This is a genomic window from Pedobacter sp. L105, assembly GCF_009765875.1.
GTDB lineage: Bacteria > Bacteroidota > Bacteroidia > Sphingobacteriales > Sphingobacteriaceae > Pedobacter.
Genome location: NZ_LMUP01000008.1, coordinates 590,131 through 705,473, shown reverse-complemented (window position 1 = coordinate 705,473; position 115,343 = coordinate 590,131). Strand labels below are relative to the sequence as shown.

112 protein-coding genes and 1 tRNA gene (2 of these 113 only partly in view) are annotated in these 115,343 nt (G+C 40.2%); 85 read left to right on the top strand and 28 right to left on the bottom strand.

The genetic code is table 11. The features are described 5' to 3' along the window. The 7 genes from GSQ84_RS18260 to GSQ84_RS18230 all read left to right on the top strand — a co-directional run. A protein-coding gene (locus GSQ84_RS18260; RefSeq protein WP_254070903.1) for a cytochrome B crosses the window boundary here: on the top strand, window positions 1–49 show its 3' portion. The gene continues 413 nt to the left of window position 1, outside the view; 49 of the gene's 462 nt are visible here — the last part of the coding sequence; its start codon lies off the left edge, out of view; it ends in the stop codon at window positions 47–49. A gap of 220 nt (window positions 50–269) precedes the next feature. Then, window positions 270–1,682 (top strand): anthranilate synthase component I family protein, encoded by a 1,413-nt coding sequence (locus GSQ84_RS18255; protein WP_158798700.1) that lies wholly within the window; start codon window positions 270–272, stop codon window positions 1,680–1,682. 7 nt (window positions 1,683–1,689) lie between these two features. Beyond that, a complete protein-coding gene (locus tag GSQ84_RS18250) occupies window positions 1,690–2,262 on the top strand; it encodes an aminodeoxychorismate/anthranilate synthase component II (RefSeq protein WP_158798699.1) in 573 nt (190 codons plus the stop codon). 17 nt (window positions 2,263–2,279) lie between these two features. Further along, entirely contained in the window at window positions 2,280–3,071 is a 792-nt protein-coding gene (gene trpC, locus GSQ84_RS18245) for an indole-3-glycerol phosphate synthase TrpC (RefSeq protein ID WP_158798698.1), read from the top strand. Window positions 3,072–3,095: 24 nt separating this feature from the next. After that, window positions 3,096–4,289 (top strand): GTPase HflX, encoded by a 1,194-nt coding sequence (gene hflX / locus GSQ84_RS18240; RefSeq protein WP_158798697.1) that lies wholly within the window; start codon window positions 3,096–3,098, stop codon window positions 4,287–4,289. A gap of 18 nt (window positions 4,290–4,307) precedes the next feature. After that, window positions 4,308–4,697, top strand: a complete 390-nt coding sequence (locus GSQ84_RS18235) for a ribosome-binding factor A (RefSeq protein ID WP_158798696.1) — start codon at window positions 4,308–4,310, stop codon at window positions 4,695–4,697. 2 nt (window positions 4,698–4,699) lie between these two features. Further along, window positions 4,700–5,401, top strand: coding sequence for a peptidoglycan DD-metalloendopeptidase family protein (locus GSQ84_RS18230; RefSeq protein WP_158798695.1), 702 nt, complete (start codon window positions 4,700–4,702; stop codon window positions 5,399–5,401). Here GSQ84_RS18230 and GSQ84_RS18225 read toward each other — a convergent pair. Next, window positions 5,398–6,261 (bottom strand): diacylglycerol kinase family protein, encoded by an 864-nt coding sequence (locus GSQ84_RS18225; protein WP_158798694.1) that lies wholly within the window; start codon window positions 6,259–6,261, stop codon window positions 5,398–5,400. The two genes, GSQ84_RS18230 and GSQ84_RS18225, sit on opposite strands and share 4 nt — an antisense overlap. A 67-nt stretch (window positions 6,262–6,328) precedes the next feature. On the opposite strand from GSQ84_RS18225, the gene GSQ84_RS18220 reads away from it, so the two are divergent. Next, entirely contained in the window at window positions 6,329–7,312 is a 984-nt protein-coding gene (locus GSQ84_RS18220) for an App1 family protein (protein WP_254070902.1), read from the top strand. Here the strand turns inward: GSQ84_RS18220 and GSQ84_RS18215 are convergent. Both GSQ84_RS18215 and GSQ84_RS18210 read right to left on the bottom strand, forming a co-directional pair. Then, window positions 7,309–8,508: a DUF1501 domain-containing protein gene (locus GSQ84_RS18215; protein WP_158798693.1), complete on the bottom strand. Its 1,200-nt coding sequence runs from the start codon at window positions 8,506–8,508 to the stop codon at window positions 7,309–7,311. The genes GSQ84_RS18220 and GSQ84_RS18215 overlap by 4 nt on opposite strands. A 10-nt stretch (window positions 8,509–8,518) precedes the next feature. Further along, window positions 8,519–9,946 carry a DUF1800 family protein gene (locus GSQ84_RS18210; protein WP_254070901.1) on the bottom strand — a complete coding sequence of 476 codons (1,428 nt, stop codon included), beginning with the start codon at window positions 9,944–9,946 and terminating at the stop codon, window positions 8,519–8,521. A gap of 68 nt (window positions 9,947–10,014) precedes the next feature. On the opposite strand from GSQ84_RS18210, the gene aat reads away from it, so the two are divergent. Next, window positions 10,015–10,650 carry a leucyl/phenylalanyl-tRNA--protein transferase gene (aat, locus tag GSQ84_RS18205; RefSeq protein ID WP_158798692.1) on the top strand — a complete coding sequence of 212 codons (636 nt, stop codon included), beginning with the start codon at window positions 10,015–10,017 and terminating at the stop codon, window positions 10,648–10,650. A 1-nt stretch (window position 10,651) separates the two neighbouring features. Here aat and GSQ84_RS18200 read toward each other — a convergent pair whose 3' ends face one another. Continuing rightward, complete coding sequence (locus tag GSQ84_RS18200; RefSeq protein WP_158798691.1) at window positions 10,652–13,549, bottom strand: DEAD/DEAH box helicase; 2,898 nt, start codon at window positions 13,547–13,549, stop codon at window positions 10,652–10,654. A 250-nt stretch (window positions 13,550–13,799) separates the two neighbouring features. On the opposite strand from GSQ84_RS18200, the gene GSQ84_RS18195 reads away from it, so the two are divergent. The 3 genes from GSQ84_RS18195 (at window position 13,800) to GSQ84_RS18185 (ending at window position 16,156) form a co-directional block, all read left to right on the top strand. After that, window positions 13,800–14,405 (top strand): GIN domain-containing protein, encoded by a 606-nt coding sequence (locus GSQ84_RS18195; RefSeq protein ID WP_158798690.1) that lies wholly within the window; start codon window positions 13,800–13,802, stop codon window positions 14,403–14,405. Between the two features lie 156 nt (window positions 14,406–14,561). After that, a complete protein-coding gene (locus GSQ84_RS18190) occupies window positions 14,562–15,149 on the top strand; it encodes a GIN domain-containing protein (RefSeq protein ID WP_158798689.1) in 588 nt (195 codons plus the stop codon). A 419-nt stretch (window positions 15,150–15,568) separates the two neighbouring features. Further along, window positions 15,569–16,156: a GIN domain-containing protein gene (locus GSQ84_RS18185; protein ID WP_158798688.1), complete on the top strand. Its 588-nt coding sequence runs from the start codon at window positions 15,569–15,571 to the stop codon at window positions 16,154–16,156. A gap of 375 nt (window positions 16,157–16,531) precedes the next feature. Here GSQ84_RS18185 and GSQ84_RS18180 read toward each other — a convergent pair whose 3' ends face one another. Further along, a complete protein-coding gene (locus GSQ84_RS18180) occupies window positions 16,532–18,073 on the bottom strand; it encodes an aldehyde dehydrogenase family protein (protein WP_158798687.1) in 1,542 nt (513 codons plus the stop codon). A 324-nt stretch (window positions 18,074–18,397) separates the two neighbouring features. Here GSQ84_RS18180 and GSQ84_RS18175 point away from each other — a divergent pair, with 324 nt between their 5' ends. The 7 genes from GSQ84_RS18175 (at window position 18,398) to GSQ84_RS18145 (ending at window position 24,300) form a co-directional block, all read left to right on the top strand. Then, a complete protein-coding gene (locus tag GSQ84_RS18175) occupies window positions 18,398–19,801 on the top strand; it encodes a lipopolysaccharide assembly protein LapB (protein ID WP_158798686.1) in 1,404 nt (467 codons plus the stop codon). Window positions 19,802–19,877: 76 nt separating this feature from the next. Next, on the top strand, window positions 19,878–20,645 hold the full coding sequence (locus GSQ84_RS18170; RefSeq protein ID WP_158798685.1) for a phosphosulfolactate synthase: 768 nt from the start codon (window positions 19,878–19,880) through the stop codon (window positions 20,643–20,645). A gap of 31 nt (window positions 20,646–20,676) precedes the next feature. Next, window positions 20,677–21,420 carry a shikimate dehydrogenase gene (locus GSQ84_RS18165; protein WP_158798684.1) on the top strand — a complete coding sequence of 248 codons (744 nt, stop codon included), beginning with the start codon at window positions 20,677–20,679 and terminating at the stop codon, window positions 21,418–21,420. Window positions 21,421–21,430: 10 nt separating this feature from the next. Continuing rightward, window positions 21,431–22,015: a gliding motility lipoprotein GldD gene (gldD, locus tag GSQ84_RS18160; RefSeq protein ID WP_371416394.1), complete on the top strand. Its 585-nt coding sequence runs from the start codon at window positions 21,431–21,433 to the stop codon at window positions 22,013–22,015. A gap of 11 nt (window positions 22,016–22,026) precedes the next feature. Next, the gene (locus tag GSQ84_RS18155) at window positions 22,027–22,665 is read left to right on the top strand and encodes an MBL fold metallo-hydrolase (protein ID WP_158798683.1); all 639 of its coding nucleotides are present in this window, start codon (window positions 22,027–22,029) and stop codon (window positions 22,663–22,665) included. 32 nt (window positions 22,666–22,697) lie between these two features. Next, entirely contained in the window at window positions 22,698–23,918 is a 1,221-nt protein-coding gene (locus GSQ84_RS18150) for an ABC transporter permease (protein ID WP_158798682.1), read from the top strand. A 1-nt stretch (window position 23,919) separates the two neighbouring features. Beyond that, window positions 23,920–24,300 (top strand): hypothetical protein, encoded by a 381-nt coding sequence (locus tag GSQ84_RS18145; RefSeq protein WP_158798681.1) that lies wholly within the window; start codon window positions 23,920–23,922, stop codon window positions 24,298–24,300. Between the two features lie 3 nt (window positions 24,301–24,303). Here GSQ84_RS18145 and GSQ84_RS18140 read toward each other — a convergent pair whose 3' ends face one another. Further along, entirely contained in the window at window positions 24,304–25,155 is an 852-nt protein-coding gene (locus GSQ84_RS18140) for a menaquinone biosynthesis family protein (protein ID WP_158798680.1), read from the bottom strand. A 35-nt stretch (window positions 25,156–25,190) separates the two neighbouring features. Next, window positions 25,191–25,823, bottom strand: a complete 633-nt coding sequence (mqnB, locus tag GSQ84_RS18135) for a futalosine hydrolase (RefSeq protein WP_158798679.1) — start codon at window positions 25,821–25,823, stop codon at window positions 25,191–25,193. 98 nt (window positions 25,824–25,921) lie between these two features. Between mqnB and GSQ84_RS18130 the strand changes: the two genes are divergently transcribed. From GSQ84_RS18130 to GSQ84_RS18115, 4 genes are read left to right on the top strand one after another with little or no spacing between them, the layout of a single operon-like run. After that, window positions 25,922–26,332, top strand: a complete 411-nt coding sequence (locus GSQ84_RS18130) for a 6-carboxytetrahydropterin synthase (protein WP_158798678.1) — start codon at window positions 25,922–25,924, stop codon at window positions 26,330–26,332. Window positions 26,333–26,346: 14 nt separating this feature from the next. Then, the gene (gene folE, locus GSQ84_RS18125) at window positions 26,347–26,982 is read left to right on the top strand and encodes a GTP cyclohydrolase I FolE (RefSeq protein WP_158798677.1); all 636 of its coding nucleotides are present in this window, start codon (window positions 26,347–26,349) and stop codon (window positions 26,980–26,982) included. Between the two features lie 57 nt (window positions 26,983–27,039). Next, window positions 27,040–27,924 (top strand): ACP S-malonyltransferase, encoded by an 885-nt coding sequence (gene fabD / locus GSQ84_RS18120; protein WP_158798676.1) that lies wholly within the window; start codon window positions 27,040–27,042, stop codon window positions 27,922–27,924. Window positions 27,925–27,981: 57 nt separating this feature from the next. Then, window positions 27,982–31,671, top strand: coding sequence for a HAMP domain-containing sensor histidine kinase (locus tag GSQ84_RS18115; protein ID WP_158798675.1), 3,690 nt, complete (start codon window positions 27,982–27,984; stop codon window positions 31,669–31,671). A gap of 7 nt (window positions 31,672–31,678) precedes the next feature. Here GSQ84_RS18115 and GSQ84_RS18110 read toward each other — a convergent pair whose 3' ends face one another. Further along, window positions 31,679–32,587, bottom strand: coding sequence for a hypothetical protein (locus tag GSQ84_RS18110; RefSeq protein WP_158798674.1), 909 nt, complete (start codon window positions 32,585–32,587; stop codon window positions 31,679–31,681). Window positions 32,588–32,802: 215 nt separating this feature from the next. Here GSQ84_RS18110 and GSQ84_RS18105 point away from each other — a divergent pair, with 215 nt between their 5' ends. After that, window positions 32,803–34,332: a glycoside hydrolase family 10 protein gene (locus GSQ84_RS18105; RefSeq protein ID WP_158798673.1), complete on the top strand. Its 1,530-nt coding sequence runs from the start codon at window positions 32,803–32,805 to the stop codon at window positions 34,330–34,332. Window positions 34,333–34,457: 125 nt separating this feature from the next. Here the strand turns inward: GSQ84_RS18105 and GSQ84_RS18100 are convergent, their stop codons facing one another. Continuing rightward, window positions 34,458–37,283: a pitrilysin family protein gene (locus GSQ84_RS18100; RefSeq protein WP_158798672.1), complete on the bottom strand. Its 2,826-nt coding sequence runs from the start codon at window positions 37,281–37,283 to the stop codon at window positions 34,458–34,460. A 154-nt stretch (window positions 37,284–37,437) separates the two neighbouring features. Here GSQ84_RS18100 and GSQ84_RS18095 point away from each other — a divergent pair, with 154 nt between their 5' ends. Continuing rightward, window positions 37,438–37,653 carry a hypothetical protein gene (locus tag GSQ84_RS18095; RefSeq protein ID WP_158798671.1) on the top strand — a complete coding sequence of 72 codons (216 nt, stop codon included), beginning with the start codon at window positions 37,438–37,440 and terminating at the stop codon, window positions 37,651–37,653. Between the two features lie 57 nt (window positions 37,654–37,710). Next, window positions 37,711–39,405 (top strand): S41 family peptidase, encoded by a 1,695-nt coding sequence (locus tag GSQ84_RS18090; protein WP_158798670.1) that lies wholly within the window; start codon window positions 37,711–37,713, stop codon window positions 39,403–39,405. Here GSQ84_RS18090 and GSQ84_RS18085 read toward each other — a convergent pair. Both GSQ84_RS18085 and GSQ84_RS18080 read right to left on the bottom strand, forming a co-directional pair. Continuing rightward, complete coding sequence (locus GSQ84_RS18085) at window positions 39,402–39,728, bottom strand: 2Fe-2S iron-sulfur cluster-binding protein (RefSeq protein WP_158798669.1); 327 nt, start codon at window positions 39,726–39,728, stop codon at window positions 39,402–39,404. The two genes, GSQ84_RS18090 and GSQ84_RS18085, sit on opposite strands and share 4 nt — an antisense overlap. 2 nt (window positions 39,729–39,730) lie before the next feature. Beyond that, window positions 39,731–40,741 (bottom strand): NAD(P)/FAD-dependent oxidoreductase, encoded by a 1,011-nt coding sequence (locus tag GSQ84_RS18080; protein ID WP_158798668.1) that lies wholly within the window; start codon window positions 40,739–40,741, stop codon window positions 39,731–39,733. Window positions 40,742–40,942: 201 nt separating this feature from the next. Between GSQ84_RS18080 and GSQ84_RS18075 the strand changes: the two genes are divergently transcribed. From GSQ84_RS18075 to GSQ84_RS18060, 4 genes are all read left to right on the top strand, one after another. Further along, window positions 40,943–41,710 (top strand): UDP-2,3-diacylglucosamine diphosphatase, encoded by a 768-nt coding sequence (locus GSQ84_RS18075; protein WP_158798667.1) that lies wholly within the window; start codon window positions 40,943–40,945, stop codon window positions 41,708–41,710. 161 nt (window positions 41,711–41,871) lie between these two features. Continuing rightward, the gene (prfA, locus tag GSQ84_RS18070) at window positions 41,872–42,945 is read left to right on the top strand and encodes a peptide chain release factor 1 (RefSeq protein WP_158798666.1); all 1,074 of its coding nucleotides are present in this window, start codon (window positions 41,872–41,874) and stop codon (window positions 42,943–42,945) included. Between the two features lie 89 nt (window positions 42,946–43,034). Further along, window positions 43,035–43,108, top strand: a tRNA-Asp gene (locus GSQ84_RS18065). 246 nt (window positions 43,109–43,354) lie between these two features. Next, on the top strand, window positions 43,355–44,572 hold the full coding sequence (locus GSQ84_RS18060) for a site-specific integrase (protein WP_158798665.1): 1,218 nt from the start codon (window positions 43,355–43,357) through the stop codon (window positions 44,570–44,572). A gap of 103 nt (window positions 44,573–44,675) precedes the next feature. Here GSQ84_RS18060 and GSQ84_RS18055 read toward each other — a convergent pair whose 3' ends face one another. After that, window positions 44,676–45,065 carry a helix-turn-helix domain-containing protein gene (locus GSQ84_RS18055; protein WP_158798664.1) on the bottom strand — a complete coding sequence of 130 codons (390 nt, stop codon included), beginning with the start codon at window positions 45,063–45,065 and terminating at the stop codon, window positions 44,676–44,678. 128 nt (window positions 45,066–45,193) lie between these two features. On the opposite strand from GSQ84_RS18055, the gene GSQ84_RS18050 reads away from it, so the two are divergent. The 4 genes from GSQ84_RS18050 to GSQ84_RS18035 are packed head-to-tail and all read left to right on the top strand — an operon-like array spanning window position 45,194 to window position 47,545. Then, window positions 45,194–46,096 (top strand): HEPN domain-containing protein, encoded by a 903-nt coding sequence (locus GSQ84_RS18050; RefSeq protein ID WP_158798663.1) that lies wholly within the window; start codon window positions 45,194–45,196, stop codon window positions 46,094–46,096. 22 nt (window positions 46,097–46,118) lie between these two features. Continuing rightward, complete coding sequence (locus GSQ84_RS18045; RefSeq protein WP_216848964.1) at window positions 46,119–46,376, top strand: hypothetical protein; 258 nt, start codon at window positions 46,119–46,121, stop codon at window positions 46,374–46,376. Between the two features lie 27 nt (window positions 46,377–46,403). Further along, entirely contained in the window at window positions 46,404–47,156 is a 753-nt protein-coding gene (locus GSQ84_RS18040; protein WP_158798661.1) for a hypothetical protein, read from the top strand. Window positions 47,157–47,167: 11 nt separating this feature from the next. Continuing rightward, entirely contained in the window at window positions 47,168–47,545 is a 378-nt protein-coding gene (locus tag GSQ84_RS18035) for a hypothetical protein (protein ID WP_158798660.1), read from the top strand. A 7-nt stretch (window positions 47,546–47,552) separates the two neighbouring features. Here the strand turns inward: GSQ84_RS18035 and GSQ84_RS18030 are convergent, their stop codons facing one another. From GSQ84_RS18030 to GSQ84_RS17990, 9 genes are all read right to left on the bottom strand, one after another. Then, window positions 47,553–47,888 carry a YnfA family protein gene (locus GSQ84_RS18030; RefSeq protein ID WP_158798659.1) on the bottom strand — a complete coding sequence of 112 codons (336 nt, stop codon included), beginning with the start codon at window positions 47,886–47,888 and terminating at the stop codon, window positions 47,553–47,555. 127 nt (window positions 47,889–48,015) lie between these two features. Beyond that, the gene (locus tag GSQ84_RS18025; protein WP_158798658.1) at window positions 48,016–48,750 is read right to left on the bottom strand and encodes a metallophosphoesterase; all 735 of its coding nucleotides are present in this window, start codon (window positions 48,748–48,750) and stop codon (window positions 48,016–48,018) included. Between the two features lie 2 nt (window positions 48,751–48,752). Continuing rightward, complete coding sequence (locus GSQ84_RS18020) at window positions 48,753–49,523, bottom strand: metallophosphoesterase (RefSeq protein ID WP_158798657.1); 771 nt, start codon at window positions 49,521–49,523, stop codon at window positions 48,753–48,755. 39 nt (window positions 49,524–49,562) lie between these two features. Next, the gene (gene arsB, locus GSQ84_RS18015; RefSeq protein WP_158798656.1) at window positions 49,563–50,645 is read right to left on the bottom strand and encodes an ACR3 family arsenite efflux transporter; all 1,083 of its coding nucleotides are present in this window, start codon (window positions 50,643–50,645) and stop codon (window positions 49,563–49,565) included. 87 nt (window positions 50,646–50,732) lie between these two features. Next, complete coding sequence (locus tag GSQ84_RS18010) at window positions 50,733–51,146, bottom strand: arsenate reductase ArsC (protein ID WP_158798655.1); 414 nt, start codon at window positions 51,144–51,146, stop codon at window positions 50,733–50,735. Window positions 51,147–51,252: 106 nt separating this feature from the next. After that, a complete protein-coding gene (locus tag GSQ84_RS18005) occupies window positions 51,253–51,747 on the bottom strand; it encodes a GNAT family N-acetyltransferase (protein WP_158798654.1) in 495 nt (164 codons plus the stop codon). A gap of 10 nt (window positions 51,748–51,757) precedes the next feature. Next, window positions 51,758–52,315, bottom strand: a complete 558-nt coding sequence (locus GSQ84_RS18000) for a DUF6428 family protein (RefSeq protein WP_158798653.1) — start codon at window positions 52,313–52,315, stop codon at window positions 51,758–51,760. A 33-nt stretch (window positions 52,316–52,348) separates the two neighbouring features. After that, window positions 52,349–52,681: a helix-turn-helix transcriptional regulator gene (locus GSQ84_RS17995; protein WP_158798652.1), complete on the bottom strand. Its 333-nt coding sequence runs from the start codon at window positions 52,679–52,681 to the stop codon at window positions 52,349–52,351. Between the two features lie 40 nt (window positions 52,682–52,721). Further along, window positions 52,722–53,051 carry a helix-turn-helix transcriptional regulator gene (locus tag GSQ84_RS17990; RefSeq protein WP_158798735.1) on the bottom strand — a complete coding sequence of 110 codons (330 nt, stop codon included), beginning with the start codon at window positions 53,049–53,051 and terminating at the stop codon, window positions 52,722–52,724. 182 nt (window positions 53,052–53,233) lie between these two features. Between GSQ84_RS17990 and GSQ84_RS17985 the strand changes: the two genes are divergently transcribed. From GSQ84_RS17985 to GSQ84_RS17945, 9 genes are all read left to right on the top strand, one after another. Further along, window positions 53,234–54,001 (top strand): hypothetical protein, encoded by a 768-nt coding sequence (locus tag GSQ84_RS17985; protein WP_158798651.1) that lies wholly within the window; start codon window positions 53,234–53,236, stop codon window positions 53,999–54,001. 404 nt (window positions 54,002–54,405) lie between these two features. Next, window positions 54,406–54,684: a helix-turn-helix domain-containing protein gene (locus tag GSQ84_RS17980; protein WP_158798650.1), complete on the top strand. Its 279-nt coding sequence runs from the start codon at window positions 54,406–54,408 to the stop codon at window positions 54,682–54,684. Continuing rightward, window positions 54,681–54,974 carry a hypothetical protein gene (locus GSQ84_RS17975; protein ID WP_158798649.1) on the top strand — a complete coding sequence of 98 codons (294 nt, stop codon included), beginning with the start codon at window positions 54,681–54,683 and terminating at the stop codon, window positions 54,972–54,974. Before GSQ84_RS17980 ends, GSQ84_RS17975 begins: the two co-directional genes overlap by 4 nt. 168 nt (window positions 54,975–55,142) lie before the next feature. Beyond that, window positions 55,143–55,556, top strand: a complete 414-nt coding sequence (gene mobC / locus GSQ84_RS17970) for a plasmid mobilization relaxosome protein MobC (protein WP_158798648.1) — start codon at window positions 55,143–55,145, stop codon at window positions 55,554–55,556. Further along, entirely contained in the window at window positions 55,546–56,532 is a 987-nt protein-coding gene (locus GSQ84_RS17965) for a relaxase/mobilization nuclease domain-containing protein (protein WP_158798647.1), read from the top strand. Before mobC ends, GSQ84_RS17965 begins: the two co-directional genes overlap by 11 nt. Next, entirely contained in the window at window positions 56,529–57,188 is a 660-nt protein-coding gene (locus tag GSQ84_RS17960) for a hypothetical protein (RefSeq protein WP_158798646.1), read from the top strand. Before GSQ84_RS17965 ends, GSQ84_RS17960 begins: the two co-directional genes overlap by 4 nt. Window positions 57,189–57,354: 166 nt before the next feature. After that, a complete protein-coding gene (locus GSQ84_RS17955; protein WP_158798645.1) occupies window positions 57,355–57,666 on the top strand; it encodes a DUF6660 family protein in 312 nt (103 codons plus the stop codon). A gap of 58 nt (window positions 57,667–57,724) precedes the next feature. After that, on the top strand, window positions 57,725–59,908 hold the full coding sequence (locus tag GSQ84_RS17950; RefSeq protein WP_254070900.1) for a TonB-dependent receptor: 2,184 nt from the start codon (window positions 57,725–57,727) through the stop codon (window positions 59,906–59,908). Between the two features lie 273 nt (window positions 59,909–60,181). After that, window positions 60,182–60,637 carry a hypothetical protein gene (locus GSQ84_RS17945; protein WP_158798644.1) on the top strand — a complete coding sequence of 152 codons (456 nt, stop codon included), beginning with the start codon at window positions 60,182–60,184 and terminating at the stop codon, window positions 60,635–60,637. Here the strand turns inward: GSQ84_RS17945 and GSQ84_RS17940 are convergent. Continuing rightward, entirely contained in the window at window positions 60,634–61,461 is an 828-nt protein-coding gene (locus GSQ84_RS17940; RefSeq protein WP_158798643.1) for a hypothetical protein, read from the bottom strand. The genes GSQ84_RS17945 and GSQ84_RS17940 overlap by 4 nt on opposite strands. A 502-nt stretch (window positions 61,462–61,963) precedes the next feature. On the opposite strand from GSQ84_RS17940, the gene GSQ84_RS27910 reads away from it, so the two are divergent. The 7 genes from GSQ84_RS27910 to GSQ84_RS17915 all read left to right on the top strand — a co-directional run bounded on the left by GSQ84_RS27910 (window position 61,964) and on the right by GSQ84_RS17915 (window position 67,532). Further along, window positions 61,964–62,317: a helix-turn-helix domain-containing protein gene (locus tag GSQ84_RS27910; protein ID WP_216848963.1), complete on the top strand. Its 354-nt coding sequence runs from the start codon at window positions 61,964–61,966 to the stop codon at window positions 62,315–62,317. Next, window positions 62,311–63,282 carry an ATP-binding protein gene (locus tag GSQ84_RS17935; RefSeq protein WP_216848961.1) on the top strand — a complete coding sequence of 324 codons (972 nt, stop codon included), beginning with the start codon at window positions 62,311–62,313 and terminating at the stop codon, window positions 63,280–63,282. The genes GSQ84_RS27910 and GSQ84_RS17935 overlap by 7 nt, the downstream gene beginning before the upstream one ends. A 189-nt stretch (window positions 63,283–63,471) precedes the next feature. Then, window positions 63,472–64,089, top strand: a complete 618-nt coding sequence (locus tag GSQ84_RS17930) for a hypothetical protein (protein ID WP_216848960.1) — start codon at window positions 63,472–63,474, stop codon at window positions 64,087–64,089. A gap of 375 nt (window positions 64,090–64,464) precedes the next feature. Next, window positions 64,465–64,593, top strand: coding sequence for a hypothetical protein (locus GSQ84_RS28210; RefSeq protein WP_256377533.1), 129 nt, complete (start codon window positions 64,465–64,467; stop codon window positions 64,591–64,593). Between the two features lie 18 nt (window positions 64,594–64,611). Next, entirely contained in the window at window positions 64,612–65,193 is a 582-nt protein-coding gene (locus GSQ84_RS17925; protein WP_158798641.1) for a Crp/Fnr family transcriptional regulator, read from the top strand. Between the two features lie 311 nt (window positions 65,194–65,504). Further along, window positions 65,505–66,707, top strand: coding sequence for an aminotransferase class V-fold PLP-dependent enzyme (locus GSQ84_RS17920; RefSeq protein ID WP_158798640.1), 1,203 nt, complete (start codon window positions 65,505–65,507; stop codon window positions 66,705–66,707). Window positions 66,708–66,935: 228 nt separating this feature from the next. Next, window positions 66,936–67,532 (top strand): O-methyltransferase, encoded by a 597-nt coding sequence (locus tag GSQ84_RS17915; RefSeq protein WP_158798639.1) that lies wholly within the window; start codon window positions 66,936–66,938, stop codon window positions 67,530–67,532. A 65-nt stretch (window positions 67,533–67,597) separates the two neighbouring features. Here GSQ84_RS17915 and GSQ84_RS17910 read toward each other — a convergent pair whose 3' ends face one another. Continuing rightward, the gene (locus GSQ84_RS17910; RefSeq protein WP_158798638.1) at window positions 67,598–68,761 is read right to left on the bottom strand and encodes an NAD(P)/FAD-dependent oxidoreductase; all 1,164 of its coding nucleotides are present in this window, start codon (window positions 68,759–68,761) and stop codon (window positions 67,598–67,600) included. Between the two features lie 82 nt (window positions 68,762–68,843). Between GSQ84_RS17910 and GSQ84_RS17905 the strand changes: the two genes are divergently transcribed. From GSQ84_RS17905 to GSQ84_RS17895, 3 genes are all read left to right on the top strand, one after another. Continuing rightward, on the top strand, window positions 68,844–69,809 hold the full coding sequence (locus GSQ84_RS17905; protein WP_158798637.1) for a helix-turn-helix transcriptional regulator: 966 nt from the start codon (window positions 68,844–68,846) through the stop codon (window positions 69,807–69,809). Window positions 69,810–70,204: 395 nt separating this feature from the next. After that, window positions 70,205–73,288 carry a TonB-dependent receptor gene (locus GSQ84_RS17900; RefSeq protein ID WP_158798636.1) on the top strand — a complete coding sequence of 1,028 codons (3,084 nt, stop codon included), beginning with the start codon at window positions 70,205–70,207 and terminating at the stop codon, window positions 73,286–73,288. Between the two features lie 20 nt (window positions 73,289–73,308). Beyond that, window positions 73,309–74,748 carry a RagB/SusD family nutrient uptake outer membrane protein gene (locus tag GSQ84_RS17895; protein WP_158798635.1) on the top strand — a complete coding sequence of 480 codons (1,440 nt, stop codon included), beginning with the start codon at window positions 73,309–73,311 and terminating at the stop codon, window positions 74,746–74,748. Window positions 74,749–74,824: 76 nt separating this feature from the next. Here GSQ84_RS17895 and GSQ84_RS17890 read toward each other — a convergent pair whose 3' ends face one another. Both GSQ84_RS17890 and GSQ84_RS17885 read right to left on the bottom strand, forming a co-directional pair. Further along, on the bottom strand, window positions 74,825–75,643 hold the full coding sequence (locus tag GSQ84_RS17890; RefSeq protein ID WP_158798634.1) for a universal stress protein: 819 nt from the start codon (window positions 75,641–75,643) through the stop codon (window positions 74,825–74,827). 7 nt (window positions 75,644–75,650) lie between these two features. Next, window positions 75,651–77,075 (bottom strand): inorganic phosphate transporter, encoded by a 1,425-nt coding sequence (locus tag GSQ84_RS17885; protein WP_158798633.1) that lies wholly within the window; start codon window positions 77,073–77,075, stop codon window positions 75,651–75,653. 519 nt (window positions 77,076–77,594) lie between these two features. Between GSQ84_RS17885 and GSQ84_RS17880 the strand changes: the two genes are divergently transcribed. From GSQ84_RS17880 to GSQ84_RS17865, 4 genes are all read left to right on the top strand, one after another. After that, window positions 77,595–80,636, top strand: a complete 3,042-nt coding sequence (locus GSQ84_RS17880; RefSeq protein ID WP_158798632.1) for a SusC/RagA family TonB-linked outer membrane protein — start codon at window positions 77,595–77,597, stop codon at window positions 80,634–80,636. A gap of 21 nt (window positions 80,637–80,657) precedes the next feature. Then, window positions 80,658–82,046: a SusD/RagB family nutrient-binding outer membrane lipoprotein gene (locus GSQ84_RS17875; RefSeq protein ID WP_158798631.1), complete on the top strand. Its 1,389-nt coding sequence runs from the start codon at window positions 80,658–80,660 to the stop codon at window positions 82,044–82,046. A gap of 166 nt (window positions 82,047–82,212) precedes the next feature. Further along, window positions 82,213–84,507, top strand: coding sequence for a S9 family peptidase (locus tag GSQ84_RS17870; RefSeq protein WP_158798630.1), 2,295 nt, complete (start codon window positions 82,213–82,215; stop codon window positions 84,505–84,507). Between the two features lie 29 nt (window positions 84,508–84,536). After that, on the top strand, window positions 84,537–87,293 hold the full coding sequence (locus GSQ84_RS17865; protein ID WP_216848959.1) for a DUF5695 domain-containing protein: 2,757 nt from the start codon (window positions 84,537–84,539) through the stop codon (window positions 87,291–87,293). A gap of 247 nt (window positions 87,294–87,540) precedes the next feature. Here the strand turns inward: GSQ84_RS17865 and GSQ84_RS17860 are convergent, their stop codons facing one another. Next, window positions 87,541–87,888 carry a hypothetical protein gene (locus tag GSQ84_RS17860; RefSeq protein WP_158798629.1) on the bottom strand — a complete coding sequence of 116 codons (348 nt, stop codon included), beginning with the start codon at window positions 87,886–87,888 and terminating at the stop codon, window positions 87,541–87,543. 58 nt (window positions 87,889–87,946) lie between these two features. Continuing rightward, on the bottom strand, window positions 87,947–89,494 hold the full coding sequence (treA, locus tag GSQ84_RS17855; protein WP_158798628.1) for an alpha,alpha-trehalase TreA: 1,548 nt from the start codon (window positions 89,492–89,494) through the stop codon (window positions 87,947–87,949). Between the two features lie 111 nt (window positions 89,495–89,605). Here treA and GSQ84_RS17850 point away from each other — a divergent pair, with 111 nt between their 5' ends. Both GSQ84_RS17850 and GSQ84_RS17845 read left to right on the top strand, forming a co-directional pair. After that, window positions 89,606–90,103, top strand: coding sequence for a plasmid maintenance system antidote protein (locus GSQ84_RS17850; RefSeq protein WP_158798627.1), 498 nt, complete (start codon window positions 89,606–89,608; stop codon window positions 90,101–90,103). Between the two features lie 57 nt (window positions 90,104–90,160). Then, a complete protein-coding gene (locus tag GSQ84_RS17845; protein WP_254070899.1) occupies window positions 90,161–90,757 on the top strand; it encodes a nucleotidyl transferase AbiEii/AbiGii toxin family protein in 597 nt (198 codons plus the stop codon). Between the two features lie 79 nt (window positions 90,758–90,836). On the opposite strand, the gene metK is transcribed toward GSQ84_RS17845, so the two are convergent. Next, a complete protein-coding gene (gene metK / locus GSQ84_RS17840; protein ID WP_158798625.1) occupies window positions 90,837–92,105 on the bottom strand; it encodes a methionine adenosyltransferase in 1,269 nt (422 codons plus the stop codon). A gap of 230 nt (window positions 92,106–92,335) precedes the next feature. On the opposite strand from metK, the gene GSQ84_RS17835 reads away from it, so the two are divergent. From GSQ84_RS17835 to GSQ84_RS17710, 26 genes are all read left to right on the top strand, one after another. Continuing rightward, entirely contained in the window at window positions 92,336–93,220 is an 885-nt protein-coding gene (locus GSQ84_RS17835) for a diacylglycerol kinase family protein (protein ID WP_158798624.1), read from the top strand. Window positions 93,221–93,230: 10 nt separating this feature from the next. Beyond that, a complete protein-coding gene (locus GSQ84_RS17830; RefSeq protein ID WP_158798623.1) occupies window positions 93,231–93,587 on the top strand; it encodes a translation initiation factor in 357 nt (118 codons plus the stop codon). 131 nt (window positions 93,588–93,718) lie between these two features. Next, window positions 93,719–95,323, top strand: a complete 1,605-nt coding sequence (gene pckA, locus GSQ84_RS17825) for a phosphoenolpyruvate carboxykinase (ATP) (protein WP_158798622.1) — start codon at window positions 93,719–93,721, stop codon at window positions 95,321–95,323. A 285-nt stretch (window positions 95,324–95,608) separates the two neighbouring features. Next, window positions 95,609–96,439 (top strand): MotA/TolQ/ExbB proton channel family protein, encoded by an 831-nt coding sequence (locus tag GSQ84_RS17820; RefSeq protein ID WP_158798621.1) that lies wholly within the window; start codon window positions 95,609–95,611, stop codon window positions 96,437–96,439. Window positions 96,440–96,524: 85 nt separating this feature from the next. Beyond that, window positions 96,525–97,136 (top strand): biopolymer transporter ExbD, encoded by a 612-nt coding sequence (locus GSQ84_RS17815; RefSeq protein ID WP_158798620.1) that lies wholly within the window; start codon window positions 96,525–96,527, stop codon window positions 97,134–97,136. A 9-nt stretch (window positions 97,137–97,145) separates the two neighbouring features. Next, on the top strand, window positions 97,146–97,682 hold the full coding sequence (locus GSQ84_RS17810) for a biopolymer transporter ExbD (RefSeq protein ID WP_158798619.1): 537 nt from the start codon (window positions 97,146–97,148) through the stop codon (window positions 97,680–97,682). 32 nt (window positions 97,683–97,714) lie between these two features. Further along, window positions 97,715–98,530: an energy transducer TonB gene (locus tag GSQ84_RS17805; protein ID WP_158798618.1), complete on the top strand. Its 816-nt coding sequence runs from the start codon at window positions 97,715–97,717 to the stop codon at window positions 98,528–98,530. A gap of 6 nt (window positions 98,531–98,536) precedes the next feature. Continuing rightward, the gene (locus GSQ84_RS17800; protein ID WP_158798617.1) at window positions 98,537–98,761 is read left to right on the top strand and encodes a hypothetical protein; all 225 of its coding nucleotides are present in this window, start codon (window positions 98,537–98,539) and stop codon (window positions 98,759–98,761) included. Window position 98,762: 1 nt separating this feature from the next. Next, complete coding sequence (locus tag GSQ84_RS17795) at window positions 98,763–99,662, top strand: substrate-binding domain-containing protein (RefSeq protein WP_158798616.1); 900 nt, start codon at window positions 98,763–98,765, stop codon at window positions 99,660–99,662. A gap of 88 nt (window positions 99,663–99,750) precedes the next feature. Beyond that, on the top strand, window positions 99,751–101,487 hold the full coding sequence (locus GSQ84_RS17790) for a tetratricopeptide repeat protein (RefSeq protein ID WP_254070898.1): 1,737 nt from the start codon (window positions 99,751–99,753) through the stop codon (window positions 101,485–101,487). A gap of 80 nt (window positions 101,488–101,567) precedes the next feature. Then, a complete protein-coding gene (locus tag GSQ84_RS17785; RefSeq protein WP_158798615.1) occupies window positions 101,568–101,939 on the top strand; it encodes an NADH-quinone oxidoreductase subunit A in 372 nt (123 codons plus the stop codon). Window positions 101,940–102,046: 107 nt separating this feature from the next. Beyond that, a complete protein-coding gene (locus GSQ84_RS17780; RefSeq protein WP_158798614.1) occupies window positions 102,047–102,589 on the top strand; it encodes an NADH-quinone oxidoreductase subunit B in 543 nt (180 codons plus the stop codon). Beyond that, window positions 102,589–103,089 (top strand): NADH-quinone oxidoreductase subunit C, encoded by a 501-nt coding sequence (locus GSQ84_RS17775; RefSeq protein WP_158798613.1) that lies wholly within the window; start codon window positions 102,589–102,591, stop codon window positions 103,087–103,089. The genes GSQ84_RS17780 and GSQ84_RS17775 overlap by 1 nt, the downstream gene beginning before the upstream one ends. 6 nt (window positions 103,090–103,095) lie before the next feature. Next, window positions 103,096–104,307, top strand: a complete 1,212-nt coding sequence (locus tag GSQ84_RS17770) for an NADH-quinone oxidoreductase subunit D (protein WP_158798612.1) — start codon at window positions 103,096–103,098, stop codon at window positions 104,305–104,307. Next, the gene (gene nuoE, locus GSQ84_RS17765) at window positions 104,300–104,812 is read left to right on the top strand and encodes an NAD(P)H-dependent oxidoreductase subunit E (RefSeq protein ID WP_158798611.1); all 513 of its coding nucleotides are present in this window, start codon (window positions 104,300–104,302) and stop codon (window positions 104,810–104,812) included. Before GSQ84_RS17770 ends, nuoE begins: the two co-directional genes overlap by 8 nt. Further along, window positions 104,812–106,179, top strand: a complete 1,368-nt coding sequence (nuoF, locus tag GSQ84_RS17760) for an NADH-quinone oxidoreductase subunit NuoF (RefSeq protein ID WP_158798610.1) — start codon at window positions 104,812–104,814, stop codon at window positions 106,177–106,179. The genes nuoE and nuoF overlap by 1 nt, the downstream gene beginning before the upstream one ends. 18 nt (window positions 106,180–106,197) lie before the next feature. After that, window positions 106,198–107,202, top strand: a complete 1,005-nt coding sequence (locus GSQ84_RS17755) for a 2Fe-2S iron-sulfur cluster-binding protein (RefSeq protein ID WP_158798609.1) — start codon at window positions 106,198–106,200, stop codon at window positions 107,200–107,202. Beyond that, window positions 107,202–108,239 (top strand): NADH-quinone oxidoreductase subunit NuoH, encoded by a 1,038-nt coding sequence (gene nuoH, locus GSQ84_RS17750; protein WP_158798608.1) that lies wholly within the window; start codon window positions 107,202–107,204, stop codon window positions 108,237–108,239. The genes GSQ84_RS17755 and nuoH overlap by 1 nt, the downstream gene beginning before the upstream one ends. Window positions 108,240–108,272: 33 nt before the next feature. Then, window positions 108,273–108,773 (top strand): NADH-quinone oxidoreductase subunit I, encoded by a 501-nt coding sequence (locus GSQ84_RS17745; RefSeq protein ID WP_158798607.1) that lies wholly within the window; start codon window positions 108,273–108,275, stop codon window positions 108,771–108,773. 78 nt (window positions 108,774–108,851) lie between these two features. Beyond that, complete coding sequence (locus tag GSQ84_RS17740) at window positions 108,852–109,349, top strand: NADH-quinone oxidoreductase subunit J (RefSeq protein ID WP_158798606.1); 498 nt, start codon at window positions 108,852–108,854, stop codon at window positions 109,347–109,349. Beyond that, entirely contained in the window at window positions 109,349–109,678 is a 330-nt protein-coding gene (nuoK, locus tag GSQ84_RS17735) for an NADH-quinone oxidoreductase subunit NuoK (RefSeq protein ID WP_158798605.1), read from the top strand. The genes GSQ84_RS17740 and nuoK overlap by 1 nt, the downstream gene beginning before the upstream one ends. 21 nt (window positions 109,679–109,699) lie before the next feature. Next, window positions 109,700–111,592, top strand: a complete 1,893-nt coding sequence (gene nuoL, locus GSQ84_RS17730) for an NADH-quinone oxidoreductase subunit L (protein WP_158798604.1) — start codon at window positions 109,700–109,702, stop codon at window positions 111,590–111,592. Between the two features lie 21 nt (window positions 111,593–111,613). Then, window positions 111,614–113,080, top strand: a complete 1,467-nt coding sequence (locus GSQ84_RS17725) for a NuoM family protein (protein ID WP_158798603.1) — start codon at window positions 111,614–111,616, stop codon at window positions 113,078–113,080. 4 nt (window positions 113,081–113,084) lie between these two features. Continuing rightward, window positions 113,085–114,458, top strand: a complete 1,374-nt coding sequence (locus tag GSQ84_RS17720; RefSeq protein ID WP_158798602.1) for an NADH-quinone oxidoreductase subunit N — start codon at window positions 113,085–113,087, stop codon at window positions 114,456–114,458. A gap of 45 nt (window positions 114,459–114,503) precedes the next feature. Then, complete coding sequence (locus GSQ84_RS17715) at window positions 114,504–115,166, top strand: DedA family protein (protein ID WP_158798601.1); 663 nt, start codon at window positions 114,504–114,506, stop codon at window positions 115,164–115,166. 1 nt (window position 115,167) lies between these two features. Further along, window positions 115,168–115,343 carry the 5' end (the start) of an inorganic diphosphatase gene (locus GSQ84_RS17710; RefSeq protein WP_158798600.1) on the top strand. 376 nt of this gene lie beyond the right edge of the window, so 176 of the gene's 552 nt are visible here — the first part of the coding sequence; it begins with the start codon at window positions 115,168–115,170; its stop codon lies off the right edge, out of view.

Here is a 115,343-nt window from a genome sequence, read left to right as displayed (position 1 = left end):
TTTAGCGATGGTAAAAGTTGATCCAAGCCGTCATTTATTTGGGATGTAATATTTTTTTACGATTTAATTTTGGTTTGTTGGATTTATTTCTATTTTTGCTATCCATGATTAGCAATAAACATACTTGGCAATGGCGCGGTAATTCTGAAAAGAGTTTCGTCGTAGCCCTGTGTACCTTATAGTTTATCAACCTAAACCAAACCACACATAACTAACCCGACGTAAACACGTCGGGTTTTTTGTTTTTATCAGCATATCACAATCATACAATGGAAAAAATCAAGATCAATACCATTTATAAGAAGAGACTGGCAGATACCATTACTCCGGTAAGTATCTATCTGCGTTTAAGAGATGTTTTTCCTAATACACTTTTACTCGAGAGTTCGGATTACCACAGCAGGGAGAACTCTGTCAGTTATGTTTGCGCAGAACCTGTAGCAGGAATTATACTACAGGGTGGCAAGCTGTCTTCTTATTTCCCAAATGGAGAAAAGGAAGTTAAAGAAAATTTCATCCTTACGGATGAAATTGAAGCTTTTAAAGCCAGGTTTGATGCACAGCCTGTAGAGGAGAAAAGATACATCTCTACAGGCCTGTTCGGCTATTTTACCTGGAATACAGTACAGTATTTTGAAGATATCAAATTTACGGCTAAAGCGCCTGCAAATGAGGAGATCCCTTTAATGCAGTATCATATCTATCGCTACATCATCGCTATAGACCATTTTAAGAATGAAGTGACCATCTTCAAAAATAATTTTAACGGGGAAGGAACTGACGACCTCGAAAGAATAGAATACCTGATCCAGAATAAAAACTTCCCGGAATATAGTTTTGATACGGTGGGGGATGAACATTCCAACCTCACCAATGAAGGTTTTATGGATATTGTAGAACGGATGAAAAAACATATCCTTAGAGGGGATGTCTTTCAGATTGTTCCTTCCCGTGCCTATAACCAGGGGTTTTCTGGTGATGAATTTAATGTTTACCGCTGTCTGCGTTCGATAAATCCTTCACCTTACCTGTTTTATTTCGATTATGGCAGTTTCAAACTCTTTGGCTCATCGCCCGAGGCACAGATCACCATTAAAAATGAGGTGGCTAATATCTTCCCGATAGCAGGTACCTTTAAGCGTACCGGAAATGATGAGGAAGATGCTGAACTGGCCAGGAAACTGGAACAGGACCCTAAGGAGAGTGCAGAACATGTGATGCTGGTTGACCTGGCGAGGAACGACCTGAGCAGGCATTGTAACCATGTGGAAGTAAAGTCTTTCAAAGAAGTGCAGTATTACTCGCACTTAATTCACCTGGTATCTAAAGTAAGCGGTAACCTGCAAAATGGAGTTTCTGCATTTAAAGTAGTGGCTGATACCTATCCGGCAGGGACGCTGAGCGGTGCACCAAAGTATAAAGCGATGCAGCTGATCGATGAATATGAAGGACTGGGGCGTAATTTTTACGCAGGGGCGATAGGATATATGGGATTTGGAGATGAATTTAACCATGCCATCATGATCCGTACATTTATGAGTAAAAATAACCAGTTGCATTACAGGGCTGGCGCAGGCATTGTAGCAGATTCAATTGCTGTCAATGAAATGAATGAAGTAAACAATAAGATTGCAGCTTTACGCAAAGCAATTGAAATGGCTAAAGGGATTAATCATATTTAACAGGGACATGCAAAAGAAAATATTGGTCATAGATAATTATGACTCGTTCACTTATAATTTAGTGCATTTAATAAATGAATTGGGTAGAGAAGCAGAAGTATGGAGAAACGATAAGTTTGCCCTGGAAGATGTGGCCCAGTTTGATAAAATATTATTATCTCCGGGGCCTGGCGTACCCGATGAAGCCGGTTTATTACTGGATGTGATCCGCACTTATGCACCTGAAAAAAGTATACTGGGTATTTGTTTGGGCCAGCAGGCTATTGCAGAAGCATTTGGCGGAACCTTATTAAATTTGGGCAGGCCAATGCATGGAGTAGCTACGCCAATTGATGTGATTGATAACACAGAATTGCTGTTTAAAGATTGTCCGGAAAGTATTAATGTAGGACGTTACCATTCCTGGGTAGTGAGCCAGGAAGGGCTTCCGGCTTGTCTGAAGGTTACTGCTACAGATGCCAGCGCAGAGATCATGGCTTTGAGACACGAAACCTATGATGTAAGAGGCGTGCAATTCCATCCGGAAAGTATATTGACAGAATACGGTAAACAGATGATGAAAAACTGGTTAGAAAACTAACCTATAAAATACATACGATGAATATTTTAGATAAAATCGTTCTCAGAAAAAAGGAAGAGGTTGAACAAGCTAAAAAACTGGTCTCTATTGAGGAACTTGAAAAGGGAGTTTATTTTAACAGAACACCCTATTCCCTGAGGGAATTTATGCTGGACCCGGCAAGGACGGGCATTATAGCAGAGTTTAAACGCCGTTCTCCATCTAAAGGAATTATCAACGATCATTCTTCAGTGGTAGAGGTAACCAATGGTTATGCTGCCGCAGGGGCTTCGGCTATTTCTGTTTTGACGGATATGGATTTTTTTGGCGGTCATCCTAATGACCTGCTGGAAGCAAGGGCGGCCAATAGTGTGCCGTTGCTGCGCAAGGATTTTATGATTGACGAATATCAGATCGTGGAGGCAAAGGCATTAGGAGCAGATATTATCTTATTGATAGCTGCCATTCTGACACATGAACAAATTGATACTTTTAGTCTTTTGGCAAAGGACCTTGGATTAAATATCCTGCTGGAAGTGCACAATGCGGAAGAACTGAAAAGAAGTATGAATCCTCTGATTGATGCGATTGGAGTGAATAACCGTAACCTGGGAGATTTTTCTGTCGATATTCAGACCTCATTCGACCTGATCAAAAAAATTCCGAATCAGTTTTTAAAGGTTTCGGAGAGTGCGATCAGTGATCCAAAGATCATTAATGAACTTAAATCGGCCGGATTTAACGGATTCCTGATTGGAGAGAATTTTATGAAGACTTCCAATCCCGGAGCAGCGATGCAGCAATTTGCAGAAGAGATGATCTCGGTATAACTTTTGTATCTTTGTATATATACGATGGGAAAAGCGAAAACTTATGATACCGCGGTTAAACAGGAACGTGCAGTACTGGTAGGCGTGATCAGACCGGGAGAAAAACCGGAGCAAACAAAAGAATATTTAGATGAACTGGCATTTTTAGTAGATACCGCAGGTGGCGTAGTGGATCATACATTTACGCAAAAAATGCTGAAACCAGACCGTGGTACTTTCGTTGGTACAGGAAAGCTGGAAGAAATAAGGGCCTACGTTCAATCGGAAGAAATTGATATGGTAGTTTTTGATGATGAACTTTCACCATCACAACTCCGTAATATAGAACGTGAACTGGAAGTAAAAGTTCTGGACAGGAGTAACCTGATCCTGGATATTTTTGCTGGCCGTGCACAAACTTCGCAGGCTAAAACTCAGGTAGAGCTGGCACAATTACAATATTTATTACCGCGACTGACCCGCTTGTGGACTCACTTGGAGCGCCAGAAAGGTGGGATTGGTATGCGCGGGCCGGGTGAAACGCAGATTGAGAGTGACAGGAGGATGATTTTGGAAAAGATCTCCCTGTTAAAGGAGCGGTTGAAGCTGATTGATAAACAAAACGAAACACAACGGAAAAACCGGACAGAGTTGATCAGGGTTGCCTTGGTTGGTTATACCAACGTAGGAAAATCTACGATCATGAATATGCTGTCTAAATCGGAAGTGTTTGCAGAGAATAAATTGTTTGCCACTTTAGATACTACCGTGAGAAAAGTGGTGATCGACAATCTTCCTTTTCTATTGTCTGATACCGTTGGGTTTATCAGGAAATTGCCCCATCACCTGGTGGAATGTTTTAAATCTACACTGGATGAGGTTCGGGAAGCCGATATCCTGATTCACGTGGTAGATGTATCGCATACCAGCTTTGAAGAACAGATCAATGTGGTGAACGAAACTTTAAAAGAACTTGGCGCAAGGGATAAACATACCATCGTTGTTTTTAACAAGATCGATGCCTATGTGAGTCCGGAGGTTGATGAAGAAAATGAAGACGAGAAGGTAACGTTAACGCTGGAAGATTTTAAACGAAGCTGGATGGCGCAGAACAATGCCCCGGCGTTATTTATATCAGCACTGCATAAGGAGAACCTGGAAGAGTTTAAACAGTTGTTATATACTACTGTGGTAGAACTTCATACGGCGCGTTATCCTTATGACAAATTATTATATTAAATAAAAGATCACAAAATCATGGAAAGTAAACGTCAACAGAAATTTGCTGGTGTACTGCAAGAGGAGTTAGCTACAATATTTCAGAGAGAAGGAGCAGAGTACCTACCCAATACACTGGTTACGATTACAAAAGTTCGTGTATCTCCTGATCTGGCCGTAGCAAAGGTTTACCTGAGTTTTCTGGCTACCAACAATACAGGTTTATCTATTGCAACGGTAAACTCTCATGCCAGTGAGATCAGGTATAAACTGGGCACACGCATCCGCCATCAGGCAAGGGTAGTGCCTACCCTTACTTTTTTTCTGGATGATACCAATACTTATGTAGAACATATGGATAAGATTTTTGATAAAATCTCCAGGGAACGTAAGGAAGAAGGTAAAGAGGAAGAAGAAACAGAAGATTAATCATGGCTGCAGCACCTCTTGAAAAGCTAAAGGTATGGCTGCTGAAAAATAAAGATCAGATCAGCAGGGTAGTGGACTTCAATCCTGCTGCTGATCTGTTGTTGCCTTTTGATTTTACGGCTGACAATAAAGAGCTGACCGCTGAAGTACTGAATGATACGGCAGTTTTTTCCTCCTGGATAGCGCATAAGCTGGAAGAGGCACATTGCCGTTATGGTGTTGGAGGCTACAATGAGCACCGTACGATCTATAACCGCAGTGCACATTTTAATACGGAGGAAGAACCCCGGCGGTTGCACCTGGGTGTAGATATCTGGGCAGAGGCAGGAACACCCGTTTATAATTTCTATGAAGCGGAAGTACACAGCTTTCAAAACAACAATCAGTTTGGCGATTATGGCGGAACGATCATCTTAAAATATAATCTGGATGGCCTGACAGTATATGCCCTTTATGGACATTTGAGTGTGGCTTCTATTGCCGGGCTAACGGAAGGGCAGGTTATTCCCACAGGGCAGATGTTTGCTTTTTTAGGAATTTCGGAAGAGAATGGAAACTGGCCGCCCCATCTGCATTTTCAGCTGATCTTTGATTTGGAAGATAAAAAAGGAGATTATCCTGGTGTATGCCAGTTCTCCAAAAGAGAAGTTTATTTAAACAACTGTCCAGATCCGGGATTAATTCTGGAGTCTACTTTTAACTAGGCAGGTTTAACAATTATAGTTATCGCAGCTGGCAATAACCGGGCATCGATCTGTCTCACTTTCCCCATATATTCTCCGTCTACCTGAAAATGTGCTGCATGTTTGGTGGTGATACGCATTTCACTGGCATGGAAAAGTTCAATTTTTTCAGCATTAAAAGGAAGATTGGTAAAACGTATTTTGAAGATTTCCAGAAAGGAATACTGCTTTACCAGGATTACTTCAAAAACATCATCATCCAATTTGCCCTCAGGGTTGATCACTACACCAGTTCCATAGCGGGTGGCATTGGCAATGACTACCATTGCGGCTTCAGACCGGATGGTTTGTGTTCCAATGTTGATCTCTACTTCCATCCGGTGATGGCTCCATAACGCTTTCCAGGCAGCCCGTGCATAACCCAGCATCCCTCTTTGTGACAGGTCGTCAAATTTTTTAACGATATAGGCATTAAAGCCGATATCCGATAGATGGATACAAAGTTCGTTATTCACCAGTACCGCATGGATTTCTTTAGGTTCACCGTTTACAGCCAGTTCCAGCGCGTCCTGTATGATAGTAGGGATACCCAGTTCTTTTGCCATTCCATTGGCAGAACCGGCAGGAATAATTGCAATAGGGGTTTTTGTTCCCTGCAGGCATTCTGCTACGAGTTTCAGCGTTCCATCTCCGCCAACGGCGATGACACGGTCGGCCATTGACGCAGTGATCACTGGTTTAAGTTGATCCTGGTTATGGTTCCCGGATAGTTCATAGATTTCAAAATGATGTTCCCCGGATTTAAAAAAATCTGTGATCACCGTTTTGAAATCTGTATCGTCGCTTCCCGAACCCGGGTTAACAATAAAAAGTAATTTCATTTCAGTGATTTTAATTTCGTTACATTGTTTAACAGACAAACAACTTCTTCTATGCTCTGTTTGGTTTATGATGAATAATTCTGTCAGTGTAAAGATATATCATGGTTACGGCCATACCCATAACCTGGTATTATATGGCCATGCTTTTAGATTCAGGGCGAAAAGTGAACAGCAATACAGTAATAATTTTTGGGTGAACATCAGGTATCTGCTCCGGTTATTTATTTTAAAACCCTATCCCCAGGCTAAAGTAAGGCTCAGTTTTTATGATCAGGTGATTTTTCAGACCACAGAATATGATGGATTTTTTAAGTTTGAATGGGAGGCTACAAATAATCTTTCTGCCGGATGGCATCCTGTTCAAGTGTCCGTTATTGGTGAGGGGGGAGAGATCCTCGCAGAAAATACCGGTGATGTTTATGTACCGCATATTACCCAGTATGCTTTTATTTCTGATATTGACGATACGGTAATGATCTCTCATTCTGCGAGTATTGGGAGGCGATTGCGTGAATTGTTCATTAAGAACCCGCATACCCGGAAAACTTTTCCCGGGGCCGCCGCACATTATAACCTGCTGGCTTATTCGCATACTGATGCAGGTCATCCTAATCCTTTTTTCTACGTTTCCAGCAGTGAGTGGAATTTATATGATTACCTGGTAGAAACTTTCCGTTTTAATAAATTGCCTGAAGGGGCTTTTTTGCTGAACCAGCTTAAAAGGTGGAGCGATTTGTTAAAAACTGGTAAGACGGGCCATGAAGGTAAACTCATCCGCGTAATGCGTATTTTGGATGCTTTTCCTAACCAGAAGTTTGTTTTTTTTGGGGACAACTCACAGCGCGACCCGGATATATATGCCTCGATTGCTTTAAAATATCCAAAAAACATAGAAGCGATCTATATCCGGAACATCAGGCCGAGCAGGGAAAAAGCAACGCGGGAGATTTTAAAAAAAGTAGAGGAAGAGCAGCAGATCCGTACCTGTCTTTTTATCGACAGCCATGAGGCGATCGATCATTCCGTGAACATCGGGCTGATCAGCGATTAGATAAAGTCGAGCGTGTTAAACCGCTTGTTTAATACCTGCCCATTATTAACATCCAGCCATTTATCCAGTATCGTACCGTAGACCTCCCTGAAATCTATCTGGTATTTTAAATCCCCGTTATCCAGATTCGCCAGGTTGGGTGCCGGATTAAAGATTCCCTGTTTTTTCAGCTTTCCGCCAAATACAAACATATTGTTGGCTGTACCGTGATCTGTGCCGTTGCTGGCATTCTGTGCTACCCGGCGGCCAAATTCGGAAAAGGAAATGACCAGTGTATCGTCCAGTTTATTGTTTTGTTTCAGGTCTTTGATAAAAGCATTCATGCCTTCTGCATATTGCTGCAACAAACGCCCTTGCTGGTTATTTTGGTTAACATGGGTATCAAAACCACTCAGAGAAACATAATATACCCTCGTTTTTAGTCCCGAGCAGATAAAGTTGGCTACAGTTTTCAGCTGATTGGAAAAGGCAGTAGCAGGATAGGTATAGTTGGGATGATACAATTTGGAGGTATTCTGGATATAACTTGCCGAAGAGGAGGTTTCGATCATGGTTTTGTACAGGTAACCGAGGTTATCTTCATCCAGGTGTTCTTTGTCGCTATTAACCATTTCCCTGAAAAAGGGTTCATTGGTATTACGGAATAAAGTAGCGGGATCTTTTAAAGCGATTCCTTTTTTACCAGCTCCTTTCATTGCCAGGGAGAGGCTGTCATCTACTTCAATAGCCGTATAGGGAAACTTACAGGTTTCACAATTGGAATCCAGGTAACGGCCTATCCAGCCGGTAGAAAGATATTGGTTGGCATCACTCGCTGTCTGCCAGATATCCATAGAACGAAAATGCGAGCGGTCGGGATTTGGATAACCTACATCATTGATAATAGACATCCATCCCTGATCATATAATTCCCGCAGGCAATTGAGGTTAGGGTTTAACCCCTGCATATCGTTCAGCTTAATTACTTCATCTTTGGGAATGGCAATGTTTTTTCTCATCTGGTAATAGATGTCATTTCCAAAAGGGACTACGGTATTCAGTCCGTCGTTACCTCCGGAAAGCTGCACCACCACCAGGTTTTTGTACAGGCTCAATTCATCCAGTGCCAATGCTTCAAATGGTTTCATGAAAGCTGGAACAACAAATGTACCGGCTGCTGCAAAGGCTGCGTTTCTTAAAAAATCTCTTCTTTCCATGGTCTGATCATTAACACAATTGGTATTCGGGCATGCTGGTTACTGCGATGGCTGTATTCTTTAGATGGGTATTTCTGTCTACCAGGTCGCTGATCTTTTTACCTATAGCTGGTTCCAGGAGAAAAGCGGCGAGTTCGGCCTGTTTCATGTCTTTGGGCAGGCTGGCTAGAAACTGATCCCAGTTGGCCTGCGCATTGATATAAGATTTTACAGGTTTCGGTTTAGCCTTTCTGTTCAGTGCTATTACCGCTTCATCTTCGGGATCTGCCTTGCCTTCAAAATCGAGGATGCCATCATTTAGCACGAGCGAAGGTATTTTCATACGCAGCATTAGAGAGGAGCTATCGATCCAGTTCCTTCCGCCGGGCCACCCGGCAACATTGGGCGGGTTAAATAGATATTGCCCTAGACTGCTTTGGAGCTGTATTAATATTTGTGGTTTATTGTAAGTTACCTTAAATTCCCTGCTGAGGCCGACAAGAAATTCTACCGGTGATTTTATTTTATTGCCCATATTTTCCGGGTGATAAAACCAGTCGGCAGTAAACATTTTTTTCATGACGGCACTGATATCATATTTCTGGTCGTAAAAATAACCGGCCAGCTCCTGGATATGATGAGGATCTGGCGTATCATTCACAAAAAAAACATAGAGTTTGCGGCAGATAAATGTGGCTGTTTCTGTTTTTTGCAGTATTTTATCAATAATGTCTTCGCCGGTGAAAGCACCTGTCTGGCCAAAAAATACTTTAGGCTGGTCATCATGCACTTTCGGGTTAAATTCGAACTCACTATTTTTATTGTAGGCCCATCCTGTAAAAGAGCGGGCAGCTTCTTTCACATCGGCTTCTGTATAATTTCCCCGGCCCAGGGTAAACAGCTCCATTAGTTCCCTGGAAAAATTTTCATTGGGATGTCCCTTCCTGTTCTGCTGGTTATTCAGGTAATCGAGCATCGCGGGAGATTTGGAGACTTCCATCAGTAAGGTCCTAAAGTTTCCCAGGGCATTATCCCGCTGGATATTGTTCAGCTGCTGATCATAAAAAGGGTTATTGGAGCGGCAGGAGAAATGACCATGCCAAAAGAGCGTCATCTTTTCCAGCAAAGGATTTTCTGTAGCGATCATCTGCTGTACCCAGTTAATATTCAGGTCCCGGTTCTTCTCGTTGCGGGTTTTGGTGATCTCTTCACGCTGTTGTTTTTCTTCGGGCGTCTGTTCTTTTTTACCGTTCAGACTGGCGAGGAGCAATTGCTGGGCCTTAAATTCTTCGACGGTTACGGTATGCAGTTCTGCCCCCAGCTGTATCGGCATAAAAAGTTTGTCGACAGCTTTACTCCATCTTTTCCTGCTCAGCTGGTGAAGATCAGGATAAGAAATGCCGAAACCGGCCCTATTGTACAAATGTTTAATATTGACAAAATTATCTTTTCTGTCCATAATTATTGTTGTTAGTACATAAGTCTGACTGTTATAGTGCTTATAGGTTTAAATCTTTATTTTTGTGCATGATATTTCAGTTAACTGAAGAGCTTATATTTCCTCTTCCCACCCTGGCAGAGCCAGACGGGCTACTGGCAATAGGCGGAGATCTGAGCGCAGAAAGACTCCTTTTAGCCTATAGCAATGGCATTTTTCCCTGGTTTAGTGAAGGCGATCCGATTTGCTGGTTTGCCCCGCATGAGCGTTGTGTTATTTTTCCGGAGAAAATAAAGGTAAGCAAAAGTATGCGTAAGATTCTTTCGGATGCTGTTTTTACGGTAACGATGGACAAAGCTTTTGTGGAGGTGATCATGAATTGTGCAACAGCTCCAAGAAAAGATCAGGATGGTACCTGGATCACTACGGCGATGCAGGAGGCTTATACCAATCTTCATCGTAAGGGATTGGCACGTAGTGTAGAAGTATGGTATGGCGAAACCCTGGTAGGCGGTTTGTATGGTTTGGAGCTAAATGGCGTGTTTTGTGGTGAAAGCATGTTCAGCCTGATGAGCAACGCTTCGAAAACGGCCCTGATCTGGTTAAGCCGGCAGCCGAAGTACAAACTGATCGATTGCCAGCTGCCCAATGACCACTTAATGAGTTTGGGCGCTGAGATGATGCCTGGAGAAATTTATACTGCAATTTTGCAGGAGCAGCTATAAATTAATTGAGTATTTCCCAGATATCTTCTTTGCTCAGTGACTTAAAGAAACTTTCTTCTGTAGTGATCAGCGAGCTTGCCAGTCGCTTTTTGCGGTTTTGCAGGGCCAGGATCTTTTCTTCTACGGTATCTTTAGCGATGAATTTATAGATAAAGACTTTTTTGTCCTGCCCGATACGGTGTGAGCGGTCAATTGCCTGCTGCTCTACAGCTGGGTTCCACCATGGGTCCAGGATAAATACATAATCTGCCTGCGTTAAGTTTAAGCCTACGCCACCTGCCTTAATGGAAATCAGAAAAACTTTTATCGACGTATTTTCCTGGAACTCTGAAACAATTTCACCGCGGTTTTTTGTAGAGCCGTCCAGGTAAGCAAAAGGAATATTTTCGGTTTCAAAATGCTGTTTAAAGATACTCAGGTGTTTTACAAATTGAGAAAATATCAATACTTTATGGCCACCCTTGAGTACATTATCCAGTGTATGGATCACATTTTCAAATTTTCCAGAATCTGACAGGTACGTTTCATCTATCATTCTGGGATGGTTGGCCAGTTGGCGCAACGCTGTTAAACCCTGCAGCAGCTGCACTTGTTTTTTGGCATAGGTACCATCGTCCATACTGCTTAGCAGGTCATTCCGGTAAGCGGACTTTGTTTTTTCGTAATATGCGGCCTGATCTTCGCTCATATCGCAATAAAAGATCTGTTCTGTTTTTGCGGGCAATTCTTCGGCTACCTGTTCTTTGGTACGTCTGAGCACAAATGGCTTAATAATGGCCTGCAGTTTTTTTGCCTTGTCTTCGTCTTTTCGCTTTTCTATAGCCTGTACATATTCTTCATTGAAAAAGGCCTGCGTGCCCAATAAACCGGGATTCAAAAAAGTAAGCTGTGTCCATAGGTCGGACACTGAATTTTCTACAGGTGTACCGCTCAGTATCAGTTTATGTCTTGATTTTAGCTGGCGTACAGATTTAAATGATTTAGAAGAAGGGTTTTTAATATTCTGGCTTTCATCCAGGATGATATAATTAAAATAGAAATCCTGGATTTCATTGACATCTACCCTGGTAATGCCATAAGTAGTGATCACGATATCGTAATTAATAAACTGGCTTACATCTTTGTTTCTTGTGCTGCCGGTATGGGCCAGGATTTTCAGCTTGGGGGTAAACTTCTTTGCCTCGTTAAGCCAGTTATAGATCAGCGAGGTGGGCATGATGATCAATGAGGTACTCTGGGTTTGGTTTTGCTCGTCTTCTTCTTTTAGCTTTTGCAGCATGGCCAGGGTCTGAATAGTTTTACCTAAACCCATATCGTCTGCCAGGCAGCCCCCAAAGTTATATTCTCTGAGAAAGCTAAACCAGTTGTAACCTGCTTTTTGATAACTTCTCAGCTCGCCCTTAAAATGGACGGGCATTTGCGTATCGGCTATATTTTCGAAATCGTTTAACTTCTGCAGTTTACGCTGCAGGGTTACATTGGCAATTCCATCCTGCGCCAGGTCGTTGATCAGCCCGATGTGGTGTTTCTTTAATTTTAGCGCATGTCCTCCGTCAGACAGGCTGAATAAACTACCATATTGAGAGAACCATTTTTCGGGGATGATCGCAATGGTGCCATCGGGCAGCGGAAATTCCCTTTTTTTATGCAGGATATGCTGTTTTAAAGAAATGAAAGGGACGGGATGGATACCGAAATAAACGATGGCATTGATGTCAAACCAGTCGTTATCTTCCTTGATCTCAAAATCAATTTTATTGGAGGCAAAGAGGAATTTTTTATTTCCTGTGGATTGCTCTATCGCATATCCTTTTTCTTTGAGCTGTTCAATATGTTCGTTTACCCAGTTCAGGATACCATAAGACAGGTCTTCGCCTTCTGCGGGGATGTTCAGTTCCAGGTTATAAAAAAGAGGACTTACTTTTTTCAATCCCATTTTTAATAATTCCGCATATTTATGTTTCTCCAGGGCCGTATCTCTTTTAACACGGGTGAAGACATAGTTATTTTCCTGTTTTTCTACATGGACAGTAACTTTTTTCTCGTTGCCCAAAGCAAAAACATATTCGCCATATTTGAAATACAGCTGCAGCTGAGAAATGCCCCCTTCCACATAAATGACCTTCAAAATGGCAGAGGGTTCGTGTTTCTCGGTTTTGATGTCGAAACCTTCTGCATAAACATGATACCGCTCAATTAAAGGTGCAACAAATTTTTCAAAGTAAGTTTCCTCTTTGGCAGTGGGTATGGTGATGTAACGTTTATTTAAAAAAGGAACCAGTTTTTTACCTTCGAAATCCTGTTCAAAGAAGTAAAGTACATCATTTAGCAGCAGCCATGCAGGCTGATTGCTGATCACCTGTGCTTCTTTAAACATAAAGTCAATGCGCAGGCCCTGGTATTTTATAGTTGGAAAGTAGCGTGTTTCCTCTTCATTTCTCCTGAAGTGAAATAAGATAGTAGTTGGTTCTGTAGCCAGTTCAATAGTTCGTTCTGCAGGCCATCCATCTTTATCCATTAGATACAATGCATTTCCTTCTTTCAGCATTTCCAGTACTTCGGCCAGTTTCTTTTCAATTTTTGGGCGTACAGCTTCATAGAACTTATCGTCATAAAATTTACTGAAAAACTCGAAAGGCCTGATGGCTTTTTTATGGTACTTTTTAATGACGTGATCCTGCTCTGTTTCATCGAGGATCTTAATGATTTTAATATCTGTTTCCGTCAGGTGTTTGCTGAATTCTTTCGCTGTATGGCTAAAAATCCGCTGGTAAGTCAATGAAAAATCACCCTGGGGGTTAAGCTGAACGATATGTGGTTCAATTAAATAGCCTAAATACTCATGCTTGCACAGGGAATAAACGATTTTGCAGGGTTTAGAGCTATCTACACGTAACATGAGCGAATATGATATAAAAAAGGAAAGTTAAAACTTATTAAATCTTTAAACATACATCAAATTTGAATTGCGGTCAAATAGAAAGGTAATAAAGATTATTTTTTTATGCCTGTTGGTCGAAAAATATTGCGTGTTTGTCGGATTTGAACGCAGAATGATATAAAAGGCCGAAATATCGTGCAACGTGCTATGGGACATTGCGTCTCAGTTGTAAACCATATATAAAGAACGGATTACAAAAATTAAAATCATGAAAAATTCATTAAAAACAAAACTTCATCTGGCATTGACGGCTATTATGCTGATGGGTTCAGTACTTACTGCAGCAGCTGCACTAAGTAAAGAGGTAACGGTAGGTGCTCCCAATCTGCCCATCAGAAGAATTACTGTAACTGGTAACACCAAGGTTATTGTTATTCAAAGCAGCACTGATTGGGTAATGATGGATGATGACGATATAGATAAAGTGTCATTGAAACAGGCAGGAGATGAGTTGCGCATCAGCTCGACAGAAAAAACACCTGTAACGGTGACCGTACATGTGAGGGAGATCTTTCGCATAACAGCCGCGAATACGGCCAGTATAAGAACATTAGGGAAATTGAAGATGAGATATCTACAGCTGATACTGAAGGATGAAGCTGTAGCGATGATTAAAACCACTACAGAAAGTTTATATTCTGTGATTAATGACCATGCGAGTTTAGAATTACTCGGCTCTACACAAACGCATATTTTAAGGGCAAATAGACTAGCTAAACTTAAAACAGACAAGTTTGCTGCCGTGGTTACACAACCTGATTCTTCAGGAACCGAAGATTTGGCCATGAATAGCGGCCTTAAGCCAAAAAAATAATAGTCTGTTTGTCGAAAAACAACGGGCGTTCGTCGGACTTAAATCCCTCCTAGTATAAAAGGCTGAAAAAATCGCAACATGACATAGGAGTCTTGGTCACAATTGTAAACTATATAAAAAACCAACAGGTTTAAAAAACCTTAAAAAATTACAAATATGAAAACCTCATTAAAAGCATTATTTGCAACTGCTATGACAGCAGTGGTATTGTCTTCTTCAGTATTAACTTCAGTAGCTGCCGTAAAAAGCAGGGAGCTTAAAGTGATGACTGCAAACAATGAAATCAAAAAAGTTATCATTACAGGGAATACCAAAGTTTTCCTTGTGCAAAGCAAAACGGAGTATGTAACGATGGAAGAAGGTGATATGGATAAGGTAACCGTTAAACAAATAGGAAATGAACTGCGCATCAGTTCATCTGAGAAATCACCTGTAACAGTAACGGTTTATGTAAGGGATATTTTCCGTGTGGATGCTTCAAATACTTGTGTTGTTAAAACCCTTGGTACGTTTAAGTTGAAATATCTGCAACTGATCCTAAAAGATGAGGCTGTAGCGAGGATTAAAGCGAATACTGAAAGTTTATATACTGTAATTAATGGTCATTCTAATTTAGAGTTGCTGGGATCAACAGGCAAACATATTTTAAAACATAATGGTATTGGAAAATTGAATACTGATAAATTTGCTGCTGTAGAGACTCATCAGGAACCAACAGAAGACGTAATGGCTAGTACAAGATAGGAAGCTATCCTGGCTTCGCTGAAAAAGGAGTATACTGTATTCCGGCTGGATATTGCTGCGCTGCGCTTGCAAGACCTTAGGCCGTCATACAGCATACTCCTTTTTTTTAGATCATCCATTTGCAGGGTGCATATAGCATAATGCTTAGATGCGACGCATATATATATATGATGTTTAGGGACAATGTATTTTCGACGGCATTTGCCCTAGAATTTTAACGAATCTATTGAAAGCTTTAGCAGAGACAGTATGACCGTTATTTAAGCTTAAAAATTTTGGTCGTAAAAAAACGGGCATTCGTCGAACTTATACACCTCATGGTATAATAGGCGAAATGATTTGCAACATTTGCAAAATGTCTGCGTCTTATCTGTAACAATATAAAAAAAACGGTTTAAGAGACCTTAAAAATTACAGAGATGAAAACTTCATTAAAAACATTATTTGCAGCTGTTATGACAGCATTAGTATTATCTTCTTCAGTATTAACTTCAGTAGCTGCTGAAAAAAACAGAGCGTTTAAAGTGACGACTGCAAATGATGAAATCAAAAAAATTATCGTAACAGGGAATACCAAAGTCTACCTTGTACAAAGCAATACCGAGTCTGTAACCATGGACGAAAATGATATTGATAAAGTATCCGTTAAGCAAATTGGGAATGAACTGCATATTAGTTCATCTGAAGCCTCACCTGTAGCAGTGACTGTGTACGTAAAAGATATTTTCCGTGTAGATGCTGCAAATACTTCTGTTGTTAAAACCGTTGGCACATTTAACCTGAAATATCTTCAGGTGATATTAAGAGATGATGCGGTAGCAAGGATCAAAGCTAATACTGAAAGTTTATATACTGTGACTGATGGCCGTGGTAATTTAGAGTTGCTGGGATCAACAGCAAAATATACTTTGAAAACCAATGGTATTGCAAAATTGAATACCAATAAATTTGATGCAAAAGCGACTACCTATTTACCTACAGCAATAGTTATGGCTAATGTAAGATAGTGCTTAAGAAGCTATCCTGGCTTCGCTGAAAAACCAGGTATCCTCATTTGTTACTGGAATATTGCTGCGCTGCGCTTGCAAGAGTCCTAGGTAACAAATGAGGATACCTGGTTTTTTTGGTTCATCTATTTGCAGGGTGCTTATAGCGAGATGGATTGGAAAGCTTTATCGCTTAGTAGTTTGTTAAATCTTCAGGTGTAACCCCGACCATTCCCCCTACAAAAACTAATTAAAAAACCTGTATGCTGTATGACGGCCTAGGGTCTTGCAAGCGCAGCGCAGCATTATCCAGACGGAATACAGCATACAGGTTTTTTTAATTTAGATCATCTCCAGGATCATAGACTATTCCCAGGCGTAGTTAGTTCTATATGGTTACAGATCAAATTTAATGCCTTGCGCCAGGGGTAACGTGTCTGCATAGTTAATGGTATTGGTCTGCCTGCGCATATATCCTTTCCAGGCATCCGATCCGCTTTCCCTTCCTCCGCCTGTTTCTTTTTCGCCGCCAAAGGCACCGCCTATTTCTGCTCCTGAAGTGCCGATATTTACGTTGGCAATTCCGCAGTCTGAGCCCGCTGAGGAAAGGAAAAATTCGGCTTCCCTTAAGTTGAGGGTCATGATCGCTGATGATAGGCCTTGTGGGACATCATTCTGTAAGGCAATAGCTTCTGTTAAGGTTTTGTATTTGATCAGGTAAAGAATGGGGGCAAAGGTTTCTTCCTGCACTACTTCATAATGATTTTTAACTTCTGCAATGCATGGTTTAACATAACACCCTGATTGATAAGTGTCACCTGTCAGTACGCCTCCTTCAACTACAAAGGTTGCCCCTTCGGCTTTGCCTTTTTCAATCGCTTTGGTGTAGGAACTCACTGCATCCTGATCGATCAATGGGCCAACATGGTTGTGCTGATCGAGCGGATCTCCGATCCGTAGTTGTCCATAAGCTTTGACCAGTTTATTTTTAAAATCCTCGTAGATGTCTTCATGAATGATCAGTCTCCGGGTAGAAGTACATCGCTGTCCGGCTGTGCCCACAGCACCAAACACGGCACCGATGATAGACATATCCAGGTCGGCTTCTTTAGAGATGATGATCGCATTGTTACCACCCAGTTCCAGGATGCTTCTGCCAAAGCGGGAGGCTACGGCAGCAGAGACGATCCTTCCTACCCGTGTAGAACCGGTGAAAGAGACCAGTGGGATACGTTTATCGTTGTTCATCAGGTTTCCTATTACATCATCGCTGATCAGGAGGGAGCTAATCCCTTCGGGCATTTCGTTTTCCTGAAGTACTTTGGCGAGGATACGGTGGCAGGCAATGCCGCACAAAGGGGTTTTTGAAGAAGGCTTCCAGATGCATACATTTCCGCAAACCAGGGCCAGGGCAGTATTCCAGCTCCATACGGCTACGGGGAAATTGAATGCAGAAATAATCCCGACAATTCCAAGCGGATGCCATTGTTCGTACATTCTGTGGTGAGGCCTTTCGGAGTGCATGGTTAAACCGTATAACTGACGGGAAAGGCCAACGGCAAAATCACAGATGTCTATCATTTCCTGCACTTCTCCAAATCCTTCCTGCAGGCTTTTACCCATTTCATAGGAGACAAGGGTACCTAAATCTTCTTTATGTATACGCAGGGCATCGCCCAGCTGACGTACAATGTCGCCGCGTTTTGGAGCCGGTATGCCCCGCCATGTATTAAAGGCACTTTGTGCCTGCTGCAGAACGGTTTCATAATCTTCTTTACCAGCCAGCTGGATCATGGCTATTTTTTTACCATCTACCGGTGAATAACTGCCGATAGTGCCTGTAGTGGCATCCCCACCCCAATTGCTGCCGGTGCTGTAAGCCGGATTTACTTCCAGGATACCTAAATTTTTTAAAACAGAATCGATACGAGTTTGCATAGCTGATAAATATTTGATATTTACAAATCAACAAAAAAAATCGTGAAAGGATGAATAAGCGGGCGCCTGATTTCGTGACCTGAATTTTACCGGATTAGCGTTAAGTTGACTTATATTTGTATCTTATTTAGGGAAGATCTCAACAGCAGGAAAAAATACACCCCTGCGCTATTCGCAATTTTTGCTGTTAAATTTAATATTATCAATCAATTACGGTTTATGTTGTTTGAATGTTGATAATTATTTCTATTGCATGCTACATAATACTGTAAACTTATAGTGTATTTTAGAAAAAAGGGAGCTGTTCTTTAAATATTCAACACAATGGAAGAGGAATTTTATTTTGATTTTAGTGATGATGCGCAGCGTTCAGTAGAGCGCTATGAAGAGATGATAAGGAACCAGGATCAGTACTTTTTTGATGCCCAGGCTTTTGAAAACATCATTGACTATTATATAGAGAAGAGTGATCCTGTAAAGGCACTCCAGGTGATAGAATATGCATTGAACCAGCATCCATATGCTGCTGTATTCTTAATTAAACAGGCACAATTGTACTTTGTGACCGACCAGACAGACAGGGCTTTTTTCTCTTTGCAGAAGGCAGAAATGCTGGAAGCCTCAGAGTCGGAGATCTATGTGCTGAGAGGAAATATTTACAATAGCCTGGAACGTTATGCCGAGGCGCTGGATAATTTTCAGATCGCTTTGACTTTTGCAGAAACTACCGATGAGATACTGCTGCAGATTGCTTATGTGTATCAAAACATGCTGGATTACGAAAGCGCCATCAAGTACATCAAGCAGAGCCTGGAGCAAAACATGGAAAATAAGGATGGATTGTATGAACTGGCTTTCTGTTATGATATTTTAGACAAACAAGAAGAAAGCATCCAGTTTTACCAGGAGTATATTGATAATGACCCCTATTCTTATGCGGCATGGTATAACCTGGCCAATTCTTATCACAAACTGGATCTTTTTGAAAAAGCAATTGATGCTTACGATTATGCCATCCTGATCAAGGATAATTTCGCATCTGCTTATTATAATAAAGGGAATGCCTTAGTGCAGCTTGACCGTTATGCCGAAGCGATAGAAGTTTATAAACAGACCTGGGAATATGAAAAGCCTAATGCGGATACGTATTGTGCTATCGGGGAATGTTATGAAAAGCTGGAGCAGATGGACGAAGCCCGTGCTTATTATAAAAAGTCTGTAAAGATGGATGGTAAAATGGCTGATGCCTGGTTTGGAATTGGTGTAACCCTGAATTTTGAGGACCGCTTTTTTGAATCCCTGCATTTTTATAAAAAAGCCATAGAGCTGGATGATGAAAATCCTGATTTCTGGTTTGCCATGGCCGATGCCTATTATAAATTGGGACAGATTGAACAGTCCGTAGAAGCTTATTATAAAGTATTGGAGTTTAATCCGCTGGATATAGAGGCCTGGCTGGACTTTTCTACCGTATTATATGAGCAGGGAAGATTACTGGAAGCATCTGAAACTATTGCTGATGGGATCAAGAACAATCCTGATGCAGCCGAGCTGTATTACAGGATGGTTGCTTATCTTTTTGCCCTGGGGCAGCATAATGATGCCATCGCTTACCTGGAAACCGCTCTGGTAACTGATCCGGATAAACATTATATATTATTCGAATACCTGCCGCAGTTACAGGATAACAGGGCCATTGTTGAAGTGATCAATAAATACATCAAGTAGCAGCTATTCTCCAAAAAAATTAAGACTATAATCATTTGAATATAGTCTTAATTTTTTATCACCTTTGCAGGCAGATATGAATTACCCATTAAATAACATTCCGGAACGTCCAGTAAAACCACGCCAGAGCGGCATTACTATGGTAATGGACAAAGGCCTTAGTTTAAGACAGACAGAAGATTTTATAGACGTTGCAGGTGTCCATTCGGACATTGTGAAACTGGGCTGGGCGACTTCTTTTGTAACGCCAAAGTTAAAAGAGAAACTTGATATTTACCGCAGTGCAGGTATACCTACCTATTTTGGGGGTACACTGTTTGAGGCTTTTATCATTCGTAACCAATTTGAAGATTATATCCGCGTACTGGAACAGTATGGTATGGAATACGCAGAAGTTTCTGACGGCTCCATAGAAATTGAGCATGATCTTAAGTGTGAATATATTGCAAAGCTGGCAAAACATGTTACGGTGATCTCTGAAGTAGGGTCTAAGGATGCGACAAAGATATTTGCACCTTATAAATGGATCAAGCTGATGAATGCCGAGATTGAAGCCGGTGCATGGAAAGTGATCGCTGAAGCCAGGGAAGGTGGAAATGTAGGTATCTACAGAGGATCAGGTGAAGTGCGCGAAGGATTGGTTGATGAGATCCTGACACAGATCCCGGCAGAAACAATTATCTGGGAAGCCCCGCAAAAAGAGCAGCAGGTATGGTTTATTAAACTGATCGGCACTAACGTGAATTTGGGAAATATTGCCCCAGCAGAAGTTATTCCATTGGAAACTATCCGTTTGGGATTAAGAGGGGATACGTTCGATTACTTTCTTAACCAGGGTAAGTAAGAGATTATTTCTGTAAGGCTGTAGATCGCATATGAGAACATTTGGACTAATTGGTTATCCGCTTACACATTCTTTTTCGAAGAAGTATTTTACCGAACAATTTGAACGTGACGGAACGGCCGATTGTGCCTATGAATTGTTCCCGCTGGAAGATATTAAGTCACTGTTGCCTCTAATTAGTGAAAATCATTCGCTGAATGGGCTTAACGTGACTATCCCCCATAAAGTTAATGTATTGCACTTTCTGGATGAGCTGGATGATGCCGCCCGCAAGATCGGTGCAGTAAATTGTATCGCTATCCGAAAAGATGGGGATAGAACAATATTAAAAGGATACAATACTGATGCCTACGGGTTTGAAGAATCACTAAAGCCCTATTTGAAGGAACATCATACCAAAGCTTTGATATTGGGTGATGGCGGCGCTGCTAAAGCAGTAAAGTATGCACTGGATCAGTTGAACATCGACTATCTTTCTGTAGTCAGAACAGCTGCCCCGCATGCCATTGTGTATGACGAAATCAGTGATGAACTGATGTCTACCCATCAGCTGATCATTAATACGACCCCATTGGGTACCTTTCCTAAGGTAGAGGCCGCTCCGGCTATTCCTTACCGTTTACTGACAGGTCAGCATTTGGCTTACGATCTGGTTTACAATCCGGAGGAAACAGCGTTTCTAAAGAGGGCAAAAGCGCAGGGGGCAATCATTAAAAATGGTTTGGAAATGCTGCACCTCCAGGCAGACCGTTCATGGACGATCTGGAATGCTTAACCCGATGAGGATGAAAAACTATTGCTTCAGCCTGATCTGTTTTTTACTGTGCTGCACTGCTGCCTGCACCAATGAAAGTTATTCGCCTAAACCCAGGGGATATTTTCAAATCTCTTTTCCTAAAAAAGAATACCAGAGTTACAATACCGGCTGCCCTTTTACTTTTGATTATCCAAGATACGCCAGGATTGGGGCCGACCAGGAGCGTGACGCTGGTAACTGCTGGAACAACCTGAATTTCCCCCAGTTCAATGCACGCCTTCATTTAACCTATTATGATGTTTCTTCTGCTAAGGAATATTACGGGCTGGTAGAAGATGCGCGGACACTGGCTTTTAAACATACGGTTAAGGCCAATGCCATCGACCAGAAACTGATTAATTTTCCGGAAAGAAAGGTTTATGGTGTATATTATGCTATTGAAGGAAATACTGCTTCATCGGTGCAGTTTTTTTTAACCGATAGTGCTAAACATTATTTCAGGGGTGCGCTCTATTTTAATGAGCGCCCGCAATATGATTCGATAGCTCCTGTAGTGAGTTTTATAAAGAAAGATATTGATCGTATGATCGATACCTTCAGATGGAAGAACTAAATATAATTTCTATGATCAATATTCAGCAATTTACTTTTAATCCGTACCAGGAGAACACTTATGTTTTATATGATGAAACAGGAGAATGTGTAATTATTGATCCGGGGATGTATGATGCAGGAGAACAGAATACGCTGGTAAACTGGATCAGGAAAAATGAACTTAAACCTGTATTATTATTAAATACCCATTGCCATCTGGATCACGTTTTTGGCAATAAATTTGTTTTTGACAACTGGAGTTTAAAACCTCAGTTTCATCTAGGGGAATTGCCTGTTTTACAATCTATTCCCGGTTATGCCCCGCAAATGGGATTACAATATGAGCTATCTCCGGAGCCTGAAGTTTATCTGGAAGAAACAGGGGCAATAAGTTTTGGCAACAGTACGCTGGAACTGATTTTTGCTCCCGGACACTCACCTGCACATTTATGCTTTTATGCCAGGGAAGATGATTTCGTGATTGGCGGTGATGTATTGTTCCATAACAGCATTGGCCGGACAGACCTGCCGGGTGGCAACCATGCACAATTGCTGAACAGCATCAGGGAAAAACTATTTGTACTTGCTGATAGCGTGAAAGTATATCCTGGTCACGGGCCATTCACCAATATCGGCTACGAGCGGCAAAATAATCCCTTTTTAAAATAAGTACCTGTATATTTGATTAAACGATCAAAAAATTGAACACAGCCCTCTATATTGCCCGCAGATATCTTTTTGCCAAGAAGTCTACCAATGCTATAAATATTATTTCTACGATATCTGTATTGGGGGTTTTTGTAGGAAGTGCGGCGCTGATCATTATCCTGTCTGTGTTTAATGGTTTTGGAGGTTTGGTGCTCAAAATGTTTAACACCATCACCCCACAGCTGGTAATCGCTCCGGCAAGGGGGAAGACTTTTGATCCCAATACAGCCTATTTCAGGCAGCTTAAACAAAATAAAAACATTTACTCTTACACAGAAGTGCTTTCTGAAAATGCATTGCTTAAATACCATGATAAACAATCGGTGGGACTAGTGAAAGGGGTAAGTACTGCCTACCTGAAAAATAAGAGCCTGGATAGCATTACCATCCAGGGGAAATTTGTAATTCAAAACAGCAGTGGTCCCAATGCGGTTATCGGCTCTGCCATACAAAATTATTTAATGGTAAACACCAATGATCCTTTTACACAGCTGGAGATCTTTTCTCCTAAAAAAGGGATGAAGACCACTTCCATTAACCCGGCAGATGATTTTACAGATCTGTCGATTCCGGTATCGGGTATTTTTGAGGTACAGCAGGATTTTGATAACATCGCTATCGTGCCCTTAAGTTTTGCACGAAAATTATTACAGGAAGATAAAAAGATCTCTTCTATTGAGATCAACCTGCAGAAAGGAATTGACCCTGCTGTTTTTCAGGCTAATATGGAAGACCAGTTAGGCAGCAATTTTGTAGTTAAGGATAGGATAGAGCAAAATAAAGCATTGTATAATATATTGGGTACAGAGAAATGGGCTGTATATATCATTCTGACTTTTATCCTGATCATTGCTATTTTTAATATTATTGGCTCTTTAACGATGCTGGTGATCGATAAGCTGAAGGACATTGCCATTCTGAGCAGTCTTGGGGCGGGGAAGGGCCTGATCAAAAGGATATTTCTTTTTGAAGGAATGATGATCACGATGGCGGGCTGTATTTTTGGTTTGATTGCCGGATTGCTCTTCTGTTTGCTGCAGCAGCGGTTTGGCTGGATCAAAATGTCGGAAGATAATCTGGTTTATCCTGTCGATTTGAGGTGGAAGGATTTTTTATTAGTCTTCGTTACGGTGAGTGTTTTCTCTTTTATGGCATCAGCTTTGTCATCTAATCTGAGCGTTAAGAACATTAATCATTTAAATCAAGATCTTTAACATGAAGTCTTTTAAACATGCATCCATTTTATTATTTGTATTGTCTGTTTTATTTGTTTCCTGTCAGCATAAAGCAGGAACATCTCAAAAAGATAATGTTAAAATAATTAAAGGGTTGTATAGCTATGGCCCTGAATTAAAGTCTTTTACTGACTGTGAGGAAGGGCGTGAATACTGGGTGGCGGACAGTGCCAAGACCCTTGAGCTTGCTTACAGCAAATTCAATTTCGAGAAACCATACGAGCCGGTTTATATCGAAGCCGAATGTCATATCATCAAATCTGACAGCTTGATGGTATCGTCGGACTTTGACTCTACACTGGTGGTGACCAAATTGATCAAAATCACCAAAGAAATTCCCGACGGTCCCTGTAACCAATAGTCTTTATTTTGTCACATAAAGATCTTTTGTGATTTCAGGAATAATCCCTTTTTCGTGTGCCATTTCAAAGAGAATATCGATAGCTTTTCTACCTTCGGTACCCAGATCGATAGAATATTGATTAACGTATAACTCTATGTGTTTGTACATTACTGCTTCTTCCATTGCCTGTGCGTGACTGGAAATAAAGTCAATCCCTGATTTGGGGTTTTCAAAAGCAAATTCTACAGATTTGCGGATCAGCCTGTTTACTTTCAGTTGGATTTCGTAATCAAGGCTGCGGTTGATCACAATGCCGCCCAGAGGAATGGCACAGCCTGTTAGCTCTTCCCAATGGCTGCCCAGGTCTAAAATTTTATGCAGTCCTTTATCCTGATAAGTGAAGCGGTTTTCGTGGATAATTAGTCCCAGATCAATCTCTTTATTTAACAGTGCGTCTTCGATTTCCGAGAAAACCATTACCTGTTTGTTCCGTACATTGGGAAAAGCAATACCCAATAAAAAATTTGCTGTGGTCAGTTTTCCCGGGATACCTATCCTCAGCGGGGAATTTTCCATTTTCAATTGTTCGCTGTGAACCAGCGATTCATCGGCACAAATTACCAGGGGGCCAACGCCAAATCCCAATGCACTTCCTGAATCCAGTAAAGCATATTTATCAGCCACGTAAGCAAAAGCATGAAAACTAAGCTTGGTGATATCCAATTCCCCTTTCATAGCCTTTTGATTTAGTGTTTCCACATCGTCAAATACCACTTCAAAATCTAATCCTTCCGTATCAATTTTATGGTGGATCAGCGCATCAAAAATAAAAGTATCATTAGGGCAGGGAGAAAATCCAAGTGTTAGTTTCATAGGGGCAAATGTAGGGAGTTCTAAAAAGCGGTTGGTTAACTGGTTGTCAAAAATTCAATTGCCCATTCATTTAAGTTTTTTACTGCCAGGCCAATTTTCCAGGCTTCACGGTTCCGCTCTTCCACATAATTGGAAATACTTCTCACCTGTAAACAAGGGGTTTCAGTTTGTGCACAGCAGTAAAACACTGCGGCACCTTCCATGCTTTCTGTAACCGGGTTTAAGCGTTTGATAATAGCTTCAATACTTGTTTTGTTCCCGTGTACTTTGTTTACGGTAATACCATTCACTTGTTGCAGGGCCAGAAAACCCGGTGTTTTCAGCTCATTGGCTGCGCTGTAGCTGCTCCTGCCAAATCCCAGTAGGTCAATGGGTAAAAACTCGTCCCGGTCTTCGGCGCCCAGTTCCGAAAATTCGTCACTGGTCACGTTTAAAATACTACCCAGGGGGATGGTCTGATCGTAGCAGCCTGCAATGCCCAGGTTGACTACCAGTTCATAGTGAGGTGAAAGATGCCGGCCAAGGGCAAATGCTGTTGCTGTCATGCCTACGCCCGTAATGAGAAGATCAAATTTAGGTGTTGGTATAAAATTTCCTTCAGGCAAATTGAAGGCCGTACATAAGCCTGATAATTCGGCCCTGGTGGCTGCTACAATCAATATTTTCATTTAACGAAGTTACGTGATTTAGCCTTACCATGTCAAAGCTTGTATTAAACTTTCTACTTTAACCTTTCTGCGTATATTTGCAGTCTATTATAATAATAATGATTTATATAACGCGCAAAGAATCTTTTAATGCTGCACATAAACTGGCGAGACCAGACTGGTCTGAGGAGCATAACCTGGAAGTTTATGGTAAATGTGCTAACCCTAACTGGCATGGTCATAATTACCAGTTGTTTGTTACTGTAAAAGGAGAAATCAATCCTGAAACTGGTTTTCTGGTGGATTTGAAGTGGTTAAAAGAAATTATCAATGAGTTTATCGTGGATAAACTTGACCATAGAAACCTGAACCTGGATGTAGACTTTATGAAAGATAAACTGGCTTCTACGGAAAATCTGGCTGTTGCGATCTGGGAGCAGCTAACTCCTCATATCAACGCAGGTGGCGCACAGTTGCACTGTGTTAAAATTTACGAGACCGAAAATAACCTGGTAGAATACTTCGGTTAATTAAAACAGACATAATGGAGAACCATACACAAGATCTCTTTGAAGAAGAGAACGAAGGCTATATCAAGGTAGACCGCTATAATCCGGCAAAAATAGAAGCAATTTCCAGTCACTATACAGACATACTGCGTCAGCTTGGGGAAAACCCGGAGCGGGAGGGCTTGTTAAAAACCCCTGAACGCGTAGCTAAGTCACTGCAGTACCTTACCCATGGATATGACCTTAAGCCAGCGGAGATATTACGCTCGGCCATGTTTAAAGAAGATTATAGCCAAATGGTGGTGGTAAAAGATATAGAGGTCTATTCGATGTGTGAGCATCATATGCTTCCATTTTTTGGGAAGGCGCATGTGGCCTATATTCCTAACGGACATATTGTAGGGCTCAGCAAGATCCCGCGTGTGGTTGATGCCTTTGCCAGAAGATTGCAGGTGCAGGAGCGCTTAACCAATGAGATCAGGGATTGTATTCAGGAAACGTTAAACCCGGCAGGTGTAGCTGTAGTAATCGAATGCCAGCATTTATGTATGGCAATGAGAGGGATACAAAAACAGAACTCAGTAACCACTACTTCAGCTTTTACCGGTGAGTTTGCCAAAGACAAAACCAGGGCAGAGTTTTTGAGATTAATTACCGCCAAATTACATTAAACATAAAAATTTAAACAGTATCGCCCTTTAGGGGTTATTATCATAAGATCAGCACAAATGAAAGCATATTTATTTCCAGGACAAGGGGCACAATTTTCAGGTATGGGTAAGGAACTGTATGAGCAGGAAATGGCCAGGGAGTTGTTTGAAAAAGCAAATGATATCATTGGATTTCGCATCAGTGACATCATGTTTTCCGGTACGGAAGAAGAATTGAGACAAACTAACGTGACCCAGCCAGCTATATTCCTGCACTCTGTTATCCTGGCAAAGTCGCTTGGTGATGACTTTAAACCTGATATGGTTGCCGGACATTCTCTTGGAGAGTTTTCTGCATTGGTGGCTGCATCGGCTATTTCTTTTGAAGATGGTTTAAAATTGGTAATTGCCCGTGCTAACGCAATGCAAAAGGCTTGTGAATTGCAGCCTTCTACCATGGCAGCGATCTTGGGATTAGCTGATGAGGTAGTAGAAAAAATATGCGCAGAGATTGATGAAGTTGTTGTTGCAGCCAATTATAACTGCCCGGGCCAGCTGGTGATCTCCGGAAGTATTGAAGGTATCGATATTGCCTGTGAGAAATTAACTGCTGCCGGTGCTAAAAGAGCATTAAAGCTGAATGTTGGCGGTGCCTTCCATTCGCCTTTAATGGAGCCTGCACGTATAGAATTAAAAGAAGCGATAGAGAATACAACTATACTGCCTCCGGTATGTCCCATTTACCAGAATGTTGACCCGCGGGCACAAACAGACCCTGAAAAGATCAAGTTTAATTTAATTACACAGCTAACAGGGGCTGTGAGATGGACGCAGACCGTAGAGCAAATGCTTGCCGACGGTGCTGATGAATTTATTGAAGTAGGTCCCGGAAATGTATTGCAGGGATTGGTTAAAAAAGTAAACAGGGCAGTTCAAACCAGCTCTGCAGCTGTACCGGTTTAATCCTGATCACATAAATTATCCGGCGTGAATATAGGGGTTAAAATAAGATTTCTTTTATTGATTCTGGGAATATGCTGTATCGTTACGGCGTTGTCATTAAAACATTCCATTACGAAGAAAGACCTGCTTCGGCACGAGGCAGGTATTCTTCAGGAGAACCTTGCGCAAAAAGAACGGATAGTTTATAAATTTCTGGCAGACCGCCGGCAGATGCAACGGGCAAGCCAGCTGCATCAGAATGAAAATTATGCATTAAATTTTATTCAGAACCTCAGGCCTGAAGGGATCAACCTGCTTACCTACGATCACTCCACACTCCAGTTCTGGAGTTCTTTTGGGGCTATTCCGCCTGATCCTGAAAAAATAAAAGAAGGATCTTCTTTTGTACAGTTCCCTAACGGCTGGTATGAAGTGATCAGGAAAACACAGGGTAATTTTTCCATGCTTTTCCTGATCGAGGTAAAGAACCAGTACAGTATTCAGAATCGCTATCTGAAAAATGGTATAGCAAACAAGCTGCTGGCCAATAACTCTCTGTCGCTGGCTTCTTTTATGGACGAGGAAGTCTATGATATCCTGAACCTGGATGGTAAATTACTGTTTGAGGTGAAGCTCAATCCCAGTTATACACAGGGTGTATATGCCACCATACAGGTTTGGTTATGGGTGATCGGTTTATTTTGTTTTGCTTTATTTATCAATTCGTTTTGCGCCTGGCTGGTGAAAAGGGGACATCTAATCAAAGGTACGCTACTACTGAGCGTGTTTTTTCTGGCAATCAGGTTTACAGATCTTCAATATGAATGGTTTAACCACCAGTTTAACCTGGAGATCTTTAGTCCTTCTATTTATGCGGAAAGTTACTTTTTACCCTCTCTCGGAGATTTTCTGCTCAACGTACTGGCCATTACCTGGGTAGTATTGTTTATTTACACCTATAAAGAGAAATACCGGCTTCCATACTGGATTATCAGGAGCAAGACCGCAGGTTTGGCTTTTCATGCGTTGCTGCTGCTGGTCTTTTCGGGGATCGCATTTTTAATCAACTCCATTTTTTTTGGGCTCATTTTTAATTCAAAGCTCAATTTTGATATTACTAATATTGTTAACCTAAGCTGGCTAAGCTGGGTTTGTATTATTTTACTCTGTCTGGTTTGGTTCAATGTGTATTTAGTGGCCTGTATCAGTATTGAATTGACCAGGAGCCTGAAGGTTACAAACAAACAACGCCTGCTCTTATTCGCTTCTTTTTTCCTGCTGTACTTCATTTATATGTTGTGTACCGCATTTACGATTTTTTTTATTGCCTACGCGCTATTCTTATTTATCCTTGCCTATAATATCTATATCCAGCATAATAAATTTTCTATTGGTATTTTTGCGGCTATTTTCTTTTCCCTGGCTTTTATTTCCTCCGTTAAATATTTAAAATTCAATGATATAAAGGAGCGGAACAACCGTTATGTGATTGCCGAACGGTTGCAATCTTCTGATGACCCCAAGGTAATTAACTCCATAGAGAGCCTGGGAAACGGGATTTCGAATGACCTTTTTATAGCCGACTATTTTAAAAGCCCTGGTCCGAACAGGCACCTGGCTTTACAGAATTATATCAACAAAACCTTTTTAGATGGTTATCTTTCACCTTTTGAGCACAATTTCTATGAGTTCAGTGCCATAGATTCAGCGGCTATACGGAGGGATGAGCAGTCATTACAGCACTATCAGAACCTGGTGAAATCGGGCTCTGTAAAGATCTCCAATTTTTTTTACCGCCTGAATGATACTTTTGGTTATCAGAATTATTTTGGTATCATTCCGATTTTCGATGAAAATCATATTCTCGGTACTTTAGTCATAGAACTGAAGTCGCAGCAGTACAATTATAACAGCCAGTTTCCGGAGATCCTGATCGATGGTAAATTGAAGACCGATGATGATTATAGTAATTATTCTTTTGCGTTTTACAACAACAATAAGCTGATTAAACAATCGGGAAAGTATACCTATAAATTAGCTAATACAGACTTTAAAGGTAAACTCGGTGAATCTGTTATTGTAAATGATACCAAACAGGGCTACAGTCACCTGATCTATTCGGCCAGTAATTCCAAGATCATAGTAATCAGTAAAGAAAAGGTTGATTATATCGTTCGTTTGGCGGCATTGTCTTTCTTTTTTCTGGTTTTTATTATTTTTTCTGTGTCGGTGTACATCCTGATCTGGTTGCTGAAAAATATTGACCAGAGCTGGGGAGGCTGGTTTAACATCAACCGCTCGCTGATGATCAATGCCAATAAAATATTATACAAGACCAGGATACAGCTTTCTATTGTTCTCTCGGTAGTGGCTACTTTGCTAATTGTTGGCTGGTCGACCTTCTTTTATATCCGGGATGAATACCGTAAACAACAGGAAGATTTTATCAGGGAGAAGATCAGAAAAGTACAGCTCTCTTATGAGAAGCAGATCTTTGCTACGGGAATACCAAAGAACACGGATCAGGCTGTAGTTAATTTTGATCAGTTTGCTGATATCAACTCTGCTTATCTGAACCTGTTTAGCGTAAATGGAGATCTTCTGTTCACTTCGTTACCGAAGATGTATGATTATGGGATCATAGGCGCTAAGATGGGCTCGAAGGCTTATATCTACCTCAAGCAACTGCAACGGTCAGAATATTCTAACCCTACTGAAACCATAGGAGAGTTTACCTATTCCTCCGCCTATGCGCCTATCCGTAATGCACAAAATCAAACCGTTGCTTATATAGGCCTTCCTTATTATGCCAATGAGGCCGACTACCAGAATAAGATAGGGCTTTTTATCAATACACTGATCAATATCTATGCATTGGTATTTGTAGCGATCGGGGTGCTGGCCGTATTCCTGGCCAACCAGATTACCAGCCCGCTGACATTTATCCAGGAAAGCATCAGGAAAACAAAACTGGGACAGAGGAACCAGCCTATTTTATGGTCGAGGCATGATGAGATCGGCTCACTGATTAAGGAATATAATAAAATGATTGCTGCATTGGAAGATAGTGCCGTGAAACTGGCTAAGTCTGAAAGAGAAAGTGCATGGAGGGAAATGGCTAAGCAGGTGGCGCATGAAATTAAAAATCCGCTCACCCCGTTAAAACTGGGTGTTCAGCTGCTGGAAAAATCATGGAAAGAGAACGACCCCAATTTTGCGCTCAAATTTGAAAGATTTTATAAGTCTTTCATCGAACAAATTGATAGTCTGGCCACTATTGCTTCTGAATTTTCCAACTTTGCGAAAATGCCGGATACCAAGCTGGAGCAGTTGCTGCTTATTCCCATTATAGAACAGAGCAGGGATGTTTTCATCCATACCAAAAATGCAGAAATTTATATATTCAATTTAACTAACAGGGAAGTACTGGTACTGGGAGATAAAGACCAGCTGCTGCGTTCATTTAATAACCTGATGAAGAATGCTATTGAGGCGGCTACGATGAAGGATAAATGCCTTATCCAGATCAAGATCACTAACGACTCCGACTATGTATGGGTAGAAGTGGGGGATAATGGAAAAGGAATTGACAGCGATTTGCAGGAGAAGATATTCGTCCCTAATTTTACCACTAAATCTTCGGGTACAGGATTAGGGTTAGCTTTTGTTAAACAAGCCGTTGAGAATGCGGGAGGAACGGTCAATTTTGAGTCGGCTGAAGCTACAGGAACTGTGTTTTATTTGAGCTTCCCGCTGGTTCAATCCTAAATAACCGTTATTTCAGCAATATGGCGGCTTTTCCTATGGATGCTCCATCGGTATATAAGATGACAGAATAACTTCCTTTGATAAATGGTTTCGGATTTACCCATTCTATTGGATAAACGGTGTTGTCATTGTTGTAAGAGATAGTGATCATTTCACTGTACTGCATTTCCTGTCCATCTGCTTCGAACATATTGGTTTCATTGGCAATCAAATTACCGGAAGGATCGAAAATGCGGATGTAGATTTTGCGATAGCCCTTTTCTGCCAGCTGATTAGGGATAATGTTAAAATAAGTAATGAGTTTTTTTGCTGCCGAGGCTTTGGATACTTCTACGTTTTTACCGCTGCTTTTTACTTTGAAGGCCATCAAATGCTCATTAAATGCCTTCAGTACAGCATTACTCTTCACCTTGGCATCCAGCTCTACATTTTTCTTTTCCAGGGTTTCTGCCTTGGCATTGACCGTAGTTACAGACTTGCTCAGGCTGTCGCGTTCCGTTTTGAGGTAGGAGTTTTCCTTTTCCAGGCGGGACAGACCATCTTTATAATCTATCAGGAATGATTTTAGTTTTTGTAATTCTTTTTGTGCTGAAATGAGTTCCGCTTGTGTAACGGTTCCCTTTTGCAATTCTTTTTTTAATTCTGCAATTTTTGCCCTTGCCTGTTGCTGCTCATTTTGAAGTTTTTCCGTTAAGGATACATTCATCAGGTTAACCTTATCGAATTCTACTTCTGTTTTTTCTACCTCTAATTTTAATCTGTCTTTTTCGGTATTTGTGGTAACAAAACGTTCTTTTTCGTGTTTGTCCTTGAAGAATAAAAAGGCATTAATGCCCAGTAAGGCTAAAATAACGACGATTAAAAAATATATTTTATTGCGGTCTCCTTTGTTTACGGGATCTTTTTGGTCTAACATTTGAAATCAAAAATTGAGTTTTTTGGTGAATTGCCCTTTGCTATGCCTTCATAAAAAAAAACGAACATAGAATAAATAATATAATTTTGTCGTAAAAAATATCTGAAATTGTATAAGACCATTAAAAAAAATCGTTTAATTGCTGAAACGGGGAAAAGCAATGTATCATATATTCCTCTGTTTAGCTTACTATATTACCAAAAAAACAACAAATAATGCTGAAAAAGATTGTTTTCACAATTTTAACAACTATTATCACACCCTTTTTGTTAAACGCGCAAATACAAGCAAAAATTGCTCCAAAGAGAGAATTTAGGGGCATCTGGGTAGCCACTGTAGACAATATTGACTGGCCTTCTAAAGCCGGCCTGAGTGAAGATCAGCAAAAACAGGAGCTGATTGGTATACTGGAACAACATAAAAAAAATGGTATGAATGCGATCATGCTACAGGTTCGCCCTACCGCAGATGCTTTTTATAAAAAGTCCAGAGAACCCTGGAGCCAATGGCTGATGGGTAAACAGGGTGTGGCGCCAGCCGGTTATGATCCTTTAGAATTTGCTATCAAAGAAGCCCATGCCCGAGGCATGGAATTGCATGCCTGGTTTAATCCTTACCGTGCTACAATGGGCTCAAAATCTTTTGTTAGTGAAGACCATATGACCAGGAAACGACCCGACTTATTTTTTACTTACGGAGGAAAAAAACAATTTGATCCGGGCTTGCCTGAAGTTAGGGAGTACATTGTTCAGGTGATCCTGGACGTGGTAAAAGGCTATGATGTAGACGGGATCCATTTTGATGATTATTTTTATCCTTATCCTCTTTCTGGTCAGCGTATCAATGATGATGCCACCTACAGGAAGTATCCGAATGGATTTACCAACCTGTATGACTGGAGAAGAAACAACGTTGACCTGCTGATCAAAGAGCTGGATGACAGTATCCACCATTATAAAAAATATGTGAAATTCGGTATTAGTCCTTTTGGGATCTGGAAGAATAGTGTGGAAGATTCACTAGGTTCCAAAACCCATGGCCTTTCCAATTATACAGAACTGTATGCTGATTCAAGGAAATGGATTAAGGAGGGATGGGTAGATTATATTAACCCTCAGATCTACTTTACTTTTGCCCGGAAAGCGGCTCCCTTTGATACGCTGGTGAACTGGTGGAGTAATAATACTTATGGCAGGCATTTGTATATCGGTCAGGCTGCTTACCTGGTAAATCAAAAGATGAACGAGGCCTGGAAAAGGCCGGAAGAAATTCCTAATCAGGTAAGGTTTATGCGGCAGAATAACCGCGTGCAGGGCAGTGTATATTTTAGTTCAAAATCTTTTTCCACAGTAGCCCGGGGTACAGCAGATTCACTGCGAATGGATTTATACAAGTATCCCGCATTGCCGCCCCAAATGCCCTGGCTGGATGAAATTGTCCCCAATGTGCCCCGCGAGTTTAGCGCAGAGGCGGTAACCGGCGGTGTTCAGTTGAAATGGTCTGCCCCGCTTAAAGCTACTGACGGCGAAACAGCTTCAGGATATGTGATCTATCGTTTTGATGAAGGCGAGAAGATCAGTGTACTTAACCCAAAAAATATGTTAAGAATCAGCTTTGAAGATTTTACTTTCTTCCTGGATACTACAGTGGAGAAGGGAAAAAGATATAATTACCTGATCACGGCACTGGACAGGCTGAAAAATGAAAGTGACCCGAGCGGGCCAATAGGCGTGGAAATCAAGTAAAGGCTGTTTTTTATGATCTGCTGAGATGCTGGCAATAAACCAATCATAACAAAGCCCTCAAAATTGTCTAAATTTTGGGGGCTTTGCAATTTCAAGGGGGCATTTTATTGATAAAGACTTTTGTCTTATTGCTGCGGCAGGAGCACCAAACGGATGTAGTTATTTCCATTGAGGTAAGTTTGTGCGGTAGTTTTAGTAGAAGACACAGTGACATTATCTATCCGCTGTTTACTGCTCAGTAAAAGGTTCATATTTTCGCCGTATTTGAGCCTGTTGGTGAGGTAGTTTAACCAATAGCCATTGTTGCGGAGGTTCAATTCCTGCTGACGCTGTTCTTCGGATTTGAATTTTGCGATATCTTCTTCAGTAGCCCCATTGGTTTTTACCTTGGTCACTTCTTCTAAAGCCGCGGCAATCAGTTTTTCTACATTTGCTTTTGCACAGCTAAAGGAAATAATAAAGTAATAATGTGCATCAGGATATTTGTTTACGCTTAATCCGACTTCAGGCGTATAAACACCGCTTTCTTTCTGGCGTAACCTTTCCAGTACCTTATTTTCCAGTGCAGTTTTTAGGGCTTCCAGCTGCACATTGTTTTCTGCGGTAAAGTTGTAGTCGCCATGGAGGTAAAGCTGTACCGTGGCTTTATCTTCCAGTCCTTTGTAAACAGTTTTACTCACTATACCCTTTGGCGGATCACCTCCGGTATCCTTAAAATCCTGGTGTTGATGAAGCGATGGGAGGCTTGCGATATAGGTTTCCACTAAGGGTTTAATGCCCTCCAGGGTAAAATTACCTACAAAAACAAAGGTCTGTTCGCCGAGATCGGCAAAGCGGCTTTTGTAGAAGGCAAAACTCTTGTCCAGGCTAACCTTTTCCAGATCTGCAAAGGTAGTGGGCATACTTCTTTTGTTATAAGAGGAAAGTACAGCCTGTACGGTATCAGCAAACACACTTTCCGGATCTGCATTTTTATTTTCGAGGCTTATTTTATAATCGCTGATATTCTTGTTGAAAATTTCGCTGTCTTTGCGTGGACCCAGTGCTGAAACATAGACCATTTTGAAAGCAGTTTCTAAATCTTTGGGGGAGGAGCTACCCGAGAATCCCTGGTACAGGTTATCAATATAAGCGCCTGCCCTTCCGGTATTTCCTGCCAGTAGTTTATCGAGTTGGGTAGGGTTAAACCCTGCCAGGCCACTTCCGGGAATTAAACCCGAAAAATCTGCGGATTGATAATCATTGGGATCTGCTACAGAGTTACCGCCTTTGCCAAAGGAACTGAAAATTACCTGGTCATTTTTGAAATCAGTAGGTTTAAGCCATACTTTGATACCATTACTTAAAGTCCATTCTGTGGTGCCGATGCTATCCAATTTCTTTTCTGCGATGACTTTACCAGCTGCAGGTGTTTTATCCAGCAGGGGTGTGTTTACAGTATGATCAACATAAGGGGTCACATGGTCGCCGGCATGTGTTACTATAGCCAGTAATTGTGCGGGTGAAGGCAATATCGCTTTGTCTTTTTCCGGAGCCTGTACGGTGATGATCTCGTTATTTGGTGTGATCAGGGTTTTTGCCAGTGCATTTACTTCTGCAAGGGTAATGGTGCCCAGGTTCTTTTTGATGGCGGCATAAGTGAAATCAATTGATGGGATAGGAGAGCCGGTCAGGAAATGATCCACATATTGCTGTACAAAGGAAGAGGAAGGGGTTTTATCTTTTTCTTTCAATCCCTGTTCATTCCCTGCGTTAATATTTTTTTTGATTACTTCCAGTTCGGTAGGTAAAAATCCAAAGCGGACAGCCCTGTCACTTTCTGCTACAGCTGCAGCCAATGCAGTTTGCAGCTCTTTTGCAGACTTTGCCGCTACCTGGATACCAAATGCATCCTCATCCGGTGTTATGCCTCCCTGGTAAGCGCCATAAGAACTTTGGGCAAATAAGAAAGGTGCATTGCCTTTCTGCATGATTTCCTGAAAGCGCGAGGATAACATTTCATTGAGCATGCTATAGAGCAGGCTTTTCCTGAGATCGGCCATTGTTTTGGTAACCTTTACCTTTCGTTTATAATTTACGGCAGCAACGGTATACTGCTGTTCGGGGTCGGTTACTATCCTGATCAGGGGGGCAATATTGTCTAGGAGACCATAGGTTAACCTTTTTCTTTCCTGCGCCGGATTTTTCAGGTCGGAGAAATTGGCAATGATCAGTTTTTCCACTTCATTGACATCAAAATCACCCACAGCTATTACCGCCTGCAGGTCGGGCCTGTACCAATCGGCATAAAAGGACCTGAGTTTATCATAGGTAAAGGACTTTAGCAAATCAATTTTTCCGATAGGCATCCGAAGCGCATACCGGGAGTCTTTAAGTAATACAGGATAAAGCTGTTTGTTCATCCTGTCATCAGCATTTTTACCACGCTGGCGGTCTTCTTCGATGATCACGCCGCGCTCCGTGTCTATATCTCCGCTATTCATGGTCATCCTTCCGGCCCAGTTGGATAGGATCTTAAATCCTGTACGGAAAACGTCTGCACTGTCTGTAGGAATAGGCAGCTGATAAATGGTCTGATCAAAGCCTGTATTGGCATTCAGGTCGGCACCAAAGCGTACACCTGCTTTTTGCAGATAGTCAATGATCTGGTTTTTCGGGAAATCCCGGGTTCCTTTAAAAGCCATGTGTTCCGTAAAATGTGCCAGTCCCTGTTGATCATCATTTTCCAGCAGGGAGCCCACTTTGTTTACCAGGTATAACTCTGCCCGTTTTTTGGGTTCCGGATTTTTACGGATATAGTAGGTAAGGCCATTAGGCAATTTGCCGATCCTGACACCGGGATCATTAGGGATAGAAGTCCCAAAATCAGCTGTTGTTTGCCCGGATACCGGGTTGTTAAGCATTATAAGTGCCAGTAAACCCCATACAAAGGGTTTGATTTTTTTATTCATTCGGTTTTTATAATTGGATACTGTCCTGGATTAAAATATTCGAAGTTTTACAGCGTTTCCGTAATAAGGAGATAGTTTTTTGCAGAATTAAGGAAGCCATAAATATAATAACGATCTGGTGTTTTTTTCATATTTTTGCAGGAAAGAATTAATTATGGCAAGCTTTACATTCACTCCTGAAACAGCACAAAGAGTTAAAATCAAGGTTTTGAGAAAATACAGAGAATTGGCTAAAGAAAATTTATCCTTTACTCCGGGTAAAGAAGATGAGTTAGTGAATGAACTGACACAATTACTGAAAAGAGATGTAAGATACGTAGAGTTTACCATTAACAAAGCGCTTGCAGATCCTACCGGAAACAGGTTGTAAATCTTTAAGCTGCTGCTCAAAGCATGTAAGTCACGTTTTTTAATCCATTGCATGCTCATGAAAAAAAATAAGTTTGCACTACTGTTAGTTCTTGCTGCAATTGCATCCCTAACTTGGTCATTTAAAGATGATTTATTCATGGTGTCTAAAAACATGGATATTTTCGCTTCGCTTTATAAAGAGATCAGCATTAATTACGTGGAGGAAACTGATCCGACCGTATTAATGAGAACAGGTATCGACGCCATGCTCGAAACCCTTGACCCCTACACGGTTTATGTTCCGGAGTCTGAGGTGGAAGAATTTAAACTAAAGTATGTGAGTACCCAGTTTGGCGGCATAGGCATGAGCACGGTTTTTATTGGCGGCCAGTTATTTGTAAATGAGGTAAGCGAGGGCTATCCTGCATTTAAACAGGGTATTCAGGCCGGAGATCAGATTATCAGGGTAAATAATTTAGACATTAAGGGAAAAGAACGGGCAGAGGTTAGCCAGCTGCTGCGTGGTCCCCGTGGTTCCACTGTAGACCTTCAGATTAAACGGGAAGGTTTAGTGATTGATAAACAGATTGTAAGAGATGAGATCATGCAGCCTAATGTTTCCTATTCAGGGATGATCGGCGATGTGGCTTATATCAGACTGGATAAGTTCCTGGAAAATTCTGCCCAGGAAGTTAAGGATGCGGCAATAGCGCTAAACAATCAGCATCCTAAAGGAATGATTCTGGACCTGAGATATAATGGCGGTGGTATTTTACAGGAAGCCGTGAAAATTGTAAACCTCTTTGTAGATAAAGATGTAGTTATTGTTACCCAAAGGGGACGTAATCCTGAAAAGATCATTAATTACAGGACTTCCAGTGCCAGTTTATTACCGGATATTCCTTTAACTGTACTGATCAACGGATCTTCAGCTTCTGCATCGGAGATTGTTGCCGGGGCTTTACAGGACCTGGACAGAGCAGTGATCATCGGACAGCGGAGTTATGGCAAAGGGCTGGTTCAGCAAACCTTTAACCTGCCTTATAACAGTTTAGTTAAAGTCACCGTAGCCAAATATTACACGCCTTCGGGAAGATGTATTCAGGCTATTGATTATGCCCATAAAAATGCGTCAGGAGAAAATAGCAGAATAGCAGATTCACTGATCACAAAATTCAATACACGGACGGGCAGGAGCGTATATAATGGGAATGGTATTTATCCCGATGTGGTGGTAGAGCCCTTTAAGTTGAGTCCCGTAACCGTTGCCCTGATTGGAAAAAGTATGTTCTTTGATTTTGCCAATGCCTACAAGAAGAACCATGCTACCATTGCCGACCCTGCAGATTTCCAGATCACGGATGATGATTATCAGAATTATATGAGTTCACTGGAAGGGAAAAATTACAACTATACGTCTACTACAGAAAGGATATTGGCCGATCTGCGTACTGAAGCAGAAAAAGAGAAACAGCTTGGGGAGGTGAAAACCGATCTGGATGATATCAAAGCCAAGTTGCTGGCTTCGAGAAAAGAAGACCTGGTTACGCACAAAGCGGAGATCAAAAGAGTATTGGAAACCCAGATCGTAAGCAGGTATTATTATGAGAAAGGCAGAATAGTGCAGGCATTCCAGTATGATAAGGAAATAGGGGCAGCGAAGCAAGTGCTGGGCAATTCCACTAAAATGCTTGCGATATTAAAAGGAGAAGGAAATTATAAAACTATTGGAGATCCGGCAGGAACTACTGCCGGGGCCGACAGTAATTAGGTTCCGTGCAGTTTAACTACCAGTCCGTTCATTTCATGACTTAACTGTAATTGGCAGGCTAGTCTTGAATTGGGCAAAAGATCGGGTAAAGTATCCAGCATCGCATATTCATCGTCTGTCATTTCCTTTAACTTTTCTTCACCTTCCAATACATCCACACAGCAGGTAGCACACAGCGCCATTCCGCCGCAGGTGGCTAAGATATCATATTCGCAGGCTTTAAGGTATTCCATCAGGCTTAAGCCCATATCAACAGGTGCTTCCAGAGGGGTTAAGCTACCGTCCGCATTCTGGACGGTAACTATAATATTATTTTCTTCCATTATTAAAATTCGGCTACTCCGTTAACAGTAGTATATTTCATGGTGTATTTAACACCCGGGTTCATGTATTTGTAGGCACTGTGACTCATCAATGCTGCCTCATGGAATCCGCAAAGGATCAGTTTTAATTTGTTGGTGTAGGTATTGATATCACCAATAGCATAAATACCAGGGATGTTTGTAGAATAATCATCTGTATTTACTTCAATTGCACTTTTGTTGATGTTCAGGTTCCAATCTTCGATAGGGCCTAACTTAGGGCTTAATCCAAAAAGAGGGATCAGGTGATCAGCTTCAATGGTAGTTGCTTCCAGGCTTTTGTTGTCTATCACTTCTACGCTTTCCAGTTTTCCTGTTCCGGATACTGATTTCAGGTTACCGTTTAATACCAGTTTAATTTTTCCGCTTTCAGCAAGGGCCATTACTTTGTTTACTGAATCCGGGGCACCACGGAAGCTTTCGCTGCGGTGGATCAGGGTTAATTCTTCAACGATATCAGCCAGGAAGATTGTCCAGTCCAATGCAGAATCACCACCTCCGGCAATCACCATTTTCTGTCCCCTGTATTGTTCAGGATCAAGGATCATGTAATTTACACCACGTCCGTTTTCAAACTGCTCCAGTCCTTCAACAACCGGTTTACGCGGTTCAAAGCAACCTAAACCACCTGCAATAACCACTACTTTGGATTCTATGATCGTGCCCATGTTGGTAGTTAGCACGAAATCTCCTTCACCACGTTTTTCCAGTCCTTCGATACGTTCACCTAAAGTAAATCCCGGATGGAAAGGTTTAGCCTGTTCCAGCAGGTTATCTACCAATTCCTGAGCAAGGACACTTGGATAACCGGGGATGTCATAAATAGGTTTTTTAGGGTATATTTCTGAAAGCTGACCGCCAATTTGAGGTAAGTAATCAATTAAATGACAACGCATTTTTAGTAAACCTGCTTCGAAAATGGCAAATAAACCAACGGGTCCGGCGCCAATGATGGCTATATCTGTAGATATCATGTATTTAAATTTGCTGCGAATTTACAAAAATAGTTTGTAATGGTTCTGAACTGGGCAGAAATGGTATAAATTTTAGCTAAGTCTGACAAAGCAGACGGATATAATCGTCTTTATAGGCCTTTTAAAGGCTAATGTTATTTAGAAGAGTAAAAAATATTTTTGGCATGATTGATAAAAATGGTTGACTATCTTTGGGTATTGATGGCAAAGAATATATATTTCGCTTCTGATTTTCATTTGGGCTCTCCTAATCATGAGGAAAGCCGTATCCGGGAAGACCGGATCGTGCGCTGGCTAAGTTCTATAGAAACTACCTGTTCTGAGTTGTTTTTAATGGGCGATATTTTCGATTTCTGGTTTGAATACCGTACGGTAGTCCCCAAAGGATATATTCGTTTGCAGGGCAAGCTGGCTTCCCTGTCTGATGCCGGGGTTAAGATCTATTTTTTTAAAGGTAACCACGATATGTGGGTGAATGACTATTTCACCAAAGAGATGGGAATCCAGATCGTCAGTGATGAGCTGGTGATAGAAAGAGGGGGGAAGAGCTTTTATCTGCACCATGGAGATGGCCTGGGTCCGGGGGATGCAAATTACCGGATCTTAAGAAAGATCTTTAGAAATCCTGTTTGCCGCTGGCTGTTTTCTATGCTGCCGCCAAGTATAGGACTGGGGATAGCCAATGGCTGGTCGCTCTCCAGCAGGAAAGTGAATACACGCGTGGAAGAGGTTTTTCTGGGTGAAGAAAATGAATGGCTGGCTATTTATTCCCGTGAGATCCTTCAAAAGCAGCATTATGATTATTTTATCTATGGTCACCGGCACCTGCCTATGGTGATCGATTTAGGTGACAATAGCCAGTATTATAATATTGGTGAGTGGTTCGGATTTAATTCGTATGCGGTTTTTGATGGCAAAGAGTTAAGACTTGAATATTTTGAACGGGAAGCATATCCGCACAAAGTATAGCCGTTACTGAAAAAACAAATATATATTCCTTATTTTTGTAATCCTATAAATACCAATTGCTTCAGGGTATCTTTAATAAGCTGGTTTCCGCTGTTTTTGTGGATTAATCAATATGGAGGGTATGCTGGTCGGGCGATTAATTATTTTCTGAATAAAAGATTATGTTAGAGAAATTAGAAGCGATAAAAATTCGCTGGGAAGATGTTGAAGAGCAATTAAGCAATCCTGATACCATGCAGGATATGAAACGTTTTGCCCAATTAAATAAAGAATATAAAGACCTGACCAAGATTGTGGATGCTTATAAGATCTACAAAAATGTGATGAGTAACATCGATGCCAATAAAGAGATCCTGAGTACTGAAAAGGACCCGGAGATGCGTGAAATGGCCAAAGAGGAACTTGATGGGTTGTTAAAACAACAGGAAGAAATTGAGGAGAAGGTTCGCCTGATGCTGATCCCTGTAGACCCTGAAGATGCTAAGAATGCAGTGTTTGAGATCAGGGGTGGTACCGGAGGTGATGAAGCAGCATTGTTTGCTGGTGATCTGTTCCGTATGTATACCCGTTTCTTTGAGCAGAAACGCTGGAAAGTAGAAGTAGTGGATGTTACAGAAGGAACTGCCGGCGGTTACAAAGAGGTGATCATGAAGGTTTCTGGTGAAGATGTATACGGACAGCTTAAGTATGAGTCTGGCGTGCACCGTGTGCAGCGTGTTCCTGATACAGAAACACAGGGAAGGGTACATACTTCAGCTGCTTCAGTAGCAGTGTTACCTGAAGCTGAGGAGATCGACTTTTACCTGAACCCTGCGGATATTGACCTGCAGACTTCCCGGTCAGGTGGTGCCGGTGGACAGAACGTAAATAAAGTAGAAACTAAGGTACAGCTTACCCACAGGCCTTCTGGAATGGTAGTGGTTTGTCAGCAGGAGCGTTCACAGCTGGGTAACCGTGAAATTGCGATGGAAATGCTGCGTAGTAAATTATATGATATTGAAGTGCAGAAAAAGAATGGTGACATTGCTGCAAGGCGTAAAACCATGGTGTCTACAGGAGACCGTTCTGCGAAGATCAGGACCTATAACTATCCACAGGGGAGGGTAACTGATCACCGTATCGGTTTAACCTTGTACAGCTTGAATAATGTGATGGATGGTGGTGTTCAGGAGCTGATTGATGCATTACAGTTCGCTGAGAACGCAGAAAAGATGAAAGAGGGCTCTGTAGCTTAATGAGTTAGGTTTTAATTGAAAAATACTTCAATTATTAATTTTGTAATGTGATTATAGTTCCTATATTTGCATTCCCGAAAGGGAGAAACGGACCGGTAGTTCAGCTGGTTAGAATGCCGCCCTGTCACGGCGGAGGTCGCGGGTTCGAGTCCCGTCCGGTCCGCAAGATAAGTAGTAAAACATTCAAAAAGCCTTTAATCGTATGATTAGAGGCTTTTTTGATATACAGACTTCTGGAAATATTCAATTTTTCTCATACTACCAGTGAGTAATTCAGTGAGTCAATCAAGGCGGATGCCCTACTCACTGAAAAGCATGTAAGTAATTGTATTACAGCTAGTTCATAATCTGAACATCTTGACTGCCCGTAGCTGCAACGCTAATTTTGTTTAACTCTAATCTGAAAAAGATGAAAAACACTTTTAGCCTGCTCTTCTATTTGAAGAAGCCAAAAAACTATGTTGCTGGTGCAATGCCGATTTACATGCGTATTACTGTAGATGGAGTACCTAAAGAACTATCAACCGGAAAACAATGTGAACCTGAACGCTGGAATGCTAAGACGCTTCGATTAGACGGAAAAAAGGAAGATGCCAGAACCATCAACTGCCATCTAAAAACGATTGAGGATAAAGTTGATCAGGCGCATACCGATCTATTTAAAGCCGGAAGGGAGGTCACCGCCCTGTCACTTAAAAATAAATATTTAGGCGTTGAAGAAGAAACCCATACCCTGATTACGGCTATTCAAGATCATAATGATAAGGTGAAAGCACTGATAGGAAAAGGGTTTACCCAAGGAACATTGACTAAATACAATACTACTTTAAAGCATACTAAATCCTTTCTCCTTTATAAGTTTAAACTTACCGATGTGGTTTTGGATAAAGTAGACAACTATTTTATTACCGAGTTTGATTTTTATTTGAGAAGTAAATGCGGTTGTGAAAATAACGCAGCAGTCAAGCACCTTAAAAATTTGGGTAAAGTGATACGTATTTGTTTTGCTAATCGATGGATGACCTATGACCCATTTAGCGGCCATAAAAATAAGATCACAAAGGTTCAACAGGTCATTTTAACCCCATCCGATATACAAGGCATCTATAAGAAAGAATTTGCCATAGAGCGGCTAAGAATAGTTCGTGATGCTTTTATCTTTTGTTGCTATACAGGAATGAGCTTTATTGATTTGGTGGAATTGAAAAAGTCAGAAATCATCAGAGGTGTGGACGGTTCACTATGGATTATTAAAAAACGCCATAAAACGGGTATTCCCTGCAATGTGCCGATGTTGCCAGTTGCATTGGAAATTATGGAACGTTATGCGGATCATCCATTATGTATTGATAGCGGACTGGTACTACCAATGAATAGTAATCAAAAAATGAATGCCTATCTGAAAGAGGTTGCAGATTTAAGCGGAGTAGAAAAACATTTGACATTTAAAGTTGCCAGAGTTGCTTTTGCCACCACCGTAACAATGGCGAATGGGATTCCGATAGAAAGTGTAAGTAAGATGCTCGGCCATACAAGTATTAAGACAACACAGATTTATGCCAAGATCATGGATAACAAAGTAGGTGAAGATATGGAGGTACTAAAAAAGAAACCTGTGGCAGCTTAATTTTATAGGCCAAACAATATTTCCCTATATCAAACGTCTTTATATGGAGAGCGTTAATTTAGATAAGCGGCATGGTCACCTGATCATACCGCTTTTTTGCTTATTATTTTTTAAGCAACTCAATTTTTTCACGTTCACTTGCAAGTAAGCGTTCATATAAATTTTTATTTTCCTCAACAACTTCCATTAATTTATCTAATGGGTTGAAGGTGCAATGATTATTAAATGCACTGGTATCGTTGAATGTATTAAAGAAATTGACTACAGCCTCTTCCGTGAAATTTTTGATCCCTTCAACTGAAATCCCTAAGACCTTTGCAATTTTATCTAAGGTAGTTTCTTCTACTTCTTCGCTCTGCTCAATATTTGAAATCGTCTGTTGGCTCACACCAAGTTGAGTAGCCAAATAATCTTGTTTTATATTCCGAAGTTCCCGTATTCCTCTGATCTTTCGGCCTAAGTGCATTTTGCTAGATTTAGTAGGTGTTTCCATACTAACAAATATAATGATTTTTACGATAGTAAACTACCAAGATTTTTTAGTAAACCACCAGTGCAATTAGTAGATCACAGCAGTATTACCCGGCATTTTTGATTTAAATAAATCAAAAACCAACCGATATGGATATGCACATTCTTTCAGCAACAGATCACCAAACGGGCTACTTCAAAACATTTGTCCAAAGCCTGGTCGACAAGTTTCAACCACTACAGCTTTTCTGTTTTGCTAAAACCACAGTATTAACGGAAACTACAGGCTGTTTTAAAGATCACCAAAACAGCCATTACAGTAACTATAGTTTACTAATGGTAACAGAAACTGCCACCCGTATTGATCACGAGGTGCAGGAATTCTCCAATACTTACTATCAGCATGGCAGGATTGGAATCATCTGTCACGGTCAGGAAAGTATTTTGGCTGCAATTAAAGCCAATAACCGATTTTTCATGACCGTTTATACTACCGGACAATTGTTATATAGCCGTGACGGTATGGGTAATTTTGATTTCATTGAAAAGTTCATTCCCTCTCAATCTGCGAAAAAAGCACAAAAACATTATCAACACCGCATGCCCCTTGCCGAAGGATTTTTACGTGGTGCAGGGGAATGCCTGTCTAAAGAGGATTATAATGTATCCACTTTTATGCTACACCAAGTTGTTGAACAGTGCTGTATTTTGGTGGTCCGGGTACATATTGCCTACCGTACAGAAGTGCATAACTTATTACGCATGTTGCGATTATGCACCGCATTTTCTGAAAAACCACTACAAACATTTATATCAGGCAATCCCGAAGATGAAAGACTCTTTAGCTTATTAATGAAAAGTTATTCTAGCTCACGTTACGGTGAAGGTTTTAAGGTTAGTGCGCAGGATGCCCATCATCTATATAACCGTGTATCTGCATTTGTCGACCTTGTTAAAGAGATGTGCGGTGCCAAGATTGAAGAACTAGAGCATGAAGCCTTTTTATACAAAGAGCTAAAAGGAGAAAGTGAATTCAAAGTTGATGAAGCCTAAAGACATGAAAAGTAAGAAGATAATGAAAAAGCTGAATTATCAGCCTACCCGTCTGCAAGCAAGGGAGATTAAGAACCCTTTTGAAACTATGGATTATTTCTTTCACGATTTCCCTATCCACGAAACAAGGGAGAATTTTTGGGAATTGTATAAAGGATGGGTATTCCAGTCTTCCCAATATGCCAACGAAGAAACCATAAAAGATATGCTGTGCTTTTATACCCAGTTTATGGAGTTTTTAGATGCCAGCTACCTTTATACCAAGATACAGACCAAATAGTACATTGTTGATTTTAAAATTATGGTAATGAGACAGAAGAAAAATGAACCCATCGTTATTCCGATGGAATTTAAAGTAGCCTGTAGTTTATATAAAATAGATGTTGCAGAGGTCTTGCAGGTGTTTGTTGATCATGTAACAGTCTATGACATTATCAACAAGACCTATCACGAGGGATTTTCAGAGGCTTGCCACTGCCTGATCTTCTGCTACAGAAGGAAGAAAAAGCCCCGTATTCTCAGTACAGGAATGAGAAAATGCAGAAAACTATTTTTGCGTAATATGGGACAAATTGAAATCCTTGCCCATATGAAACGAAGGGGATGGAAAACCACTACCAAACGCAGTTACACCCGCTGTTTTGTGGAGAACATCTTTAATGCAATGGAGCGTCGATATACGCCATCTGATATGATCTATGTTGATGAATATTCTGCCTTAAAAATAAGTAAGGACTTTTGTGTGCTTTGTGAAGTATATGACTGTTATCCAAAAGAATTTCTGGAATATTTCATGGGCTATATCTCTGTAGCGGATGCCGACGTAGGTTTTGGACTAAAAGGATACTCCAATTTCGTCCATACTTTTTTTTTGAAAATCGCCAATGGTCTTGGCAGAAATCCACATATCAGGATAGAATTGACCGATTGGGAGATTGATTTCTATGACCGGCTAGAAGAACTTCGTCTGGAAGTTTACATTATCCGTGACATTCAAAGAAAGGTAGATACCCTTCGGGATTTTTACCGCATACATTATCAGACCATGAACCCCAATTAAACCTATGCCCTATGGAAACCACTATTCACATTACCTTGTCAGAAGACTTTGAGACCCTGTGTTCGATCTACCAGATCAATCCAGAATACTTTGTACAGCAGTTCATCAATCAGGTATCCCTGCCTGAATACTATAGTAGCCCAAGTAACAATAACCGCTGGGGCACCCTGTTTTTTCTTCAATTTTTAGAGGTGGAATTATCCCATTATGAAGTAAACCGGGAACTCGAAGAACATTTTCTGGATACCTTTGATCAGGCCATGCAATATAATTATGATGCTAACCCGGCATCTTGCGACACCTCTATGACTACCGGAAGGGATATTATGAGGAATTGGCTAAAAGCCGTGCTTGCTGAAAGAGCGAAATATATTACTGATACCTTATAACAATGCCTTACATACTTGAACGTGGCATATAAATGATAATACAGGCACCTGCAAGTGCAATTGTTGCCCCTATGACATCCCACTTGTCTGGTTTAAAGCCATCAACTTTCCAAGCCCATAACAGTGCCAATACAATAAAAATGCCTCCGTAAGTAGCATATACCCTTCCGAAATTTGCAGTCTGCCATGTTGCGATTACTCCGTATGCACAAAGTATAATTCCACCAAGTGCGCCGTACCAAATAGGCTTATCTTCTTTTAGCCATAGCCAAATTAAATAGCCACCGCCAATTTCACACAGTCCAGCAAGAATAAAAATAAGTAATGATTTAATAATCGTCATAATATTGGTTCGTTCAGGTTATCTCCGGCAGGTATATCTCTCATGCGCTCTATGAACAAACGTACTAAATTTCTAATCTGTTATAATGGCTACAGAAAGAACATTCTCTGTAGCCATTAAAACAAGACTAATAGGCTTTTCTCAAACGGTCTGCAAATTCGTCGGGAAGCAAACTATCCTCTATTGCCCTTGCTGCTTTTTCAACGTCATAATCAAAACGGATAAACTCCACTTCGAGCTGTTTTTTTTCAGGTGTAGACGGTATATTAATTGTAAGTAATACATAACAGCCTTGTGGATTACCGTCTTTTGGTTTACCCACTGAACCTATATTTATTATATTCTTTTCTTCCCCGTTTTCAGCTAAAATTACCCGGTGGTATGGCTTGTGTGAATGGCCAATACATAAAACATCTGCATTGGCTTCTTTAAGTAAATCTAATACATATGCTTCATTAGTATCTTCCAAAATATATTCATCTATACTCCGGGTACTTCCATGAGCAAAGACCAAATTCATTTTATGTTCAGCCAGTTGATAGTCTAACTTAATGTGAGCCGGAAGGGTCTTTAAATAGTTCCTTCCTTCCTGGTCAATCAAATGGTAAGCATAATTTTTCCCCGCCTCTTTTAAACTATCAGGGATGGTGATGATTTTTTCAACTTTCTGGTCATGGTTGCCAGCAAGTGTTGCAATCCCACGTCGTCGAATTTCAGCAATCACTTCATTAGGCCAAATGTGATAACCAACTAAATCTCCCAGACAATAAATTGCATCAGGCTTTCGCTTTTCCATATCTTGTAACATTGCCTGAAATGCTGGAAGGTTTGCATGTATATCTGAAAAAAGTGCTATTTTCATGTTTATCCGTTTCTTAACATATCAGCGTAAGCATTCGGCAAAGGGCTATTTTCAACCGCTTCTGCTGCCTTTTCTACATCATATTCAAACCGGATAAATTCGACAACAATGCTTTCTTTCACTTTACATGAACTTTCTGGATTTAAAGTAAGTATCACGTATCCGCCCCTTGGATCAGCATCTTTTGGTTTTCCAACTGATCCAATGTTGACAGCATGTCTAAAGTGGTTTTCATCACCTTGTCCCGAATCTAGTATGCGGTGGTAAGGTTTGTGGGTGTGGCCGAAAAGCATAATGTCAGCATCGGCCTGCTCCATAATCCTCAGCATACTTTTTTCTTCCCTATCTTCAAACAGGTATTCATTTACCCGTCGTGGGCTGCCATGTACCAGAAGGACGGTAAGTTTATACTTATTTAACTGGTATTCCAATCGAATGTGAGCAGGTAGGGTTCTCAAATAGGCTCTTTCCTTGTCTTTAACTACTTCGTTTGTATAGGCAATGGAAACTTTACCCATTTCTTTTTCTTCATCGGTTTTGTAAGCACAGCCACAATCGTCACTACTTTGGCCTATACCGAAGTCGTAGTTGCCTGCTATAGTAGGAATACCACGTTTACGGATTTCGTTGATGACTTCATTAGGCCAGATATTATAGCCAACAAGATCACCAAGACAATACATGGCATCAATATCCCTTGTTTCTACATCTTTAAAGAATGCTTCTAAAGCAGGGAGATTGGCATGAATATCTGAAAAAAGAGCAATTTTCATATTATTATAAATTTTAGATTTTCTAATTTGGATGTTTTGCTAAACAGTAGTTTCAGGTATCGCTTTAAAGTATTTCTTTCTAAACCAAAAGGCCAGATTTACCAAGGCAATTAGTGCGGGTACTTCCACAAGTGGACCGATTACACCCGCAAATGCCTGACCTGAATTTATCCCAAATACACCAATAGCGACTGCTATCGCTAATTCAAAGTTATTTCCTGTGGCTGTAAAAGCTATTGATGTGCTTTTAGAATAATCAGCACCAAAATAGCGCCCGGCAAAAAAGCTGAATACGAACATAATTGAAAAATAAATAACCAATGGAATAGCTATTCTTATTACATCCATAGGGATGTGTACGATCAATTCCCCTTTTAAACTGAACATAATCACAATGGTAAACAGTAGGGCAATCAATGTAATTGGAGAGATCAGGGGAACAAATTTATTTTGGAACCAATCTTCACCTTTTAAACTGATTAAGGCATAACGGCTGATAATGCCCATTGCAAACGGCAGCCCAAGATATATGCCTACACTTTTAGCAATTTCACCAATTGTAATATTTACCTCCAAACCTTTTAAACCAAAGTAAGGCGGAAGCACAGTAATGAAAACATAAGCGAATACACTGTATAACAGTACTTGGAAAATGCTGTTTAATGCAATCAAACCTGCCGCATATTCCCTGTTGCCTTCTGCCAATTCGTTCCAAACAACTACCATAGCGATACACCTTGCAAGTCCAATCAGTATTAAGCCGATCATATATTCAGGATAATCCCTTAAAAAAGTAATGGCGAGGAAAAACATAAGCAACGGGCCGACAACCCAATTTAAAACTAACGACACAGTTAGAACCTTGGTGTCTTTAAAAACTTCTCCCATTCTTTCATATTTAACTTTTGCAAGTGGGGGATACATCATTAAGATAAGGCCAATAGCGAGTGGAATATTTGTCGTTCCGCTTGAAAAGGAATTGATGAAACCAGAAGAAGAAGGGATAAAAAAACCGATACTAATGCCTATACCCATTGCTAGAAAAATCCATAAGGTGAGGTAACGGTCTAAAAAACTAAGTTTCTTTCTTTCGTTGGCTGGTGCGCAATTATTTGCTGACATGATGTTTTATTTAATATTGTTTTATTGCTATTTTACGATGCAAGGATAAAAAGAATAAGGGCTATAATGCCCCATCCCAAATTGTATTTAAAGGTGAGTCTGTACAAAATTCTTTGAAAAAACTTTAATCAAATCACGTACTCTTCTAAATTCTTCTATTACATCTTCTGCTGATCCGGTAGCTTTTGCGGGATCAGGGAAATTCTCATGGAAACGTTCCACTTTACCCGGAAAAAATGGACAGGCTTCATTTGCATTGTCGCAAACAGTAATTACATAATCAAAAGGGACGGATAAATATTCATCTACATGGTTAGAGGTATGATTAGAAATATCAATATGATCCTCTGCCATTACTTGAATAGCTTTTGGGTTTACTCCGTGTGTTTCAATTCCGGCACTATAGATCTTTGCTCGATCACCAGCAAAGTATCTTAGGTATCCTTCTGCTAATTGACTCCTGCAACTGTTTCCCGTGCAGAGTACTAATATATTTTTCATCACTTTCCTATTGTTTTTTATCTGTTATGAAGCTTGCATGATCTTATTTTTTTTGTGTGAGCTGTAAGCTCATGCAGGCTTCATCTATTATAGAATTATTTATCTTTTATTCAGTTCCGGCAATCTTACTTCTTCTTTCCAATAAATTCACATTGCGCCAAATACCATGTTGTTTTCCAACTTTTTCTCTAAAGCCAATAATGCGAAAACCTAAACGCTGATGTAATGAATGGCTAGAGAGATTTTCAGGAAATATCCCTGCTTGCAGTGTCCATATACCTTGCTTCTCACTTTCGGTAATCAGAAAATCCAGCAATTGATAGCCAATTTTTTGACCCCTGTAGCTTTCAGCAACATAAACACTTACTTCGGCAACCCCAGCATACACACATCTGCCTGAAACTGGTGACAAGGCAATCCATCCCGCAACCTGCTGATCAATTACTGCCACATAGCGTAAATTAGGCAAGTGTCCTTTGTCCCAATCTTCCCATGTAGGTGCATCAGTCTGGAAGGTTGCCTGTCCAGTGGCAATTCCTTCCAGATAGATAGTTTTAATTACATTCCAATCATTTGGTTCTAATCCCCTAATATTGATCATAATGATATGATTAGCAGCATCCAGAACCGGGAGTACAACTTTCTCCTGCTACTGCAAGATTTTTCAATTCTACTTTAGGTTTTTCAGGAGCGCAGCATTCTTCGCCAGTTGCCGTTGTGCCGCAACTTCCCCCTCTTTCCATAGCTTTACACTGTACAGCGTCAGGACGTAAATCAATTACCAAATTTCCTTCTGAAATGATAAAGTCATTTGGAAACATTTGTCTGGTATCAAATTGCGAATTTCCAAATTCAATTTTAACAGTACCCAAAGGGTTCAATGGAAGTGACTTTTCAACCAGCTTTACAATAGACAAGGCTTTGCTTACATTCATTGCCCTTTCCTGATCTTCATCTGTAGGCTCCCATAATTGCATAATAATCTCTGTCCAGCTATTCATTACCCCACCACAATCTACAGATACAATCGGGGCTTGTTTTATTTCTGTGATATGGTAGGAAGCACCCACCCACTTATTTTCTGCATACTGAAATTGTAGAGTCAGATCAGGATGTTGCTCCAAAGTTTCTTTAAATGTTTTCCAATTTATTGCTTCTAATTTATCCATGATTTTAAATTTTATGTTCAATTATATATTCTGTTAGCATTCATTGCAGTAAAGGTGTGCGGTGTAGTGAGAGGTATGTTTTCCAAGTATATTTTCGAGTAAATCAGGAACGTCAGGACTCAGGCAATAACAAGTTTTTGATCCGTTGATCTTGCCCTGAATGATGCCAGAACTGATCATTCTCGATAATTGATCATTTAGTTCTTGTTTGCTTAGGTTCAATACACCAATAAATTCTCCGCAAATACAGGTATTGATAACTAGTATACGGTCTAATATTGCAATACTATTTGTATCAGCAAGAATACGCAGGATCTCCACTGCCCTAAGTTGATTGTTCCTGAAATCTTCCTGCTCTTTGCTCATATTAATATTGTAATATTACGATGTATCTGGCCAAATTTTTTTAACAGCAATCAGTCTTTATACTATAAGTATTAAAAAACCCTGAAAGTTGTTTTTGCAGGTCATCCCAGACCCCAGGATTGATACAATAACAAACAGAAACGCCTTCTATAGTTCCCTGAATAAGCCCGGCTGTTTTCAATTCTTTCAGATGTTGTGAAATAGTAGCTTGTGCCAATCCTAGTTCCTCTACTAAATCTCCGCAGATACAAGCATTAGTTTTAATGATGTGTTGAAGGATAGCAATCCTAGCCGGATGTGCCATAGCTTTTAGCATTACAGCTAATCTGTTTTGCTCTTCGGTGAATATTTCTGTTTTTGTAAGTCCCATAACTTTATATTGCAATATTACGATATACATATATAATTTCCAAAAATTTTATTTAAAACTTTCCTTTGGAACACCAATAAGGAATATTACATAAATGATCAAAAGGCTTTAAGTTGAGAATTATATTTAGAGCTATAGAGAGTAAGGGTTAATTTCGGTAAATTTGGATATATCCCTATCCTATGAGTTTAGAATATTTTCGACAACGAGACCGATTTGATTTTTCTAAGAACACACTAGACATTGGAAATTATCTGCACTGGAACAAAAAGAGCTTTTTGAAGCATTTCTTTTTGCGGATTTTTGCCACGGATGCCAGTCGATGGGAAGAATTTTACACCCGGCATTTGAACTATTATTTAGCTAAACATGAAGACGGTAAGGAAGAGGATTTTTTCACACATCTATGGAGTCTGATCGAAACAAGGCTTAAAACGTTGGTGGAGAAAGATATTTATGAAAGCAAAAATCATGTTAGAGACCAGCAGGAAATCAAACATTTGAAAAGTCTTACCGGTTTTTTGATTTCTATTGACAAATGGAACTCCCATGAAACGGAGGTGGAGATCATCATGCGGCAACAGAACCAAATCAATACCATGCAAAATAAGATGGATAAAATGGATAAGGAGTTAAAGACGTTCAGATTACTGGAAACTAAGGATCATATCAATATTCCAAAAGGCTACGTGCTAACTTTAGTAGACATTATTTTACAAATACAGGAACAAACAATTGATGGCAAAATAGAATTGGCGTTTGCCCAGACACAGGCAATTTGGATGAAAATTATTTGCAAGTATTTCACCGAAGACCGTCAGCCCATAAAATATGAAAGGATCAAAAGGTATTTTACACCCGACCCGGATGACCTTTCAAAATCTAAATTCTCACCTGTTCCAGAGAACAAAAAACTCTTTAAAATCATCCCTGCAAAAAAAAGAAGCTAACAGTCTCTTATTTCGCACTTCTTCTTCTCATTGCTCATATAATTTGTATCTGTTTGACAGGTAGAAGTTTAGCTGTGACCGAAATTTAATATTTACCCACTCCCGTTACCCTCGTTTTTTGAAGGGTCATGAACGGGTGGGTTTACGCTGCACTTTTGAGTCAAATCAAAATGTATGCAGATTACTTATCAAAACACCTTGCCCCCTTATCAAAGCCTGATTGTAAAGGTGGCATCTACAGTAATCCAAGATCAACCCCTATTTGAAAACAGTTCATAACTGTACATCCATCATTGAAGATATATAGCTTGTCAGATCAAGGGCTATGGGTTTTATCCAGATTGACCAATGATCAGATATACAGCTATTCAGTTACACCTATTGTTTCACCTGAATATGATATTATGAATATTGACATTATCACTCCGGAAGATTTAAAGACTTTTAAATCCGAACTGATTGCAGAACTCAAAGAAGTATTACAGCCACAACAGCCATTTGCAAAGACCTGGTTAAAAAGTGCGGAGGTCAGAAAGATATTGAGCATTTCACCGGGAACATTGCAGAACCTTCGTATCAATGGTACGCTTCATTTTAAAAAGATCGGGGGAACGATGTACTATAAATCCGAAGATATTAATCACATGCTTGGGGACAGCCCAGCGGAAGGAGGTGCATTATGAATTACCTACCCACCACTTTTATGAAAAAAGCAGCAGACGATCACCGTCTGTTGCCTTCACATTTGAGTCTCGTCATGGCGGTATTTTATTTCCGCACTGATCATTCACCGGGAGCGGCTACACGGGTTAGCCGGAGCAGGCTCATGCGTTTCTCCCGTATCAAATCAATTGTGACGTATCACAAATGTTTGAAGGAATTAATTGATTTTGGGTATATCAGTTATGAGCCATCTTACCACCCGACCCATGCCAGTTCAATATGGCTACTGAACGAAGACGGGCAGAATTAAGATGGCTGAAACCAGCGGGAAGTAACCAAATTCCCGCCCCGATTGCAGAACTTCTAACGAAGTTCTATAACGGTACAAATTAGAGAAAATGAGGGAGCGAGTTAATGTTTTTGCTATACAAAAACACTCGATTTTTCCCTTGGGGGGAAAAATTTCGGTTCGCTCCCGATGGTCACATTGAAAAATGAGAAAGGAGAAAAAGGGATGCAAGTCAAAGATGAAAATACGAAGCCTGCAAAAAAACGGTTGCCCGGCAGGCCAAAGAAAGGGATCAAAAGGAGTGAAATCCTGATGATCAGGTTAACCCCTACCGAGCGGTTACTGATCGAGGACAAATCTAAAAAGGCAGGTTTAAAACCTAGCGAGTGGTTTAGAAGGGCGGCAAAAACCGCAGGCATAGTGCCCCGCTTTTCTACCGAGGAAAGTGGATGGTATAGATTATTGGCAGGGCTTGCTAATAACCTGAACCAGCTTACCCATTTGGCTCACGTTGAAGGACTGTTGTCCTTATCCGCTAAGTGCCGGACGATGCTCACGCAGGTAGAAGAAGTAATGCTAAAAATTACTAAACATGATCGGTAAGCCTATTACAGGAAAGAGCTTTGGCGGTTGCGTCCGTTATGTCGTTGACAAGAAAGATGCTGTAATCTTGGATGCCAACGGGGTGCGGATGCAAAATGCCTACTTAATTACCCAGGATCTTAACCAACAAAGGAAAACAAGACCGGGATTAGGTAAAGCAGTAGGCCATCTGGTTTTAAGCTGGAGCAATGAAGACCTGTCAAAGTTGAGCAATCAAATCATGGTAGAACGTGCAAAGGAATACATGGAGAAAATGAATATCCGTAATACCCAATATATAATGGTCAGGCATCATGATGGAAAAAATCCACACATGCACATCATTTACAACCGGGTAGATAACAAGGGCAATACCATTTCTGATAATAACAGTTACGGGCGGAATATTAAAGCCTGCAAGGAAATCACGCTAAAACACGGCTACCATTTAGGCAAAGGAAAAGAGCAGGTAAACCGTCAGGCATTGAACGGAAAAGAGCAAATAAGGTATGAATTATTTGATGCCGTCAAATCAGCAGTTAAAGAGTCAGTAAACTGGAAAGGCTTAGAGAGCAATTTACAGGCTAAAGGCATACAGATGGAATATAAAAGGCGAAGCGGGACAAATGAGGTACAAGGCATTTCTTTCGAGAAAGATGGATTTAAGATGAAAGGCTCTGCCGTTGACAGGTCTTTAAGCTATGGTAATCTAAATGCCCAGCTCAGTTTCAATCAGCAAAAAGAACAGCAACAAACCACATTTATAGAAAGCAGACCATCTTTAGCAGATCAGATCAAAGAAGTATTGAGACCGGATTACCACCATGATAGCCAGCCAGCCTTTAGCGGAGGTAAAAGCCTTCTCGAAATCCTATTAAGCCCGGAATTTGTGCCAGCACAATCAGCAGATCAGGATGATGCCAAAATTTACCGGAAGAAGAAAAAGAAGCCCGGACAACAAACAGATCATGAACAATCAAAAGGAATAAGCCGATGAATACACAGGAAATACAAGAACAGTTGCAGGACAATCAGGAACTCACCATCAAATTAGGGGAAAGAATGACCAGTGCCGAAGAAAAGTTAACTAAACTTATGGATGTTAAAGATTATAGCGGACAGCTTGACGAGTTAAAAGAGCTGATCATCAAAATTGCTGAACAGGACAAAACCGCCCCACTTCAGGATGAAATCAGCCAACAGATTATTGCTACTCAAAATCTGATGTTAAGCGGTGAGGCGAGCATCAAAATGCAGGAAACACTTTTTAGGAATTTCCCTAAAGAGATGCAGGTCAAACTACTTCACCGCTTTCAAGACAAAACAAAAGGTTTTATTATCGGCGGCTTAGTCCTTTTTGCCCTGTCAGCATTTTCAACAGGTATGTGCTTTTATCTCTGGAATGACAATGGAAGGATGAAAGACAATGATGTAAAGTTTAGAATGTTGCGGCAGATTGCCCCAGCTGTAGCATATGGAGTGGATACCTTGTACTATCCAAACCCCGAAGGCATGGAAAAGAAAACGAAGCAACTGGAAGCCCAGCAAATTGCTCTAGCAGAAGCCGAGGCGGCAGCCAAACAAGTGGCCGAGGAAGCTTTAAAAGCTAAAAAAGAAGCTAGAAAATTGAGAAAAGAAAAAGTTAAGTTGTAAAACTATTGTAGTAATGTAGATTATGTAAACAGAAATAAGATCAATAAGTGGGTGCTAAAAACAGTCCTTCTTTTAATCTTATTTCTGCTTACAATTTGGCAAAATTAATCTTCAAGGGAGAAACCTAAAATACGAAAATTAAAATTCAAATTAGTAGTTTTACAACGTGAAAATATTAGCCTTGCTACTTTCCATAATGGTGCTAACCTTAACTGCTGTCCCTTGCTGCAAAGCAGAAGGCAATCCAGCACATCATCATGACCAAAAAGCTAATAAAAATACAGAAGAGAAAGAGGATTGTTGTAAAAATTGTTCTCCTTTTTATGTTTGCGCTTCATGTGTTGGCTTTACTATCAGTAATTATTCAATTATAGGTTTTACCGTATATCTAAAGCTAATAAAGCACAATTTTTCTCATTTAACTGCTGAACTTACACAGCCCCCTTCAAGACTTTGGCAGCCTCCAAGATTAAGTTAACACCATATTAGAGCCTTATTTTGGCCGATTTTAATGGAAATACTTAATTATAAAATACATGATCAATAAAATAATTGTGATAACAGCCATGCTGTTTTTCTCAGTTGCGGCTTATGCCCAAAACACCTATAAAGTTGTCATTAAAGACGCAAAAACAAAAGAAACACTTCCCGGTGTAACTGTAAAGGTTAAGGGTACAAGCATTGGAACGGCCTCTGGTTCTGACGGAACAGTTATCCTAAGCAATATTCCATCTGGTAAACAGTTGATACAATTTAGTTACGTTGGCTTTAAAACCAAAGTAGACACTTTAAATTTTCCAATACAACAAAATGCACCCGCAATGGTGCTAATGGAATCGTCCGAAGAAGATGACAATCTGGATGAAGTGGTCGTTTCAGCTACCAGAAGCAGTAGAACAATTGCCAATATACCTACAAGAATTGAGGTTATTGCAGGCGAAGAGCTTGACGAAAAAGGAAATATGAAACCGGGGGACATCCGTATGATGCTTGCGGAAAGTACAGGCATTCAAACGCAGCAGACATCAGCAACAAGTGGTAATTCCAGCATTCGTATTCAGGGGCTTGACGGAAAATATACCCAGATCATTCGTGATGGATTTCCATTATATTCCGGCTTTTCAGGAGGATTAGGCTTGTTGCAAATAGCACCTTTGGATTTACAGCAAGTAGAGGTAATTAAAGGGGCTTCTTCAACCCTGTATGGTGGTGGTGCCATAGCTGGTTTAGTTAACCTTGTTTCTAAAAAGCCCACTGATGAACGCCAGCTTAATTTCTTGCTGAATGGAACATCAGCCTTAGGGCTTGATGCCAGTGGATTTTATGCACAGAAGTTTCAAAAGGTTGGTGTTACAGTTTATGGAGCATACAATCACGGATCAGCCTATGACCCTTCGGACATAGGTCTTACTGCCATTCCTAAATTTAACCGTTTCACACTGAACCCAAAATTGTTTATATATTTTAACGAAGGTACTACCCTTTCTGCCGGATTAAATACAACAGTCGAAAAAAGGATTGGAGGCGATCTTGAATATATTAAAGGAAATGGCAGTAGTCAGCACAGCTATTTTGAACAGAATAAGACTGGACGATACAGTACACAAGTAGAACTTGATCATAAATTAAATGATAAGGAAAAGCTCGTATTTCGCAATTCGGTGAGTTATTATGATCGGAGTATTGAACTGCCAGATTATCTTTTTTCCGGAGTACAGGTATCTACCTATAGTGAGGCCAATTATTCACGTAATGGTGAAAAGGCAGATTGGGTAGCAGGACTTAACTTTCTTACTGATCATTTCAAAGAAGATCAACACAGTAATTTAGCTTTGCGCAGCTACAATTATTCAACCATTGGTGCATTTGTACAAAACACCTGGAATGCTACAGATAAATTCAGCATTGAATCTGGTGTCCGTGGTGATTACCACAATGATTACGGATTTTTTTTCTTGCCAAAAATTTCAGGTTTATGGAAGATCAATGAGCATTTCTCTACCCGGTTGGGCGGAGGCTTAGGTTACAAAGCACCAAGTGTATTTACAGAAGATGCAGAACGCATACAGTTCAGGAATGTGCTTCCAATTGACCTTACTAATACTAAAGCGGAACGCTCTTATGGGGCTAATTATGATATAAACTATAAGACATCTCTGTTCGATGATAAAGTAGGCTTTAGCATTAATCAAATGTTCTTTTATACACGCATAAAAGATCCAATTTTACTTACTCCCGGTACAGGCAGTACATTAGTCTACATACAACCTAATGGAAATATCAATACAAAGGGAATGGAAACCAATGCAAAAATAACTTATGAGGATTTTAAACTGTTTATAGGCTATACGTTGGCTGACGTCAATCAGCAAACAGGTGTTACAGCTTCACCTTATCCATTAGTATCAAAACATCGCTTGAATAATGTTTTGATGTATGAAATAGAAGATAAATGGAAGATTGGTGCTGAGGCCTATTATTTTAGCAAACAAAGGTTAAATGACGGAACCACCGGAAAAAGCTACTGGACAGCTGGATTAATGGCAGAAAAGATTTGGGAGCGTTTCTCTGTCTTTGTCAATTTCGAAAATTTAACAGATACCCGTCAGACAAAATTTGATACGATCTATACAGGCACGATTACTAATCCTGTCTTTAGAGACATTTATGCACCTGTTGACGGATTTGTGATCAACGGCGGAATCAAGTTTAAGTTGTAAATTAACGTTAGTGGTATTCATGATACCACTAACTTTTTTATGTATTTTCTGCCTAAAAAAATGAAGATAGCATAGTAAATGACATAATACTCATTTTCCCTACCCTCATTTGCGGCCTGCAAAACCGAAGGGGTTTTGCTTTTGCATTTATGGAAAAGATTGTACTAATGATAGACGTTTCTGCTTGGCGTAAGCCCAGTATTTCAAACGCCTTTACCAATAACAGTACTCTATTTAAGAATTTAATTTATATTTAAGATCATTCTAAAAATTATGGTATCTGTAGACGATATTAAAGGTTTACCAATATTTGCCACTATTTATATTCTATCAGTGGTATCATTATGTGTTTTGGCTCCCACTTTAGTTTTTTACTATTTTGAGAGCAAACTTTTCTTATCAATGGATTTTATGAAAACTTTAATGCTGACCAGTGGAAGTGGTTTACTTTATTTCATCGCTAATTTTTGGGTAAGTATGATGTATATAAGTGTGACTGTCAAAATGGAGAATGTGAATCGTAATATTTTTAAAGATTTAGCCATTTACTCATCCGCATTTGCTTTTATGGCGATGGGAGTTGGTTATGGACTTGGATGTGGAGGTGTTGATATGGGATGGGTTAAAAATATAAATCAGTATTGTCATATTGCTTCACTTGGTACAGCGGCGTTTTATTTTTTTACAGGTTTTTTTATTCGCAAAATGAATATACTCGGACACAACTAGTCAAGTGTAAATTTTATGCCTTTGTCAAAAAAGGCCTTAACAACTTTAATATGACCAAAAGGAAGATCACCGGAATAAGGAGGTCTCTTTACTACTAAGGAAATTTTGTCAACGACATAACTTCGATTGTTCATATCTGTATAACTGCCTTTTTGATAGATTAAGTAATGAGTAATCATTGAGGATGAATTTATTACAAATGGAGAATTTGCCTGCTGCAATTCTTTTCCTAATGAATTTCCATTTGCAAACGCTTTATGTTTATTATACAACAAAACAGGAGATCCGTGTACTATCGCAGCAATTGAAGTTAGGATGTTAATTGATTTCGCATTGGCACCAGCCATTCTAATTTCAATATTTAAAACGTCAACATTATTTTTGCTTGTATCCAATGTAAAACCAGTCGCTAACAGGGGCTTTTCACCAAAATAAATAGTTGGAGCAACTTTCAAACTGTCTTTAATCCTAATCAGCTCCTTTTTTATGGAATCATATTGATAACCCATGCTGGTTAGCTTATCGGTTATTGCCTTTTCCAAATGATAAGTTTGTATTTTTCTAAGGCTGTCCCTTTTTTCTATTTCATCATTAACTTCTTTTGATGAAATGTCTGCCATAATTTTAGAACTAGTAAACAAACAAACGATTAAAAAAATCAAACTAATAATTCTCACAAATGGTTTTTTCGCAAATAGTATGATCTTATGAAAGGCGGTTCTGCTTTGGCGCTGTCTAGCATTGTTTACCTTAAATTCTGGAATTATTGAAAAGAATGCTAAAAGAAAAGTTAGAATTAGTTGAATCAGAGAGTGCCATTCCATAGATAAATGTAACTTAATATGTAGAATTTACAGCACAATTTCTTCATAGTAATGTTGACCATATTTTGTAGTAGTACACAAAACATCATACAAAGGCAAACAGATATTAGATCATGCTTTTTTACGAAATTAAATGGAAAATCCGTATATTCGTAACATAGCATTGCAGCTATATTGTACTATGAGATTAGTGAGTAATTCATGAGTCACTAATCAAAAAAGCTAAAAAAACGTCATTTAAAGGCCGTTAGGCTACTTTCATAAAGTCCCGTCCGGTCCGCTAAAAAGCCTTAACTTGTAAAAGTTGAGGCTTTTTTGATTTAAAACCTCCTCCTGAATACTCAGCAAGACAAAAATTTAGCTTTTAAGGATCAAGTCCTTTTTTACAGGGCTATCAGGTCTTCAAATTATTTTCCAAATATCGTCTTACCACATTACCAGTATTTGTGTGTAATTTTACAGCATAACCAGATGTCAATCTTTTCTTCAAACAAAATAAAACATGAGCGAGCATCAGAACATTGAATACAAACAATCCTGGCGGGATGAATATCTGAAATGGATTTGTGGATTTGCAAATGCTCAAGGAGGAAAGATATATATTGGCGTTAATGATAATGGTATTGCTACTGGTATTGATGATCCTAAAAAGTTAATGGACGATATTCCAAATAAGGCAGTTAATCATTTAGGATTAGTGATTGACGTCAACCTTTTAAAGGATAAAGGCAAAGAATACATTGAAATAGTCGTACCACCAAGCCCAATGCCGATTTCATATCATGGAGCTTACCATTTCCGTTCAGGCAGTACAAAACAAGAATTAAAGGTGCAGCACTTCACGAGTTCTTGCTGAAAAAAATTGGCAGGACATGGGATGATATAGGCATTAGTAACGCAAAGCTCGAAGACTTAGATTCTAACAGTATTTCTTCCTTTGTTAAAAAAGCTGTTAAAAGTGGAAGGATTTATAAAGAAGCAGAAAAAGATGACATTCCCACCCTATTAGAAAATTTACAGCTTATTACCCCTGATGGTGAACTAAAAGCAGCGGGTATTTTATTATTTGGCAAAAATCCTAAGAAATTTTTCGTTACCAGTTATTTTAAAATAGGAAAATTTGGCGACTCAGATTCCGAATTAAAATTCCAGGATACAGTAGAGGGAAATATTTTTGATATGGTGGAAGCAGTAATCACTCTGTTAAAGCAACGATATATTATCTCGAAAATAGGTTACGAAGGTATTCAAAGAATTGAAAAACCTGAATATCCTGATGCGGCGATTAGAGAGGCTATTTTAAATGCCATTGTACATAAGGACTACACGGATTCTACTATTCAAATGAGTATATACGACGACAAAATTATACTATGGAATCCAGGAAAACTATCCGAAGATCTGACAATTGAAAAGTTAAAGAGCAAGCATCCTTCAAGAGCCCGGAATAAAAACATTGCGGAAGTATTCTTTAAAGCAGGCTATATCGAATCATGGGGTCGAGGTATAGAAAAAATGATTGATGCTTTCAAAGGCGATGGTTTACCAGAACCTATCTTTGAAGAAAATTCGGGAGGTTTTCAGGTTACATTTTTGAAAGATTCCTATTCTCAAGATTTCCTCAATCAAATAGGGTTAAATGAAAGACAGATTAAAGCTGTTACCTATTTAAAAGATGTCCGAGAATTTACTAATGCTAAATATCAGGAAATAAATAATATAGGAAAATCAATTTCTGCTATTGAATTACAGGAGCTAATTGATAAGGGCATAATAAATAAAATTGGCAAGGGGAAGCTAACTAAATATTCACTTAAATAATATTGATCATTCGTCCGGTATTCGTCCGGTATTTTTAGGTAATTGTGTTAATCAAATGCAGATTTAGCTGTATTACCTATCCTTAGGATGTTTTGTGATATATACATTCGTCCAATATTCTTCCAGTTATTAAGTGAAAATTGGCTTTATTATCGATTTTAGTATTTTTAATTAAAAAATTATAATTCTATGCACTATGACTTCTCTCAGCACAAGTTATTTGAAAAAAGATGGTTTAAATTTACAGATGACGGTTTACGAGTGCGGTATAGAAGTATAATGAAAACGAATGAATATGAGATTAAATACGAAGATATTGGAAATAAAATAGTTGATTTCTCCGGTGGTGTTAGAGCTTGGTTCATACCAACTCTAATTTTAAGTATTGTGTCAGGCATATTATATATAGACAGAATCAACGGTGGAGATGTTGAAAATGGTGCTGAATTCTTTTATCTTTCGTTTGCTTTAGTGTGTTTGATCTTATATATCATGACTTTCAAAAAAGCTCGTTACCTATCTAAAAGTAACAATGCAAATGCAATAGAATTCTTACGTAAAAAGGCTACAGAAAAAGATTTGGAAAATTTCATTAATCAAATCTTATCAAGGCGTAAATCTTTTCTCATAGAAAGATATGGTCAATTAAATAGGAACATAAGTTATGAATCTCAATATAATAACTTAAAATGGTTGTTAGATAATAACGTTTTAGATCAAAAGAGCTATGAAGAGAAATTAGCAGACCTAGAGGAATTGTTTCCAGCAACAACGGTAATAAAGGGATTCACGTTTGGAACTAATTAATATTCTTAGTTTTTTGCGTAAATTAGTATCACAGCATTGCAGCTATATTGTACTATGAAATTAGTGAGTAGTTCATGAGTCAAAATCGAAAAAGCTCAAAAAACGTCATTTAAAGGCCGTTAGGCTACTTTCACAAAGTCCCGTCCGGTCCGCATAATAAGTATCAAAACATTCAAAAAGCCTTTAATCTTAAGATTAGAGGCTTTTTCATTTTGGCGACTCACCGAGATATGCTCTCCACCTTTAGACTTCTGCTTATTCCTTAATAGAGACCCCGTAGCTAAGAATAAAATGAAATTAATTGATAGCCTTGACGGACTGATAGTAAACTTTAATCCACAATTGTAATATACAGTCGACGAACAAGTATTTAAAGTGGAGAAGTTAAAAGCCATTGCCGATATTGCCGAACCCGTCATTCCAAGGGAGATTTTGTATGGTCGGCTACATCCTGAAAAAGAGGACTATCCTGAATGGGTGGTGCCATTGCTGGAGAGATTATAATCACAATTATATATTAACATGGAGGATTTTCAACCACTTTATAATTACCTACAGTTATTTCGCTCAATTCCAGTAGAGGACTGGGAGCTGATAAAAGCCAATTTAGAATTACGAAGAGTAAAAGAAGGGGAGAGGTTATTGCAGGCGGGCAAAATTGCCAAGGAAATGTTTTTTGTGCGAAATGGCGTGTTGCGTATCATAAAGCATACTGAAAACGGGAATGATATTACTGTCTTTTTTCTGAAAGAAAATAGCTTCTGTACTTTTCTTGATAGCTTCACTAATAACACACCTACTACGGAAAGTTTACAGGCAGCCTGTGATACAGATTTGATTATATTGACAAAAGACAATTTATTCCGTCTATATGAAAAGCTGCCTTATCTTTACCAGTTAATCGGAAACATCGTACAGCAGGCATTGTTAGACAAAATCACCACCCGTAATATTTTTATGGGACAGGATGCTACTGCCCGTTACCGGAACTTTTTATTGTATCATCAGGATATTGCCTTACGTGTGTCATTGAGCGACATAGCTTCTTATCTTGGAATCACACAGCAATCATTGAGTCGAATCAGGAAAAATTTCTTCGTTTAATATTTTTAACGCTTTTTATAGTCGAAGGACCAAATGGATCTGGCAAGAGTCTTTTCTTCAGTAAACTTACGGAATCTAACTATACAGTCTTTGATGGGGGTGAGCACCTGACTAAGTTTGCCAAAAAGTATCCGGAAATCCGAAGTGACGTGCCGACAAATGTGGCAAACAACATTGGAATAAGATAGTTAGAAGTGCTGCGATAGCTTCACGCTCGAAAATCGACTATCTGTTACCATTAAAAATACGATTTCTGTATCTGTTAAATGTTCTTGAATTGGGCTTTCTTTGTTCGATAAATAACATTAAAGATGCAACATAAGAATATCATCACTGAACAGGAGCTGTCAAAATTCAGGGAAGACACCAGCGGAACCTTAGCTAAGATCCATTTTAACAACGCAGGCTCGTCCTTAAATCCGTCTGTTGTTGTTGACACAGTTGTTAATTATCTCCGTGAGGAAGCGGTTATTGGGGGTTATGAAGCGGAGTTCAAGTATAAACAGCAAATAGAATATACTTACGAACTGATTGCGCGTTTGATTAATGCTGAGCGGGATGAAATTGCTATCGTTGAAAATGCCAGCACAGCCTGGGGACTAGCTTTCAATGGCATTAAATTCGATGAGGGTGATGTGATTATTACCTCAGAAATGGAATATGTCACGAATCTGATTGGTTTTATTCACTTGAAGAAAACAAAGGGTATAAAGGTACAGGTCATACCAAATGACGAGCAGGGCAACTTCCAGTTAAAGGCTTTGGAAGCTGCCATTACCCCAAACACCAAATTGATCGCTATTACACATATTGCTTCTGCAGCCGGAACGGTATTGCCAATAGTTGAAATTGGTAAGATAGCGCGTAAATACGGTGTATTATATTTGGTTGATGCCTGCCAGACTGTAGGTCAGGTACCGATTGATGTTAAGGAAATTGGCTGTGATATCTTGTCGGTAACCGGCCGTAAGTATCTTAGGGCGCCCCGTGGAACGGGATTTTTATTTGTGAAGAAATCCATTCAGGATCAGCTGGAAGTGCTGTTAATCGATGGGCACACGGCTGAATTGATCAGCGAAGACGATTACCGGGTTAGAGCCGATTGCAGAAGATTCGAACTTTACGAAAAAAGCCGCGCATTAACACTTGGACTCGGAAAAGCAGTTGAATATGCATTAGCCATAGGTGTCGACCGGATCTGGGAGCGGATCCAATCTTTAGCGGGAGCAATGAGAACGCAGTTAAAAGAGATTGAAGGTGTAACAATTCACGATAACGGGACGCTGCAATGTGGTATTGTGACCTTCTCTGTAAATAATATAGAGAGCCAGGTAGTCAAAGCGAAACTTTCAGAAAAAAACATTAATGTTTCTGTTGGTCTGGCGAAGTCAACATTTATCTACATGAATAAAAACGAGCTCGTTGATGTAATAAGAGCATCAGTTCATTACTATAACACCGATAACGAAATCAACATACTATGCAGAGAATTAACCGCTATCATCAATAATTGATGTTTTCGGGAAACTGACATCCTTGGCTTATTTTTTGTCTAAACCACAACCTAATAAATAACGCTATACATTAGAATGAACTGCAAGTTCAGGATGTTGTTTATAGATATTAGTGATAATCTCGTGGAATGTTTACCAAAATAATTCGGTATGCCTGCTTAAAGGCTATCTGATTTATTCCGGAAAACATATTATTTATCTACTTTAGAAATATTAAATTTTATAAAGATGTTTAATGAAATCCCGGCCGTGTTGAAGAACAGAATGCTGCAACTTGAAAAAATAGATCAACAAGACCGTGTTGACGGTACGCCGCGAGACAAACGTTTAAGACAAATCAGCTATGATACCGGGCAATTTTTGTCTTTGCTGGTGGTCAACCTCCCTGATGGAGAGATTATAGAGATAGGTACCAGTGCGGGCTATTCTACTATTTGGCTGGCTCTCGCGGCCAAAGAAACTAATAGAAAGGTCAAAACTTTTGAGATAGATGAAGCTAAAGTAAAAATGGCCCGCGAAACATTTGAGCTTGTGGGATTAGATAACACCATTGAATTGATACAAGGTGATTTTTTTGACTATGAGGCTAAACTCGGCCCGGTTGCTTTTTGTTTTCTTGATGCAGAAAAAGATATTTATGAGCGGTGTTATCAAGTTGTAGCTCCTAAAATGGTTTCTAACGGTCTATTAGTAGCTGATAATGCTACCGATCAATATTTTGAAATTAAACCCATGATTGAGCGGGCACTTGGTGATGAGCAATTTGACTGTCTTACTGTACCAATAGGTAACGGTGAATTTATTTGCAGAAAAAAAATGATTTAGATATACGCCCGACAGGAAAATTGAAATTGTAGCCGATTCATGGCAGCTACAATTCAAATTAGCATTTAGTTGGGTAGCTGATTTAAAGTTTTCACCATTTCTTTTAAACCATTTGGTGAGTACATCCAGTCTATCATATCTATTGTTTCCTTGCCTTCTTCCACAAATCTTGCAAACATCTTTTCTTCATAATAGGCTATTGCCGGCTTTAGATCAGCAAACTTTCCGCTGGTTAAAATCTCGCTAAGATCTAAAGCGTCGAGCATTGCCGTATTTACACCTTCTCCATTTGGAGGTAGGAGGTGTGCTGCATCACCAAGCAAAGTTATATTAGATTGTGGTTCCCAATGTTGGTCCAATGGCATACAGTATAAAGGTCTCGGTATAAATTGGGTGTTTTTATGGTTGAATAATTCGAGCCAGATGTTATCCCAACTGGCATACTCTTTTTTAAACCACTCGAGGATTTGTTCAGCATTTTTAAAATCAATACCACTTTCTTTAACCCAGTCAGCAGTTGCTTTCCAGCCAATATAGAAATCCATACTACCATCGCCTTTGGCACTTACAAATATTGTTTTAGAATCGCCCATGGCAGAAATTTTTCCACCTTTTAATAAACTGTGAATTTTTGGGGCGTTCTTCTCCGAATCCTCAATATTGCCTACTAGGTAAGTGGCGCCAGAATAAAAAGGTTTGATAGGAGTAACAACCGGACGGATTTTTGAATTGGCTCCATCAGCTCCAATTACAATATCGGCAAAAGCAGTGTTGCCGTTCTGAAAAATTATTTTCCAGGTATCATCGATTTTTTCAAGCGAAACAATATGACTATCCCAAACAACTGTATCGGGTTGCAGTGAATCCAATAAAATATTTCTTAGAGGTCCGCGGTCAATTTCAGGTCTGAATGATTCATCCCCAAAATCACTGGTAGACTCTTTGTCATGGTCGTCATAGAAAATGGTCGCCTTTTTATCAACAACTCGATAGCGGTCATTATCAGGTCTGTAATTTGCTTTGAAGGCATCCAATAACCCCGCTTTTTCGATTGCCTTTAAACCTGATTCGAAATGCAGGTCGAGTGTTGCACCCTGTACCCTCACATCCCTGCTTTCGTCTCTTTCATATACTTTTACATTTGCTCCTTTAAGCTGAAGTAATCGTGCTAATGTGAGGCCTCCCGGGCCACCGCCTACGATGGCAACTTCTTTATTTTGTAACAACATGATATTTGTTTTTATTCCGTTAACAAAAGTATAACTACATTTATAATTAAAATAGTCCTAAATGCTATTAAAATAGTCGGAAATGAAAGTATCAGTAACAGACAAACATAGGTCGGGCATCATGGCCGAATTTGCCAGGGCTGTTGGTTTAACCGTTGAAGGTCGTTTTTTCCACATCCCTAAAAGTAAGGGAGAGGGATATATTACCGGCTTTTCCTGGGATGATAACGACTTACGGATGATGGTACGCAACTATTATCTGAATGAGGAAGTTTTATTGGAGCGTACCAATGAAATAGCTGAAGGGGAGGAAGATGTTGTTTTTATGTTGAGCGGAATTTTTCCATCACCGTTAGTACCCGAAAAACAACCGCTGCCGGAACAAGCCAGTGTATTCATCTGCATGCAGGCCGTTTCTTCCATACTTACCATGCCTTCATACACCTTTTTCAGAAGTATCGGGATTGCGGTTTCCCGGCAGCGCCTGCGAAAACTCTTTGGAGATATATCGCATCCGGTAGTGGAAAGTGTTTTAGAAAGCAAGGAGAACTTTGCCTTTGAAACCGGCATTTCGCCCGAAATGATCAAAACTGCCAGCGAGATACTGCAGCATCCTGTACCGGAAAGTTTGGCAAGCCAATACTGTAAGCTAAAATGTGAAGAATTACTTTGTTACATTTTTGCGCTGTTGATGCAACGGGAAGTTATACCTACAAGCAGCATGCATATTGAAGATATTAAAGCTATTTATGCGATCAAATTGCATTTGCAGTCACACTTGGCTGAACCACCTAATATTGCTGCACAGGCAAGAGAAGCTGGTATGAGCGAACCGAAACTACGAAAACTGTTTAGACAGATGTTTGGTAAAGGAATCTTTGAATATTACCAGTCTGTAAGAATGCAGGAAGCAGCAAGATTGTTAAAAGAAAAAGGGCTAACTGTTTCTGAAGTTGGCTATCAGTTGGGCTTTACTAACTTAAGTCATTTTTCAAGAGTTTTTGAACAGCATCATGGTATAAAACCGAAGAGGTTTTCGCTTAAATGAGATATAATATTTAAATGATCACTTTCCTTCAATTCGTACTTCTACAATTTTACTAACTTCCTATATAATAATTTCCGCACTTTAGTTGAAATTATACATGTTTCAAATATAATTCTGCATCTCTGAACTTAATTAAGTATCCTCGTTAATTGTCCGCAAAAAAACAGGTTATATTCAGAGATATAATTATGATAATGATATATGATTTAGCCTAATAATCAAATATTATATGGATATCACAATATTTTGAGTGTTTTTAAGCTTAAAATTTAAATATTCATAATATAATGTCATTATTCGGTAACAATAGGCAAATACAACAATAAGTTGTGTGTGCTGTCAATATGCTGTTTAGTATATTGGGTGTGATTAACTATTAACCTGAGCAATATTTTATGAAAAAACTTTTACAAATCGTATTCCTGTTGTTATTATGTGTCAGTTTTGCAATGGCGCAGGACAGAACGATTTCAGGAAGGGTAACGGGATCAGAAGATGGGAGACCACTTCCTGGTGTAACTATCCGCCTAAAAGGAGCACAAAGCGGAACTTCAACTGCTTCAGATGGCAGATTCTCTTTAAAAGTCCCGCCGGGTGCTAAAACATTGGAATTTGCTTTTATTGGTTATCTGAGTCAATCGAGGTCTGTGTCTTCTAATGATGTGATCAATGTGGTCTTAGAGCCATCATATAACGACTTATCGGAGGTACAGATCACCGGATACTCTACGGTGTTGAAGAAAGAAAACACCAGTTCAATCGCCACAGTCACAGGTGATGCAATTTCCAATTTACCAGTGACGAGTTTCAACCAGTCTCTGGCAGGCAGGGCGGCAGGTGTTCAGGTAAATACATCATCAGGTATTGTTGGTGCTCCTGTTAATATTCGCATCCGCGGTATTTCTTCATTGACTTCGGGAAGTCAGCCGCTGATTGTAGTTGATGGAGTACCTATTACGCAGAATAACAACGGACAATTATATAACTCTGCTGACCCCCTGGGGGATATCAACCCGAACGACATCGAAACACTGGATATTTTGAAAGATGCCGCTGCGACAGCATTATACGGTTCAAGAGGTGCAGCCGGCGTTATTTTAATTACCACACGGCAGGGTAAGGCTGGTATAACCAAAGTAACCTATGATACTTATTTTGGTTACAATGAGCCCTCTAAAAAAATTGATGTGCTCAATGCAGACCAGTACAACTCTGTGATTAATCAAAAACGCAGTAATGCGGGCTTAAGCGCAATTGCAGCGTATGGTGATTATGATGGTAATGGTACAGTTGATAAGGCTAGTACCGACTGGCAGGATGAGGTGTATAGGAAAGGCGGAATTATGAGCCATGAATTTGCTGTCAGCTCTGGTACTGAAAAAACCAGCGTATTTGCTTCTGCATCCTATCTGGATTACGATAACTACATCAGGGTTAATCAGGCCAGAAGGGGATCTGCCCGTTTAAATATTACGCATTCAGTGAATAACTGGTTTAAAGTTGGTATCAATACACAATATTCGAGAAACCTTCAGAATGGTTTGGGTTCCGGAACAGGCGGTACTTTATCGGGTATTCCTTATGGTCCGTTCTTTTATTACCCAAATGTGCCGGTTAAAGTGAATGGCGATTATTATACAGGTCATGGAGGAAATAGTTTAACGCTTAATATTCCCAATCCCCGGGCGGTATTGGATCAAAATTACGACAACTTTGATACCAAGCGCTTTCTGGGAAGTGGTTTCGCTGAGGTTAGCCTTTTGCCTGGTTTAAAAATTAAGTCGACTTATGGTGTTGACTATCAAACTGGATTATCTACCAATTACTGGAACAATGGTATTGGTGATGGTGCAGGACTAGGCGGGCTGGTGCAGGAGGTTTATAATGAAAGCCTGGTATGGAACTGGGCAAATACCATTACCTATAATAAGGTGATTGCTGAAGACCACACCATTAACTTATTGGGTGGTGCAGAATATAATAAAAATAGCACCAGATATCTTTATGCTCGTGCCAGTGGAGCATCAGATCCATTTTATACCCAGTTTATAGGTTCTGCTTTTACAAACTCCGTTGCTAATGGCGGCATACAGAACAATGGTTTCGACTCTTATTTCGGTAGTGCCAATTATAGCTATAAACAAAAATATTTAGCCACCGCTACCTATAGGGCAGATGCTTATTCAGGTTTTGGTATAGATCATAGAAGAGGAGGGTTCCCTTCGGGAGCTTTGGCCTGGAGATTTACCCAGGAAGACTTTTTAAAAAATAACAGTATTCTAAGCGAAGGTAAATTGAGGGCAAGTTATGGTTTGACAGGGAACTCTAATATCGGGAACTATCCATCCCTTTCCACCTATGCTCCGGTAACGTATGCAAATCTGGGTGGTGCGTCGCTGAGTAATCCCGGTAACCCGGATTTAAAATGGGAAAAAACCAGACAATTGGATATTGGTGTAGACGCAACATTGTTTGAAAAAGTTAATATCGTGCTGGATTATTATGATAAAAAGACCAATGATCTGATCTTAAATAATCCTGTACCGGCTACACTTGGATTCCCCAGCAATCAAGTTACAGAAAATATCGGGGCCATATCCAATAAAGGTTTTGAGTTTACCGCCAATGCAAGTCCAATCAATACTAAAAACTTTCAGTGGTACATTAACTTCAATATTGCCTATAATAAAAGTAAGGTTATTTCTACCGATGCCAATAATGATGATATCACGCCAACTGCCGCTACCTATTACAGTATAGCCAGACCAGGTCATGAAATCGGATCATATTATCTGATCAGATGGGCCGGTGTAAATGCCCAAACTGGTCTCGCGCAATTTCTGGATGCCAATGGAAATACAAAAATGTATAATCCTGCTACAGGTGCCTGGACTGATCCGGCAACAGGTAAAATAGTTTCTGCAATTACTTCAACGGATAAGGTTTTACTGGATAGATCGTATATCCCAAAATTTGCAGGCGGCCTGACCAATGATTTCAAGTATAAGAACATTGATCTGAGTGTATTCCTGCAATTTGCGACAGATTTTTATGTCTATGACAATACCCGCAGGGCTTTGCTTGGACAAACGAACTTCAACAACTCTACTGAAATATTAAACAGCTGGACCACTCCCGGGCAAATTACCGATAACCAGAAACTATATTATGGTGATGCCACATCTACGCAGGCTTCAACAAGATTTCTGGAAAGAGGCGACTTTATCAGGGGCAAAAATTTGCAACTGGGCTATTCATTACCTGTAGCGATAGAAAGAAAGATGAGTTTATCACGTGTAAGAATTTATCTGCAGGTTCAGAATGCTTTTACCATTACCGGATATAAAGGTACAAACCCAGAGGTAAACAGCAATAATACCGGTTCATCCGATGCGGATAGGAATATCGGTGGCGGTGTAGATAGCTATACGCCTTATTTAGCACGTACTTATGCATTGGGATTAAATGTTGGGTTTTAATCACTATTAAATTTATTATTATGAAAAAAAGATTTTTATCATATATATCCTTAGCTGCGGCTGTTATCTTATTGCAGGCGGCATGTACAAAAGTGACCGATATACAGCCGGTGGACAGAATTTCCAGCGATTTATCTTTCACTACTCCGGATAAAATTAACGCTGATGTGATTGGTGTATATGATGGTTTGCAAAGTCCTGAATTTTTAGCAGGACGTTCATTGGTTTATAGTGATGTGTTAGGAGAAGATGTTATTGATATAACAGGCTTTTTTAATACCATTTTCCACTATACCATGCTGGCTTCCGATCCCTATGCTGCAAACGAATGGACCGCAGGTTATGCTGCTATACAAAAAGCAAACCGCGTAATTGAAGGTATACAGGCAAACCTGTCTGTAGCCGGGACATCGGCAAACACCTATATTGGAGAATGCAGGTTTGCACGGGCTTTAGCTATGCTTACACTGGTAGATCATTACGCACATCCCTATAATTTCACTGCAGATGCATCCCATCCAGGTATACCTGTAATTATCAAATCTTCTGTAAACTTTACCAGTGCAGATTTAGTGGCCAGAAATACAGTGGCTGAAGTTTATACACAAATGATTTCCGATTTACAGTTTGCAGAAGCCAATCTTCTAGCCAGCCAGGGTGATGCGAATGTACAACGTGCCAATAAATATGCAGCTTCTGCCTTACTGGCAAGGGTATATTTGTACAAAGGCGATTATGCCAATGCAAAATTGGAAGAGGAGAAGGTGATTGGAGCCGGTGTATATCGTTTAAATGCAGATCAGTCGGCCTCATTTGGGCCGGGTAATTATCAGAGTTCTGAAAGTGTATTCTCTATTTCAAACAATGCAAAGGACAATCCAAATACGAATAATGCTTTACCTATGCATTATTCTCCAATTTCAGCAGGAGGAAGGGGTGATCTGGTTATCTCTAAAACCTTTTTAAATCTGCCAGGTTTTGCTGCTGACGATAAGAGGAGGAAGCTGATGACTGTAAATGGAAACTATACTTATACGGCGAAGTATCCTGATGTAGCTACCAGAGGAGACTGGGCACCAATCATCAGGTATCCTGAGGTGCTGTTAACTGCAGCCGAAGCCTCAGTACGTCAAACCAATGTTGTTGACCAGACAGCTCTGGACAGGTTAAATCTGGTAAGAGACAGATCGAGGGTAAGTGCAACGCAATACACAATGGCTGGTTTTCCTACAGCTCAGTCGTTTATAGATGCCATATTACTGGAGAGAAGGATCGAACTGGCTTTTGAAGGTCATCGCATAGAAGATCTTGGAAGAAATAAACAAGGCGTAACCGGGAAACAGGCAGATGATTATTCACCTATAACACCTGTACCTTATGGTGCTGACCACCTGATTTTTCCTATACCTCAATATGATACTAAATTAAACGCTAACCTGAAACAAAATCCGGGTTATTAGATCTAAACCATAAAAAGGTGCTCTCCGGAATAGCGGGGGCACCTTTTTTTATATTTCGAATTTACCTGTTGGTCTGCTATTCATGCAGTACCAGAATAGCTTTAACCGTTTTATTCATCACCTGGTTCACTGTGCTGCGGGTAAATAAACGATAAACAATATTGTGATGGTGTTTTACCAGGCATAGGATATCGGTTTCATGTGATTCTATAAAGTCAATGATCCCATTCAATGCGCTACTGTTGTTAATAGAATTAAATTCCAGTTCAGTATGTTTGATCAGGTCTTTTAATTTTGCTTCGCCTGTCCGTACAGATTTTTCGTCAGTTTTTTCAGCAACATAAAGCACCTGCATTTTGGCCGGGCTGAATGCCTTTACCATTTCATTTAATGCGTTTACATCTTCGGCAGATAACCTGGTTTCAAAATCTGTAGCCAGCGTAATCATAGGAGCCTTGTTAAACTTGCTTTCCAATGGGATAATCAGTGTAGGTGTTTTTACTTTGGTTACCATCATGCTGGCGTTACTGCCAACAATCCCTGTAATTCCCGTGGAACCGGTAATTCCCATTACTAAAAGTTCTACCGGGTGCTGATCAACATAACGGGTGATTACATTTTTTAAAAAACCTACATCACATAAAGTAATCATATTAACAGTAGCCGCACCCGAACCGGCAAAGCCATCTGCCCATTCTTTTAAAGCCTGTCTTTTATTGGCATAATAATTTTCAATAAAAATGGCATTATAAGTGCTGTTATTGATTCCTTCGGTAGGATGTATAGCGTGTATAACACATATATCAAGGTGAAGAACCTTCGCTAATTCCACTGCATAAGCCATTGCATTGGCGGCGCTTTTTGAAAAATCGGTGGCAACAAGAATCTGTTTCATTTTCGATTTAAATAAATAAGTGAAATAACATAAACAATAACAGTGCTAAAATTATGGCTACTGGTAAGGTCAGTACCCAGGCTAACGCGATGTTCTTTAATGTTTTACTATTTAGATTTCCCTTACCGCCAGAGGCTACCATAGCTCCTGCGATCCCGCTGGATAATACATGGGTGGTACTCACTGGTAAGCCAAAGGCAGTACTTAATCCGATAGTGGAAGCGGCTACAATTTCTGAAGTAGCCCCTTGTGCGTAATTCAGGTGTTCATTACCTATTTTTTCTCCAATAGTTACTACAATGCGTTTCCAGCCGATCATGGTCCCCAGGCCCAGGGAGAGCGAAATGATCGCAATTACCCAAACAGGGGCGAAGTCAGTGACGTGTTCCAGCTCCTTTGATGTAGCGTTAAGTGTAGCCCTATCATTTTGTGGAAGACTGCTTTTTTCATCTTTAACTATCGCCTTAATATCTTTGATAACACTTTCAAGCTGTTTGCGGTAGCTGTATGTTTTGGCTACATCTTTTTCATTTTTAGCAGCAAGAGAAACCTTAGCCTGGTCAATTTCCACGATAAGTTTTCCAAGAGCGTTCTTTTGACCTGGATCCCTGGTAATAGTTTTGTTTAGAACCTGTTCGGTTTGGTTAAAGGCGGTTAATACCTTCGCATTGGGTATGGTGTGGTTTACAGCAAATCTGGCTGGTAAAAAGGCAATTAGTATCAGCATAAACAAACCCACTCCTTTTTGTCCGTCGTTACTGCCGTGAAAAAAGCTAACCAGGGTACAGGTAGTAATAAGTAACAGCCTGATGTGAATAGGAGGGCGGTCGTTTTCCCCGGAAGGGATATGGAACAGGGCATGAGATTTAGTCACATGTTTTAAAAATAACATCAGTAAGGCTGCGGCACCAAATCCAATGATTGGAGATAAGATCAGTGATAAACCTATTTCCCCGGCTTTATCCCAGTTAACACCGGGGCCGTTATAATACCAGGTGAAGGCCAAGCCGGCGCCGATCATTGCACCAATCATGGTGTGTGAGCTTGAACAGGGAATGCCCAGGTACCAGGTACCGAGGTTCCATATGATAGAGGCCAACAGGACAGATAACACTAAACAAGCCCCCACGCTTACCGGAAGGGTCATGAGTGCATCAAGTGGCACCAGTTTTAAAATGCCCATTGCTACAGTAACCCCGCCCAGGAATACCCCTAAGAAATTCCATAATCCAGACCACGGAATTGCATAAACAGGTTTTAGTGCTTTTGTATAGATGACAGTAGCAACGGCATTTGCTGTATCATGAAATCCATTGACAAATTCAAAACCCGCTACAGCGAGTAAACAGATGATAAAAACTACCAGTAAATAGCCGCTGAGGTCAACACGGCCCATAAAGGGAAAGGTAACTGCAAGAATTGAAAGATACATAGGCTTGTGTTTACAATTGGCAAATCGTTAATAATCTGCTGCTTATATCAAATAAACACAACGCATATTTATTTAGGGCTAATTTTAGATTAACAAAATATTACTCTTTTATTGATTGTTGCAAAATTATTCGGGGAAAGCTTGTTAAGAACATTTAATACCCTGTTTTTTTTGACTAATTCCAAAATAATAATGGATTGATTTGTAAGGTATCTTTTTTCGAAAAATTTCTTGGTGAATATTTTGCAAATACAGTTTAAAGAAGAAAATGTTTTATTCTACTTATAAATAAGGCGGGTTATTGAAATTAGTAGCGTTATAAGTAGTTTTTTCCTGGTGTCTAAGTGGCTTTATTTGGAGTTATATCAAGATTTTGCTGTTTATGTAAAATTTATGTTAACATCCGGTATGTTCTGGCAAATTTTATGATAAAAATGCTTTCAATCATTCTATAGATTTATAAAATCGAACATTCTTGTTTGTTAAAACAAAACACACCAATAACCTAAACCTAGTTTTATGAATCAAAAGCTACTACTCAAAAAAATTATTTTTTCTTGTATTTGTGCTCTTTTCTTCTGCGGGTCTGCCTTTTCACAGACTATAGTACTGAAAGGGAAAGTGACAGATACAAAAGGAATCGGACTTCCCGGTGTATCCGTTAAGATCAAAGGAACCACCAAAGGAACTTTGACAGGTGCCGACGGTGCATTTTCTCTTCCTTACAAAGGAGAGGCTACATTAATTATCTCAGCAATTAGCTACACCACCAAAGAAATAGCGCTCTCATCGCAAAAAAACCTTACTGTTTCCTTAGAAGAAGATAACCAAAACCTGGATGAGGTTGTGGTAACGGCCCTGGGGATCAAGAGGGAAAAAAGAATGTTAACCTACGCTTCTACTGAAATTAAAAGTGACGAGCTGGTTCAAACCAAAGAGCCCAATCTTGTCAATGCACTGGCAGGTAAAGCATCGGGTGTTCAGGTAACCAGTTCCTCTGGTAGCCCAGGTAGTTCATCCAGGATTGTTATTCGTGGTGGATCATCACTATATGGTAACAATCAGGCTTTAATGGTAATTGATGGTATCCCTGTAGATAACAGCGAAACTGGAAATATTGCTTCAGGACCAGGTACAAACCGTATCGCAGATTTAGACCCTTCCATCGTTGAAAGCATGAACATCCTTAAAGGTAGTGCAGCAACAGCTTTATATGGTTCTGCCGGTGCAAATGGTGTGATCATCATTACCACTAAAAACGGTGGTGGCAGTAAAAAACCAACGATCAACTTTTCTTCAGACTTCTCTGTGGAAACGGCGATCATCCCTCAGATTCAGAATAAATACTCATTGGGTACCAATGGTGTATATTATGACGGCGTAACGAACAAAACCAGTACTTCTTGGGGGGCTGAAATGGACACCTTAATGATCAATGGTGCTAAAGCTAAAGTTTACGATCAGTCGGCTTTGTTTTTTCAAACTGGAAAAACCTACAACAATACCTTTAATATAGGTGGTGGCAGCGGAGAAAGCAACAGCTATTTTATTTCTTACGGAAACTTTAATCAAACCGGAACAGTACCAACAACAAAATATGTAAGAAATTCATTTTTTGGTAAGTATAGTGCCAAAATTTTAAAGAACTTAAATACTACTTTCTCCCTGAATTATACGAACTCAAATAAGAGCAGTCTTCCTGAAGGTTATGATCTGGGCAGTCCGGTGTGGACTATTTTCACTGCTCCTGTTTCTTATGACCTGCAGCCTTCTACCAATGCTGACGGAACGCAGCGTTTGTTTCGTTATTCAAGGAACAATCCATATTGGGTAGAAAATAATGTAGGTCAAACTGCAGCAGTAAACCGTTTCATGCCAACTTTTAATGCAGATTACAAACCTATCTCATGGTTAACGATCACAGAAAGATTTGGGGCAGACGTTTACACTGAACAGGATAACTACCATGAAAATGTTGGATCAGTTAGTAATCCTACAGGAAGAATCACTGTCAGCAATAATATTTTCAGACAATTTAATAATGATTTGATCGCAAGTGCAAGTCACCAATCCGGAGATTTTACCTTCGATGGTATATTGGGTAACAACGTTTTTTCACAATACTCTGAAAACTCCTACGGTAACGGTTTAGGGCTTACTGTAGCAGGTTTAAATAACATCAGTTCTGCATCTACTGTTACTTATACTGAAAACCATTATTTACAACGTAAGATTGGGTTCTATTTACAGGGCAATATCGATTACAAACACTTCTTGGAATTATCCCTGACAGGAAGATACGATGGTAATTCTGTACTGGCCGAAGGCAATAACTTTTATCCTTACGGATCTGCAGCAACAAGTTTTATCCTTTCTCAATTTTTTAATGATGGATTGAAGAAAGTAATGAACCTGGCCAAAATCCGCGTTTCATACGGTACTGTGGGTAATGACGGTAGTATTTCTCCTTACTCTTTAACTACAACTTACCTTACACAGTCGGGTGGTTCATCTGTTCGTAACATTAACTTCCCTTATGCAGGACAGTCAGGATTTTTACTCAACCAGACTTTAGCCAATGCAACATTAAAAAATGAGCGTCTGGATGAATTTGAAGCAGGTTTTGAAACTGGTTTCCTAAACAACAGGATTACTTTTGAAGGATCTTTTTATTCTAAAAATACAATAGGTGGTATTATCCCTACGGTAGGAATTGCCCCTTCTTCAGGATATGCCTATACCACGGTGAATTCTGCACAATTGCAAATCAGGGGTATGGAAGCCTCAATGAATATCGTTCCGGTAAAATCTAAAGACTTCCAGTGGGACATGACTTTAAACTGGTCAAAATACAAAAGTACAGTGGCTGAGATCTATCCTGGTATAGACCAGATTGCCAATGGTTTTACCACTATTGTTAAAGGACAATCTTACGGAACTATCGTAGGTACCCGTTACGCACGCAGTGCTTCAGGTAAAATCCTGACCGACGCTTCAGGTTTACCAGTTGCAGATGCTACACAAGGCATTATCGGTAACATCATTCCGAAATACATGGCCAGCATCAACAATAACTTCAGGTACAAACAATGGAATGCAAGTTTTTTCTTTGACTTCAAAAAAGGCGGGGATATCCAGAATAATGTAGATAGTTACGGGTATTTCTATGGAACGCCAAAGGTTACCGAAAACAGGGCACCAAGAGTAGTTGATGGTATCAATGAAGATACAGGATTGCCAAATACAGTTTCAGTAACAGGCCAAGCTTATTATCAGCGTTTAAATGGTATTACAGAATCAGTAATTCAGGATGGTACTTACCTGAAACTGAGAAATGCAAGTATCGGTTATAACATTAATCCTTCGAGTTTAAAGAAAGGCCCTTTCAAAGCGATATCATTGACTGTAACAGGACGTAACCTTTGGATCTATGCACCTCACTTTACCGGTGGCGACCCTGAAGTAAGTTCATTTGGTTCTTCAAATGGTTCACAAGGTATTTATTCCTTCTCTGTTCCTACTTCACGTTCTTTTGACCTTAGCCTGAAATTAACCCTGTAGTTCTACCTTAATTCAATTATCATGAAAAAAATATATATATTATTTCTGTCCTGCGGTCTGATCGGATTCAGCGGATGTAAGAAATTTGTGGATGTCAATCAGAATCCTAATAGCCCTACAGTAGTATCAGAAGGATTGATCCTGTCTCCTGTAGAGACTTCTATCTCTTCCAGCTTATATGCGGGAAATGCGAGTAATATCGTATTGGAATATATGCAGGTAATGGCATTGAACCAGCCTTATCCTAATGCAGGTACTTACCTGATGTACAATTACGACATCAATGGCGACTGGACTACATTGTACACTACAGAATTGAACAACCTGATTGTGCTGACTAAAAAAGCACAAACTAATGGTAACTATAACTATTCGGGAATTTCTCAGATCCTGACTGCTTATTGTTTAGGTACGGGTACAGATTTTTGGGGTGATATGCCTTACTCTCGGGCATTCCAGGGAATTGCTAACCTGAAACCGGCTTATGATACGCAAAAACAAATCTATGCAAGCATCCAAACTTTATTGGACGCCGGAATAGCTGACATTGCTAAAAACTCAGGGACTGCACCAGGTGCAGATGATTTCTATTATGGAGGTAACATGGCTGCATGGACCAGATTGGCCCACACGTTAAAAGCCCGTTATTACATGCACTTAACTAAAGCCCCGGGAAATACTGCCGCAGGACAAGCACAATTGGCTTTAACTGAACTAGCTAATGGAATGGCGTCTACCAGCGATGATATGAGAATGACGTATACCGGTTCTGCAGGTACAGAAAATCCTTTTCAGCAGGATTTTATCTCTTCTGCTACGATGATCCTGAATACTACTTTTGTTGATGGATTTAAAACACGTAATGATCCTCGTTTAAGTAAAATGGTTGCACCAGCTACTGAAACAGGATTGTATACAGGACGTACCATCGGATTAGATGGAATTGGTGATCTGGAAACCTATTCACGTCCAAGTGATTATTATGCAGGGATTGGGGCAAATGTTTACATGGCTACTTATGAAGAAGCTTTGTTCACTAAAGCAGAAGCAACTTATTATGTTTCAGGATATGCTGCTGCAGCACCGATCTACCAGTTGGCGATCAATACGCACATGACTAGAATGGGTGTGAGCAGTGCTGATGCAGCTACGTATATCGCTTCCAGGGCGTTAACCAGCAGCAATGCTTTAGAGTTGATCATCGAAGAAAAAGGTATTCCTAATTTCTTATCTACAGAAACATGGGTTGACTGGAGAAGAACAGGATATCCGCCTTTGACAAAAGTATTAAACGCATTATCTGATATTCCACGTCGTTTATTATATCCTCAGGTGGAAGAAACTTCTAATCCTCAGGCGGTTCAGTCGGCTAAGCTGACAGACAGATTGTGGTGGGATGCTGCTCAGTAGATTCATTTAATTTTTTCATAAAACCCCTTCAGGAGCTAAATTCCCGGAGGGTTTTTTTTATGTGAAGGATTTAATAGTTAATAAACGGCTACTATGAAACAATTTATGGGTTAAATTTTAATGTACTCAACGCTATTTTTACAATCATCCTTATCATCAACTCACCATGATCTATACCTTCCAGTTGACAGCTGCTGATTTCAAAAAAGCCATTGGTTTGATGGCGACAGCATTTTTGTTCTCATTTTCCCTTCATGCCCAGGGAACCCTTCAGGATTACCAGCGTGCCGAGACCTTAAACGGCCAAATGCAGCACGCGGTGTACAACTCACCAGAAAATATACAATGGATAGAAGGTCAGCATAAATTTCTATATAGCGTGTTTACGCCTCAGGGCAGACAATATATTATGGTAGATGCTGCAGGATTGAGTCGGCAGCCTGCCTTTGATCAGGCAAAACTGGCCCAATCTTTATCTTCAGTTACAGGAAAACCGGTAGAAGCTGGTCAGCTGGAGCTTAGCAACCTGAATATTATTGCTAACGGCCAGCAACTGGTGTTCCGTGCAAACGGAAAAGACTGGACCTGCAACCTGGCAGATTATCAGTGCACTGAAGTAAAAAAGCAAAAGACAGGACTGGTGGATCATGATGATCCTGAGGATGATGACCCCAAGGGCAAAAGTGTAACCTCACCTGACGGCAAATGGATTGCTTACATCAGGAATTACAATGTTTATATCCATGCTGCGGCAGACGAGAAAGATGAGTATCAGTTAAGTTTTGACGGTTCTGAAGGTGATTATTATTCTCCTCAGCTGAGTTGGTCTCCTGATGCACAAAAACTGGCTACCAATAAAATAAGAGTTAACAAACCACATTGGGTATACCTGATCGAATCTTCCCCCAAAGATCAGCTGCAACCTAAATTACATACGCGCAATTATCTTAAACCGGGTGATGCGCTGTCACAAAAGCAACCTTCGCTTTTTATCGTAAAAACAAAAAAACAAGTAGCCGTAGATCTTTCACTCATTCCCGCTCAATACAGTTTATCATCGCCTGAATGGCATAAAGACAGCCGCTCTTTTACTTTTGAATATAACCAGCGTGGCCACCAGGAATATAAAGTGATGGAAGTGGATGCTACTACGGGTAAAGTGAATACTTTGATTGACGAAACCAGTAAAACCTTTATCAATTACAGTGGCAGGCATTACCGCTATGACATAGCAGATGGTAAGGAAATTATCTGGGCTTCTGAGCGTGATGGCTGGAACCACCTTTACCTGTATGATGGGCATGGGAAATTAAAAAACCAGATCACTAAAGGCAACTGGGTAATGAGAGAGGTGGTTAACGTTGATGAAAAGAAACGTCAGCTGATCTTTAGCGCCAGCGGACGCAATGCGGACCAGGACCCTTACTTTTTACAATACTACCGGATCAACTTTGATGGTTCGGGATTAAAAGCCCTGACTACAGAAAATGCCAACCATAAAGTGGTATTCTCTCCCGATTTTAGTTATTTCGAAGATACTTATTCCAGGGTTGATATGGCACCAGTTTCGGTACTGAGGAGTGCTGCCGATGGTAAAATTATCATGCCGCTTGAAAAAGGTGATATCTCTCCGCTATTAGCTAGCGGATGGAAACTGCCTGAAGTATTTACAGCAAAAGGCAGGGATGGTAAAACTGATATCTGGGGAATTATCATCCGTCCAAGCAATTTTGACCCTGCTAAAAAATATCCTGTGATAGAATATATTTATGCAGGCCCGCAGGATTCATTTGTACCCAAAAACTTTGTTACTGATTCCCGCGGTTCGCTGCATGAAATGGCCGAACTGGGATTTATTATTGTTCAGATAGATGGTATGGGCACGGCAAACCGTTCCAAAGCTTTTCATGACGTGTGCTGGAAAGACCTGAAAGATGCAGGTTTTCCAGACCGTATCGCCTGGATGAAATCAGCTGCAAAGCAATACAGTTATATGGACCTGGACCGTGTAGGGATCTGGGGTAATTCTGCCGGTGGACAAAATTCTGCGGGTGCCCTTCTTTTTCATCCTGAATTTTACAAAGTTGCCGTTTCTTCTTCTGGTTGTCATGATAACCGCATGGATAAGATCTGGTGGAATGAGCAGTGGATGGGTTATCCGATAGGAAAACAATATGAAGAGTCTTCCAATGTGACCAATGCTTATCGCCTGCAAGGAAAATTATTACTGATCTTAGGTGAAATGGACGAAAATGTAGATCCTTCTTCTACTATACAGTTAATTAATGCCCTGGTAAAGGCCAATAAGAATTTCGACTTTCTGGAAATCCCTGGTATGGGGCATTCACTGGGTGGAGATTATGGAGAACACAAGAGAAGGGATTTCTTTGTGAAACACTTATTGGGGGTAGACCCTCCGGAATGGACCTGGAAACAAAGTATCTCTGTTCCAAAACCTTAAATTTTACGCTTTCATTTATTCTTTAACTTATGGTTTTTAAAAATAAACGCTCTTTCCAGAAAACTTCACTGGTTGTTCTGGCATTCATCGCCCTGTTGGGAGATGCTGCTGCTTATGGGCAGACAGTTTCAATATGGAAAAAGATAGAAGATAAACCTGCTACCTTAAATATCGCTGAGGGCGTGATAACGATCAATACCTCGGCTTTTCAGCTGAAACTGCTGAAATCGTCACAAACGGTTGCAGCGCTTGATCCAAATACAGATAAAAGTTTTGATTTTACGCCTGGAGAAGTGCTGGAAAAAAGAAGCCGTGATGGCCTCTATCACCTTGGTGATTTAAACCTTCGGTTCAGGACAAACTTGTCGGGAGAATGGCGTAAGATTTCTACGGCTGCTAAAAGGGGGGATGTCACTGCGCTCAAGACCGGAGGTAATATCCTGGCTGCGGCAGATCTGTCTGGTACTTTACCCAACGATATTCCTTTTGAAATCAAAAGATACTGGGAGCTGATCAACGGAGAACTTGTTTTACATTTTAACGTTAAAAATAAAAGTACCCAGCCTGTTGAAATAGGCGGTTTCGGTATGCCTGTGATCTTCAATAATGTGATGATCGATAAAACACTGGAGCAAACGCATGCACAAAATGTTTTTTATGATCCCTATATAGGAAAGGATGCCGGTTATTTGCAGGTTACCCGTTTAACAGGTAAGGGACAGGTGTTATTGGTGGTGCCTTACGGAAAGACTCCTTTTGAGGCTTACAATCCTTTGCTGGATGATCCTACGCCAAGGGGAATTACCTTTGAAGGTTTTTATGAGTGGATGGCGTTGAGTAAGGCCAATGCCGAGCAGGACTGGAAAGCTGCTGAGCCATGGAATACACCCACTGCATTGATTTTAAAATCCGGCGAATCAAAAGATTACGGGTTGAAGTTTATCCTGGCAGATTCAATCAGGGGTATAGAAAAAAGGCTGGTTGAAGAAAAACGTCCTGTTGCAGTAGGTATTCCTGGTTATGTGATCCCTGAAGATATAGATGCTAAATTATTTCTGAATTATCCTTCAAAAGTAAGTGTTATTGAAACGTTTCCTGCCAATGCAATTACCTTTACCGCACTGGCAACTACGCCTAAAGGATGGAAAAGTTATCAGCTTAAAGGGAATACCTGGGGCAGGGTAAGGGTAACAGTCAACTATGAAGATGGAACTTCACAGACCATTCAGTATAAGGTGATCAAACCTGAAACGAAAGTGATAGATGATTTCGGTCGCTTTTTGACTCATGAACAATGGTTCCAGGATAAAAATGACTTTTTTGGGCGTAATAACTCTGTTATCAGTTATGATATTGAAAAAAAACAACAGGTTAAAGAAGATAGCCGTGCCTGGATTGCAGGGTTAAGTGATGAAGGCGGAGCCGGCGGATGGCTGGGCGCCATGATGAAAGAACTGGTTCGTCCGGATAAGGAAGAGATTGAGAAACTGCAACTGTTTGCAAACCACACTTTATGGGGCGGATTACAGCACAGTGAGGGGGCAGAGAAATATGGGGTTAAAAAAAGTATGTTTTATTATCAGCCAGATTCTGTACCCGCAGGAACGTATAGCAAAGATATCAATTACAAAACCTGGGCAGCATGGAACCACGTTGCAGCAAATGATATTGGCCGTTCTTACAATTATCCGCATGTTGCAGCAGCACATTGGGTGCTTTACCGCCTGGCCCGCAACCATACCGGCCTGGTTACAGAGAAAAAATGGGACTGGCATCTGGATAATGCTTACCAGACGACGATGGCGATGGTTAACCTGGCTCCATATTATGTTCAGTTCGGACAGATGGAAGGAAGTGTGTTTTATTATATCCTGATGGATCTGAAAGCCGAAGGCTGGAATGATAAAGCGGCTATACTGGAAGCTGCCATGAAAAAACGTGCTGAACACTGGCATACGCTTGATTTCCCTTTTGGAAGTGAAATGCCATGGGATTCTACGGGTCAGGAAGAAGTTTATGTATGGTCAGACTATTTCGGTTATAAAGATAAAGCAGATGTCACTTTAAATGCAATCCTGGGTTATATGCCAACTATCCCACACTGGGGATACAACGGCAGTGCGCGCCGATATTGGGACTTTTTATATGGAGGTAAATTATCAAGGGTAGAACGTCAGCTGCACCATTATGGTTCAAGTCTGAATGCTATTCCAGTTTTGGATGCTTACAGGAGGTATCCTAAGGATCTTTATTTATTGCGCGTAGGTTATGGCGGTTTGATGGGTTCTATTTCCAATATTACCCAGGAGGGTTTTGGATCGGCCGCATTCCATTCTTTCCCTTCTACGTTAAAGATAGACGGTTTATCAGGAGATTATGGTTCTGGCTTTTATGGTTATGCTGTAAATACAGCTACCTATATCACTCACGATGACGAATTTGGCTGGCTTGCCTTTGGCGGTAACCTGAAAACAGCGGGCGACTGGGTAACCACTAAGATCACTACTGCAGAGAGATCAAAAGTGTTTGTAGCACCTGCAGGCATCTGGCTCACCCTGGATGCGGGAACGTTTAATACGGTGTCTTTTAACCTGAAAACAGCCGAGATCAAGTTGTCACTGGATGCGGCTGACGGCCATACGCCTGTTGCTTATTTAAGAATGAGCCAGACTACTCCGGAAGCAGGGGCAAAATATATGATTAAAGGGAAACTGAGAGAACAGCGTGGTGCTTATGTTGTTCCTTTGAAAAATAAAGAAGTTGTTGTTGAAATGATTAAGCTTTAGTTTGGATAAAGTTTGGTTCTTTATCTATCCAAATTTGAAGCAATACAAAACCATATTGAGTCCATGTTTTTACGGCAAAAACATGGACTTGACTTGGACTAGATATGGACTGGATATGGATACGATAACAATTAAAGCTAGCCCAGACTAAAAGGAAATCCTGATCTGATGAGGGCATAAAAAAACCCGGATGTGGTATGCATCCGGGTTTTTGCCATTTGAATAATAATGGCGAATAAGATTAATATTATTTAAATAGCTCCTGCAGATCTCTGTCTGCTGTAGGAATCTTTTTCAGAAAATCGTCAAAACCTGTTACTTCCTGCGAGCTGTACATTCCGTAAGCATCCATGATATAGCCAATCTGTCCATCTTTATCTTCTAATAAATAAAGTACAGAATTATCGGCCGGATCTGAATCACCTTCAAAACGGTAAGTTTTTATGATGGTCAGATCTTCTGGATTGTAAATTTTATTAAAACCAACTCCTTGCATTTTGCCATGGTCGGTCATTTTGATTTCGTTATCTAAACCTTTTTGCCTTAATCTTTCTAAGATTTGGCTAAGTGTGTTCATTTCTATTGGCTGTTCCATAATACAGATTGTTTCCCTATTAAACAAAGCCCTCTATAAATGGTTTTTCATTTCTTTTTTATTCTGTCAGCTTATATTTTGTGATCAGATCAAGCAATACGCCATTTGTCCAGCCAAATCCATCCTGGGAAGCATATTCTCCGCCTCCGGCTTTCAGCTGAAGGTCAACTACGTTGTATTTCTCCATTAATTTACCTGTATTGTGATAAACCCGCGTATTTAAAGTTACCCAACGGGTAGCAATATCCCTGGCCTCCTGATGTTCCCCGTAATTTTCCAGCCCGCTAATCGATATCCATTGCAATGGCGCCCATCCATTTGGTGCATCCCATTGCTGGTGGGTATTTTCGAGGGTGGTGGTTAAGCCGCCGGGTTTTAAAAATTTGTGCAGTAAAGTGGCTTCTGCCAGTTTTGCCTGTTCCTGGTTAGCGAGTCTGAAAAATAAGGGATACATACCGGCAAGACTGATCATAGGAGACTGCTGTTTGGTTTTGCTGTTGTAATCGGTGTACCAGGCCTGCTGCGGCGACCAAAAATACTTTTGTATACTGATTGCTCTCTTTTGTGCTAAAGTCTTGTAGAGCGCCTCTTTTGTTCTGTCATGTTTCAGGCCATAACATTTTGCAAGGGTAATTTCCAGGTGGTACATCAGGCAGTTCAAATCTACCGGGACAATTTTAGTAGTTTGCATGGTTTTTAGCTGTATACCGTCGCTCAGCCACCTGCTGCTGAAATCCCATCCGCTTTCTGCTGCCGAGCGTACATCACGGTAAAGCTCCGGATTGTTCTCTCCTTTTTCTTTGGTGATCAAAACATCCTCTTTATAAGATTCCTGTCGCGGGATGTTTAGCTGGTCGTAATATCTGTTCAGCAAGCTTCCATCTGGCATCTGAACAACATGTTTGGTAGGGGCAGACCTGTCCATCCAATAAGCATATTCCTTTTCCAGATCGGGAAGATATTCTGTGTAAGCCTGTTTGCCTTTTATTTCAGCAAGGAGGTCTATCATCAGGGAAAAAAATGGTGGTTGCGACCGGCTGAGGTAATAGTTTCGGTTTCCATTAGGGATATGTCCGTATTGATCAATCAGGTAAGCGAAGTTTCTGATAATATTTTCTATGGTTGTGTTTTGTCCGGAAACTTTAAGACCCAGCATGGTGAAATAGCTATCCCAGTAATAGACCTCCCTGAAGCGCCCTCCGGGCACGATATAAGCATAGGGTAAACGAAGCAGGCTGCTGTTGGCTACTGGTGCTGATGGATTACGGCGCAGTGCTGTCCATAATTCATTGATATGGGTTACTACAGGTTTGTCTTTATGGATTACCGTAGTGTTGACCGTGTCGGGATAAATGAAATTGGCAGAAACAAAGTTTTTAAGGTTAAAAGCTTTCCCTGATCTTTTGAGCCGCAGGTAGTCTGCCAGAATAAGCTTTGGGTTTCTTTTGGGTATACAGTCCACAAAGGTTTTACCGTCTTTTAGCGTGTTTTGCAGTTGTACATCAGTAAATAACTGGCCATAAAGCTGATCTGGTGTTTTTATCTGCTGGGCATCAGTTTTTCCAAACTGAAGTGCAATAAACAGGAGTAATATAAATTTGCGCATGTAAGTTCTTTTAGCCTAAACAATATAAAATGGCTTTTGATGCGCAATTAGTAAATAAACTTTTGTGAATGGAGTGATAATTGTGTAAACAGATTTGTTTATATTTGCATTATGATTAATCCGCTATCTGTTCTTAAAGGGATTCATCCAGGAGTATTTTTGGAAAGGGAGCTTAAAAAAAGAAATTTAAGCAAAGGGCGTTTTGCGCTTTCTGTGAATGAGTATCCCCAAACGATAGGTGCAATTACCAATGAAAAAAGAGCTATGAATACGGCTTTGTCATTAAAAATCGAAGAAGCTCTAGGATTAGAAGAAGGTACATTAATGACGCTACAGGTATTTTATGATATCAAAAAAGAAAAGCAAAAGAACAAAATTTGTAATGGACCTGATATCTCTTTAATTCGGCCTTCATTGTTTTGGGATACACCTATTGCCAAAATTGATTGGGATAATCAAAAAAAATCAGTGATAAGAAGGATTTTTGAACGGGGGAATGAACAGGAAAAACAAGAAATCGTAAGATTTTACGGTAATGATATTGTGTCAGATATTATTGGGCAGCTTAGTCCTGATCAGCAGTTACCATTGTCAGGAAGGACTAATTAATATATGTTATATTGGAATACTGTAAACGACTTATTGAAAAAAAGCTTGTTAATATTAATGGATTCAAGGGAATTTTCAGAATTTCGTTTGGTAGGCGGAACATCACTTAGTCTCCAGATTGGACATCGAATGTCTGTAGATATTGATTTATTTACGGATGCAACTTATGGATCTATTGACTTCGAAACTATCGATGATTTTTTAATCTCTCAATTCTCTTACGTAGATACATCATTTGGAATATTACCAGGTATGGGACGTTCTTATCTCATCGGAGCCGATAAAGATCACTCTATCAAATTAGATATTTTTTACACAACAGAAGATTTTATAAAAGAACCTGTCATAGAAGAGGGGATAAGAATGGCAACTGTTGAAGATATTATTGCTATGAAGGTAGATGTGATTTCCAGAGGAGGACGTAAAAAAGATTTCTGGGATTTGCATGAGCTATTAAATGATTATCCGATTGCACAAATGCTGGCATTACATGAAAAAAGATCTCCGTATAACCATGTAAGGGAAAGTATAATCAATAATTTTAGAGATTTTGCCGAGGCTGATTATGATTTTGAACCATTATGTTTAAGAGGAAAGCACTGGGAACTAATAAAATTGGATTTTTTAGAGGCGCTCGAAAAAGCTGGATTATAAACATTGATACGATTGAAAGCAATGAAAAAGGGGTATCCAGTTATCCCGGATACCCCTTTTTCAAAAATATGATCTAGTCTTATAAAGAAAACGCTTTCTTCACAGTTTCTACGTAGTCTAATTTTTCCCAGGTAAATAATTCTACTTCAATTGCAGTTTCTTCACCGTTTGAAGCCCTGAAAACTTTAGTAACCACTTCGTTCTTTTTACCAAAGTGACCATAAGCCGCAGTTTCTGAATAAATAGGGTTACGCAGTTTGAAACGGGTTTCAATGCCGTATGGGGTCATGTCAAAAATCTTTTCTACCTCTTTAGCGATATCACCATCTGTGAGGGTTTTTCCTGATGCGTCTTTTACATGTGCCGTTCCATAAGTATTCACGTAAATACCCATTGGTTGTGCAACACCGATCGCATAAGATACCTGTACCAAAACTTCGTCAGCAACACCAGCTGCAACTAAATTTTTGGCAATATGTCTGGTAGCATAAGCAGCAGAGCGGTCTACTTTAGAAGGATCTTTTCCTGAGAATGCACCACCACCGTGGGCACCTTTTCCGCCGTAAGTATCAACAATGATCTTTCTTCCTGTTAAACCGGTATCGCCATGGGGCCCGCCGATCACAAATTTGCCGGTTGGGTTGATATGGTATTTTATATCCTTGTTAAATAAGTGGGTGAACTGAGGATATTGGCTGGAAACACGTGGAATTAAAATTTCGATAATATCTTCTTTGATCCTTTTCAGCATCAATACTTCCTCGTCAAAATCATCATGTTGTGTAGAAACAACGATAGAATCGATTCTTACCGGCTCGTTGGCATCGTTATATTCTAAAGTAACCTGTGATTTGGCATCGGGACGAAGATATTGGATTTCGCTGTTTTCACGACGTATAGCCGCCAGCTCGATCAGGATCTTGTGGGCAAGGTCAAGCGCTAAAGGCATATAATTATCAGTTTCCCTTGTGGCATAACCAAACATCATCCCCTGGTCACCAGCTCCCTGTGTAGTTTTATCTGCTTTATCTACGCCCTGGTTAATATCAGGAGATTGTTCGTGAATAGCGGATAATACACTGCAGGAATTGCTGTCAAACATGTATTCGCCTTTGGTATAGCCAATTTTACTGATGACCTCTCTTGCGATCTTCTGTACATCAAGATAGGCTTTTGATTTTACTTCACCAGCCAGGAAAACCTGACCAGTAGTTACCAATGTTTCGCAGGCAACCTTTGATTCTGGGTCGAATGCTAAAAAATTATCAATCAGGGCATCTGAGATTTGATCTGCAACTTTATCCGGATGGCCTTCAGAAACTGATTCTGATGTAAATAAATACGACATTTTAAATAATTAATTTTTAATCAACAATTATATAAAATGGATAATGATCCTGCTTAACAGGCAGTAAAAGGAAGTGTATGAATGGTTAGCACTTTTTTTTACGTGGTTGCAATCCAGTTATGCTTACATAACATCGCAAATCAGTCCACCTTAGTTGCGCAAAATTACTATATATATTCAAATTAGTCAAAAAATATCAATTATTTTGTACCGTAATTAATTTAGACACTTTGGTAAAGCTGAACATCCTATTTATTATTAATCCTATATCTGGTGGTAAGGAGAAATTAAAGATACCTGCCATCATAGATGCAAACCTGGACCGCTCTAAGTTTAATCCGAATTTTAGCTTTACAGAATATGTTGGCCATGCGGCTGAGATTGCCGAAGAAGCTGCAAATAAAAATTTCGACGTGATCGTTGCTGTAGGCGGCGATGGGACGATCAATGAAATTGCCGGCAAGGTGATGCAGCAGGACAAAATACTGGGTGTTATTCCCTTTGGTTCGGGAAATGGTCTGGCCAGGTTCCTGAAGATACCGATGAATACCGCGAAATCTATTCAGGTGATCAACCAGATGAAGGTGAAGAAAATAGATACGGGCACATTCAATGGGAAATTTTTCTTTAACATGGCTGGAATGGGGTTTGATGCACATATCAGTTCTGTTTTTGTAGGCAACAAAAAGAGAGGACTAACGGGTTATCTGAAGCTGGGCCTCAAAGAAATGATCAATTATAAGCCTGAAACTTACAACTTAACGATCGATGGCGTAAGTTATACCAGAAAAGCATTTGTAGTCAGCGTAGCCAATTCATCCCAGTATGGAAATAATGCACATGTATCTCCGAAGGCCTCAATCACAGATGGGCTGCTGGATGTTTGCGTCGTTAAATCCTTTCCGTTGTACAAAATCCCGCTGCTGGCTTACCAGATGCTGAGTGCAAGTACAGATCAGTCAGCTATGGTAGAGATCATCAGGGGTAAAGATATTCATATTTCAAGACCGGCAGATGCTGCCATTCATATTGACGGAGAACCTTATTTTATGGGAAAAGAAATTGCGGTTACCGTTTCGCCGCTTTCCCTGAATGTAATTGTTCCTGCCGATTAAAATTATAACCATGAGCAATCCTAAGAAAAAATCTTTGAGCGACCTGGGCGGAATTATGTATTCTACAGATCCTTCATTCAGTTATGACAATGACAGCGAAGCTGTAGAGGAAAGCCTTCCGAATAACCAGCAGGACCTGAGGGTAACGCTGGACCGTAAAAACAGGGGCGGTAAGGCCGTTACGCTGATCACCGGTTACCGTGGCAGCCCTACTGAACTGGAGCAATTGTCAAAGGTGCTAAAGACCAAATGCGGGGTAGGAGGGAGTGCCAAAGACGGAGAGATCATCATCCAGGGAGATTTTAGGGATAAGGTAGTTTTGATGCTGCAAAAAGATGGCTACAAAGTTAAAAAATCAGGTGGCTAAAATACATTGCAAATATATGTATGTCAGTACTTTACGTGTTAGTGTAAATATTACAGTATTAAATTTTTTAGCAAAAAAACATCTTTTATAACTAAATATCTCCTTAGCTTTGCCGTACCAAATATTCTTGTATGAGCAAAGTTTTACTGCCTGAACCAGGTCTGTCCTGGTTAAATTTGGGCAATGAGTATGCATTGTATCAGTTAAGCGCAGCTGAACTGATAGAAGAAGCTATCAAAAATGGCGAGGGAAGCCTTTCATCAAATGGTGCCTTGGCCATAGATACAGGTAAATTTACAGGCCGTTCTCCTAAAGACAGATTTATTGTTTTGGATGATCTAACGCGGGACACTGTTTGGTGGGGAGATATTAACATCAGGTTTAGCACCACAGATTTTGATGTTTTACTGGATAAGGTCTGTGCACATCTGAATAAAAAGAACTTTTATGTAAGGGATGCCTTTGCCTGTGCCGATGAAAACTACAAGCTGGGTATCCGGGTGATCACTGAAACAGCTTATCAAAATCTTTTTGTCCATAATTTATTTTTGAGACCGGAAGAAGGAGATTTTCCTGAAAAACCGGAATGGACCGTCATTGCGGCACCTGATTTTCTGGCAGATCCGGCCGTTGATGGCACCCGGCAATCCAACTTTTCTATTTTAAATTTTTCCAGGAAAATCATCCTGATTGGAGGAACCGGGTATACCGGCGAAATAAAAAAAGGAATATTTTCTGTACTGAACTTTATTTTGCCCCTGCAGCGAAATACATTATCTATGCATTGCTCTGCTAATGTGGGTGTTGAAGGTGATACGGCAATTTTCTTCGGCTTATCGGGCACCGGAAAAACAACCTTGTCTGCCGATCCCGAAAGAGGACTGATTGGTGATGATGAACATGGCTGGGGAGCGGAAACTGTTTTTAATTTTGAAGGCGGATGTTATGCAAAATGTGTAGACCTGACAATTGAAAAAGAGCCACAGATCTATGAAGCCATTAAATTTGGGGCTTTATTGGAAAATATTAACTATTTCCCTGGTACCAGAAGGGTTGATTACGGCAATATTGAAAAAACGGAAAATACAAGGGTAGCTTATCCAATCGGTTATATCAGCAATGCGATTGTTCCATCCATAGCAGGTATCCCAAAAAATATATTTTTTCTGACAGCAGATGCATTTGGTGTTTTGCCTCCTTTATCAAAATTAACCCGGGGGCAGGCCATGTTTCATTTTATTTCTGGTTATACGGCTAAAGTTGCCGGTACAGAAACCGGCGTAACGGAACCTCAGGTAACTTTTTCTGCCTGTTTTGGTAAAGCATTTCTTCCATTACACCCTGTAAAATACGCAGAGTTGCTGGGGGAGAAAATGGACCGGCATGAAGTGAACGTCTGGCTGGTGAATACGGGCTGGAGCGGTGGAAGTTATGGAGAAGGTCGGCGAATGAAATTAAGTTATACCAGGGCAATGATCGCTGCGGTATTAGGAAATAAATTATCATCAGTTTCATTTACAGCGCATACTATCTTCGGATTGATGATGCCTGATGCTTGTCCGGGGGTTCCATCAGAAATATTAAATCCCAGAAATACATGGTCAGATAAAAATAAATACGATCAGAAAACAAATGAACTGGCCAAAGCATTTTTAGACAATTTTAAACAGTTTGGGGAGTTCACAACTGGGGAAATACGGGAATCGATGCCAAAAGTTGTGGAAAACACGGTTTAAATCATTTTTTTTAAGGAAAAATTTGCATTTCAATTTTTTTTTAGTTTTCATTGTGAAAGATTGTCTCCCAAATGAGGCAATCTTTTTTAATATACACTACTGCGAGGAGAAGTTTTGATTGAAAATCAAATTTACCTGATAATGATAATTTAATTTGGAATTAAAGTGAAACTAGTAAATTTGTTATTACAACATTTGATTCTGTTTCGTCGTTGTGTGTATTACAGAATATTTAATCTAAATTTAAAAAAAACTAAGTACTAAAAACTCAAAAACTAAAAAAAAATGGCAAACGCACCAAAACCAACAACAGTTAAACAAGAAAGCTCTTCATCAGCTTCAAATCTATTCGCTACGTTAGTTATCCCAATTTGTATTATTATCGGAATTCTCCTTTATAAATTTGTTCTGGGAGACGCAAACAACTTTATTGACAATAATGCTGAAAACTTACCTAAAGCAGGTAACTATGCCGGTATGGCTTACAAAGGTGGAGTGATCGTTCCAATCCTGATGGGTATGCTTTTAATGGTAATCGTATTTTCTGTTGAACGTTTCATCGTTATCGGTAAAGCAACGGGTACTGCAAGTTTAGATGCATTTATCAAAAAAGTACAAACTCTTTTAAACTCAAACAACATTGAGGCTGCTTTAGTAGAGTGCGACAAACAAAAAGGTTCAGTAGCAAACGTTATCAAATCTGGTCTGAAAAAATACCGTGAAATGGAAACTGATACTAACATGGACACTGATCAGAAATTATTAGCTATCCAGAAAGATATCGAAGAAGCTACAACTTTGGAAATGCCAATGTTAGAGCAAAATTTAACAGTAATCGCAACATTAGTATCAGTAGGTACATTGATGGGACTATTAGGAACAGTAACAGGTATGATAAAGGCCTTCGGTGGTTTAGGTGCAGCTGGTTCTCCGGATTCAGCAGCGTTAGCAACTGGTATCTCTGAAGCCCTAATCAATACAGCAACTGGTATCGGTACATCAACTACAGCGATTATCATGTATAACATTCTGACTTCAAAAATTGATAAATTAACTTATGCAATTGATGAAGCTGGTTTTAGCATCATCCAAACTTATGCTTCTACGCATAAATAAAAAATAATGTTATTTTTTATTACCGGTTTTATGGAAAACCGGAAGAATTAACATCATTATATAAAACATAAGTAATTTTAAAATTATGTCAAGAGCAAAAGTTGCAAGAAAAAGTACCTCGATCGATATGACCGCCATGTGCGACGTGTCTTTCCTGTTGCTTACTTACTTCATTTTATCAGCAACGGCAAAACAACCGGATCCACTGGACGTAAATACACCGTCTTCAACCTATAAGATCAAAGTTCCTGAGAAGGACATCGCGATTCTGACCATAGGTAAAGATAAAGTGTTCTTTGAAGCGGCAGGACCTGATATCAGAGCCTCTACCCTGGAAAGAATGGGAGAGCAATATAAAATTAGTTTTACGCCGGAAGAGAAAAAACGCTTTAGTGTGGTTGCAGCCTTCGGTGTTCCGATTCAGAACCTGAAAAAATTCATCGCGATGGATGCAGGCGAAAGAAAAAAATCGGGAATCGAAACTGGTATTCCTATTGATTCACTTAATAACCAACTGGCCGACTGGCTTCTTCAGTCACGTAAAGCTGTAGCGGAATTACACAGCCAGGCTATGCGTGTGAGTATCAAGGGTGATGTTTCTGAAGGATACCCGATGATCAAAAAGGTGGTTGATATTCTTCAAAAACAAAAAGTTAATAAATTCAGTTTAATCACGACCTCAGAAGGTAAGCAATAACAGAAGACCATGGCAGAATTAGATACCTCCAGCGGGGGTGGCAAAAAAGGAGGCAAAGTAAGGAGTAAGAAAGCGTCTACGAAAGTAGATTTAACCGCAATGGTTGATTTGGCTTTCTTATTGATTACCTTCTTTATGTTGACCACCACGTTGAATAAACCACAGGCGATGGATATCGCCAAGCCAGATAAGGACGATAAATCTGAACAAAAACTTGAATTAAGGGCATCTCAAACGATGACGATTTTATTAGGAAAACAAAATAAAGTTGCATGGTACATGGGAGAAGCTGGTAAATCAGCACCGAACATCGAGAATTTCACTCAGATCAGAAAAACTATTCTGGATAACAAGAAAAAAGTTAAGGAAACTACTGGTAAAGATATCGTAATGGTAATCAAACCAACTTCCGGAGCTAACTATAAAAACTTTGTGGACATTATGGACGAGTTGAATATTACAGGCATTAAAACCGCTCCTGCGATTGACGATGAGAACATTACGGATGCTGAAAAGTCATTCCTGAAATCACAAGGACTTTTATAATATCATTATTAATAATTTAAATCACACAAGCAATGTCTAAATTAGATTTATTCAATAAAGAATGGCTTGATGTTGTGTTTGCCAAAAAGAACAAAGCTTACGGCGCTTACGAGCTGCGTAAAGAAAATGGCGCAAATACAACCAGGGCATTACTAATGGCATCGGCTGTTTTTATATTTCTTTTTCTTTTACCTAAGATTATCTCTTTGATCAAAGGTCAGATGCCTGAAGAAGTAGTGGTAAAACAGACTGAGGTTGTTATGCAGGCACCACCACCGGTGGATCCTAAAACCCCACCACCGCCACCAGTAGAGCCACCGCCACCAAAAACGGATCAAATTAAGTTCCCTCCTCCGATTGTAAAACCGGATAACCAGGTTCGTGATGAAGATCCTCCGCAGATTGAGCAATTGAAAGCAGCTGACCCAGGTCAGAAAACTGTGGAAGGTGACCCAGGTGCTGATATTGTTGTGACCGGTCCTGTTGGAGAAGGTCCTAAACAGGCAGCAGTAGTGGAAGATACCAAGGTTTATGACTTTGTAAGTATTGAAACTCAGCCAGGATTCCCTGGAGGTATGGATAAGTTTTATGCATTCTTGCAGAAAACAGTAAGATATCCTCCTATGGCACAGGAAAATAATATTCAGGGTAAAGTGTTCATGTCTTTCGTAGTGGAGAAAGACGGCCGTCTAACTGATATTAAAGTAGAGCGTAAATTGGGTGGTGGTACAGATGAAGAAGCCATCAGGGTATTAAAGGCTAGTCCAAAATGGACACCAGGTATTCAGAATGGTAAGCCGGTTCGGGTAAAATATAACATCCCTATCAGCTTTACCTTATCAAACTAATCAATCATGTTCGATTACAATACATTTAAGCAGAAATCGCCTCAACAGCGATTTCTGTTCATTTTAGGCCTGGTGATGTTTACCATGTACCTGGTACTGGGGATCGCACTGATCTTCTGGAAAGACATCCCTTTTGATATCAAGCCTACCTACCGCGTCTTATTCGGGCTACTGCTGATCGTTTATGCGGGCATAAGATTTTTCCGTTTAATGAATCAAAAAGACAATTAAAATGAAAAAGCTTTTTTTTCTCCTCCCCGTAGTTCTGTTTGCCGCCTGTCAACCTAAATCAGATAAAGTCGAAGAAACCCGCACCTCCGGTACTGTTAAAATGATAGTAGACGAGAGTTTTTCTTCGATTCTTGCAGACCAGATAGAAGTATTCAGACTGGATTATCCAAACACCAGGTTTGACCTGATCCAGGGCAGCGAGAATAAAATATTGCCCCAGTTATTAAACAATAAGGTGAGAACAGCTATTTTATCAAGAATGCTGACAGCCGATGAACAAAAATCATTTGCTAAGAGAAGTGTAAGGATAGCCTCTTCCAGGTTTGCTATTGATGGTATAGCGCTGATCACGGCAACAGGTAATCCGGATAGTACGATTACTGCTGATGAAGTGATCGCAATGATGAAAGGCAATTCACCTTCACAAAAGAAATTGGTCTTTGACAATGCTTATTCCAGTACCCTTCGTTACTTTAAAGACCTGGCGCAGGTTAAAGACCTGCCAAAAACAGGAATTTACACGTTGAACAACAATAATGACGTGATAAAATACGTTGCAGAACATAAGGATTACATTGGGGTTGTCGGCGTGAACTGGTTATTGCAGGGTCACCGCGACGATTTTAATTTCACCCCTCAGGTTAAACTGCTGGGTGTGAAGAATGTAAAAGGTAAAAAGGGGGATGATGCTTTTTACAAGCCTACACAGGAAAACCTTATTGATGGTATTTATCCTTTTTTAAGAAACATTTATGTAATAAATGCTACGATAAAAAACGATTTAGGCACAGGATTTGCCAATTGGTTAGTAGGGCGCCGTGGACAGCTTATTGTGCTCAAATCAGGACTCGGTCCAAATTCGATGAGCTCAAGGGATATACGCATAAAGAGTGAAAATTAAATATTATATTGAGCCCCGAATATAACAGGGTAACGAGCTTAACAAAAACGAATCCGCTTTATAAAACATTAAAACAAACAACGAACCAATGATGAAAATGACAAAGAAAGCAATAACCTTAAGTTTGGGTTTAGTAGTGATAGGTTCTGCCTCTTTTGCTCAAAACTTGAATGATGCAAAAAAGGCGATTGATGCTGAGCAGTATGCTAAAGCCACTTCAATGCTTAAATCACTAGTAAGCTCTCAGGCCGGTAAAGGTGAGAACTATTTTAGTTTAGGTGATGTATACCTGCGTAACCAGTATGTTGACTCTGCCAAAGCAGTATTTAACAAAGGAATTGCAGCAGACCCTAAGTACGCATTAAATTATGTTGGACTTGGTCAGGCAGAACTTGCTGTGAAAAATGATGCTGCTGCGAAAGCAGATTTCGATAAAGCAATTGCTGCTGCTTCGAAAAAAGATTATTTACCATATATGTACATTGGTAAAGCTTATGTAAGTAAAGGTTACAATACTACAGACAAACCTGATTTTGCAAATGCCCTGCCGATGTTACAAAAAGCAGATGAATTAGATGCATCTGATAAAGATCCTGAAACTTTCGTGGCTTTAGGTGATTTCTATGCTGCACAGAAAAAGAACTCTGAAGCATTGAGCAATTACCTTCGCGCTTTAAATATCAATGAAAACTTATTGAGGGCTAAAGTTCAGATCGGTAGCATGTACAAAGAATCAAGAGCATTTCCTGAATCTGAAACTCAGTTAAAAGAAGTGATCACTGCAGATCCTAACTATGGTCCTGCTTACCGTGAGATCGCTGAGTTATATATGCAATGGGCAAACTTTGAGCCTGCAAATTTCGCAGCCAAATCTGCTGATGCAATCACTAACTACAAAAAATACCTTGATTTGACTGACAAATCTTTCGATGCAAGATTACGTTATGCTCAGTTCCTGTATTATGCTAAAGATTGGAAAACATTGGAAACAGAAACAGCTGATTTAGCTAAGACTTATCCAAACAATCAAAAATCAATGGTAATTAACCGTTTACAGGCTTATTCAGCAGCAGAAAACAAAAACCCTGAAAGTTTGAAAATGTTAAACGATTTCTTTGCTAAAACTCCTGATACTTCACGTTTAATTGCTGCAGATTACCTTTATTTAGGTAAAGCACAGTTGTTAGCTAATCAAGACAGTTTAGCATTGATCAGCATCACTAAAGCAGTTGCCAAAGATTCTACTAACTCTGAAGCTTTAGAAGATGTAGGTAAAGCTTTGTATAACAACAAAAAATATGCTCAGGCTGCGGATGTTTACAAAAACGCTATCAAATTGAACCCTAATGGTAAAGGATCTTTAACTAACTTTTATTATTTAGGTTCATCTGACTATTATAATTACGGACAGGCATTATCAGCAAATAAAAATCCTGATAAAAAGATCCTGGTAGAAGCAGATTCAGCTTTTGCACATATCAATAAAGTGTCTCCTGAATTTACACTTGCTTATATCTTTAGAGGACGTATTGCACGCTTAACTGACGACCAGACTAACCCTAAAGGTTTATTGGTTCCTTATTATGAGCAGTATTTAGACCTGGTAACAGTTAAAAAACCAGATTTAGGTGCTTCACCGGCTGAGAAGAAAAATCAGGTTGAGGCTTATACTAACTTAGGTTTCTATTATTCTCCTACTGATAAAGCAAAAGCAACCGATTTATTCAATAAAGCTTTAGCGATTGATCCTGCCAATGCCAATGCAACAACAGGATTGAAACAGTTAACTGCACCTGCTCCAAAAGCAGCTGTAAAACATAAATAAAGATTATAAATTAGATAATTTGAAAAGGCAGGGTTGATATCCTGCCTTTTTCTTTTACTTTTGTACCAAATTAAGATTATATGGAAACCGCTAGTCATCCTTCAGATTTTATACCTATTATTTTTCAGATCATTGTTGCATTGGGTTTTGTGGTCGCTACGCTAACTGCTACACACTTTTTGGGCCCTGCACGTAAGACTAAAGATAAACTGGCCACTTTTGAAGCCGGGGTAAAGGTAGTAGGTAATGCGCGTCAGCCATTTTCCATTAAGTACTTCCTGGTAGCTATTCTGTTCGTTCTGTTTGATGTTGAGGTGATCTTTATGTACCCATGGGCAGTCAACTTCAGAGAACTGGGATGGGGAGGGATCATTGAGATGTTTATCTTTATGGCAACCCTGTTACTTGGTTTTATTTATATCATGAAGAAAAAAGTCCTGGATTGGAACTAATCTATTTAGATCGTTTCTAAATCTAACCGCGGTCACGATTTTTGTGGCTAAATATTGTATTTTTGTGGCTCATTCTATATCAGAATGAGCCTTTTTTGTTTTATGATATGAGTGACATCAATATAGTAGACGCGCCCCCGGGCATAGAAGGATCTGGCTTTTTTGCCACCTCTTTAGATAAGGTTGTCGGATTGGCCCGCTCTCATTCTTTATGGCCTTTACCATTTGCAACTTCTTGCTGCGGAATTGAATTTATGGCTACCATGGGTTCACATTATGACTTAGGTCGTTTTGGATCCGAACGTTTGAGTTTTTCTCCCCGTCAGGCAGATTTGCTGATGGTGATGGGAACAATCGCTAAGAAAATGGGACCGGTGTTAAAACAGGTTTATTTACAGATGGCAGAACCCCGCTGGGTGATGGCTGTTGGGGCTTGTGCTTCCAGCGGTGGTATCTTTGATACGTATTCTGTATTACAGGGAATTGATGAGATCATTCCGGTTGACGTTTACGTTCCGGGTTGTCCGCCAAGGCCTGAAGCTATTTTGGACGGTTTTGGTAAGATACAGGAGCTGGTAAGGAATGAGTCTGGCAGAAGAAGGCATTCTGAGCAATACAGACAAATGTTGGCTTCATACGGTATAGAATAATGGCAGAGTTGACCAATAACGATGTAATACAATTACTGAGCGAAAAGTTCAGTCATAAAATCAGCGGGGTAAATGAACCTTACGGTTTACTCACCATAGAGACCACTAAAGATGTGATCATTGAGGTGCTTGCCTTTCTGAAAGACAATTCAGGCACCGGTTTTAGTTTCCTTACTGATATCACTGCTGTACATTATCCTGAAACAAATCATATTGCTGTAGTTTATCATTTGCACAATATGGCGCGCAGGCTGAGGATACGGGTTAAGGTTTTTATCAGTGAGCATACACCAACTATTCCTACGGCAACAGTACTGTGGAATGGTGCAAACTGGATGGAAAGAGAGACATACGACTTCTTCGGTGTAAAATTCGAAGGTCACCCGGATCTGCGAAGAATATTGAATATGGATGAACTGAATGTTCACCCGATGCTAAAACAATATCCTTTGGAAGATCCAAACAGAGTTGATAAAAAAGATGAATACTTTGGTAGATAAGAATATATGAACAATCAACCAGTATATACAGACAACGATCCACAGAGTGAACTGGTAACCCTAAATTTAGGCCCAACTCACCCGGCTACCCACGGTGTTTTCCAAAATGTACTCCAATTAGATGGCGAACGCATCGTTAGTGGTGTTTCAACCATCGGTTATATCCACCGTGCTTTTGAGAAGATTGCCGAACACAGGCCTTTCTATCAGATTACCCCTTTAACAGACAGGTTAAACTACTGCTCGTCGCCAATCAATAACATGGGCTGGCACATGACGGTAGAAAAACTACTGAATATTAAAATGCCTAAACGTGTTGATTATCTCCGGATTATCATCATGGAATTAGCGCGTATTTCTGACCATATCATTTGTAATACCATTATTGCACAGGATACAGGGGCAACCACTACTTTCTTATACCTTTTTCAATTCAGGGAACATATCTATGAAATTTATGAAGAAGTATGTGGTGCTCGTTTAACAACTAATATTGGTCGTATAGGCGGTTTCGAACGGGATTTTAATGATATCGCTTTTGCGAAGATCAATAAGTTTCTGAAAGAGTTTCCTGTAGCCCTGAAAGAGTTTGAAAGTCTCCTGAACCGTAACCGTATTTTTATTGACCGTACCGCAGGTGTTGCCTGTGTTTCTGTTGAAGATGCATTAAGCTATAGCTGGACCGGCCCGTTATTACGTGCTGCAGGTGTAGATTATGATGTGCGTGTAAGTGAGCCTTACAGTTCTTATGAAGATTTCGAATTTGAAGTTCCGGTAGGTACCAGCGGAGATATTTACGACCGTTACCTGGTGCGCAATGAAGAAATGTGGCAGAGTGTAAGCCTGATTGAGCAGGCCATGGAGAAAATCAAACATGAACCTGCCGGAGTTTTCCACGCAGATGTTCCTGATTTCTATTTGCCTGCCAAAGAAGAAGTATATAACAATATGGAGGCCCTGATCTACCATTTCAAAATTGTAATGGGAGAAATTGATGCCCCTAAGGCAGAAGTCTATCATGCGGTTGAAGGCGGAAATGGCGAGCTTGGATTTTACCTGATCAATGATGGCGGAAGAACACCTTACCGCTTGCATTTCAGAAGACCAAGTTTCATCAACTATTCCATGTATGCACACATGAGTGAAGGGATGTTATTGTCTGATGCCATTATCAACATGAGTAGTATGAACATTATTGCCGGAGAATTAGATGCTTAAAGTAGAAGAACAACAACCTGTAACGTTCTCCTCAGCTTTGATTGCAAAGTGTGATGAGATCTCTTCAAGATATCCTGAAGGAAAACAAAAATCGGCCTTGTTACCTATACTCCATGAAGTTCAGGCGGAACGGGGATGGTTAAGTGCTGCTGCAATGGATAAAGTTGCAGAATATTTGAAAATAGAGCCCATTGAGGTTTATGAAGTCGCATCTTTTTACAGCATGTACTTCCTTAAACCGCAAGGTAAATATGTTTTGGAAGTATGCCGTACCGGACCTTGCTGTCTGGTAGGTGCTGAAAAGCTGATGGACCATATTGAAGGAACATTGGGTGTAAAAGAAGGTGAAGTTACTGCTGATGGCTTGTTTAGCTGGAGAGGTGTAGAGTGCCTTGCAGCCTGTGGTTTTGGCCCGGTACTGCAAATAGGTCCTGAATATACTTTCTATGAGAACCTAGACGCGCAAAAAGTAGACACATTGATAGAAGAATTACGCAAAAAATAATGGCCCGTAAACTCTTATTAGAACATATAAACGTACCAGGCATCAATACTCTTGATGTTTACCGCCAGAAAGGCGGTTACCGTGCCGTAGAGAAAGCTTTGAAAACCCTTACCCCTGATGAAGTGGTAGAGGAAGTGAAAAAGTCTGGATTACGCGGACGTGGCGGAGCTGGTTTCCCTACGGGGATGAAATGGAGCTTTTTGGCGAAACCTGAAGGTGTTGCAAGATACCTGGTGTGTAATGCTGACGAATCGGAACCGGGTACTTTTAAAGACCGTTATCTGATGACCTATATTCCTCATGCTTTAATTGAGGGGATGATCGTTGCCAGTTATGCTCTGGGTGCTAAAACATCATTTATCTACGTTCGCGGAGAGATGATGCCGCAGATCAGGATACTGGAGCGCGCAATTGCTGAAGCAAAAGCTGCTGGTTTTCTCGGTAAAAACATTTTAGGAACAGGTTACGACCTGGAGTTATTTGTTCAGCCGGGTGGCGGAGCCTATATCTGCGGTGAAGAAACTGCGCTTTTAGAATCACTGGAAGGTAAAAGGGGGAATCCAAGGATTAAACCGCCGTTTCCTGCTATCGCGGGATTATACGGATGTCCTACAGTAGTAAATAATGTTGAATCGATTGCTGCTGTAGTACCCATCATTAACGATGGTGGCGACGAATACATGAAAATCGGGATCGGACGCAGCACAGGAACAAAACTGATCTCTGCTTCAGGTAATCTGGTTAAACCTGGGGTTTATGAAATCGAATTGGGACTTCCTGTTGAAGAATTTATCTACTCTGATGAATATTGTGGTGGTATTGCCAATGGAAAAAGACTAAAGGCTACTGTTGCCGGCGGTTCTTCTGTTCCTGTATTACCTGCTAACCTGACGCTGAAACTGGCGAATGGCGAACCAAGGCTAATGAGTTACGAATCACTTTCTGAAGGTGGTTTTGCTACCGGTACCATGATGGGATCAGGTGGTTTCATCGCTTTTGATGAAGATCAGTGTATCGTAAGAAATACCTGGAACTTCGCCCGTTTTTATCACCATGAAAGTTGCGGACAATGTTCGCCATGCCGTGAAGGAACAGGATGGATGGAAAAAGTATTACACCGACTGGAACACGGACATGGCAAAATGAGTGATATCGACCTTTTGGTTGATGTTTCCAGGAAAATTGAAGGAAATACAATTTGTCCTTTAGGGGATGCTGCTGCATGGCCTGTGGCCAGTGCAATCAGACATTTCAGGGATGAATTTGAATGGCATGTGAAGGAACCGATCAAAAGTCAGGAAACTAATTATGGAATCGCAAAATATGCGGAGCCAATTGCCAAACCAGAAGTGACTACAGAAAATTAACGAGAATATCATTTAACAATGAGTGAAAAAGTTAAGGTAACCATAGACGGAATAACCGTCGAAGTAGAGCCCGGTACAACCATCCTGAATGCTGCAAGGCAAATAGGAGGGGACATTGTACCTCCTGCAATGTGCTATTATTCTAAATTACAGGGAAGCGGAGGTAAATGCCGTACCTGTATCGTGAAAGTAAGCAAGGGTTCTGAAAAGGATCCCAGGCCAATGCCTAAGCTGGTGGCTTCATGCCGTACTACAGTAATGGACGGAATGGAAGTAATGAATATTACTTCTCCTGAAGTGCTGGAAGCCCGTGCAGGCGTAGTAGAAATACTGCTGATCAATCACCCGCTGGATTGTCCGGTATGTGATCAGGCCGGAGAATGCGATTTGCAGAACCTGGGCTATGAGCATGGTTTACAGAAAACAAGGTATGAGTTTGAGCGCAGGACGTTTGAACGTATCGATATCGGCGATAAAATCCAGTTGCACATGAACAGGTGCATCCTGTGTTACCGTTGTGTGTTCACTGCAGATCAGATCACCAATAAACGTGTACATGGTATTTTAAACAGGGGCGACCATTCTGAAATCTCTACCTATATCCAGACAGCAGTTGATAACGATTTCTCCGGAAATGTGATCGATGTTTGTCCTGTAGGTGCATTGACAGATAAAACGTTCCGTTTTAAAAACAGGGTTTGGTTTACTAAACCTATAGATGCGCATAGAAACTGTCCTACTTGTAGTGGTAAAGTAACGCTATGGTACAAAGGAGAAGATGTTTTAAGGGTAACTGCACGTAAGGATATTTATGGTGAAGTAGAAGAGTTTATCTGTAATACCTGTCGTTTTGAACAAAAGAAAACGGCCGACTGGGTATTGGAACATCCTACGCATATCAGTGATGCTTCGGTAATTTCGTCTAATCACTATGAAACGATGATCCCGCTGCCTGTTATTCAGGAAAATCTTGCTCTGCAGGAAGCTAATAAAGTTGAACTGGAAAAAACCGCTAAATTCTAATGGATATCTCATTCGTCATAGAAAAATTTATACTCGTAGTTATTCTCTTTGGGTTAAGTTTAGTTATCGCTATGTATTCTACATACGCGGAAAGAAAAGTAGCTGCTTTTTTGCAGGACAGGTTAGGTCCTGATCGTGCCGGCCCTGCTGGTATGTTCCAGCCACTGGCTGACGGACTTAAAATGTTCATGAAAGAAGAAATTATCCCTACCGATTCCAACAAATGGTTATTCATGGTTGGTCCCGGATTAGCAATGTTAACAGCCTGTATCGGTACTGCGGTTATTCCCTGGGGAAGCCCTATCAACGTTGGCGGCAGGATTATTCCTTTGCAGGTTACCGACATCAATGTTGGGGTGTTATACATTTTCGGTGTTGTTTCTTTGAGTGTATATGGTGTAATGATAGGCGGATGGGCTTCTAACAACAAATATTCGTTATTAAGCGCAATTCGTGCAGCTTCACAGAATATCAGTTATGAGGTAGCGATGGGCCTTTCTATTATCGCCCTGTTGTTGGTTACCAATACCTTAAGTCTGAAAGAAATTGTAGAAAATCAACATGGCTGGCACTGGAATGTGTTATATCAGCCTTTAGGATTTATCCTGTTTATTGTTTGTGCTTTCGCAGAAACGAACAGGGCACCATTTGATTTACCAGAGTGTGAAACGGAGCTGATTGGAGGTTACCATACAGAGTATTCTTCCATGAAACTGGGTTTTTACCTGTTTGCTGAATATATCAACATGTTTGTGTCTTCGGCGGTGATGTCTACCTTATACTTTGGGGGATATAACTATCCGGGTATGGATTGGGTACTGATCTACACAGGACCAGTAATCGCACCGTTAATCGGAACAGCTGTTCTCTTCGCCAAGATATTTGCCTTCATATTTTTCTTTATGTGGGTAAGGTGGACGATACCACGTTTCCGTTATGATCAGCTGATGCATTTGGGATGGAAAATCCTGATGCCACTGGCCATCGCCAATGTTATCATCACAGGTTTAGTGATTGCAATAGTAGAAAAGTTTTAACTATCCGCCCTGCGGAATATAAAAGGAGGTTTAATGGAACCATTAACCAGTAAAAAGAAAGTATTAATACAGAAACCACTCACCTTTGCAGAGCGCATCTATCTGCCTGCATTAGGTAAAGGTTTAGCGATCACGATCAGCCACTTTTTCAAAAAAGAAGCTACCATCAGGTATCCTGAAGTTCAGCGCGAAATGTCAATCAACTGGAGAGGCATGCACTCCCTTAAAAGGGATGAGGACGGTAAAGAGCGTTGCACAGCCTGTGGTTTGTGTGCCTTGTCTTGCCCTGCTGAAGCGATCACTATGATTGCTGCAGAACGTAAACCAGAAGAAAAAGACCTGTACAGGGAAGAGAAATATGCTTCGGTATATGAGATCAACATGCTGCGCTGCATTTTCTGCGGTTTATGTGAAGAAGCCTGCCCTAAAGAAGCGATTTACCTTGACGGCCCTATTGTACCTTCAGATTATCTCCGTAAAGATTTTATCTACGGAAAAGATAAACTGGTTGAACAGCCTTTAGTAAAGAAATAAGAGAAACAGGGGTTTGCGCTCCTGATATTAATACAGTTATACATTTGCCGCTTTAAGGCTTTAAAACAAAAATAATAAATGGGTGCCTCAGTATTCTATTTGGTCGCTTTTCTAAGTATCTTCTTTGCACTAATGGTGATCTTCGCGAAAAACCCGGTGCATAGTGTACTTTATCTGATCGTAACTTTTTTCACGTTCACTGTCCATTACATTTTGCTTAATGCCCAGTTCCTGGCCGTAGTAAACTTTATTGTTTATATGGGCGCTATCATGGTACTTTTCCTTTTTGTACTGATGCTGCTCAATCTGAATAAAGAAAATGAGCCTTTAAAATCGGGACTGGTAAAAATATTGGGTATTGTAGCGGGATGCTGCTTGGTGGTAACCCTTGTAGGCTCGCTAAAAGCGACAGCGATATCAAATCCTTTGGTATTGCAGAATGCAGATCTGGGATTGGTTAAAAACCTGGGTAAAGAATTGTTCGGCCCTTTTATGCTGCCGTTCGAGTTATCGTCGATCTTATTGCTTACCGCTATGGTAGGTGCCGTATTATTAACTAAAAAAGAAAAAGTATAATGGGGAATATTACTCAAAACTTGCAGGGCGTACCGCTTAACCATTACATTTGGTTTTGCGCCATTATTTTTACCATTGGCATTGTAGGTGTACTCACACGCAGAAATGCCATCGTCATCTTCATGTCGGTAGAATTGATGCTGAACTCGGTTAATCTTTTACTCACCGCTTTTTCGGTACATAGTAATGATCCATCCGGACAGGTATTTGTATTTTTCATCATGGCACTTGCCGCTGCAGAAGTTGCGGTAGGCCTCAGTATCATCGTGATGGTTTACAGGAATACACAGTCAACAGATGTTAATGTATTGAATCGCCTTAAGTGGTAGTTATTAAGAATAAATTATAAAATGATAAATTTAGTTTGGCTGGTTCCGTTAATTCCTTTTTTAGGCTTCCTGATCAACGGTCTGGGGAGAAATACCTTTTCTAAAAACCTGATTGGTTTTATTGGCAGTGGCGTTATATTGATATCTTTCATTATCAGTGCAGGTATATTCCTGGCGCTGAACAATGATCCTAACAGTTCACAGGAAGTGTTCCTGTTTGACTGGATCAGTGCTGGTGCATTGAAAATTCCTGTTTCCTTCCTGGTAGATCAGTTAAGTTCAATAATGCTGCTGATCATCACCGGTATCGGTTTCCTGATCCATGTATATTCTATCGGTTATATGCATGATGATGAAGGTTTCGGAAAGTTTTTCAGTTACCTGAACCTGTTTATCTTTTTCATGTTGCTGCTGGTTCTCGGATCAAACTATATTGTGATGTTCATCGGATGGGAAGGCGTTGGTTTATGCTCTTACCTGCTAATCGGCTTCTGGTTCACCAACAGCAGTTATGCTACGGCGGCAAAAAAAGCATTCGTGATGAACCGTATTGGTGACCTTGGGTTTCTGATTGCGGTGTTCATGTTATTCAGCGTATTCGGAAGCGTTGAATTTTCTAAAATATTTCCTCTGGCAAGTCACATGATTCCAGGCAATTCAACCATCAACCTGATCGCTTTACTGCTGTTTGTTGGTGCCTGCGGTAAATCTGCACAGATTCCATTGTTTACCTGGTTACCGGATGCGATGGCGGGTCCTACACCTGTATCTGCGCTGATCCACGCCGCTACGATGGTAACAGCTGGTATCTACATGATCGCCCGTTCGCACATCTTATTTGATCTGGCGCCAATAGTGCAGCACATTATTGCGATCATCGGTTTAGCTACCGCGGTACTAGGTGCTATCATTGCTATGACGCAAACAGACATTAAAAAAGTACTGGCTTATTCTACTGTTTCCCAATTGGGCTATATGTTCCTGGGATTGGGTGTTGGTGCTTATACCGGTTCTTTCTTTCACGTCATCACACACGCTTTCTTTAAAGCTTTACTGTTCTTATGCGCAGGATCGGTGATCCATGCCATGCATCACGAACAGGACATGAGACATATGGGTGGTTTACGTAAAAAATTACCACTTACTTTTTGGACCATGCTGATCGGTACGATTGCTATTTCAGGTATTCCTCCTTTCTCGGGTTTCTTCTCTAAAGATGAGATACTGGCACATGTATACGAACAAAATAAAGTAATGTGGGCTATCGGCGTATTCACAGCTTTCCTTACTGCCTTCTATATGTTCAGGATGATATTCCTGACCTTCTTTGGTAAATATCGTGGTACACACCATGCTGAAGAGCATATCCATGAATCACCTTCCAGCATGACTATTCCTCTGATCGTTCTGGCTGTACTAGCAGCCATAGGCGGCGCACTGGGTATTCCTGAATCATTGGGTGGTCACCATTGGTTATCACACTGGCTGGCGCCGGTTATCCCTCAGGTAGCTGAAAATGCCGACTCTGCTACAGAATATACATTAATGGCTGTTTCGGTAGTCGGGGCTGTCATTGCAATTATCATTGCTTATTTCAAATACGTTAAACAAGATCATGTACCTGTGGCAGACGAACACAAACGTTCGGTACTGGCTAATCTGTCTTATCATAAATTCTATATCGATGAAATTTATGATGCGGTGATCAGGAAACCTCTTGATGCTATTTCAGTGTTCTTCTACAGGGTAGTTGATAATAAAATTATTGATGGTATTGTGAACGGATTGGGATGGGGAACTTCAGAAACAAGTAAAGGAATCAGGTTACTGCAATCGGGTAACGTAGGTTTCTATATTTTCATGATGGTTGTCGGCATCATCTCATTGTTATTGTATACTTATTTATCTCTATAAAAGATCGTCCAAGAAAACATAATGGAACAGCTGTTACTACTTCTAATATTTTTACCAATAGTTGGTGCGCTGGTTACAGCATTTACCGGCAACACCGCAAAATATGTGGCCCTGGTATTTGCTCTGGCTTCGTTAGCTATCACCGCTTTTATCGCCTGTGAATTCGTTCCGGACGCAAGTACGCAATTTATGGTTAACCTGCCATGGATACAGGACCTGGGAATTAGTTTCCATGCCGGTATCGATGGGATCAGTTTAATCACGGTATTATTAACCAACGTACTGGTGCCGATCATTATCCTGGCGAGTTACCAGCACGATTACAAAAAACCAGCTTCTTTCTTTTCGCTGATCCTGTTTATGCAGGCTGGCCTGCTGGTGGTATTTACCGCTATGGATGCCTTCCTGTTTTACATTGGCTGGGAAGCAGCGTTAATCCCGATCTACTTTATCTGTGCCATCTGGGGCGGAAAAGATCGCGTGCGTATCAACATGAAGTTCTTTGTGTATACCATTGCAGGATCTTTATTCATGCTGTTGGGAATTATCTACCTGTACCTGCAAAACCCGGCACATAACTTTGACATACAAGCTTTCTATTCGCTTCACTTAGACAATACACAACAGGCTTGGATCTTCTGGTCGTTCTTTATCGCCTTTGCGATAAAAATGCCGATCTTCCCTTTCCACACCTGGCAGCCTGATACATATACTGAGGCTCCAACAGCAGGCACCATGTTGCTTTCGGGTATCATGTTAAAAATGGGTATCTACGGAGTGATCCGCTGGTTGTTGCCAATTGTTCCTAATGGCGTACAGGAGTGGGGTACTACAGCAATCGTTTTATCTATCATCGGTATCGTCTATGCTTCACTCATCGCCTTCACACAAAAGAACGCGAAGAAGCTGGTAGCTTATTCTTCCATTGCCCACGTAGGATTAATTTCTGCGGGTATTTTTGCCCTGAATACACAGGGTATGCAGGGAGCGATGATCCAGATGCTGAGTCATGGTATCAATGTGATCGGATTGTTCTTTGTACTGGACATTATCTTTTCAAGGGTTAAAACCAATACCATCAGTGAACTGGGCGGTATTGCTAAAGTGGCCCCAAAACTGGCTATTGCATTTTTAATCATCGTTCTGGGAACGGTAGCTTTACCAGGAACAAATGGATTTGTAGGAGAATTTATGTTGCTGTTAGGCGTGTACCAGTTTAGTTTCTGGGCAGTGGTCTTTGCAGGCCTCACCATTATCTTCGGAGCAGTATATATGTTCAGGATGTATCAGAACATCATGCTGGGCAAAACAAATGAACTGACCATAGGATTTGAAGATATCAGAGGGTCGGAACAACTGGTATTAGTGATCATTTGTGCACTGGTTATTGTAATTGGCGTATATCCAAAACCAATTCTGCATTTATCAGAAGCTTCTGTACAGCTATTATTAGAACAGGTAAATCAAAAATTAACATCGGTAAAATAAGGAAATGAATATCATTATAACAATTGTTGTTACAGCTTTAGCAGTGCTTTATGCAGGTTTATTTAATGCTAAAAAGGCTTTATTACCACTTACTTTAATTGGTCTTCTTGTTGCCCTTGGCTTTGCCGTAAGTTCATGGAATACCAATACGGTTTACTACGGAATGATGGAGATGGATAATTTTGCCGTTGCCTTTTCTTCCCTGGCCATCTTCTCTACTATTTTTATCTTTTTGCTGACACAGAATTACTTTTCTAAAGACAGCGAAAATGTAGCTGAATACTATACGTTGATCTTATTTGCGCTTTCAGGTATCATTATCATGGTTTCTTATACCAATATGTCGATGTTATTTATCGGGATAGAGATCATGTCTGTGGCCTTGTATATCCTTGCTGGTATCAGAAAGAATAACTTTTCATCCAATGAGGCTTCTTTAAAGTATTTCCTGATGGGTGCTTTTTCCACCGGTTTCCTTTTGTTTGGAATTACCCTGGTTTATGGGGCAACAGGATCATTTAACCTGTCTACAATTAACCAATACCTGATCGGTAACTATCAGGCGGTATCACCTTTATTTTATCCTGGCCTGATCCTGATCATGATTGGTCTTTGTTTTAAAATTGGTGCTGCACCTTTCCATTTCTGGACACCTGATGTATATGAAGGATCTCCTTCACTGATCACTACCTTTATGTCTACCGTAGTGAAAACTGCCGGATTTGCTGCTTTTCTGCGTCTATTTGCAGGAACCTTTGCGCCGCTTCATGACTTCTGGATGCCGCCACTGATGGCTATTGTTTGTATCACTTTATTTATCGGTAACGTAACTGCCCTGTTTCAAAAGAACTTCAAAAGGATGCTGGCTTACTCCAGTATTTCACATGCAGGTTACCTGTTATTCTCTTTAATCACACTAACTGCCCATTCAGCAAATAACGTATTGGTTTATGCTGCTGCTTATACTTTTGCAACCATCATTGCCTTTGCCGTCCTGATCCTGGTTAAACAGAAAACAGGCAGTGACAGCTTTGAAAGTTTTAACGGTTTAGGTAAGCGTAATCCTTTAGCGGCATTAACTTTAACCATTGCCATGCTGTCGCTTGCGGGTATTCCACTAACAGGCGGATTTATCGGTAAGTACCTGATGTTCCTGAACGTGATGCATGACTATCAGATCTACCTGGTTGCATTTGCAATTCTAAATGCGCTGGTTGGTTTCTATTATTACCTGAAGGTTGTAGTGGCCATGTACTTCAAAGATGGTGCTGAAATTGAGCTGGATACGCCGGTTCAATACAAGGTTGTGTTGGTTTTATCGGTTATTATCACCGTTTTCTTAGGTGTTTACCCTACGCTAATTTTAAATTTGATATAAGCATTTCTCAGGAAAATTATTTGTAGTTTTACGAATACTTGAATTATGCACGATTTCTGGACTTCCTTACATCACTTCATAGATCCTGAAAAATTACTTAAAGAAGGCGGTTTTTACCTCGTTATATTCGTAATCTTTGCTGAAACGGGTTTGTTTTTCGGGTTCTTTTTGCCGGGTGACTATCTGTTATTTCTGGCTGGGATGTTTGTTGCAACAGGTAAGCTGGATGTAAATATTTATGTGCTCATATCAATCTTAATTCTCTCTGCCATTTGTGGTAATTTTACGGGTTATTGGTTTGGAAAAAAAACCGGCCCCGTATTATATCAGAGAAAGGACACTTTTTTTTTTAAAAAGCGTTATCTTAAAGCCGCAGAACTGTATTATAACAAACAAGGAGCATTTGCTTTGATTATGGGCAGGTTTGTACCTATAGTTAGAACATTTGCGCCTATTTTTGCCGGTATAGTTGGGCTTGATTTTAAAAAATTCGCATTATATAACATTTCAGGTGCAATTTTATGGATAACATCTTTAACTTTGCTGGGTTATTTTCTTGGCAGGAGATTTGAAAAGGAGATTGACGCCTACCTGTTTTATATTATTGCGGGTTTTATGATCATTACTGCTATTCCCCTGGCAGTTGCGGTTTTGAAAAAGGGGGAACCATTGCACACTAAAGAAGACAATTCTAACATTGAATCATAATATGAGTATAGACTTAAATCATCCCTGGCACAAAGTTTCCCCAGGTGACAACCTGCCGGAATCGGTAAATGCTATTATTGAAATCCCTAAAGGATCAAAAGCGAAATACGAGATTGATAAAGAATCCAATCTAATTAAACTGGACCGTGTCCTTTTTTCTTCTGTAATGTACCCTGC

Coding starts and splice junctions, on each gene's coding strand:
- GSQ84_RS18255 (WP_158798700.1), top strand. CDS start 270: ATGGAAAAAATCAAGATCAATACCATTTATAAGAAGAGACTGGCAGAT.
- GSQ84_RS18250 (WP_158798699.1), top strand. CDS start 1,690: ATGCAAAAGAAAATATTGGTCATAGATAATTATGACTCGTTCACTTAT.
- trpC (WP_158798698.1), top strand. CDS start 2,280: ATGAATATTTTAGATAAAATCGTTCTCAGAAAAAAGGAAGAGGTTGAA.
- hflX (WP_158798697.1), top strand. CDS start 3,096: ATGGGAAAAGCGAAAACTTATGATACCGCGGTTAAACAGGAACGTGCA.
- GSQ84_RS18235 (WP_158798696.1), top strand. CDS start 4,308: ATGGAAAGTAAACGTCAACAGAAATTTGCTGGTGTACTGCAAGAGGAG.
- GSQ84_RS18230 (WP_158798695.1), top strand. CDS start 4,700: ATGGCTGCAGCACCTCTTGAAAAGCTAAAGGTATGGCTGCTGAAAAAT.
- GSQ84_RS18225 (WP_158798694.1), bottom strand. CDS start 6,261: ATGAAATTACTTTTTATTGTTAACCCGGGTTCGGGAAGCGACGATACA.
- GSQ84_RS18220 (WP_254070902.1), top strand. CDS start 6,329: ATGATGAATAATTCTGTCAGTGTAAAGATATATCATGGTTACGGCCAT.
- GSQ84_RS18215 (WP_158798693.1), bottom strand. CDS start 8,508: ATGGAAAGAAGAGATTTTTTAAGAAACGCAGCCTTTGCAGCAGCCGGT.
- GSQ84_RS18210 (WP_254070901.1), bottom strand. CDS start 9,946: ATGGACAGAAAAGATAATTTTGTCAATATTAAACATTTGTACAATAGG.
- aat (WP_158798692.1), top strand. CDS start 10,015: ATGATATTTCAGTTAACTGAAGAGCTTATATTTCCTCTTCCCACCCTG.
- GSQ84_RS18200 (WP_158798691.1), bottom strand. CDS start 13,549: ATGTTACGTGTAGATAGCTCTAAACCCTGCAAAATCGTTTATTCCCTG.
- GSQ84_RS18195 (WP_158798690.1), top strand. CDS start 13,800: ATGAAAAATTCATTAAAAACAAAACTTCATCTGGCATTGACGGCTATT.
- GSQ84_RS18190 (WP_158798689.1), top strand. CDS start 14,562: ATGAAAACCTCATTAAAAGCATTATTTGCAACTGCTATGACAGCAGTG.
- GSQ84_RS18185 (WP_158798688.1), top strand. CDS start 15,569: ATGAAAACTTCATTAAAAACATTATTTGCAGCTGTTATGACAGCATTA.
- GSQ84_RS18180 (WP_158798687.1), bottom strand. CDS start 18,073: ATGCAAACTCGTATCGATTCTGTTTTAAAAAATTTAGGTATCCTGGAA.
- GSQ84_RS18175 (WP_158798686.1), top strand. CDS start 18,398: ATGGAAGAGGAATTTTATTTTGATTTTAGTGATGATGCGCAGCGTTCA.
- GSQ84_RS18170 (WP_158798685.1), top strand. CDS start 19,878: ATGAATTACCCATTAAATAACATTCCGGAACGTCCAGTAAAACCACGC.
- GSQ84_RS18165 (WP_158798684.1), top strand. CDS start 20,677: ATGAGAACATTTGGACTAATTGGTTATCCGCTTACACATTCTTTTTCG.
- gldD (WP_371416394.1), top strand. CDS start 21,431: ATGAAAAACTATTGCTTCAGCCTGATCTGTTTTTTACTGTGCTGCACT.
- GSQ84_RS18155 (WP_158798683.1), top strand. CDS start 22,027: ATGATCAATATTCAGCAATTTACTTTTAATCCGTACCAGGAGAACACT.
- GSQ84_RS18145 (WP_158798681.1), top strand. CDS start 23,920: ATGAAGTCTTTTAAACATGCATCCATTTTATTATTTGTATTGTCTGTT.
- GSQ84_RS18140 (WP_158798680.1), bottom strand. CDS start 25,155: ATGAAACTAACACTTGGATTTTCTCCCTGCCCTAATGATACTTTTATT.
- mqnB (WP_158798679.1), bottom strand. CDS start 25,823: ATGAAAATATTGATTGTAGCAGCCACCAGGGCCGAATTATCAGGCTTA.
- GSQ84_RS18130 (WP_158798678.1), top strand. CDS start 25,922: ATGATTTATATAACGCGCAAAGAATCTTTTAATGCTGCACATAAACTG.
- folE (WP_158798677.1), top strand. CDS start 26,347: ATGGAGAACCATACACAAGATCTCTTTGAAGAAGAGAACGAAGGCTAT.
- fabD (WP_158798676.1), top strand. CDS start 27,040: ATGAAAGCATATTTATTTCCAGGACAAGGGGCACAATTTTCAGGTATG.
- GSQ84_RS18110 (WP_158798674.1), bottom strand. CDS start 32,587: ATGTTAGACCAAAAAGATCCCGTAAACAAAGGAGACCGCAATAAAATA.
- GSQ84_RS18105 (WP_158798673.1), top strand. CDS start 32,803: ATGCTGAAAAAGATTGTTTTCACAATTTTAACAACTATTATCACACCC.
- GSQ84_RS18100 (WP_158798672.1), bottom strand. CDS start 37,283: ATGAATAAAAAAATCAAACCCTTTGTATGGGGTTTACTGGCACTTATA.
- GSQ84_RS18095 (WP_158798671.1), top strand. CDS start 37,438: ATGGCAAGCTTTACATTCACTCCTGAAACAGCACAAAGAGTTAAAATC.
- GSQ84_RS18090 (WP_158798670.1), top strand. CDS start 37,711: ATGAAAAAAAATAAGTTTGCACTACTGTTAGTTCTTGCTGCAATTGCA.
- GSQ84_RS18085 (WP_158798669.1), bottom strand. CDS start 39,728: ATGGAAGAAAATAATATTATAGTTACCGTCCAGAATGCGGACGGTAGC.
- GSQ84_RS18080 (WP_158798668.1), bottom strand. CDS start 40,741: ATGATATCTACAGATATAGCCATCATTGGCGCCGGACCCGTTGGTTTA.
- GSQ84_RS18075 (WP_158798667.1), top strand. CDS start 40,943: ATGGCAAAGAATATATATTTCGCTTCTGATTTTCATTTGGGCTCTCCT.
- prfA (WP_158798666.1), top strand. CDS start 41,872: ATGTTAGAGAAATTAGAAGCGATAAAAATTCGCTGGGAAGATGTTGAA.
- GSQ84_RS18060 (WP_158798665.1), top strand. CDS start 43,355: ATGAAAAACACTTTTAGCCTGCTCTTCTATTTGAAGAAGCCAAAAAAC.
- GSQ84_RS18055 (WP_158798664.1), bottom strand. CDS start 45,065: ATGGAAACACCTACTAAATCTAGCAAAATGCACTTAGGCCGAAAGATC.
- GSQ84_RS18050 (WP_158798663.1), top strand. CDS start 45,194: ATGGATATGCACATTCTTTCAGCAACAGATCACCAAACGGGCTACTTC.
- GSQ84_RS18045 (WP_216848964.1), top strand. CDS start 46,119: ATGAAAAAGCTGAATTATCAGCCTACCCGTCTGCAAGCAAGGGAGATT.
- GSQ84_RS18040 (WP_158798661.1), top strand. CDS start 46,404: ATGAGACAGAAGAAAAATGAACCCATCGTTATTCCGATGGAATTTAAA.
- GSQ84_RS18035 (WP_158798660.1), top strand. CDS start 47,168: ATGGAAACCACTATTCACATTACCTTGTCAGAAGACTTTGAGACCCTG.
- GSQ84_RS18030 (WP_158798659.1), bottom strand. CDS start 47,888: ATGACGATTATTAAATCATTACTTATTTTTATTCTTGCTGGACTGTGT.
- GSQ84_RS18025 (WP_158798658.1), bottom strand. CDS start 48,750: ATGAAAATAGCACTTTTTTCAGATATACATGCAAACCTTCCAGCATTT.
- GSQ84_RS18020 (WP_158798657.1), bottom strand. CDS start 49,523: ATGAAAATTGCTCTTTTTTCAGATATTCATGCCAATCTCCCTGCTTTA.
- arsB (WP_158798656.1), bottom strand. CDS start 50,645: ATGTCAGCAAATAATTGCGCACCAGCCAACGAAAGAAAGAAACTTAGT.
- GSQ84_RS18010 (WP_158798655.1), bottom strand. CDS start 51,146: ATGAAAAATATATTAGTACTCTGCACGGGAAACAGTTGCAGGAGTCAA.
- GSQ84_RS18005 (WP_158798654.1), bottom strand. CDS start 51,747: ATGATCAATATTAGGGGATTAGAACCAAATGATTGGAATGTAATTAAA.
- GSQ84_RS18000 (WP_158798653.1), bottom strand. CDS start 52,315: ATGGATAAATTAGAAGCAATAAATTGGAAAACATTTAAAGAAACTTTG.
- GSQ84_RS17995 (WP_158798652.1), bottom strand. CDS start 52,681: ATGAGCAAAGAGCAGGAAGATTTCAGGAACAATCAACTTAGGGCAGTG.
- GSQ84_RS17990 (WP_158798735.1), bottom strand. CDS start 53,051: ATGGGACTTACAAAAACAGAAATATTCACCGAAGAGCAAAACAGATTA.
- GSQ84_RS17985 (WP_158798651.1), top strand. CDS start 53,234: ATGAGTTTAGAATATTTTCGACAACGAGACCGATTTGATTTTTCTAAG.
- GSQ84_RS17980 (WP_158798650.1), top strand. CDS start 54,406: ATGAATATTGACATTATCACTCCGGAAGATTTAAAGACTTTTAAATCC.
- GSQ84_RS17975 (WP_158798649.1), top strand. CDS start 54,681: ATGAATTACCTACCCACCACTTTTATGAAAAAAGCAGCAGACGATCAC.
- mobC (WP_158798648.1), top strand. CDS start 55,143: ATGGTCACATTGAAAAATGAGAAAGGAGAAAAAGGGATGCAAGTCAAA.
- GSQ84_RS17965 (WP_158798647.1), top strand. CDS start 55,546: ATGATCGGTAAGCCTATTACAGGAAAGAGCTTTGGCGGTTGCGTCCGT.
- GSQ84_RS17960 (WP_158798646.1), top strand. CDS start 56,529: ATGAATACACAGGAAATACAAGAACAGTTGCAGGACAATCAGGAACTC.
- GSQ84_RS17950 (WP_254070900.1), top strand. CDS start 57,725: ATGATCAATAAAATAATTGTGATAACAGCCATGCTGTTTTTCTCAGTT.
- GSQ84_RS17945 (WP_158798644.1), top strand. CDS start 60,182: ATGGTATCTGTAGACGATATTAAAGGTTTACCAATATTTGCCACTATT.
- GSQ84_RS17940 (WP_158798643.1), bottom strand. CDS start 61,461: ATGGAATGGCACTCTCTGATTCAACTAATTCTAACTTTTCTTTTAGCA.
- GSQ84_RS27910 (WP_216848963.1), top strand. CDS start 61,964: ATGAGCGAGCATCAGAACATTGAATACAAACAATCCTGGCGGGATGAA.
- GSQ84_RS17930 (WP_216848960.1), top strand. CDS start 63,472: ATGCACTATGACTTCTCTCAGCACAAGTTATTTGAAAAAAGATGGTTT.
- GSQ84_RS17925 (WP_158798641.1), top strand. CDS start 64,612: ATGGAGGATTTTCAACCACTTTATAATTACCTACAGTTATTTCGCTCA.
- GSQ84_RS17920 (WP_158798640.1), top strand. CDS start 65,505: ATGCAACATAAGAATATCATCACTGAACAGGAGCTGTCAAAATTCAGG.
- GSQ84_RS17915 (WP_158798639.1), top strand. CDS start 66,936: ATGTTTAATGAAATCCCGGCCGTGTTGAAGAACAGAATGCTGCAACTT.
- GSQ84_RS17910 (WP_158798638.1), bottom strand. CDS start 68,761: ATGTTGTTACAAAATAAAGAAGTTGCCATCGTAGGCGGTGGCCCGGGA.
- GSQ84_RS17905 (WP_158798637.1), top strand. CDS start 68,844: ATGAAAGTATCAGTAACAGACAAACATAGGTCGGGCATCATGGCCGAA.
- GSQ84_RS17900 (WP_158798636.1), top strand. CDS start 70,205: ATGAAAAAACTTTTACAAATCGTATTCCTGTTGTTATTATGTGTCAGT.
- GSQ84_RS17895 (WP_158798635.1), top strand. CDS start 73,309: ATGAAAAAAAGATTTTTATCATATATATCCTTAGCTGCGGCTGTTATC.
- GSQ84_RS17890 (WP_158798634.1), bottom strand. CDS start 75,643: ATGAAACAGATTCTTGTTGCCACCGATTTTTCAAAAAGCGCCGCCAAT.
- GSQ84_RS17885 (WP_158798633.1), bottom strand. CDS start 77,075: ATGTATCTTTCAATTCTTGCAGTTACCTTTCCCTTTATGGGCCGTGTT.
- GSQ84_RS17880 (WP_158798632.1), top strand. CDS start 77,595: ATGAATCAAAAGCTACTACTCAAAAAAATTATTTTTTCTTGTATTTGT.
- GSQ84_RS17875 (WP_158798631.1), top strand. CDS start 80,658: ATGAAAAAAATATATATATTATTTCTGTCCTGCGGTCTGATCGGATTC.
- GSQ84_RS17870 (WP_158798630.1), top strand. CDS start 82,213: ATGATCTATACCTTCCAGTTGACAGCTGCTGATTTCAAAAAAGCCATT.
- GSQ84_RS17865 (WP_216848959.1), top strand. CDS start 84,537: ATGGTTTTTAAAAATAAACGCTCTTTCCAGAAAACTTCACTGGTTGTT.
- GSQ84_RS17860 (WP_158798629.1), bottom strand. CDS start 87,888: ATGGAACAGCCAATAGAAATGAACACACTTAGCCAAATCTTAGAAAGA.
- treA (WP_158798628.1), bottom strand. CDS start 89,494: ATGCGCAAATTTATATTACTCCTGTTTATTGCACTTCAGTTTGGAAAA.
- GSQ84_RS17850 (WP_158798627.1), top strand. CDS start 89,606: ATGATTAATCCGCTATCTGTTCTTAAAGGGATTCATCCAGGAGTATTT.
- GSQ84_RS17845 (WP_254070899.1), top strand. CDS start 90,161: ATGGATTCAAGGGAATTTTCAGAATTTCGTTTGGTAGGCGGAACATCA.
- metK (WP_158798625.1), bottom strand. CDS start 92,105: ATGTCGTATTTATTTACATCAGAATCAGTTTCTGAAGGCCATCCGGAT.
- GSQ84_RS17830 (WP_158798623.1), top strand. CDS start 93,231: ATGAGCAATCCTAAGAAAAAATCTTTGAGCGACCTGGGCGGAATTATG.
- pckA (WP_158798622.1), top strand. CDS start 93,719: ATGAGCAAAGTTTTACTGCCTGAACCAGGTCTGTCCTGGTTAAATTTG.
- GSQ84_RS17820 (WP_158798621.1), top strand. CDS start 95,609: ATGGCAAACGCACCAAAACCAACAACAGTTAAACAAGAAAGCTCTTCA.
- GSQ84_RS17815 (WP_158798620.1), top strand. CDS start 96,525: ATGTCAAGAGCAAAAGTTGCAAGAAAAAGTACCTCGATCGATATGACC.
- GSQ84_RS17810 (WP_158798619.1), top strand. CDS start 97,146: ATGGCAGAATTAGATACCTCCAGCGGGGGTGGCAAAAAAGGAGGCAAA.
- GSQ84_RS17805 (WP_158798618.1), top strand. CDS start 97,715: ATGTCTAAATTAGATTTATTCAATAAAGAATGGCTTGATGTTGTGTTT.
- GSQ84_RS17800 (WP_158798617.1), top strand. CDS start 98,537: ATGTTCGATTACAATACATTTAAGCAGAAATCGCCTCAACAGCGATTT.
- GSQ84_RS17795 (WP_158798616.1), top strand. CDS start 98,763: ATGAAAAAGCTTTTTTTTCTCCTCCCCGTAGTTCTGTTTGCCGCCTGT.
- GSQ84_RS17790 (WP_254070898.1), top strand. CDS start 99,751: ATGATGAAAATGACAAAGAAAGCAATAACCTTAAGTTTGGGTTTAGTA.
- GSQ84_RS17785 (WP_158798615.1), top strand. CDS start 101,568: ATGGAAACCGCTAGTCATCCTTCAGATTTTATACCTATTATTTTTCAG.
- GSQ84_RS17780 (WP_158798614.1), top strand. CDS start 102,047: ATGAGTGACATCAATATAGTAGACGCGCCCCCGGGCATAGAAGGATCT.
- GSQ84_RS17775 (WP_158798613.1), top strand. CDS start 102,589: ATGGCAGAGTTGACCAATAACGATGTAATACAATTACTGAGCGAAAAG.
- GSQ84_RS17770 (WP_158798612.1), top strand. CDS start 103,096: ATGAACAATCAACCAGTATATACAGACAACGATCCACAGAGTGAACTG.
- nuoE (WP_158798611.1), top strand. CDS start 104,300: ATGCTTAAAGTAGAAGAACAACAACCTGTAACGTTCTCCTCAGCTTTG.
- nuoF (WP_158798610.1), top strand. CDS start 104,812: ATGGCCCGTAAACTCTTATTAGAACATATAAACGTACCAGGCATCAAT.
- GSQ84_RS17755 (WP_158798609.1), top strand. CDS start 106,198: ATGAGTGAAAAAGTTAAGGTAACCATAGACGGAATAACCGTCGAAGTA.
- nuoH (WP_158798608.1), top strand. CDS start 107,202: ATGGATATCTCATTCGTCATAGAAAAATTTATACTCGTAGTTATTCTC.
- GSQ84_RS17745 (WP_158798607.1), top strand. CDS start 108,273: ATGGAACCATTAACCAGTAAAAAGAAAGTATTAATACAGAAACCACTC.
- GSQ84_RS17740 (WP_158798606.1), top strand. CDS start 108,852: ATGGGTGCCTCAGTATTCTATTTGGTCGCTTTTCTAAGTATCTTCTTT.
- nuoK (WP_158798605.1), top strand. CDS start 109,349: ATGGGGAATATTACTCAAAACTTGCAGGGCGTACCGCTTAACCATTAC.
- nuoL (WP_158798604.1), top strand. CDS start 109,700: ATGATAAATTTAGTTTGGCTGGTTCCGTTAATTCCTTTTTTAGGCTTC.
- GSQ84_RS17725 (WP_158798603.1), top strand. CDS start 111,614: ATGGAACAGCTGTTACTACTTCTAATATTTTTACCAATAGTTGGTGCG.
- GSQ84_RS17720 (WP_158798602.1), top strand. CDS start 113,085: ATGAATATCATTATAACAATTGTTGTTACAGCTTTAGCAGTGCTTTAT.
- GSQ84_RS17715 (WP_158798601.1), top strand. CDS start 114,504: ATGCACGATTTCTGGACTTCCTTACATCACTTCATAGATCCTGAAAAA.